This is a genomic window from Streptomyces sp. NPDC046939, from assembly GCF_040644575.1.
Classification (GTDB): domain Bacteria; phylum Actinomycetota; class Actinomycetes; order Streptomycetales; family Streptomycetaceae; genus Streptomyces.
Map to the genome: position 1 here is coordinate 1 of NZ_JBEYWV010000029.1, position 114,997 is coordinate 114,997.

The window sequence follows — 114,997 nt, forward strand, 5'->3', positions numbered from 1 at the left end:
GGGGGCGGGGGCGGCACCGGCGTACGGGGTGGTGTTGACCTGGGGGGGGGCCCGCCCCCCACTCTGGGCGCGGGCCCCAGACACGTACAGCAGTACTTACTCCTGCTTCTTGCGGCGCGTGCCGAAGACGATCTCGTCCCAGCTCGGCACCGCGGCCCGGCGTCCGGGGCGCACCCCGTCGGCCTCGGCCTGGCGGTCCGTGGTGCCGGTGAGGCGGTCCCGGTGGCCCGCGACGCTGCGCGGCATCAGCACGTCCGCGTACGCGGCTCCGGCGCCCGCCGACGCGGCGGGCGCGGCGGGCTCCTCCAGCTCCACGGCGGTGGCGGGCGGCTCCGGCTCCTCCTGCGGCGGCTCGGGGGCCGGCGCCGGACGGTCGGGCACCACGATGTCGCCGCGGTAGCTGGGCACGGCCTCCAGGAGGCTGGTCAGCGAGTCGCGCTCCGAGGAGGAGGCGATCACCGGCAGGTTCTCCTCGGCGGGCGGCTCCGGCGGCGCGGGCCGCTCCAACTGCCGGTCGAGGGCGCGGTCCAGGGGGCGGTCCCTGGGCAGCCGCGCGATCCGCGGCACGAACGGGAACGTGGGTTCGGGCGCACTGATGTCGTCGGACTCGCCGATCAGCGAGCGCGCCTCGTCGTCCACGGCCTGGACGAGCCTGCGGGGCGGGTCGTACGTCCAGCTCGCCGAGTGCGGTTCGCCCGCGACCCGGTAGACGAGCAGGACCTCCCAGGTGCCGTCGTCGCGGCGCCAGGAGTCCCATTGGACGGTCTCCTTGTCGGCGCCGCGCAGCAGCAGCCGCTCCTGCACCGCCTCGCCGAGCTGCGGCCCGGCATTCTCGCCCGGCCGGCGTACGGGGGTCTTCCTGGCACGCTCGGCCATGAAGGCGCGCTCCGCGAGCACGGGGCCCTCGAAGCGGCGCACGCGGTCCACCGGGATGCCCGCGAACTGGGCGACCTCCTCGGCGGACGCGCCTGCCCGTATGCGCGCCTGGATGTCGCGCGGGCGGAGGTGGCTCTCCACCTCGATCTCGATCTGGCCGAGGCGCGGACGGTCGCCGCGCACGGCGGCCCGGAGGCGCTCATCGATCGGAAGCGTGTACTCCGTGCTGTCCGCAGCCTTCAGCACCAGCCGTGTGCCGTCGTTAGAGACGGCCACGACACGCAGTTCGGGCATGGGGACCTCCCGGGTGGTGCCTGCCGACGTCACGTGCGTCGCTGCTTCCGCTAGTCGAGTGTGGCCTGCCCGGGTGCAGCCTGCCACAACCTTGCCGAGTTGCCCGGCGTGTCGGGCATCGGCCCGAGAGCGCCGTTATGGCACGGTTATTCGTTCGCAACGCTAAGTGACCGAACTCGGTCACCCTGTGCAACGAGCCCCCTCCCGGTGGTCTTGGAAGGCCCCGGACACCCTGGCGGGAGACCGGTCCCAGGGCTCGCAACAGTACTCCATTCGGGCCACGTGCGTGGATCGGCGCGCCGCCGAAGTTCTCGTGGCGTGCGGCAGTTGGACCCGGGGTGTCTCGGGTCTGTGCCCGATTCGCGACGGATGCGCGTGGCGTGCTTCACGGAATCTCCGGAAACGGAACTGACCGCTTCGGTCATACGTCCCCTTCTCTTGCGCCACAAGAAGTTCGCGTAGCCTCGGGGGCTTCAGTGGTTTCAGGGCCGAATGGGCGATATGTCGAGAAAGGTGGGTCGGAACCGGAGATGGGTGTGAGGCCGGACAACGTCCGCGATGAGCAAGGCGGGCAGGGTGCGCCCGAGGAGAAGAAGCGGCTGGATCTGAGCGTGCCTCAGGTGGCGGGCAGTGCCGTCGCCGCCGTCGTGGCCGCCAAGCTCGCCTCCAGCTTCGGCGTCTACGGGACGATCCTCGGGGCCGGCGTGGTCAGCGCCATCGCCACCTGTGGCGGCACCGTCTTCCAGCATTTCTTCCGCCGTACCGGCGAGCAGATACGCGACGTCGCGGTGCACACCAAGCCAAGAGGGCGGCACATACCGGTCACGGCCCAAGGCCGCCCCGTTCCGCGCACGTTCCGCTCGGACGCCACGATGGACGCCCCCGCCGAGTTTCCTGTGGACGCCACGAAGGCGATGCGTCCCGGCGCGCTGCCGACGACCACGACGTGGGGGACGGCGGCGGACGTGGCCGCCGCCGAGGGACCGGAGAGCGAGGCGACCCAGCTCCTGGACGCGGCCGACGCGGAGCGGACCCGGCTGCTCGGCACGGCGGGCGCGGACCCGGAGAAGACGCAGCTCCTGGGCGCCGCCGACCCGGAGCGGACCCGCTTGCTCGGCACGGCGGGCGCGGACCCGGACAGGACGCAGCTCCTCGGAGCCGGTGCGTCGTACACCGACGACGCCACGCGCGCGTTGCGGCCCGCGGCGGACGCGGATCTCCCGCCCGCCGGCGAGGAGTTCACCGAAGGCACCGTCCACCGCGCCCGCGTCAAGAGCTGGAAGCGGCCGCTGATCGCCGCCGCCGTCGTCTTCGGCGTCACCATGGGCGGCATCACGACGTACGAGCTGGTGGCCGGGCACAGCTTCAGCGGGGACAGCGGGAGCACCACGTTCCGGGACGCCTTCAGCGGACACCGCTCGTCCGGCGACAAGAACCGGGACGGCGACGATTCCACGCCCGGTGACACGCAGCCGTCCGACGACAGCAGCAGTGGCTCCGGCAGCGGCTCGGGGCAGAAGGGCGACGGCTCGTCCACGGGCGGCAGCGGCACGCCCACCCCGAGCCCGAGTGGCAGCGGCGGCTCGGACAAGGGCTCGGGCACGGGCTCGGACACCGGCTCCGGCACGGGGTCCGACCAGGACTCCGGCAGCGGTTCGGACACCGGCTCGGACACGGGTTCGGGCTCCGGTGACGGGAGGACGACGCCGACCCCGACGCCCACACCGACCCCGTCGCAGAGCACGGGGCCGAGCGCGGACACCGGGTCGGGTGCGGGCTCGGGCCGGCAGAGCCCGGCGCAGTAGCGGACGTCAGTCGCCGAGGACCCGGCGCAGGTAGGCGTTGCCGAAGAGGCGGTCCGGGTCCAGGCGGTCGCGCACCTGCGCGAACTCGCCGAAGCGCGGGTACGCCTCCGCGAAGTACGCCGCGTCACGCGTGTGCATCTTGCCCCAGTGCGGACGACCGTCGTGCGCGGTGAAGATCCGCTCGGCGGCCGTGAAGTACCGCTGGAACGGGGTGCCCTTGTACATGTGGACCGCGATGTACGCGCTGTCGCGGCCGGACGCCGTGGACAGCGCGATGTCGTCGGCGGGGGCGGTGCGGACCTCCACGGGGAAGCTGATCCGCAGGTTCGAGCGGTCCACCATGGACTTCAGCTCCCGCAGCGTCTCCACGAGCGCCTCGCGCGGAACGGCGTACTCCATCTCCACGAAGCGCACCCGGCGCGGAGATGTGAAGACCTTGTAGGGAATGTCGGTGTAGGTCCGCGCGGAGAGCGCCTTGCTGGAGATCTTGGCGATCGCCGGGATCGTGGCGGGCACCGCGCGGCCGACCGTGTTGACCACCTGGAAGAGGCTGTTGGAGAGCAGCTCGTCCTCGATGAAGCCGTTGATCCGTGAGACGGGCGCCTCGGGACCGGCGCTGCGGTTGTTGCGCTTGGTGTTGCAGTTGCCGGTGTGCGGGAACCAGTAGAACTCGAAGTGCTCGTTCTCCGCGTGCAGCGCGTCGAAGTCCGCCATGACCTGGTCGAAGCCCATCGGCTCCTCCCGCGCGGTGAGCAGGAAGAGCGGCTCGACGGCGAAGGTGAGGGCCGTGATGATGCCGAGCGCGCCGATCCCGATCCGGGCGGCCGCGAAGACCTCGGGGTTCTCCTTCTCGGAACAGGTGAGCAGCTCCCCGCTCGCCGTCACCAGTTCGAGCCCCTTGATCTGCGCGGCGATCGACGCCGACTCGCGGCCCGTGCCGTGGGTGCCGGTGCTGGTGGCGCCCGACACGGTCTGCTCCATGATGTCGCCCATGTTGGTGAGCGACAGGCCCTCACGGGCGAGGGCCACATTGAGCCGCTTGAGCGGAGTGCCCGCCTCGACCGTAACCGTCATGTTGGTGCGGTCAATGGTGCGGATGCCGGTCAACAGTTGAGGGCGTATCAACAGCCCGTCAGTGGCCGCGGCCGCCGTGAAGGAGTGGCCCGTGCCGACCGCCTTCACCTTCAGGCCATCCTCCGCCGCCCGGCGCACCGCCGCGGACAGCTCCTCCACCGAGGCGGGCGTCACCTCCCGCGCGGGGCGCGCGGTGACGTTCCCCGCCCAGTTACGCCACGCCGCGCCGCTCCTCGCGCCGCTGCTCGTCTGCGCCGTGCTCATCCGTAGTCCCTCCCCGCCGCGGAACCGGCTGCTTCAGCCGGCGGTAGCCGAGGAACGCGACCAGGACCGCGACGGCGCCGGCGACCCCCGGAACCCCGTACCCGGCCTTCGCACCGGCGGCATCGATCACCCAGCCGGCCACGGAGGAGCCGAGCGCGACACCGACCGCGAGCCCGGTGCTCACCCAGGTCATGCCCTCGGTCAGTTTCGCGCGTGGTACGTGCTGCTCGACGAGGGCCATCGTCGTGATCATCGTCGGTGCGATGGACAGGCCCGCAACGAAGAGCGCCACGGCCAGAAACGCCAGGTTCCCGACCAGTTGGAGGGGGATCATACTCACGGCCATCGCCACGACCCCAAGGAGCCACCGGCGCGCGGGCGCGCCCGCGAAGTGCAGCAGGCCGAACACGGCGCCCGCGACGCAGGACCCGGCCGCATACACGGCGAGCACCACACTGGCCAGCGACTTGTGGCCCTGGTCCTCGGCGAAGGCCACCGTCACCACGTCGACCGCGCCGAAGATCGCGCCCGTCGCCACGAACGTGGCCACCAGGACCTGCAGCCCGCGCGCGCGGAGCGCCGATCCGCCGCCGTCCTGTGCGCGGGGGTGCGGCGCCGGTTCCGTGGCGCGCTGGGCCGTCAGCCAGAAGACGCCCGCCGCGAGGAAGCAGCCCGCGAGGAGCGGCCCCGCCTCGGGGAACCAGGCCGTGGACAGACCGATCGAGATGATCGGCCCGAAGATGAAGCACACCTCGTCGATCACGGACTCGAAGGAGTACGCCGTGTGCAGTTGGCGCGGCGTGCTCTCGTACAGGGCCGCCCACCGGGCACGGATCATCGAGCCGACGCTGGGGACGCAGCCGATGAACGCGGCGCACAGGAACAGCGTCCAGTCCGGGGCCTCGTACTTCGCGCACAGCAGCAGCGCGGCGACCGCGACGAGCGAGACCAGCGTGGCCGGGCGCAGCACGCGCCGCTGACCGTGCTGGTCGACCAGGCGCGAGATCTGCGGCCCGATCACGGCGGCGGACAGCGCCACCGTCGCGGAGAGGGCGCCCGCGAGGCCGTAGCGGCCGGTGAGCTGCGAGACCATGGTCACGATGCCGATGCCCATCATGGACAGGGGCATCCGGCCCAGGAACCCGGCCAGCGAGAAGCTCTTGGTGCCGGGCAGGGCGAAAATGGCGCGGTAGGGGCTGGGCAACGGGTCTCCGGCGGAAAGGTGCGGGGCGTAAGGGGCGCGTCGCGGGTGCGGCCGATACAGCTTACGCGTGTCAGGGGCCGGGCGGCATGGCAGTTCTCCGCCTGTCAGTGGCGGGTGGCAGGATCGAGGGCATGCCAGACGCGCTCGCTGCCAGCCTTGATGCCCGCCCCTACGACGCCTTGCTGCTCCTCTCGTTCGGAGGCCCCGAGGGCCCGGACGACGTGGTCCCGTTCCTGGAGAACGTGACGCGGGGCCGCGGCATCCCCAAGGAGCGGCTCAAGGAAGTCGGTCAGCACTACTTCCTGTTCGGCGGGGTCAGCCCGATCAACGACCAGAACAGGGCGCTGCTCGACGCCCTGCGCAAGGACTTCGCCGAGCACGGCCTGGACCTGCCGGTCTACTGGGGCAACAGGAACTGGGCGCCGTATCTGACCGACACCCTGCGCGAGATGGTCACCGACGGACACCGCCGCATCCTCGTCCTCGCCACCAGCGCGTACGCCTCGTATTCGGGGTGCCGCCAGTACCGCGAGAACCTCGCCGAGTCCCTGGCCGCCCTGGAGGCCGAGGGCTTGGAGCTGCCGAGGATCGACAAGCTGCGGCACTACTTCAACCACCCCGGCTTCGTGCGCCCCATGGTCGACGGCGTCCTGAAGTCCCTCGCGGAGCTGCCCGAGGACGTCCGCGACGGCGCCCACATCGCCTTCAGTACGCACTCCATCCCGACCGCGGCGGCCGACACGTCCGGACCCGTCGAGGAGCACGGAGACGGCGGCGCGTACGTCAGGCAGCACCTGGACGTAGCGAAGCTGATCGCGGACGCCGTGCGCGAGGAGACCGGCGTCGATCACCCCTGGCAGCTCGTCTACCAGTCGCGCTCCGGCGCCCCGCACATCCCGTGGCTGGAGCCCGACATCTGCGACCACCTGGAGGAGCGGCACGCCGCGGGCGTCCCGGCCGTCGTCATGGCCCCCATCGGCTTCGTCTCGGACCACATGGAGGTCCTGTACGACCTCGACACCGAGGCCACCGCCAAGGCCGGGGAGCTGGGCCTGCCGGTGCGCCGCTCCGCGACCGTCGGCGCCGATCCGCGCTTCGCCGCCGCCGTGCGGGAGCTGGTCGTGGAGCGCGCCGCGCGCGAGAGCGGGAAGGACGTCGCGCCGTGCGCCCTGGGCGCGCTCGGCGCCAGCCACGACCTGTGCCCCGTGGGCTGCTGCCCCGCCCGCGCCCCCAAGCCCGCCGCCGCGGGCGCCGACAGCCCGTACGCGTAAGGAACCGCCGTGACCGACCACAAGGCCGACGCGATCGACGACCGCGAGACCGACCTGCGCGCTCTGAAGGCCGAACTGCTCGATGTCGCCCTGGAGGCCGCCGCCCGCGCCGGGGCCTTCCTGCGCGACGGGCGCCCCGCCGACCTCGGCGTCGCCGCCACCAAGACCAGCGCCGTCGACGTGGTGACCGAGATGGACATCGCCTCCGAGAAGCTGATCACGGACTACCTGGCCGAGCGCCGCCCCCAGGACGGCGTCCTCGGCGAGGAGGGCGCCTCCCGCGAGGGCACCAGCGGCGTCCAGTGGGTGATCGACCCCATCGACGGCACCGTCAACTACCTGTACGGCCGCCCCGAGTGGTCCGTCTCCATCGCGGCCCGCAAGGACGGCGAGACCCTCGTCGGCGTCGTCGCGGCACCCCTGCGCGGCGAGACCTACCGCGCCGTCCTGGGGGAGGGGACCTTCGTCAACGACCTGGCCGCCCACGCGCGCGTGGCGCCGCCTTTCGCACAGGCCCTGGTCGGCACCGGATTCGGCTACCTGGAGACGCGCAGAGCCCATCAGGCCGACGTCGTACGGGAATTGGTCCCCCAGGTGCGTGACATCCGGCGCGGCGGCTCGGCCGCGATCGACCTGTGCGACGTGGCCCTGGGCCGCCTGGACGCGTACTACGAGCGCGGCCTCAACCCCTGGGACTACGCGGCGGGCGACCTGATCGCGCGGGAGGCGGGTGTCCTGACCGGCGGACGCCCCGGCGAGCCCGTCTCGCCCGAGCTGACGGTCGCCGCGCCCCCCGGCCTCTTCGAGCAGCTCCAGAACCGCCTGGAGGAGCTTGGCGCCTGGCACGACTGACCCGCCGGGCCGCGGACACACGGAAGGGCCCCGGCGCCCGCCTGGATCGATATCAGGCGCCGGGGCCCTTCCCTGTGTCCGTGCTGTCTGTGCGTGTCCGTGCGTGAACCGGTGGTCAGGCGCTCGCGGCGTGGATCTCCACGCCGTGCTCGGCGGCGAGGCGGTGGAGGTCGTCCAGCTCGCCCTGCTCGACCTCGGCAAGGAAGTCGTCGCCGGTCTCGCGCGCCAGCGTGAGGTCGGACTCGGCCGCCTTTATGCGCTGCAGAAGTCCTGCGGTGAATGCGTCCATGGTTGCGCCCCCTCGTCCTGGGTCGTGGGTCGGTGGCACGGGGGTGTGCCCTGTGGAAGGGGCGATCACGTCCCCGGCCGCTCGGCGGCCGGCAGCTCGTGGCACGCCACATACAAGCGTGATCGCGGGTGTAAACCCGTCCTCCCCCACCGCCCTCGCGGGGAAACCTCGCCGAGCCGGAAAAAACCGGCCTGCCCGTGCGCCCGCCGCCTTACAGCCGGTTTATGGCCGAAAGGGGCAGGATGGAGGCTCACACCCCAGGAAAAGATCTGCCCGCGCGCGCCCGAACCCGCCCGCGGGCGGCCAGAGGAAGGACAGCGACGTGCGCGTACTCGTCGTCGAGGACGAGCAACTGCTCGCCGATGCGGTGGCCACCGGACTGCGCCGGGAGGCCATGGCCGTCGACGTCGTGTACGACGGTGCGGCCGCTTTGGAGCGCATCGGCGTCAACGACTACGACGTGGTCGTCCTCGACCGCGACCTCCCGCTCGTGCACGGCGACGACGTGGCCCGCAGGCTCGTCGAGCTGGGCATGCCCACCCGCATCCTGATGCTCACCGCCTCGGGCGACGTCAGCGACCGCGTGGAGGGCCTGGAGCTGGGCGCCGACGACTATCTGCCGAAGCCCTTCGCCTTCACCGAGCTGACGGCCCGCGTCCGGGCCCTCGGACGCCGGACGAGCGTGCCGCTGCCGCCCGTCCTGGAGCGCGCCGGGATCAAGCTCGACCCCAACCGGCGCGAGGTGTTCCGTGACGGCAAGGAGATCCAGCTCGCCCCCAAGGAGTTCGCCGTCCTGGAGGTGCTGCTGCGCAGCGAGGGCGCCGTCGTCTCCGCCGAGCAGCTCCTGGAGAAGGCCTGGGACGAGAACACGGACCCGTTCACCAATGTCGTGCGCGTCACCGTGATGACGCTGCGCCGCAAGCTCGGCGAGCCCGCGGTCATCGTCACGGTGCCCGGCTCCGGCTACCGGATCTGATCCCTCCATGGCCGCCGCCCCCGCGCCCCCCGGCGCCCCGCCGAAGCCGACCTGGAAGCCCGGCGCGAAGGTCGAACCGCCCTTCCCCTGGCTCCGCCCCACCATCCGCATACGGCTCACGCTGCTGTACGGCGGCATGTTCCTCATCGCGGGCATCCTGCTGCTCTCGATCATCTACATGCTCGCCGCGCAGGCGCTCAACGTGGGCAGCGAGCTGCCGTTCAAGATCATCAATCGGCAGCTGGTCAGCTCCGTCTGCACCTTCCCGTCCAGCCCCACGGACGGCCAGCTGAACGACGCCCTGAACGACTGCGTCAACCAACAGCGCCAGCACGCCCTGGACGTCCTGCTGAGCCGCTCCCTGATGGCGCTGCTCGGCCTCGCGATCATCGCCTTCGCCTTCGGGTACGCGATGGCGGGCCGCGTCCTGTCCCCGCTCGGCCGCATCACGCGCACCGCGCGCCGCGTGGCCGGCTCGGACCTGACGCGCCGCATCGAGCTGGACGGCCCGGACGACGAGCTCAAGGAGCTGTCGGACACCTTCGACGAGATGCTCGACCGCCTGGAGCGGGCCTTCACCGCGCAGCAGCGCTTCGTCGGCAACGCCTCGCACGAGCTGCGCACCCCGCTCGCCATCAACCGCACCCTCCTGGAGGTCCACCTCTCGGACCCGGGCGCCCCGGTCGAGCTCCAGCAGCTCGGCAAGACGCTGCTCGCCACGAACGAGCGCAGCGAACAGCTCGTCGAGGGGCTGCTGCTGCTCGCCCGCAGCGACAACCAGATCGTCGAGCGCAAGCCGGTGGACCTCGCCGAGGTCGCCGCGCAGGCGATCGACCAGGCCAGATCCGAGGCCGAGGAGAAGGGCGTGGAGATCCGCGGTGAGCGCAAGGAGGCGGTCGTCCAGGGCAACGGCGTCCTGCTCGAGCGCATCGCGATGAACCTTGTGCAGAACGCGATCCGGTACAACGTGGCGGAGGACGGCTGGGTCGAGGTGCACACCGAGGCCCAGCACGGCCAGGCCGTCCTGCTCGTCACCAACACGGGTCCGGTCGTCCCCGCGTACGAGATCGACAACCTCTTCGAGCCGTTCCGGCGGCTGCGCACCGAGCGCACGGGCAGCGACAAGGGTGTGGGTCTCGGCCTGTCCATCGCCCGCTCGGTCGCGCGCGCCCACGGTGGCCGGATCAGCGCGGTTCCCCGCGAAGGGGGTGGCCTCGTGATGCGTGTCACGCTGCCGACGTAGGACCGGTTCGGCGTGCGACGGACCTGCGGATCTGACATGCTTCCGCCGACGCTCCGCAGGGGTTCGCTTATAGCGGAATTTTCGGGAGATGCACCTGAGGAGGCCGTGTGTGATCGGTCACAAGGCCGTTATCGCCGTTCTCCACACTCCGTGATCGCAAAAGCCGCCAGAAAGCCGGAAAATCCGAGTTTTCGGGCACCTTGATCACGGGAAGTACACGGGGTGGCGCCCGTGCGGAGCGAAATCGGACGGTGTACGGTCCGGTTCGCCACCCAAGCTGATCACCACCAAGGGGTCCGGTTGGGTGTCGATTGAGTAACAGACCTTGATGTGAGGCAAAATCTCCGCCTCAGGTCGGGCACAAGTCCGGCCTCTCATGCGTTACGTGCGCTGAGACACCGCATACACCCAGAGGGGGAGAGCGCGACATGGCAACGGATTACGACACCCCACGCAAGACCGATGACGACCTCAACGAGGACAGCATCGAAGAGCTGAAGTCCCGGCGGAACGACAAGTCGGCGTCCAATGTGGACGTGGACGAGTTCGAGGCGGCCGAGGGCCTGGAGCTCCCGGGCGCCGACCTCTCCAACGAGGAGCTGGCCGTCCGCGTCCTGCCCAAGCAGCAGGACGAGTTCACCTGCATGAGCTGCTTCCTGGTGCACCACCGCAGCCAGCTCGCGCGGGAGAAGAACGGCCAGCCGATCTGCCGCGACTGCGACTGAGGTGGGGTCGGGCATGAGTGGCTCGACCCCGCCCTGGAAACGCCGTGTCCGGATCAGGCGCTGGGACGCGGCACACAGCCCGTCGAAGGGCGCGCGTGACGACGACGAGCGGGGCTCTGCCACCGGTGAAGACGGTGCAGGCGCCTCGCTCGAAGCCGCTCACGCGCCCGAGGTGACGGGTGAGCCGGCGGCGGCCGGCGTCGTGGACCAGCGCGACGCCGACGCGGCCGACATCATCGACACGGCCGGTCCCGACGCACGGCCGGCCCGACGCCGGGCGAGCGCCGTGCGCGACGGCGTCCGCAGGACCGGCAGCGTCGCGAGAGCCGGGATGGTCAAGGGCGGCAGCGCCGCCAGGACCGGACTGGTGAAGGGCGGCACCGCCGCCAGAGCCGGCCTCGGCCATCTCGCCGACCGGATCATCGACATCGCCCCGCGCGTGCCCGTACGGGACCTCGCGACCCTGCGCAGACAGTTCCCGGGCCTCGGCCCCGAGGACCTCGCCGACAAGCTCGTCTCCGGGGCGGCGGCCGCCACCTCCACGGTGGGTGCCGGAGTCGGCGCGGCCGCGATGCTGCCCGTACCGCCCGCGATGTCCGCCGAGCTGGCCGCGGAGATCACGGGCGTCGCCGCGATCGAGCTGAAGCTGATCGCCGAACTCCACGAGGTCTACGGCCTGCGGCCCAAGGGCAACCTCATGGACCGCAGCGGCGCCTACCTCGCCTCCTGGTCGCAGGAGCGCGGCATCGACATCGCGAAACCCACCACGTACAACAACGCGCTCGGCGGCCAGATGAAGCGCGAGCTGCGCCAGCAGATCATGAAGCGGATGCTGCGCGACGTGCCGATGCTCATGCCGTTCCTGGTCGGCGCCGTGGTCGGCGGGGCCATGAACCGCCGGGACACCAAGCGCCTCGCCGAGCGGGTCCGCAAGGACCTGCGCCGCTTCCAGGTGCCCTGGGACGCCCTGCCCGAGCTGCCGCCGCTCGCGACGCCCAAGGACGCCCTCGAGATCGAGGACTGAGCCCCGCCCGGCTCAGGCGCCCAGCGCCTTCGCCAGAGCTTCGGGCTCACGCGTCGACAGATAGACGTACGGCGTCGGGTCCGTCGGATCCGTGATCTCCGCGCGCACCGCTGTCGGCACATAACTGCGCAGCACCATGAACGCGCGCGGGTCCGCCTTGTACGTACGCCAGGCGCGCGCCTCCTCCGCGTCCAGGATCTCCACCGCGCCCAGCGCCGACAGCGGGATCTTCGCGTCGCCCGCGACCAGCGAACCGGCCACCACGCGAATGCGGATCGAGCCGTACTGGCTGGTGATCACGGCCGCGACGAGCAGGCCGCCGACGAAGCCGCCGAGCAGGGGAAGCGTGCCGAAGGGCAGCGCGGTCAGACCGCAGGCGACGCCCACCAGGAAGCTCACCAGCCACCACGAACGGGGGGCGGTGAGGCGTTCTTCGTAAGGCGTCGTCGAGAGCTCCATGAGGCCAAGCTTGGCACGATGCGTCACTGGGTAGGGCGCGCGGGTAAGGTCTGCGCCTGTGAGTGGTACTTCAGCAGCTCTGACGCCCCCCGCCGACGCCATAGCGCCCGTGCGGCACCCCGACGCTCCCGCCCCGGGAGAGCTCCTCGGCGCGCACTACGGACACTGTTTCGGCTGCGGCGGCGAGCAGCCGCACGGACTGCACCTGGAGGCGCGCGCCGGTGACGGCGTCAGCGTCACCGCGGAGTTCACCGTGCGCGCCGCCCACCAGGGCGCGCCCGGCCTCGCGCACGGCGGCATCCTCGCCACCGCGCTCGACGAGACGCTGGGGTCGCTGAACTGGCTGCTGCGCGTCATCGCCGTGACCGGCCGCCTGGAGACGGACTTCGTGCGGCCCGTGCCCGTGGACACCGTGCTGTATCTGTCCGCCGAGGTCACCGCGGTCGCCGGGCGCAAGATCTACTCGACCGCCACCGGCCGGATCGGCGGCCCCGACGGGCCCGTCGCGGTCCGGGCCGACGCCCTCTTCATCGAGGTCAAGGTCGACCACTTCATCGACAACGGCCGCCCGGAGGAGATCCAGGCGGCCATGAGCGACCCGGACCAGCTCCGGCGCGCCCGCGCCTTCGAGGTGAACCCGTGACCCAGCCGCTGGACGTGCTCATCCGGCGCGTCGACCCCGACGTACCGCTGCCCGCGTACGAGCATCCGGGCGACGCGGGCGCGGACCTGCGCACCACCGAGGCGTGCGAACTGGCACCCGGCGAGCGCGTGGTCCTGCCCACCGGGGTGTCTGTCGCGCTGCCCGAGGGGTACGCGGCCTTCGTGCACCCACGGTCCGGTCTCGCCGCGCGCTGCGGTGTCGCTCTGGTGAATGCCCCAGGGACGGTGGATGCCGGGTACCGTGGGGAGATCAAGGTGATCGTGGTGAATCTCGACCCGCGCGAGAGCGTGCGGTTCGAGCGTTTCGACCGGATTGCCCAACTGGTCGTCCAGCAGGTCGAGAGGGTGCGCTTCCACGAGGTGGCCCAGCTTCCCGACTCCGCTCGGGCCGAGGGGGGCTTCGGGTCCACGGGCGGACACGCCTCCGTGGGCACGGACGGTCAAAAGGGTGGGAATCGATACGCTTCGGTCGTATCCGACCGGGAAGGACAGTGACGTGTTCGGACGTCGCAAGAAGAACAGCTCCGCTGACGACGCAGTGGACGCGGCGGGCGAGGCCGAGCAGGTCGACGGTGTCGACAGTGCCGACACGGGCGCCGAGGGGGAGCCGGAGCGCGTCCGGCTCGAGCCCGAGCCGCGCCCCGACGGGCCCTGGGACTCGACCGAGGTCCGCGACCCCGGCGAGGGCCGGGTCGACCTGGGCGGGCTCTTCGTCCCCGGTGTGGAGGGCATGGAGCTGCGCGTGGAGGTCGCCGGTGACGCCATCGTCGCCGCGACCGTCGTCCTCCAGGACAGCGCGGTGCAGTTGCAGGCCTTCGCCGCCCCCAAGAAGGAGGGCATCTGGGGCGAGGTCCGCGAGGAGATCGCCAACGGCATCACGCAGCAGGGCGGTGTGATCGACGAGGTCGAGGGCCCGCTCGGCTGGGAGCTGCGGGCCCAGGTGCCGGTGCAGCTGCCGGACGGCACGGGCGGCTTCCAGGTCGTCCGGTTCATCGGTGTGGACGGACCGCGCTGGTTCCTGCGCGGTGTCATCTCGGGCCAGGGCGCGGTGCAGCCGCAGGCGGCCGGGCTCCTCGAGCAGATCTTCCGGGACACGGTCGTGGTCCGCGGCGACGGTCCGATGGCCCCGCGCGACCCGATCGTCCTGAAGCTCCCCGAGGACGCCCAGATGGTCGCCGAGGGCGCCGGTCAGGAGTCCGGCGAGGGCTCGCGCTTCTCCGGCGGCATGGGGCAGCTGGCCCGCGGCCCGGAGATCACCGAGGTCCGCTGACAGGTTTTACGTACAACGGCCGGGGCCGCGCATCCCACAGGGTGCGCGGCCCCGGCCGTTGCCGTGCGCGCGGTGCGCCGCCCAACTGCCTTTCTTTTCTCACCCCTTGACGGAAGCATGGTCCGTACCTAGGGTCACCGGCCAACGCCGTGGTTCATATCGGCGCCCGACGTTCACATACAAGAACGTCGGCAACGTCCATACGAGAACGGATGGCCCCCACCATGCAGGCTCGCCCCACGCTTCACCGCAGAACGCGTCCCGCCCTGCTTGCCACGCTCGTCACCGCCGTCACCGCGCTCGTCGCCGGTGTCGTCACCGGCCCCGGCGCCGTCCGCGCCGACGCCGCCCCCGCCACGTTCGCCCACCCCGGAGTCACCGTCTCCAAGGGGCAGCTCGACTTCGCCAAGGCCAAGGTCGACGCCGGGGCGCAGCCCTGGAAGAGCGCCTTCGACCAGATGATGGCCAGCAAGTACGCGGACCTGAACCGCACGCCCAAGCCGCGCGCCACCGTTGAGTGCGGCTCGTACTCCAACCCGAACTACGGCTGCACCGACGAGCGCGAGGACGCGATAGCCGCCTACACCGACGCCCTCGCCTGGTACTTCACGCGCGACGAGCGGTACGCGAAGAAGTCCATCGCCCTCATGGACGCCTGGTCCGGGACGATCAAGGAGCACACCAACAGCAACGCGCCCCTGCAGACCGGCTGGGCCGGCTCCTCCTGGCCCAGGGCCGCGGAGATCATCAAGTACACGTACACCGGCGGCTGGGCCAACGAGGGCCGCTTCCGGACCATGCTGCGCGACGTGTACCTGCCCAAGGTGATCAACGGCTCCAACTCCAACGGGAACTGGGAGCTGTCGATGATGGAGGCCGCCGTCGGCATCTCCGTCTTCCTGGAGGACAAGGCGTCCTACGACAAGGCGATGGCGAAGTTCCGTACGCGGACGGCCGCGTACATCTATCTGGAGTCGGACGGCGCGCTGCCCAAGACCGTGCCGAGCCAGAACCTGGACACCAAGGCGAAGATCGTCAACTACTGGCAAGGTCAGTCAACCTTCATGACCGGGTTGACGCAGGAGACCTGCCGCGACTTCACCCACACCGGATACGGCATCTCCGCCATCTCCCACATCGCCGAGACCAGCCGCATCCAGGGCCAGGACCTGTACGGCACCGACGTCGGCGAGCGCCTGCGGCAGGCGCTCGGCTTCCAGGCCAAGTACGAGCTCGGCACGGCGGTGCCCAGTTCACTGTGCGGCGGCAGCGTCAACCGCGGCCTCGGCCCCATCACCGAGGTCGGCTACAACGCCCTGCACACCCGGCTCGGCACGGCCATGACCAACACCCAGAAGCTGACCGAGCAGCAGCGCCCCGCCGGCTCCAACAACCTGTTCGTCGCCTGGGAGACCCTCACCCACGCCGAGAACCCCAGCTGACGGACGCCCCGCCCCCCGCCATTGCCCGGCCGGGCGCCGCGTGACCATACTGGCGCCCGGCCGGGAACGCACGTACGGGGGAGCACAGCGCATGACCGAGAGCACCGAGGCGGGGGCCGCCGTCCTCGACCGGAGCGGCCACGGGCCCATGGTCGTCGTGCGCGACCTCCACCGCTCCTACGGGAGCGGCGCCGCCGCGGTGCACGCCCTGCGCGGCGTCTCCTTCGAGGTGCCGCGCGGCGAACTCGTCGCCCTCAAGGGCCGCTCGGGATCCGGCAAGACCACCCTGCTCAACCTCGTCGGCGGCCTCGACGAGCCGGACAGCGGACGCATCGAGGTCGACGGGCAGGACCTCGCCGGCCTCGGCGAGAAAGGGCTCCTGAAGCTGCGCCGGGACCGCATCGGCTTCATCTTCCAGTCCTTCGGGCTCATCCCGATCCTCACCGCCGCCGAGAACGTCGGCGTCCCCATGCGGCTGCGCAAGGCACCGGTGCGCGAGCGCGAGGAACGCGTCGAACTGCTGCTCGGCCTCGTCGGGCTCGCGGACCACGCCAAGCAGCGCCCCGGCGAACTCTCCGGCGGACAGCAGCAGCGCGTCGCCATCGCCCGCGCCCTCGCCAACAAGCCGGCCCTGCTCATCGCCGACGAGCCGACCGGGCAGCTCGACGCCGAGACCGGGCTCGCCGTCATGGAACTGCTGCGCGCCGTCGTGCGCGGCGAGCACGTCACCGCGCTCGTCGCCACCCACGACACGACCCTGCTCGGCCTCGCCGACCGCGTCCTCGAACTGAGTGACGGCGAGATCGTCGAGCGCTGAACCGCCCGCCGCGTCGCCCGCGCGGCATCAGGGTTGCGTCAAAGACACCCGCCCACCAGGCATCCGTCCCGTTTCACCGGCTCGCTGACCGTATGGTCGTGACGTAGCGAGCAGGAAGACGAAGAGACCATGGGACGCGGCAAGCTCCGGATCTATCTCGGCGCGGCACCGGGCGTCGGCAAGACGTACGCGATGCTGGCCGAGGCACACCGCCGTATCGAGCGCGGCACCGACTGCGTGGTCGCGTTCGTCGAGCACCACGAGCGGCCACGGACCGAGGTCATGCTCCACGGCCTCGAACAGGTGGCGCGCAAGGAGATCGAGTACCGCGGCGCCGTCTTCCAGGAGATGGACGTGGACGCGGTCCTCACCCGCGCCCCGGCCGTCGCCCTCGTCGACGAGCTGGCGCACACCAACGTGCCGGGCTCCCGCAACGCCAAGCGCTGGCAGGACGTACGTGTACTGCTTGACGCGGGCATTGACGTCGTCTCGACAGTCAACATCCAGCACCTCGAATCACTGGGCGACGTGGTCGAGGCGATCACGGGCGTACGCCAGCGCGAGACCGTCCCCGACGAGATCGTGCGCCGCGCCGACCAGATCGAACTGGTCGACATGTCGCCCCAGGCGCTGCGCCGCCGCATGGCCCACGGCAACATCTACAAGCCGGACAAGGTCGACGCGGCCCTCTCCAACTACTTCCGCCCCGGCAACCTCACCGCCCTGCGCGAACTCGCCCTCCTCTGGGTCGCCGACCGCGCCGACGAATACCTCCAGCAGTACCGCGGCGAACACAACATCCGCTCCACCTGGCAGGCCCGCGAACGCATCGTCGTCGGCCTGACCGGCGGCCCCGAGGGCCGTACGTTGATCAGGCGCGCGGCGCGGCTCGCGGAGAAGGGCGCGGGCGGCGAGGTCCTCGCCGTCTACATCGCCCGCAGCGACGGCCTGACCGCCGCCTCGCCCAAGGAGCTGGCCGTCCAGCGCACCCTGGTCGAGGACCTCGGCGGCACCTTCCACCACGTCATCGGCGACGACATCCCCGCCGCGCTCCTCGCGTTCGCGCGCGGCGTCAACGCCACCCAGATCGTCCTCGGCTCCTCGCGCCGCAAGGCGTGGCAGTACGTCTTCGGGCCCGGCGTCGGCGCCACCGTCGCCCGTGAGTCCGGGCCCGATCTCGACGTCCACATCGTCACCCACGAGGAGGCGGCCAAGGGGCGCGGCCTGCCCGTCGCGCGCGGCGCACGGCTCGGCCGCTCCCGGATCGTGAGCGGCTGGCTCATCGGCGTCGGCGGCCCGGCGCTGCTCGCCCTCGCGCTCACCCACATCGACGCCGACCTCGGCCTCGCCAACGACATGCTGCTCTTCCTGAGCTTCACCGTGGCGGCGGCCCTGGTCGGCGGACTCCTGCCCGCCCTCGCGGCGGCGGCGTTCGGCTCGCTGCTCCTCAACTACTTCTTCACGCCCCCGCTGCACATGTTCACGGTCGCCGACCCCAAGAACATCGTCGCCATCGTGATCTTCTTCAGCGTCGCCGTCTCGGTCGCCTCGGTCGTCGACCTGGCCGCCCGCCGCACCCACCAGGCCGCCAGGCTGCGCGCCGAGTCCGAGATCCTCTCCTTCCTCGCGGGCAGCGTCCTGCGCGGCGACACCAGCCTGGAGGCGCTGCTCGAACGCGTACGGGAGACGTTCGCCATGGAGTCCGTCGCCCTCCTGGAGCGCGAGGACGACACCGCGCCGTGGACCTGCGCGGGCAGCGCGGGACCGCGCCCCGACGGCCGCCCCGAGGACGCCGACGTGGACGTGCCCGTGGGCGACCACATGGCGCTCGCCCTGTCCGGGCGCGTGCTGCCCGCCGAGGACCGCCGGGTCCTCGCCGCGTTCGCCGCGCAGGCCGCCGTCGTCGTGGACCGGCGCAGGCTCCAGTCCGAGGCCGAGCAGGCCCGCACCCTCGCCGAGGGCAACCGCATCCGCACCGCCCTGCTCGCCGCCGTCAGCCACGACCTGCGCACCCCGCTCGCCGGGATCAAGGCCGCCGTCTCCTCCCTGCGCTCCGAGGACGTCGACTGGTCGCCCGAGGACCAGGCGGAACTCCTGGAGGGGATTGAGGCGGGCGCCGACCGCCTCGACCACCTCGTCGGCAACCTGCTCGACATGTCCCGCCTCCAGACCGGAACCGTCACCCCGCTCATCCGCGAGATCGACCTCGACGAGGTGGTGCCGATGGCGCTGGTCGGCGTACCGGAGCCCGAGCGGACCATCGACCTCGACATCCCGGAGTCACTGCCCATGGTCCGGGTGGACAAGGGGTTGCTGGAGCGGGCCGTCGCCAACATCGTCGAGAACGCCGTCAAGTACAGTCCACCCGATCAACCCGTCCTCGTCTCCGCCAGCACCCTCGGCGAACGGCTCGAACTGCGCGTCGTCGACCGCGGCCCCGGCGTCCCGGACGAGGCCAAGGAGCGCATCTTCGCCCCGTTCCAGCGCCACGGGGACGCCCCGCGCGGGGCAGGCGTGGGCCTCGGGCTCGCCGTGGCGCGCGGCTTCGCCGAAGCCATGGGCGGCACGCTCGACGCGGAGGACACTCCAGGGGGCGGCCTCACCATGGTGCTCACCCTGCGGGCCGCGGGCCGCGCATCCGAACCACAGGACCAGACGTTGATCCGTACGGCAGCACCGACACCACCATCAGCGACATCACCGCCAACCACTTCACCACCAGCGACGGCACCGGAAGCCGGCAGCGCAGGACCGCAGAGAGGCAGGCACGCATGACCCGGGTGCTCGTGGTCGACGACGAACCGCAGATCGTGCGCGCCCTCGTCATCAACCTCAAGGCGCGCAAGTACGAGGTGGACGCCGCGTCCGACGGCGCGGGCGCCCTCCAGCTCGCCGCCGCCCGCCACCCCGACGTGGTCGTCCTCGACCTCGGCCTGCCCGACATGGACGGCGTCGAGGTCATCAAGGGGCTGCGCGGCTGGACCCGCGTCCCCATCCTGGTGCTCTCCGCCCGCCACTCCTCCGACGAGAAGGTCGAGGCGCTCGACGCGGGCGCCGACGACTACGTCACCAAGCCGTTCGGCATGGACGAGCTGCTCGCCAGGTTGCGGGCCGCCGTACGGCGCGCCGAGCCCACCGGCGGACCCGAGGACGGCGGCATCGTTGAGACGGAGGACTTCACCGTCGACATGGCCGCGAAGAAGGTCCACCGGGACGGCCGTGACGTGCGGCTCACCCCCACCGAGTGGCACCTGCTCGAAGTGCTCGTGCGCAACACGGGCCGCCTCGTCAGCCAGAAGCAGCTCCTCCAGGAGGTCTGGGGGCCGTCCTACGGCACGGAGACCAACTACCTGCGCGTGTACATGGCGCAGTTGCGCCGCAAGTTGGAGACCGACCCCTCGCACCCCCGGCACTTCATCACCGAGCCCGGCATGGGCTACCGCTTCGAGAGGTGATCCGAGCGGTACGGGGCCCGAAAAGCGGGTACACCAGCGAGTACGACCGTGTCAGCGGCCCCGGGTACGCTTCCTGTATGAGTGCTGTTCCTCGTTCCGACAGGGCGTCCGAGAAGCCGGCGGGCCGTTTCCGGCGCATGCTCGACCGACTGTCCACCTCCCAGGAGGATCTGGAGTCGGAGGAGCTGCGCGAGGATTCGGAGACCACGGGCTGCACGCGCATCGGTGACTGCCATGACCGCCAAGTGGTGTCGGTAACTGGTACGTTGCGCACGGTGACCCTGCGACCACGCGCCGGAGTCCCGGCCCTGGAAGCGGAATTGTTCGACGGCTCGGCCGCGCTCGACGTGGTCTGGCTCGGCCGACGCTCGATCGTGGGCATCGAGCCCGGCCGCAAGCTGATCGCTTCGGGACGGATCTCGATGAGCCGGGGCCGTAGGGTGCTGTTCAACCCGAAGTACGAACTCAGACCGCTCGGACGGGAGTAGCCGGTGACGTCCCTCGACAAGCCGACCGACCGCGAACAAGAAGCCGATCGAACTGTCGACGGCTCCACCGCCGCCAAGGCGGTGACCGAAGCCGCGCTCTTCGAGGCGTTCGGCGGCGTGCGCGGCATGGTGGAGACGGTCGTCCCCGGCCTCCTCTTCGTGACCATCTTCACGATCAACAAGGACCTGCACATGTCGGCCATCGCGGCCCTCGCGGTGTCCCTGGTCCTGGTCGTGGTCCGCCTGGTCATGAAGGACACCGTCAAGCACGCCTTCAGCGGCGTCTTCGGGGTCGCGTTCGGCGTCGTCTTCGCGATGATGACCGGCAGCGCCAAGGCGTTCTACCTGCCCGGCATGCTCTACACACTGGGCCTCGCGCTCGCGTACATCGTGACCACGCTGTGCGGCGTTCCCCTGATCGGGCTGATCCTCGGACCGGTGTTCAAGGAGAATCTGTCCTGGCGGACGCGGAACCCCGGCCGGAAGAAGGCGTACAGCAAGGCGAGTTGGGCCTGGGGGCTCATCCTGCTCGCCAAGTGCGCCATCCTGTTCCCGCTGTACTTCTGGGCGGACACGGACGCGGCCAGCACGCAGTTCGGCTGGGTGCTCATCGCGTTGAAGATCCCGCCGTTCCTGCTGGCGGTGTGGCTCACGTGGGTCTTCCTGGCGAAGGCGCCCGCGCCGATCGATGTGTTTGCCGAGATGGAGGCCGCGGAGAAGGCGGAGGCGGCCCGTGTTGAGGGTGGGGGTACGGCGCGGCATCGCCGTGAGGCCTGAGGTGCCTTCGCGGGTGCGGGTGGTCTGTGGCTGAGCGCGCCGTTCCCCGCGCCCCTGAAAAGCAAAAGGATGGCCCGGCGAGCTGAAAGCTCGCCGGGCCATCCTTTTGCTTTTCTTTACGCGTCCTCGCGGCGGACCGACAGCAGGTCCTCCAACTGCTCCTCGCGCGCCTGGGCCGCCACGAACAGCAGTTCGTCGCCCGCCTCCAGGGAGTCCTCCTGGCTGGGGGCCAGGACGCGGGTGCCGCGGATGATCGTGACCAGGGACGTGTCCTGCGGCCACTGGACGTCGCCCACGCGCGTGCCGGCCAGCGCCGACTCCGGCGGGAGCGTCAGTTCGACCAGGTTCGCGTCGCCGTGGCTGAAGCGGAGCAGGCGGACCAGGTCGCCGACGCTCACCGCCTCCTCCACCAGGGCCGACATCAGACGCGGGGTGGAGACGGCGACGTCGACGCCCCACGACTCGTTGAACAGCCACTCGTTCTTCGGGTTGTTCACACGGGCGACGACCCGCGGGACCCCGTACTCGGTCTTCGCGAGCAGGGAGACGACGAGGTTGACCTTGTCGTCGCCGGTGGCCGCGATGACCACGTTGCAGCGCTGGAGCGCCGCCTCGTCCAGGGACGTGATCTCGCAGGCGTCGGCGAGCAGCCACTCCGCCTGCGGGACGCGCTCGACCGAGATGGCCGTCGGCGCCTTGTCGACGAGGAGGACCTCGTGACCGTTCTCCAGGAGCTCGCCCGCGATCGAGCGGCCGACCGCTCCGGCTCCGGCAATGGCGACCCTCATCAGTGACCGCCTTCCTCGGGGCCCTCGGCGAACGCCGCCTCGACCTTCTCGACCTCGTCCGTGCGCATCATCACGTGCACGAGGTCGCCCTCCTGCAGCACCGTCTGCGACGTGGGCAGGATCGCCTCGCCGAGCCGGGTGAGAAACGCCACGCGCACGCCCGTCTCCTCCTGGAGGCGGCTGATCTTGTGCCCGACCCAGGCGTCGGAGGCGTGCACCTCGGCGAGCTGCACACCACCGGTCGGGTCGCGCCACAGCGGCTCCGCGCCCGACGGCAGCAGGCGGCGCAGCATCTGGTCGGCGGTCCAGCGGACCGTGGCGACCGTGGGGATGCCCAGGCGCTGGTAGACCTCGGCGCGGCGGGGGTCGTAGATCCGCGCCGCCACGTTCTCGATGCCGAACATCTCGCGGGCCACCCGGGCGGCGATGATGTTCGAGTTGTCACCGCTGGAGACGGCGGCGAAGGCGCCCGCCTCCTCGATGCCCGCCTCGCGCAGGGTGTCCTGGTCGAAGCCGACCCCGGTGACGCGACGGCCGCCGAACCCGGAGCCCAGACGGCGGAAGGCCGTCGGGTCCTGATCGACCACGGCGACCGTGTGGCCCTGTTGCTCCAGGGTCTGGGCGAGCTGGGACCCCACTCGGCCACAGCCCATGATCACGATATGCACGGACCTACCCCGCACTCCTCATAGGCCAACTGACCTGCGTAAACACCCTGCTCATGACTCTCTCTCGCGGCTCGGTCCGACCGGTGCGGCTCGATCTCGGGCGCGGCGCCGGATTTATTCCCCGCCGCACGCTCGGCACCACCGTAGCGGCAATGCGCGGGAAGTCCTCCTTCGCGTCGGGGGCTAGATCGTCGGCGCTCTCCGGGCCGGTGACGTGGGCGTGACGGGCGGCACGGTCCCGAATCGGGGTGGTGGGTGGGCGGGCCCCCTTTCGACCGCTTACGATCCTCTGCGTGTCCAAACTGACCGACGTGCCCAAACGGATCTTGATCGGGCGCGCTCTGCGCAGTGATCGGCTCGGAGAAACGCTCCTGCCGAAGCGCATCGCTCTCCCCGTTTTCGCTTCCGACCCGCTGTCCTCCGTGGCGTACGCGCCGGGCGAGGTCCTGCTGGTCCTCTCCATCGCGGGCGTGTCGGCCTATCACTTCAGCCCCTGGATCGCCGTCGCGGTCGTCGTGCTGATGTTCACGGTCGTCGCCTCCTACCGGCAGAACGTGCACGCCTATCCGAGCGGCGGCGGCGACTACGAGGTGGCCAACACCAACCTCGGCCCGAAGGCCGGGCTCACCGTCGCCAGCGCCCTGCTCGTCGACTACGTCCTCACCGTCGCCGTCTCCATCGCCTCCGGCATCGAAAACCTCGGCTCGGCGATCCCCTTCGTGGTCGAGCACAAGGTGCTGTGCGCCTGCGCCGTCATCGTCCTGCTGACGTTGATGAACCTGCGCGGCGTCAAGGAGTCCGGGAAGCTCTTCGCGATCCCGACGTACGTGTTCGTCGCCGGCGTCTTCATCATGATCGCCTGGGGCGCCTTCCGCGGCATCGTCCTCGACGACTCCATGCGGGCCCCCACCGCCGACTACCACATCAAGGCCGAGCACCAGGGGCTCGCGGGCTTCGCGCTCGTCTTCCTCCTCCTGCGCGCCTTCTCCTCCGGTTGCGCGGCGCTGACCGGCGTCGAGGCGATCTCCAACGGCGTCCCCGCGTTCCGCAAGCCCAAGTCGAAGAACGCGGCCTCCACGCTCGCCCTCATGGGCGCGCTCGCCGTCACCATGTTCTGCGGCATCATCGCGCTCGCCATGGCCACCAAGGTCCGGATGGCCGAGCACCCCGCCACCGACCTGATCCACAACGGTGTCGCGGTCGGCGCCGACTACGTGCAGAACCCGGTGATCTCCCAGGTCGCGGAGGCCGTCTTCGGCAAGGGCAGCTTCCTGTTCATCATCCTGGCGGCGGCCACGGCGCTCGTGCTCTTCCTCGCCGCCAACACGGCGTACAACGGCTTCCCGCTGCTCGGCTCGATCCTCGCCCAGGACCGCTACCTGCCGCGCCAGCTGCACACCCGCGGCGACCGCCTCGCGTTCTCCAACGGCATCGTGCTGCTCGCGGGCGCCGCCATGCTCCTCGTCGTCATCTACGGCGCCGACTCCACCCGCCTGATCCAGCTCTACATCGTCGGCGTGTTCGTCTCCTTCACGCTCAGCCAGACGGGCATGGTCCGGCACTGGAACCGCCACCTGGCGACCGAGCGCGACGCCGACAAGCGCCGCCACATGGTCCGCTCCCGCGCGATCAACGCGTTCGGCGCCTTCTTCACCGGCCTCGTCCTCGTCGTCGTCCTGGTCACGAAGTTCACGCACGGCGCCTGGGTGGCGCTGCTCGGCATGTGCATCTTCTACGCGACGATGACCGCGATCCGTAAGCACTACGACCGGGTCGCCGAGGAGATCGCCGCGCCGGAGACGCCGTCCGACGACAGCGTCCGCCCGTCGCGCGTGCACTCGATCGTCCTGGTCTCGAAGATCCACCGCCCGACCCTGCGCGCGCTCGCCTACGCCAAGTTGATGCGTACGGACACCCTTGAGGCATTGAGCGTCAATGTTGATCCGGCCGAGACGAAGGCGTTGAGGGACGAGTGGGAGCGTCGAGGTCTTGACGTTCCGCTCAAGGTGCTCGACTCGCCCTACCGCGAGATCACCCGCCCGATCATCGAGTACGTCAAGAGCCTGCGCCGGGAGTCGCCGCGCGACGCCATCAGCGTGATCATCCCCGAGTACGTGGTCGGCCACTGGTACGAGCACCTGCTGCACAACCAGAGCGCGCTCCGGCTCAAGGGACGCCTGCTGTTCACGCCGGGGATCATGGTGACCTCCGTGCCCTACCAGCTCGAGTCCTCCGAAGCGGCCAAGAAGCGGGCGCGCAGGCGCTCCGAATGGCACGCGCCGGGCTCGGTGCGCCGCGGACCGGTCGAGAAGCGTCCGAAGCAGCCGAGCGGCAAGTAGTACCCGCGCATCCCGCGCGGACCGGCTCGTGGTGAGCGGCCGGACGACAGCCACGTAGACTGGACGGCTGTTGTCCGGCCGCTCGCGCTTTCCGGCCGTTTCCCCTCAGAGGTACTGGAGCCCCCGCCATGCAGGCAGAAGAGAAGACGTCACTGGTGGGGGAGGAGTACGAGGTCGAGATCGGGCCCGTCGCGCACGGCGGGCACTGCATCGCGCGCACCGCCGAGGGCCAGGTCCTCTTCGTCCGGCACACGCTGCCCGGCGAGCGGGTCGTGGCCCGGGTGACGTCCGGCGAGGAGGGCGACCGCTTCCTGCGCGCCGACGCCGTACAGGTGCTCGAAGCGTCCAAGGACCGGGTCGAGGCGCCCTGCCCGTACGCGGGCCCCGGCCGCTGCGGCGGCTGCGACTGGCAGCACGCGAAGCCGGGCGCGCAGCGCCGCCTGAAGGGCGAGGTCGTCGCCGAGCAGTTGCGGCGGCTCGCGGGCCTCACACCCGAGGAGGCCGGCTGGGACGGCACCGTGATGCCGGCCGAGGGCGACAAGGTCCCGGCGGGCCAGGTCCCCTCCTGGCGCACGCGCGTCCAGTACGCGGTGACGGAGGACGGGCACGCGGGGCTGCGCCGCCACCGTTCGCACGACGTCGAGCCCATCGAGCACTGCATGATCGCCGCCGAGGGCATCTCCGAGCTGGGCATCGAGCAGCGGGACTGGTCGGGCATGGAGTCCGTCGACGCCATCGCCGCCGCCGGCTCCCAGGACCGCATGGTCATCCTGGAGCCCAAGCCCGGCGCCCGGCTGCCGCTCGTCGAGCTGGACAAGCCGGTCTCCGTGATGCGCGTCGGCGAGAAGGACCGCGGGGTGCACCGCGTGCACGGCCGCGCCTTCGTGCGCGAGCGCGCCGACGGCCGTACGTACCGGGTCGGCAGCGGCGGCTTCTGGCAGGTCCACCCGCAGGCGGCGGACACGCTGATGCGCGCGGTCATGCAGGGCTTGTTGCCGCGCAAGGGCGACACGGCGCTCGACCTGTACTGCGGCGTCGGCCTCTTCGCGGGCGCCCTCGCGGATCGCGTCGGCGACAAGGGCGCGGTGCTCGGCATCGAGTCCGGCAAGCGGGCCGTCGAGGACGCGCGCCACAACCTCGCCTCCTTCGACCGGGTCCGCATCGAGCAGGGCAAGGTCGAGTCGGTCCTGCCGCGCACCGGCATCACCGAGGCCGACCTCATCGTCCTGGACCCGCCGCGCGCGGGCGCGGGCAAGAAAACGGTCGCCCACCTCACGACACTCGGCGCCCGCCGCATCGCGTACGTCGCCTGCGACCCGGCGGCGCTGGCCCGGGACATTGCGTACTTCCGCGAGGGCGGGTACCGGGTGCGGACGCTGCGGGCGTTCGATCTGTTTCCGATGACGCATCATGTGGAGTGCGTGGCGATCTTGGAGCCTGCCGCGAAGTAGCCGCTGTGGCGGGCGGCTGCCGTCATCTGGGCTGTCTGCTGCGGGCGTTCGCCACGGCGAGGAGAGCGCTCAGTAGCTCGTCCGCGGTGAGGACGCGGATGCGGTCGGGGGTCGCGTCCCACTCGCGGCCACCTGCGAGTGGGCGGAGTTGGATGTACGGGCCCTCGTGGCCCATGACGCGTCCGACGCGGTCGCGGACCGTGTCGTGGACGACCTTGCCGGTGGTGACGACGGCGGCGGCGAGGGCATCGTCGGCGGCGTCCGTCACCTGGCGATCCCCTTGTTGATCACGTCCGCGATCAGCAGGGCTACGGAGGCCGAGCACACGCCCAGGTGGACGAGCGCGTACCGGGGCTCGTCCTTGTGGTCGTCCGCCCAGGGGGTACGGATGTCCATCGCGGGGAGTTGGATACCCGTCTGGGAGAGCGCGGCGGCGAGGGCGTCGCGGGCCGCGATGGCTTCCTCGATCTTGGGTTCCGTGGTGGTGGTGGCGTTGCGGGGCGTGGGGGCCATGTCCGGGTCCTCGTCCGTGGGTTGCGTGTGCGGGTTCCGCTGACTGCATGACCTGGCTGTCCTGCGTGGATTACGCTGCGTAGCCCGGTCGTCACCAGAGTGCGTCCGGAGGCGGGTGACCGCGTTGTGGGCGGGGCGATCGTGCCCCTGCCCGCGCAGGTGGTTCCACGCGTTCCACATCGTTCAGCGCACGTCCCGGAGGGAGCGGCATGTCGCAACGGCGCGTCATCACCGGCCGCAGTCAAGAGCCACGTCAGCGGTTCGCGGAGGAACTGCGGAGACTGCGGGCCACGAGCGGGACCAGCCTGCGGGCGCTCGGTGAACGGCTGGGCTGGGACTACTCGCTCTTCGGCAAGATGGAGAAGGGCGAGACGATCGGCAGCCCGGAGGTCGTCCAAGCGCTGGACACGCACTACGGGACGCCGGGGCTGTTGCTGGCCCTCTGGGAGCTGGCCGCCGGGGACCATACGCAGTTCCGTGAGCGGTACCGGCGGTACATGGCGCTTGAGGCGCAGGCGGGGAGCCTGTGGCACTTCGCGGTGAGTGTGCTGCCGGGGTTGTTGCAGACGCCGGGGTATGCGCGGGAGGTTCTTGCCGCGGGCGGGCTCAGGGGGAAGGAGCTTGAGCAGCAGGTCGAGGCGCGGATGGGGCGGCGAGAGTTGTTGGCGGGGGAGGACGCGCCCCCGTTCCGGACCATCCTGTCCGAGGCGGTCTTGCGGACGCCCTTGCAGGATGCGGGGGAGTGGCGGGGGCAACTGGAGTACCTCGGGGAAGCTGCGGAGCGTCCCAATGTGACGGTCCATGTGCTTCTGCAGAGGGCAGGGTTGCACGGTCTTATGAGCGCCGACATGTGGTACCTGCTCCTGCCGGAAGGGCGAACTGTCGCCTACACCGAAAATGGATACCGGGGCGAACTCATCGAGGACGCGCACCCGGTTGTGCGTTTGCAGAAGACGTACGATGCGGTGCGCGACATGGCGCTCACCCCGGTTGAGTCGCGCAAATTCATTCTGCGGATGCTGGAGGAAGCAAAGTGCGATCCACCGATCTGACCGCCGCCTCCTGGCGCAGGAGCAGCTACAGCAACCAGGACGGCGGGGCTTGCGTCGAGATCTCCGACGACTTCGCCGCTGTCGTCCCGGTGCGGGACAGCAAGGTTTCACGCGGGCCGGTGCTCGTGTTCTCCTCCTCTGACTGGGCCTCCTTTGTGTCGGCGCTCAAGAGCGGGCAGTTGAGCGGCTGATCGTTGATCGGCGCGCGGGCGCGCGTGTACGGTGCCGTCCAGGCTTCAGGAGCAACTATCGGCCACCGAGCGGGTAGTTGGTGTCCTGGGCAATGGATGAGTCGCGGGGGCTTTCATGACGTTTGAGCGGGAATGGGCCGAGCTGCGTGCCACGGCGGCCGAGCGGAGTGCCATGCGGCTCAACAGCATTCCGGCCGACGGGGGCGGAGGCGGTGGTGGTGGCGAGGGCGATCTCGTGGTGCACCGGGACGACCTCGGCGCCATCGGCAGCGACGCCTATGAGTTGCTGGGGCGGGTGCAGAAGGACGGTGACATCGCCCGTGCCTCCACCTTCGACGCGGCGACCGCGCTGACCAACGGGAACTTCGCCAGTGGGGCGGCCGTGCTCAAGGTGCACGACTTCTGGCAGACGCATCTGAAGACGCTGACGGAGTCCTGCGCGCAGATCTCGAACCACCTTGATTACAGCAAGGCCCAGCACGCCAAGGACGAGGCGAAGGTCGAGGGTGATCTGACCCGTATCTCCGTCCTCTCGGAATACATGAAGTAGGGCTCGGGGGAGCGCACCACCATGCTGAAGTACGAGGACATCATCGACGCCCCCGTGGGCAAGCTGAAGGCCGCCGCCGACGACTGGTCGGAAATGGCGGGGAAGCTGGACAAGCTCGCCACCGACGCCGGTGACGGAATGAAGGCCAAGGCGGACAAGGCGGCCTGGGAAGGCGTCAACGCCGGGGTCACCAAGGCGTTCATCAGCAAGACCGTCAAGGAGTTCGCGGACGCCGCCGCCGAGGCCAAGGGCGTGAAGCTGATCCTGGAGGACGGTTACGCGGCCATCAAGAAGGCCAAGGACGACCTCGTCAATATCCGGGACCATGAAGGGCCCGCTGCTGGGATTCACGTGGACGGCAAGGGCAAGGTGACGGCCCGGCATCCATTGTCCGAGCAGCCCGGGGCGCGGCACGATCCCGATTACAGCGACCTCCTTCAGCAGGAGCGGAAGAACATCGAGTCGTGGCAGAAGCGGATCGACCAGATCGTCGACGACTGCAACGACACCGATGTCGCCCTCAAGAACAGCCTTGAGGCCAACGTCACCGACCGCAAGGACTTCAGCGCTCCCACGTACACGAAGCTCGACCAAGAGGAGGCCGCCCGCGCCGCCGCCCTCGCGTCCAAGGGCCGGGACCTGACGCACGCCGAGCTTCAGCAGCTCAATGAGTTGCTGGCCGACAACCACGGGTCGGCCGAATTCTCCAAGGGCTTCTACGAGAAGCTCGGCCCCGAGAAGTCCCTCGCGTTCTTCGGGCAGCTCTCCACGGACACGTACGAATACGGCAAAGTCGACGCGGAGCGGCTCAAGGACGTCCAGGAGCTGCAGCGGAACCTCGGCCTCAATCTGGCCACCGCCTCCCACGACAAGGAATTCACCGACAAGTGGGGCCCCGAACTCCGTAAACTGGGCACGGAGCGCATTCCGCTCGCCAAGAACGACTACGGCGGGCCGTTCGGGTATCAGCTCCTCGGCGGCATCATGCGGTACGGGAACTACGACGCGAAGTTCCTCAACCCGATCGCGGAGCACGTGGCGCAGTTGCACGCCAAGGACCCGTACATGTTCGCCGACAACAAGGTGGTGAACAGCCCGTTCAAGAACCCGTTCAACCCCTCCGGGAAGAACGGCGCCGGTTACGATCCGGCCACCGCCATGCTCGAAGCGCTCGGCAACAGTCCGGAGGCGGCGAAGAAGTTCTTCACCGACCCGCCGACCGCGTACAACGAGGACGGCACAGTCAATCAGGGTGCCACGGCCAACCTCGGGAAGGACAAGGACGGCAAGGCGTTCGACAACTACCTCGACTTCTTCACCGACGAGGACTGGGATTCCTTCGGCGACGTCAACTCGCTCGACGAGAAGGAGCTCAAGGGCTCGCTCGACCACATGCCCGACGCCCTCGGCCACGCCCTGGAGGCCGCGACCCTCGGCTACCCCGCCGGGCAACCGGACGCCGATGTGAAGCGGGACGCCGACAACGCCGCGGTCATGCGGCAGGTCATGGAGAAGTACGCGGACGACCCGGGGCTGCTCAAGGAGCATCACGAGGCGATGGCCGACAGCCTGGGCACCATGGGCGCGGGCTACATCGACGACATCAACTGGGCGCTGGACAAGAACGATCCGGACAGCGTGTTCGCGCCGAAGGACGGGAAGGGGCACCTCGACTTCTCGGGGACCACGGACGGGAACGGGCGGAGCACCGTCCGCGGCTTCCTCAGCACCATGGGTCAGCACCCGGACGCCTACGCGACGCTCTCGACCGCGGAGCAGGTCTACAGCCGCAGCGCACTGGAGGGGACCGTCGGCGCCGACGGACAGCCGAACGAGGGTGCCGCCAGGGCGACCGTGCGCATCGGCGCCGAGGTGCAGGGCATGCTCGACCAGTCCCGCGCCGACCAGGTGGAGGCCACGAACCTCAAGACCCACGAGGACTACGAGAAGGCGGTCGCCAAGCGCGCGGGCTGGGTCGAGTTCGGCGCCACGGCGGGCATCGCGGCGGGTGTCGCCTTCCTGCCCGCGACGGCGGCCGTGGGCACGGCGGCGGTCCTCATCCCGCTGGCGACCGACACCGCGAGCGGCGCCGCCGAGCAGCTCATCGGCCAGATGGTCGGCGACGGCGCCGACAACTCGGTGGACGAGCACAAGGAGAAGGTCGAGGAGCTCACCAGGGACGAGAAGACCAAGATCTACTCCTCCGGTGAGAGCATGGCCGAGGCCCCGATGGAGGCCTATCTGCTGAACAACGGCATCGACCCCAACAGCAAGTTCGGGCAGGACCTGAAGGAATCGATGCTGCTGGGCTACGCGACCGGCAACGACCGGGAGAACCAGCAGGGCAACGACCCGGAGACCGGCTGAGGCCGCGGGGCGGCCGAGGACACGTGAGGATGCGGACAGTGATCAGTGGTAGGTCGGTGCGCGGGGGGCTGCTCTCCGCAGTCGTGGCCGGCTCATTGTTCCTCGGGGCCACGGGGTGCGGAGGGGACGGCGCCGATGATGGGCTTCCCGACGACTACAAGGTCGTCTCGGCGACGCAACTCTGCGGCGGTCATGCCGTGTCCGCCGAGGCGTCCAAGGCGCTGAAGGTGATCACGGGGGCGTCGCGGTTCGAGGCGTCGGGGGAGAGGAACAACGTCCAGGCGGCCGCGGTGAACCTCGCCGAGGCGGCCCCGCTGGCTACCCGCACCGAGGACGTCTGCCGCATCTTCACGCCGCTCAAGACGCGGCACTTCGAGCTCGGGATCACCTGGAAACTGGCGGAGGACGCCCCGTCGGGCCCCTCCTCCCCCGAATTCAGCAGGCTGAAGATGGGGGAGCGGGCCGAGACCGCGCCGAACAAGGCGTACGTCTTCTTCGCGTGCAAGAGCGACAAGCTGCCCGGCCCGTCGAACGCGGCCCACGTCGTCATCGGCGTACGGCCCGGCGGCATGCCCATGGAGCCCGACGGTGACGACGGCGAGCTCAAGGCCCTGAAAGACGCCTACGCCACTGTCGCCCACTCCTTCTCCCTCGCCATGGCCAAGGAGCTGGGCTGCGAGAACAACGCTGGGCTTCCCGCGCGACCCGTGCTCAACCCCGTATAACCCTCACCCTCCGTCACTCACTCCAATGCACCACGTCACCAGGCCCCGGGCCGTCGCCTGGCGGACGCTGGGCGAGCGGCACGCTGTCGCGGTGTACGGAGGAGATCAGCATGGTCACGGAACGGATACCGAAGTGGGAGCACGCCGTCGTCACCGGCGGCGGGGGCTTCGTGGGCTCGCACCTGTGCACCGCGTTGCTGGCCGCCGGAACAGCGGTGACCTGCGTGGACGACTTCAGTACGGGGCGCCCGGAGAACGTGGAGCCGCTGCTGGACCGGCCCGGGTTCACGCTCGTGCGGGAGAACGTCGCCGAGGGGATCACCGTCGAGCGGGCGCCCGATCTGGTGCTGCACTTCGCCTCGCCCGCGTCCCCCGCCGACTATCTGCGGCTGCCCCTGCACACGTTGGAGACCGGCAGCCTCGGCACCCGTAACGCCTTGCGGCTCGCGCACCGCCATGGCGCCCGGTTCGTCCTCGCCTCGACGTCCGAGGTCTACGGCGACCCGGAGCAGAACCCGCAGGACGAGCGGTACTGGGGCCATGTGAACCCGGTGGGGCCCCGCAGCGTCTACGACGAGGCGAAGCGGTTCGGTGAGGCGTTCACCACGGCCCACGCCGAGGCCGAGGGCACTGACACCTGCATCGTCCGCCTGTTCAACACGTACGGGCCCCGGATGCGCGGCCATGACGGGCGTGCCGTGCCCACCTTCATCCGGCAGGCGCTCGCGGGGGAGCCGCTCACCGTCACGGGGGACGGGCGGCAGACCCGTTCGCTGTGCTACGTCGATGACACCGTGGCCGGCATTCTTGCCGCCGCCGCCCACGGCATGCGCGGGCCCGTCAACATCGGCAACCCCTCCGAGCTGACCATGCTCGAACTGGCGCGTCTCGTCATCGAGTTGACCGGGTCCTCGTCCGACATCCGGTTCATCGACCGGCCCACCGACGACCCCGCCGTCCGCTGCCCCGACATCACCCTCGCCGGTGACAAGCTCGGCTGGCAGCCGGAGATCGGCGCCGAGGAAGGGCTGCGGCGCACCATCGACTGGTTCCGCGCCACCGAGAGCCGTACGGAGAGCCCCGCCCGCTGACCTGTGTCGCGGCGATGACGCCCCTGACCCCGCGCGTCGTCTCATCGGTGCGGCTCAGCGCCCCCTCCGACGACGTGTCCCGTGAGTACTGCCGAGAGAACTACGGACACATCACATGCGCATCCTCGGAATCAACGCCCTCTTCCACGACCCCGCCGCCGCCCTCGTCATCGACGGGCACACCGTCGCCGCCGCCGAGGAGGAGCGGTTCTCGCGGCGCAAGCACGGCAAGCGCCCCCTTCCGTTCTCCGCCTGGGAACTCCCCGAGAAGGCCGCCGCCTGGTGTCTGAGCCGGGCCGGACTGCGCCCCGAGGACCTGGACGCCGTCGCCTACTCCTACGATCCCGAACTCGCGCGGCCCGCTGACACGTTGGGGCTCGACGATCCCTGGGACCATCTCCGGCAGACCTACGCCCGTGAAGCGCCGAACTTCCTCAAGGCGGCGCTGCCCGGGCTCGACCCCGGCATCGTCCGCTTCGTACCGCACCACATGGCGCACGCCGCCTCCAGCGCCTTCGCCGCGCCCGACGCGGAGGACTCCTCGGTGCTCGTGCTCGACGGGCGGGGCGAGCGCGCCTCGCACCTCGCCGCGCGTCGCGTCCGCGACAAGCTGGAACCGCTGTACGCGCAGGACCTCCCGCACTCCCTCGGCCTGGTCTACGAGGAGCTGACCGACCACCTCGGATTCCTGCGCTCCTCCGACGAGTTCAAGGTGATGGCGCTCGCCTCGCACGGCAGGCCGCGCATGCTGGAGGAGCTGCGCCGCCACGTGTACCCGACGGGCGACGGCGGCTTCCGGGCCAGCGCGGTGCCGTGGCACGAGCTGTGCCCGCCGCGCGGCGCCGACGAGCCGTGGACGCAGGACCACGCGGACGTGGCCGCGAGTGCGCAGGCCGTCCTGGAGGAGACGCTGCTCGACCTCGCGCGGTGGCTGCACGGCAAGACCCACCACAGCGTGCTCACCCTCGCCGGCGGCGTCGCGCTGAACTGCGTCGCCAACTCCCGTATCGCCCGCGAGGGTCCGTTCTCCCGCGTGTGGGTGCAGCCCGCGGCGGGCGACGCGGGAACCGCCCTCGGTGGCGCGCTGCTCCTCAGCGCGGGCGAAGGCGTGCAGCCCGAGCCGATGACCGGTGCCGACCTCGGCCGCGACTGGTCCGACGCCGAACTCGGCGCCTGGCTGAAGACGGCCGCCGTCTCCTTCGAACGGCCGCCGGACATCGCCGAGACGGTCGCCGAGGCCCTCGCGGACAACCGGATCGTCGCCTGGTTCCAGGGCCGCTCCGAGTACGGGCCCCGGGCGCTCGGGCACCGCTCCCTCATGGCCCACCCCGGCCACGCGGGCAACCTGGAACGCCTCAACGACGTGAAGGGGCGCGAACAGTTCCGGCCCGTCGCGCCCATGGTGCTCGCCGAGCGCGCCCCCGCGATCTTCGACGGGCCGATGCCCAGCCCGTACATGCTCTTCGTGCACGACGTGGCCGAGGACTGGCGGGAGCGGATCCCGGCCGTCGTCCACGTCGACGGCACGGCCCGCATCCAGACCGTCGACCGGCGGCAAGAACCCCTCGTCGCCCGCATGCTGGAGCACTTCGAGCGGCTCACCGGGCTGCCCGTCGTCGTCAACACCAGCCTCAACACGGCGGGCCGGCCCATGGTCGACGATCCGCGCGACGCCCTGGAGTGCTTCGGCTCCTCGCCGGTCGACCTCCTCGCCATCGGCCCGTACGCGATCCGCCGCCAGAACCTCTTCGCGGCCGCCGAGGCGGAGGTGCTCTGATGGCCGGGTACGACGCCGACGACGAGCTGAGCACGTACGCGGTCGTCATCCCCACGCTCGGGAGGCCCAGCCTCGAAGCGACCCTGCGCGCCCTCGCCGAGGCCGCCGGGCCGAAGCCCGACCGGATCGTCCTCGTCGACGACCGGCGGCACCCGCAGGCCGCGACGCCGCTGCCCGTCGAGGTGCCCGAGCCGTTGCGCCGCGCGACCACCGTCGTCAGCGGGGGCGGGCGCGGGCCCGCCGCCGCGCGCAACACCGGGTGGCGGGCGGCCGGGGACGTGCCCTGGATCGTCTTCCTCGACGACGACGTGGTGCCCGGCCCCAGCTGGTGCGACGACCTCGCGCTCGACCTCGCCGCCGCCACCCCCGGCGAAGGCGCCGTCACCGCCCGCGTCGACGTGCCCCTCCCCGCCGACCGGCCGCCCACGGACTGGGAACGCAACACGGCGGGGCTCGCCACCGCCCGGTGGATCACCGCCGACATGGCCTACCGCCGTGAAGCGCTCGCGGAGGTCGGCGGGTTCGACGAACGGTTCCGGCGCGCCTTCCGCGAGGACGCCGACCTCGCGCTGCGGATCATCGGCGCCGGATGGACGGTCGCCGAGGGGACCCGCACCACCACGCACCCCGTGCGGCCCGCGAGCCGGTGGATCTCCGTGCGGCTCCAGGCCGGCAACGCGGACGACGTGCTCATGACGCGGCTGCACGGCCGCGACTGGTGGGCCCGCGCCGCCGCCCCGCGCGGGCGCCTGCCCCGCCACGCCGCGCTGACGGGGGCGGCGACGGCGGCCCTGCTGTGCGCGGCGGCGCGCAAGCCCGTCGCGGCCGTGGCCTGCGCCGCGCTGTGGCTGGCCGGGACCGCCGAGTTCGCCCTGGCCCGGATCGTGCCCGGCCCCCGCAGCCGTGACGAGGTGACGGCGATGGCGCTGACCAGCGTCGTCATCCCGCCCGCCGCGACCTGGCACTGGCTGCGGGGTCAGCTCCGGCACCGCGCCGTGACGCCGACGAGCCGGTACGGGTCCGATCCCGGGCTCCAGGCCGCGCCCCCCGCGCTGCCGGTGCCCGGCGAGGAACGGGTGCGGCCATGACCACCGACCCGATCAGCCCCGGCCCCTGGCTGTTCGACGGCCCGCGCCCCTCGCGCCGCGCCGCCGGGTCCGCTCCCTCGGTCGTCCTCTTCGACCGGGACGGGACGCTCGTCGAGGACGTCCCCTACAACGGGGACCCCGCGCGGGTGCGCCTGACGCCCACCGCGCGGGAGGCCGTCGCGGCGGTCCGGGCGGCCGGAGTCCCCGTCGGCGTCGTGAGCAACCAGTCGGGCGTCGCGCGCGGGCTGCTGACGCGCGGTCAGGTCGATGCGGTGCGGCGGCGCGTGGAGGAACTCCTCGGCCCGTTCGCCGTCTGGGCGGTGTGCCCGCACGGCTCGGACGACGGCTGCGCCTGCCGCAAGCCGCGCCCCGGCCTGGTCCTCGCCGCGTGCGAACGGCTCGGCGTCCGCCCCGAGGACGCCGTCGTCATCGGCGACATCGGCGCGGACATGGACGCGGCCCGCGCGGCGGGCGCCTCCGGCGTCCTGGTCCCCACGCCCGTCACCCGCGCCGAGGAGACCGAGGCGGCCGACACGGTCGCCCCGGACCTGCTGACCGCGGCCCGGCTCGCCCTGGCGTGCTCGCGGGCCCCGGTGGCGGGGGAGGTGCGGCGATGACCGGCACTCGTACTCTTCCGCGTCCGCTGGTCGTGCTGCTCGCGCGGCCCGGTGCGCGGGCCGTGGCCGTGGATGTCGGGGCTCCCGTGCTGCTGAGCGCGGTGCGGCTTGCCTTGGCGTGCGCTCGCACCCCGGTGGCGGGGGAGGTGCGGCGATGACTGGCACCCGTACTCTTCCGCGTCCGCTGGTCGTGCTGCTCGCGCGGTCCGGTGTGCGGGCCGTGGCGGCGGATGTCGGGGCGCCCGTGCTGCTGAGCGCGGTGCGGCTCGCCCTGGCGTGCTCCCGGGCCCCGGCCTCCGGGGAGGTGCGGCGATGACGAAGCCCCGTACTCTCGTCGTCCGGCTCGACAGCGCCGGTGACGTGTTGCTCGCCGGGCCCGCCGTGCGGGCCGTCGCCGCCGGGTCCTCGTACACCGCCCTGCTGTGCGGACCGCAGGGGGCCGACGCGGGGCGGATGCTGCCCGGTGTCGACGACGTCCTCGTGCACGACGCCCCCTGGGTCGGGCTCGAACCGGCCCCCGTGTCGCGCGCGGCGACGCGGGAGGTCGTCGAGGCGGTCGCGGCGGGGCGGTTCGACCGGGCGCTCGTCCTGGTCTCCTTCCACCAGAGCCCGCTGCCCATCGCCCTGCTCCTGAAGCTCGCCGGGGTCGGCTGGACCGGCGCCGACTGCGTCGACTACCCCGGCACCCTCCTCGACCTGCGCCACCACCGCAGGGCCCACCGCCACGAGGCGACGGCGGCCCTCGACCTCGCCCGCGCCGCCGGGTTCGCCCTGCCCGACGGGGACGACGGCGCGCTGCACGTCACCGAACCCCCCGACACCACCGCGCTCACCGGGCCCGAGCCGTACGTCGTGCTGCACCCCGGCGCCGCCGTCCCCGCCCGCGCCTGGAGCCCGGGACGCGCCGCCCGCGCCGCCGCCGCGCTCGCCGCCGACGGCCACCGCGTCGTCGTCACCGGCGGTCCCGGGGAGCGGGAGCTGACCGCGAAGGTCGCCGGGCGCCATGCCCTCGACCTCGGCGGCGCCACCGACCTGCCGCACCTCGCGGGCGTGCTCGCGGGGGCACGGGTCGCGGTGGTCGGCAACACCGGGCCCGGCCATCTCGCCGCCGCCGTCGGCACACCCGTCGCGTGCCTGTTCGCGCCGGTGGTGCCGGCCGAGCGCTGGGGCCCGTACGGCGTCCCGCACGTGCTGCTCGGCGACCAGCGCGCGCCCTGCGCGGACAGCCGGGCGCGGCACTGCCCCCTGCCGGGCCACCCCTGCCTCGACGGGGTCGGCGACGCGGAGGTCCTGAAGGCCGTGGCAGCGCTCGCCGACGGCGTCCCCTGCCGGACAACGGAACGAGGAGCGACCGTATGAACATCCTGTTGTGGCACGTGCACGGCTCCTGGACGACCGCGTTCGTCCAAGGCCCGCACACCTACCTCGTTCCGGTGACACCCGGCCGCGACCCGGACGGGCTCGGACGGGCGGAGACGTTCTCCTGGCCCGCCTCCGTCCGCGAGGTCACGCCCGAGGAGCTGCGCGACGCCGACGTGGACCTGGTCCTGCTCCAGCGCCCCCACGAACTGGAGCTCGCCGAACGCTGGCTGGGCGGCCGCCGCCCCGGACGCGACGTCCCCGCCGTCTACCTGGAGCACAATGCGCCCGACGGCGACGTCCCCAACACCCGCCACCCGTGCGCCGACCGCGACGACCTCACCCTCGTCCACGTCACCCACTTCAACCACCTGTTCTGGGACTGCGGATCGACCCGTACGGAGGTGATCGAGCACGGCATCGTCGACCCGGGCCACCTCTACACCGGGCGGATCGCCCGCGCCGCGGTCGTCGTCAACGAACCCGTGCGGCGCGGCCGGTACACCGGCACCGACCTGCTGCCCGCGCTGAGCGAGGCGGCCCCGCTCGACGTCTTCGGCATGCGCACCGAAGGGCTCGCCGCACACCTCGGCCTGCCCGAGGAGCGGTGCCGCGCCGCCGACCTGCCGCAGAGCGAACTGCACGCGGCCCTCGCCGAGCGCCGCCTCTACCTGCACCCCGTGCGCTGGACCTCGCTCGGCCTCTCGCTCCTCGAAGCGATGCACCTCGGCATGCCCGTCGTGGCGCTCGCCACCACGGAGGCCGTGGAGGCGATCCCCGCCGGCACCGGCACGCTCTCCACCCGCCCCGACGTGCTCGCCCGCGCCGCCCGCCACTACCTGGAGGAGCCGGAGGCGGCGGCCGAGGACGGGGCCCGCGCCCGGCAGGCCGCACTCGACCGGTACGGACTCAAGCGCTTCCTCGCCGACTGGGAGCGCGTGATGACGGAGGCCCGCTCATGACCTCGTCCCTCGGCCCCTTCGACAGCGGCACGTTCGGCGCGCCGCCCGTCGCGACGGGGGCGCTGTCCATCGCGCTCGTCTCGGAGCACGCCAGCCCGCTCGCCGCACTCGGCGGCGTCGACGCGGGCGGGCAGAACGTGCACGTCGCCGCCCTCGCGGGCGCGCTCGCCGACCGCGGGCACCGGGTCACCGTCTACACCCGCCGCGACGCGCGCGAACTGCCCGAGGAGACGTCGCTGCGCGCCGGGGTGCGCGTCCACCACGTGCCCGCCGGGCCGCCCGAGCAGATCCCCAAGGACGAACTCCTGCCGCACATGGACGCGTTCGGCCGCTACCTGGCCCGCGTCTGGCGCGACCGGCCGCCCGACGTGGTGCACTCGCACTTCTGGATGTCCGGGCTCGCCTCGCTGTGGGCGACCCGGCGGCTCGGGCTCCCGCTGCTGCACACCTACCACGCGCTCGGCACGGTGAAGCGGCGCCACCAGCGGCTCGCCGACCCCAGCCCGCCGCAGCGGATCGCCCTGGAGACGGAGGTCGGACTCGGCTGCGAGCGGATCATCGCGACCTGCCGCGACGAGGTCGCCGAGCTGGGCCGCATGGGCGTCCCGGAGAGCAAGGTCGGCATCGTGCCCTGCGGGGTCGACACCGAACTGTTCACCCCGCGCGGGCCGGTCGCCGCGCGCGGCGACCAGCGCCACCAAGTGCTGCAACTCGGGCGGCTCGTGCCCCGCAAGGGCGCCGCCGTGTCGATCGCCGCACTCGCCCAGTTGCCCGAGACGGAGCTGGTGATCGTCGGCGGGCCGCCCGCCGAGCGGCTCGGCCACGACCCCGAGGTGCGCCGGCTGCGCGCGCTCGCCCGCCGCACCGGCGTCGCCGACCGGGTCCGCTTCACGGGCGGCGTGCCCAGCGCCGACGTGCCGTCGCTGCTGCGCGCGGCCGACGTGGTGGTGTGCCCCGCCGACTACGAGCCGTTCGGCATCGTCCCGCTGGAGGCGATGGCCTGCGGCCGGCCGGTCGTCGCCAGCGCGGTCGGCGGCCAGCTCGACACGGTCGCCGACCCCGCGACCGGCCGCCTCGTCCCGCCCCGCGACCCGCGGGCGCTCGCCCGCGCCGTCGCCGAACTCCTGGCCGACCCGGCGACCCGCGAGGCGAGCGGCGAGGCCGGACGCCGCCGGGTCCTGCGCCGCTTCGGCTGGGACCGCGTCGCCGCCGCGACGGAGACGGCGTACTGCGACGTCCTCGACGCCCTGCCGGTGGCGAGCGGGGTGGGCGCGGTGTGAGCCCCGCCCCGGGCGCCCCGCTTCCCGCGTCCGTCCCATCCGACCGCCTCTTCTCGCCCTCTCTCCCCGAAGGAGGTGCGGGCCCGCCGACGCCCCCCGAGGGCGCGGTACGCCCGAGCCGATATGAGTGAAACATCCGCATTCGACGCCGCCCACGCGCACTGCCGTTCCCTGGAGCAGGCCCTCGGCCGGCTGCGGCGGGAGAGCCTCGGGCGGATCGCGGAGTGGGGCGGCCGGCTCGCCGCCGCGCTGCCCGCGGGCAGCCGCCTCCTCGCCGCGGGCAACGGCGGCAGCGCCGCACAGGCCCAGCACCTGACGGCGGAGCTGGTCGGCCGGTACCGCCACGAGCGGCCCGCGTACTCGGCGATCTCCCTGCACGCGGAGACCTCCGCGATGACCGCGATCGGCAACGACTACGGCTTCGACCACGTCTTCGCCCGCCAGGTCACCGCGCACGGCAGGCCCGGCGACATCCTCATGCTGCTCTCCACCTCGGGGCGCAGCGCCAACCTGATCACCGCCGCCGTCGCCGGGCGGACCGCCGGGCTGCGGGTCTGGGCGCTCACCGGGCCCGGCCCCAACCCGCTCGGCGAGGCCGCCGACGAAGTCCTGCACATCGACGGCGACACCACCGCCACCGTGCAGGAGGCCCACCTCGTCGCCGTGCACCTGCTGTGCGAGGCGTTCGACGCGGCGCTCCCCGGGCCCGTCGCGGCGACCGTCGGCCGGACCGCGCCGCACGTGGTCCCCGTCCCCGGGGCCCTCTCGTGACCGCCCCGGCCGGGCCGAAGCCGCTCGTCGTCGTCGGGGATGTCCTCCTCGACGAGGACATCGAGGGCGTCGCCACCCGCCTTGCCCCCGACGCCCCCGCGCCCGTCGTCGACGTCACCGCGGACCGCCGCCACCCCGGCGGTGCGGGCCTCGCCGCCGCGCTCGCCGCCCGCGGCGGACGCGAGGTCGTCCTCGTCACCGCGCTCGGCGACGACGACGCCAGCGAAGCCGTACGCCGGGGACTGGCGGGACGCGTACGGCTCGTCGAACTGCCCCTCGACGGTACGCTCCCCGTCAAGACCCGTGTCCTCGCCGCCGGGCGGCCCCTCGTACGCATCGACCGCGGCGGCGGCACCCCCGGCGAGCCCGACGCCGCCGTGCGCGAGGCGCTCGACCGTGCCCACGCCGTGCTCGTCGCCGACTACGGCCGCGGCACGGCGAGCGCCGTCCGCACCCACCTGGCGGCGGTCGCCGCGCACACCCCGCTCGTCTGGGACCCGCACCCCAAGGGCGACGGGCCCGTGCCGGGCGCGCGGCTCGTCACCCCCAACGCGGCGGAGAGCCGCGCCCTGTGCCCCGGGGGCGACGAGAGCCTCGGCGCGTACGCCGCGCGCGGCACCGAACTCGCCGCCCGCTGGCAGGCCGCGGGGGTCGCGGTGACCCTCGGCGAACGCGGAGTCCTCCTGACCCGCCCCGGCTCCGGTACGCCGATGCTCGTACCGCCGCCGTACCGCGCGTCCGGCGACCCGTGCGGCGCCGGGGACTGCTTCGCCGCGACGACGGCCGCCGTCCTCGCCGACGGCGCGCTCCCCGAGGAGGCGCTGCAACGGGCCGTCGCGGAGGCCGCCGCGTTCGTGTCGGCGGGCGGCGCGGGCAACCCCGACCTGTGGCGCGCGTCCGCCGTGCCGCGCGCTGAGGAACCGCCGGTCACCGACGCGTTCGCCCTCGCCGAACGGGTCCGGGCGCGCGGCGGCACCGTCGTGGCCACCGGCGGCTGCTTCGACCTCCTGCACGCGGGCCACGTCGGCCTCCTGGAGAGCGCCCGGCGCATCGGCGACTGCCTCATCGTGTGCCTCAACTCCGACGCCTCCCTGGCCCGCCGCAAGGGCCCGGGGCGGCCGCTCAACAAGGAGGCGGACCGCGTCCGCGTCCTGCGCGCGCTCGGCAGCGTCGACGCCGTCGCCGTGTTCGAGGAGGACACCCCCCAGAAGCTGCTAGCCCAGCTGCGGCCGGACGTGTGGGTCAAGGGCGGCGACTACTCGGTACAGGACCTGCCCGAGGCACGGACACTGCGGGCATGGGGCGGCCAGGCGGTCGTCCTGCCCTACCTGGACGGCCGCTCCACCACATCCCTGGCCCGCCGCGCAGCGGCCGTCGCGGCGCCGCCGGGGGCTGTGTCGTGAGGGCGGCGCGGCGGGATGGCGGCGCCGGGTCGGGGGACGCGCTGGTTGGGGGTGCCATGTACGAGACAGCGGCGCCCTCGTCGTCGGCCCGTGCCATCGGGGGCCGTGTCGTGAGGGTTGCGGGGGAAGGCGGCGCCGGGCCGGAGGACCCGCAGGCCGGGGGCGCCAGGCGCGAGACAGCCGTGCCCTCGGCGCCACCCCGTGCCGCCGGGGACCGTGTCATGAGAGTGGCGCCGGAGGGCGGCCACGGGCCGGAGGACCCGCAGGCCGGGGGCGCCACGTACGAGACAGCCGTCCCCTCGTCGCCACCGCGCCCCGCCGGGGACCGTGTCATGAGGGTGGCGCGGGAGGGCAGCCACGGGTCGGAGGGCCTGCTGGCTGGGGGCGCCATGTACGAGACAGCCGGACTTTCGGCGTCGTCCCGTGCCGCTGGGCCCCGCTTCATGGGGGTGGCGCGGCAAGGTGACGCCGGGCCGGAGGACGCGCAGGCCGGGCGCGCCACGCGCGAGGCAGCCGCGTCCTCCCGTGACCGCCCCACGTGCGAGACTGCCGCATCCTCGGCGCCGCCCCGCGACCGCCCCACGTACGAGACAGCCGCGACCTCGTCGCCACCTCCCAATCGCCCCCGCCTCCTCGTCCTGCGTGCTCTCGGGCTTGGGGATCTTTTGGTCGTTGTGCCGGCGTTGCGTGCTCTGCGTCGCAGGTGGGCCGGGCATGAGATCGTGCTCGCGGCGCCTGCGCGGCTTGGTGCGCTCGCCGCGGTGACCGGGCTCGTGGACCGGCTGTTGCCCACGACCGCCACGGGGCGCGAGGTTCCCGCCGCCCTCGACTGGACGGGGCCGCCGCCCGATCTCGCGGTCGACCTGCACGGCAACGGGCCGCCCAGCCATCTGCTGCTGCACCGGCTGCGGCCCCGGCGCCTGTTCGCGTACGCGCACCCCGGCACGCCCGGCATCGAGGGCCCGGCCTGGCGCGACGACGAGCACGAGCGGGAGCGGTGGTGTCGCCTGCTCTCCTGGTACGGCGTCGACGCCGACCCCGCGGACCTGCTGATCGAGCCGCCCGCGACACCCTCCCCGGCGCCCGGCGCGGTGATCGTGCACCCCGGCGCCGACGCCGCCGCCCGCCGCTGGCCGCCGGAGCGGTTCGCCGCCGTGGCCGCCGCGCTGCGGGCCGACGGGCACGAGGTGGTCGTGACGGCGGGGGCGGGGGAGGAGGCGCTCGCCCGCACGGTGGCGGCGGAGGCCGGGCTGCCCGGCCGCGCCGTGATCGGCGGCGCGGCGGACGTACCGTTCGACCGGCTGGCGGCGCTCGTCGCGCACGCCCGCTGCGTGATCGTCGGCGACACGGGCCTCGCCCACCTCGCGACCGCGCTGGGCACCCCGTCGGTCGTCCTGTTCGGGCCGGTCGCCCCGCGCCTGTGGGGGCCGCCGCCCGATCCGCGCCACCGCATCCTGTGGCACCCCGACCCCGACGACGCGCCACGCCCCGGCGACGCCCACGGCGACCGCCCGGACGCACGCCTCCTGCGCATCACGCCCGGGGAGGTCGTCGACGCCGTACGGGACCTGCCCGCGCGGCAACGCTCCATGACGAGGAGCCGTTAGGCGGCCGTGCCGAGGGCCGGCCGCGCCGTCACCTCGTGCTCCTCCGTGCGCAGGACGACCGGCGCGGTGATCCGGCGTCCGCGCAGCAGGTGCCCCGCCGCGATCGATACGGCAATCAGCAGACCGCCGGAGACCAGGGCGCCGCGCGCCCCGGCCAGCTCCATGAGGAGGCCGAGCGCGGGCGGCCCCGCCAGGCCCCACACCGTGCTGACGCTGCCCCAGACCCCGAGGACACGGCCCCGCAGGTGCGCGGGCGGATCGGTCTGGAGGACGGTGGTGCCCGCGGTGTCGGAGACGGTCTCCACGACCGCCATCGGCAGGACGAGGACGAGCAGGACGGCGAACGACGGCGCGAGGCCCGCGATGGCCTGGAGCAGTCCGCCCGCGGCGGCCAGCGTCCCCACGAGCCGCACCGACGGCCTGCGCAGCCGCGCCCCGAGCACCGCGCCCACGATCCCGCCGACGGCGAGGACCGTGGAGACCGTGCCGAACGATCCGGCGCCCCCGGCGAGCGGGCCCGTGACGAGCACGGCCAGGGTCAGGTTGTAGTTCCGGCCGAGGACCGCGCTGATGCCGGTGACACCCGCGAGGGCCACGAGGCGCGGACGGCGCAGGAAGAACAGCAGACCCTGGCGCACCGTCATGTCCGCGCCCACCTGTTCGGCGGCGTCCCGGGCGGGGCCGGGCACGGCGGAGCGCACCGCCCCGTACGCCGGGCGCAGGAACGGGATGACCGAGGCCACGAAGAGGAACGACACCCCGTTGGCCGCGTACGCGGCGGCCGTGCCGAGGAAGCCGACGGTGACGCCGCCGAGCGCCGCGCCGGCGAGACGGCCCGCGCTGTGGACGAGGGAGCCCACCCCGATGGCGGAGGGCACGTCCTCCGGCGGCACGAGGTCGTTGCCGAGCAGGGCGCAGGCGGGCCCGTCGACCGTGGCGACGACCCCGGTGACGGCGGCGAGCACCATCAGCAGGGTCAGGTCGAGCCGTCCGGTCGCCACCAGGGCGGCCGTGGCGAAGGCGATCGCGCCGAGCACGGCCTGGCTGACGGCGGCGGTGAGCCTGCGGGGCAGCCGGTCGACGGCCGCGCCGCCCACCACGCTCATCAGCAGCGCGGGCGCCGCCTGCACCGACATGGACAGGCCGGTCGCGGCGGCGGACCCGGTGATCTGCAGGACCAGCAGGTTCTGCACCGTGAGCTGCATCCACGTACCGGCGTTCGACACGAGGTTGGCCACGGACCACCAGCGCATGGACCGGTACCGCAGGGACCGCCACGGGGAGGTGCGGGACGGAGCGGAGAGGGCGCGCGGGAAGCGCGGGAGGCGCGCAGGGCGCGAGAAAGGTGAGGAAGACACAGGAGCACTCGGGAGACGCGGGGCCGGGTCCGAGGGGGACTCAGGCGGGGGATCGGACGCCGTGCGATCGGCTGGTCATCCCGTGCGGCCCGTCATTGCGCGGCGGCGGATGCTCCGGAGTACGGCGACGACCATGGTGGCAGACGCGGCGGGGACGCTTCTCGGCGGCTCCGGCGCCGATGACCCGGAACAAGCCCAATTCCCGTACGCAGCGCGCGGTTTGGCGCTTCTGGTGTGCTTGCTCACACGCACCCCGGGACCGGCATCGGGGCCGTCCGGGCTCCCGCGCCGACATGCCGTGCGGCGCACCCCGCGTCACAGTGGGAGGAGGAGCGGTCACACAGCGTGCGCCGCGAGGGACAGCCCGACGAAAGGCACAGTCATGGGCGACGCAGCGCAAGCCGACCTCCGCGGCAAACGGGCGCTGGTGACCGGCGCCGCCCGGGGCCTCGGCGCCTCCATCGCCAGGAGGCTGGCCGGGGCGGGAGCGGCCGTCCTCGTCGCCGACGTCCGGGCGGACCTGGCCCAGGGGCTCTGCGACGAGCTGACCGGCCAGGGGCACGACGCCCGGTTCGTGGAGATGGACGTACGGGACCCCGCGGCGGTCGCCGCCGTCTTCACGGACCTGGAGGAGGCCGGGCGGCCGGTCGACATCCTCGTCAACAACGCCGCCGTCGACGTCTCCAAGCCGATCGAGCACCTGACGGCCGACGAGGTGACACGGGTCGTCACCACCAACCTGCTCGGCCCCATGTACCTGTGCCTGGAGACCTACCGGCGCATGATCGCCCGGGGCGGCGGCCACATCGTGAACATCCTGTCCACGGCGGCGAACCGGACCTGGACCGAGGCGGGCCCGTACGCGGCGGGCAAGTCGGGGCTCCGCGCCTTCACCCACACGCTCTTCCAGGAGGCGCAGCGCGACTGCGTCGGCATCGGCGTCACCGGCATCATCGCGGGCGGCATGGCCACCCCGTTCATCCTCGAACGCTTCCCGGACGCCGACCTGAGCATGTTGCAGAGCCCCGACATCGTGGCCGACACCGTGCTCTACGCGCTGTCCGTCCCGGCGGGCAGCGTGATCGGCGAACTGGTCGTCGTCCCCCGCAGGGAACCGTCCTGGCCCTGAGAGCCCGCCCCTCGGAAACCCCCGGAAGCTCTCGCAAGGAAGGGTGCGCCATGACGACGCCGACCTTGTTCTCACTCGCGCCGGTCGCCCCGCCGCCCTGGGGCCGGGCCCTGGTGACGGCGGGCGCCGGATTCCTCGGCTCCCACCTGTGCGAGCGGCTGCTCGACGTGGGCGTCGACGTCGACTGCGTGGACGACGAGGCGACCGACCCGGCCCACGACCTCGCGCACCTCGCGGACAGCCCCGGATTCCGGTTCCTGCCGCGCGACCTCGCCCGGCCCGGCTGCCCCGACTCCCTCGCCGGGCCCTACGACCTCGTCCTGCACCTCGTGGAACCGGGCGCCGACACCACGGCGACGCGGAACGCCCTCGCCGTCGCCGAGCGGGACGGCGCGCGCTTCCTGCTCGTCTCCACCTGCGCCCAGCACGCGTCGGAACGCCGGTGCGAGGAGCTGACCACCGGGCACGCCGCCGCCCAGGAGGCCGACGCGGGCATCGTGCGCGTCTTCCCCCTCTACGGGCCGCGCATGGGCCCGCGCGACGGCGGCGGGCTGATCCCCGCCCTCGTCCGGCAGGCCCTGGAGGGGGAGACGGTGACCGTGCCCGGTGACGGCGGCGCGACCCCCTCGCTCTGCTACGTCGCCGACGCCGTCGACGGCATCCTCCTGGTCGCCGCCAGCCGGTCCGTGCGCCCGGTCGACATCGGCGGCGACCCCGGGGCGACCGTCGAGCGGATCGCCCGCCGGGTCGTCGAGCTGACCGGCTCCCGCGCCCGCCTCCGGTTCGGCGGCGCGCCCGCCGGGACCGACGCGGCGCCGCTGCCCCAGACGGGGTTCGCGCACGAGCTGTACGGCTGGACGCCCCGGATCTCCTGGGAGGACGGGCTCAAGCGGACCGTCGCCGCGTTCTTCGACGAGCTCGGCCGGCCCGGCCGGAGCGTGTCGTGAAGGCGCTCGTCGTGTGCCTCGACGGCATGACCGGGGTCCTCCTCGCCGGTCCCGCGGTGCGGGCGGTCGCCGCGGGGGCCGACCATGTGACGCTGCTGTGCGGCCCGCGCGGCGCGGACGCCGCCGCGCTGCTGCCCGGCGTCGACGAGGTACTCGTCTGGGACGCGCCGTGGGAGGGCGTCCGCCCGCCGACGGTCGAGGAGGCGGACGTCGACGGCCTCCTGCGGCGGTTGCGGGACGCGGCGTACGACACCGCCCTCGTCCTGCCCACCTCCGCGCACGGCCCCCTGCCGATCGCGCTGCTGCTGCGGATGGCCCGCGTCCACCGCATCGGGGCCGAGGGTGCCGATCTCCCCGCCACCCTCGTCGACGTCGGCCACCCGCGGCTGCCCGCCCGGCACGACGCCGAGGCGGGGCTCGATCTCGCCGCCGCCCTCGGGTTCGCCCCCAGGGCCGGGGACGACGGCCGGCCCCGCGTCCTCCCGGCCCCCGACACGACCGGCCTCACCGGCAACGGCCCCTACGTCGTGCTGCACCCCGGCGCCGGGACGGCGGAGCGCCGCTGGGACGCCGGGCGTGCGGCCGGGACGGTGGCCCTGCTCGCCGACGCCGGACACCGGGTCGTCGTCACCGGTGGCCCCGACGAGAGCGAGCTGTGCCGCCGGGTCAGCGGCGGCGTCGCCGTCGACCTCGGCGGCCGCACCGACCTGCGGACGCTGACCGGGGTGGTGCGCGCCGCCGACATCGTCGTCGCGGCCGACTCCGGCCCCGCCCACCTCGCCGCCGCGACCGGCACCCCGACCGTCTCCACCTGCTCCCCGCCCGCACGGGCCGAGCGCCGGGGACCGTACGGCGTACCGTCCGTCCAGCTCGGCGACCCGGCCGAGCTGACGCCGCAGGACGTACTGCGCGCGGTACAGAAGCTGACCAAGGACGGCCCGGCATGAGCGCCGCGAGCGCGTCGCGCACCACCGTCGCCCTGATCACCCGCAACCGGCGCGAGGATCCCGTGCGCGTGCTCGGCGGCGGCAGGTCCCGCCCTGTGCGGAAGCCGTGCGAAGGCGGCCCGGCATGAGTGCCGCGAGCGCGTCGCGCACCACCGTGGCCGTGATCACCCGCAACCGGCGCGAAAGTCTCGTGCGCGTGCTCGACGAGCTGGCCGCGTTGCCCGAGCGGCCGCCCGTCATCGTCGTGGACAACGGGTCCACGGACGCCACCGCGGAGGCGGTCCGCGCGCATCACGGGGGTGCGCGCGTGGTCGCGGCCGGGCGCAACACCGGGGCGCTGGGCCGCAACATCGCCGTGCGCCACGCCACCACCCCGTACGTGGCCTTCAGCGACGACGACTCCTGGTGGGCGCCCGGCGCCCTGGACGTCGCCGCGGACCTCCTCGACGCGCATCCGCGCCTCGGCCTGCTGGCCGCCCGCACCCTGGTCGGCCCCGAGGAGGCCGAGGACCCGCTCAACCGTGTGCTCGCCGCCTCGCCCCTGCCTGGCGCCGCCGACCTGCCGGGCCGCCCGGTGCTCGGGTTCCTCGCGTGCGCGGCGGTGGCGCGGCGCCGGGCGTTCCTCGACGCGGGCGGCTACCACCGGGTGCTGTTCTTCGGCGGCGAGGAGACCCTGCTCGCCTACGATCTGGCCGCCCGGGGCTGGGGCGTGGCCTACGAGCCGGCCGTGACCGCCCACCACCACCCCGACCCCGGCACCCGCCCCGGCCGCACGACGGTGCAGCGGCGCAACGCCCTGCTCACCGCCTGGCTCCGCCGCCCCCTCACGGTGGCCCTGCGCTCCACCGCGCAGCTCGCCGCGGCGGCCGCGCGCGGCGAGCGGGACGCCGCGACCGCGCTGCGCGGCGCGCTGGCCCGGCTCCCCGCAGCGCTGAGGGACCGCAGGCCGCTGCCCGCCCGGGTCGAGCACGCGGCCCGCCTCCTCGACGGGCCCGCCACGGCCGCACAGGGGTGGCGGTCATGACCGGCGCGGCCGGACCCGACCCCCGTACGGCCGTCGTCGTGATCACCCAGGACCGCCGCCCGGAGCTCCTGCGCACCCTGCGCATCCTGCGCGACCTCCCCGAACGGCCGCACGTGGTCGTCACCGACAACGGCTCGCGCGACGGCACGGCCCAGGCGGTCGCCCGGCTCTTCCCCGAGGTGGAGCTGTTGCGTCCCGGGCGGAATCTGGGGGCGGTCGGCCGCAACCTCGCCGTCCGCCGCGTCCGGACGCCGTATGTGGCGTTCTGCGACGACGACACCTGGTGGGACCCCGGCTCGCTGCGCCGCGCCGCCGATCTGCTCGACGCGTACCCGGCCCTGGCGGCCGTCACGGCCCGGATCGTCGTCGAGCCGTCGGGGGAGGAGGACCCGGTGGTCGCGGAGTTGCGCGACTCGCCGCTGACCGGGCCGGACTGGCTGCCGGGGCCCGCGCTCGGCTCGTTCCTCGCCGCCGCCACGGTGATCCGCGTCGACGCGTTCGAGGCCGCGGGCGGCTTCCACCCGGGCCTGTTCCTCGGCGGCGAGGAGGAGCTGCTCGCCACCGACCTCCTGACCCGGGGCCACTGGCTCGCCTACGTCCCGGAGCTGACGATCCACCACGCCGCGTCGCCCGCCCGGGACAGCACCGTGCGGCGCGTCCTCGGCATCCGCAACACCCTGTGGTTCACGTGGCTGCGCCGCCCCTGGCCGGCCGCCCTGCGCCGCACGGCGCACCTGGCGCGCACCGTGCCGCGCGACGCGGCGTCCGTGCGGGCCTTCGCCGAGGCGTTCGCGGGGCTGCCTTGGGTACTCAGGCAGCGGACACCCGTCCCGGCGCGGGTCGAGGCGTGTCTCGTCGCGCTGGAGAAAGCGCGCAGGCACTCGACGGCCCGTCGCTATGTCGGCTGACGGCGAGGGACCGGGCTGTTTGCCGCAACAAAAGTGGGCATAGCTAAATGAACCACGACAAAGAACACGTAAAGCTTCGAAGGAGTCGACGAACGTGACGGACGTAGCGAGCAAGGGGCCCGCCCCGGACGACAACCGCGAGACGCTCACCAACCGGCAGGGACACCCGGTCCACGACAACCAGAACCAGCGCACCGTCGGCGCCCGCGGCCCCGCCACGCTGGAGAACTACCAGTTCCTGGAGAAGATCAGCCACTTCGACCGCGAACGGGTCCCCGAGCGCGTCGTCCACGCCCGCGGCGTCACCGCGTACGGCTACTTCGAGGCGTACGGCACCCTCGGCGACGAGCCGATCTCCCGCTTCACCCGCGCCAAGCTGTTCCAGGAGCGCGGCAAGCGCACCGACGTCGCCGTCCGTTTCTCCACCGTCATCGGCGGCCGCGACTCCTCCGAGGCCGCCCGCGACCCGCGCGGCTTCGCCGTCAAGTTCTACACCGAGGACGGCAACTGGGACCTCGTCGGCAACAACCTGGCCGTCTTCTTCATCCGGGACGCCATCAAGTTCCCCGACGTCATCCACTCCCTCAAGCCGGACCCCGTCACCTTCGAGCAGCAGCCGCGCCGCATCTTCGACTTCATGTCGCAGACCCCCGAGTCGATGCACATGTTGATCAACCTGTTCAGCCCGCGCGGCATCCCCGCCGACTACCGCCACATGCAGGGTTTCGGCGTCAACACGTACAAGTGGGTCAACGACAGCGGCGAGAGCGTCCTCGTGAAGTACCACTGGATGCCCAAGCAGGGTGTCCGCTCCATGACCGAGGAGGACGCGGCCAACGTGCAGGCCGCCGGCCTCGGCCACGCCACCAAGGACCTCTACGAGTCCGTCGCCCGCGGCGACTACCCGGAGTGGGAGCTGCTCGTCCAGGTCATGGAGGACCACGACCACCCCGAGCTGGACTTCGACCCGCTCGACGACACGAAGGTCTGGCCGGAGCAGGAGTTCCCGCCGAAGCCGGTCGGCCGGATGGTCCTCGACCGGATGCCGCAGGACTACTTCGCCGAGAACGAGCAGATCTCCTTCGGCACCGGCGTCCTCGTCGACGGGCTCGACTTCTCCGACGACAAGATGCTGGTCGGCCGCACCTTCTCCTACAGCGACACCCAGCGCTACCGGGTCGGCGCCAACTACCTCCAGCTCCCCGTCAACCAGGCCAAGAACGCCCGGGTCCGCACCAACCAGCGCGACGGCCAGATGGCCTACTCCAACAACGACCAGGGCGGCGAGAACCCGATCGTCAACTACGAGCCGTCCATCACCGGCGGTCTGCGCGAGGCGCAGTACCCCATCCCCGACGAGATCGGGCCGGAGATCACCGGCAGGCTCACCCGCAAGCGCATCCCGCGCACCAACGACTACCTCCAGGCGGGGCAGCGCTACTGCCTCATGGAGCAGTGGGAGCGCGACGACCTCGTCAAGAACTTCACCGACCTGCTGTCGCAGTGCGACCGGGCGGTCCAGGAGCGGATGGTCTGGCACTTCCTGCTCGTCGAGAACGACCTGGGCCTCAAGGTCGGCGAAGGGCTCGGCATCTCCCCGAAGGACGTCGCGCACCTGGAGCCGCTGGCCAGCCAGGACCTGACGGACGAGGACCGGGCGCGCCTGGCCCGTCTCGGCGAGAACCCGCCGCGCGACGTCAGCGGCCTGACGATGACGCACTCGGTGCCGAACGAGCGGCACGTCGTCACCCGCTGACGGCGCCGTGCGCGACGGTCCGTGGCCGGCCCGCCCCGGCGGGGGCGGCGGCCACGGACCGCCGGGGCCGCGGGGCTCAGCCCTCGGCCTTCTCCTGCGTCCACGTCCAGGCGTACTGGAGCCAGTCGGCGACGGTGATCGCGGCCAGCGTGGACTGGGCGACGCGGGCGGCCCGGGGTGCGAGCAGGTAGGTGCCCATGAGGCCCGAGGCGGTCCACGCCGACACGCAGAACGGGCACGAGACCAGGTCGCCCACCGCGAGGCGCAGACCGCTGCCGCGCGGCTCGTCCATCACCTCGCCCGCGGTCGTGTCCTCGCTCCTGCGGGTGAACGGGGCCCGGAGAAAACTGGTGATCTTGTCCTTGGTGAGCAGGCGCGCCGTCTTGTACGTCGCCACACCGAGGAGTGCCACGTCCAGCGGGGGTACCCGCTCTGGCAGGGTGACCCCGCGTCGGCGCGCCACGGCCACGAAGGCCCCGGTCGCCGCCGCGAACGTCGTGGCGATGGCGGCGTACCCCGCGAGGGGCACCGCCCCGCGCTCGTCGTACGCCCGCCCCGCGGACTGCTCGGTGGTCATCGTGCCTCCAGCGGGCTGTGATGGGTGATATAGACAGATTTCACGTGAGAAATCCCTATCCGGAAGGTAGCAGTGATCATGACGGACATCTCCGAAGCGGAACTGGACGAGGTCTGGAACGAGTTCCACGCGGTGGTCAACATGAACGCGCGAGAACTCGGCGACTGGCTCAGGACCCGCTTCGCCGACGAGTCGACGGAGCAGCTCCCCGACCAGGCGGGTACCCAGAACGGCCGCCGGGTCCTCGAGATCCTCGGAAAGCGCCGCACGGACCTGACCTCGGACGACATCCGCGTCATGCGGAAGGTCGTCGACACCGTCACCGCCGAGCGGGGCGTCGACATGGAGCCCACCGCGGGCGAGCCGCACTGGCGCCACCGCCTCATGTCGCTCGGCCACGACCCGCTGAAGCCCCTCGCCTCCGACCACGGCGGCGCCGACCGGAACCGGTGACGCCCCGTGGCAGCGCGGACGAGCTACGCCGTGGCCGCGTCCGGGCAGTGGACCGACGACGAGGAGGGGCGCAGGCGGCTGCCCGCCGGTGAGGCCCACGCGTGGGAGCGGGGCCGCAACGAGACCGTCTGCGGGCTCTCCCTCAGCCGGTCCCGGCTCACCCGGTTCCCGCACGTGCCGTGGACGGACGTCATCCCCGAGTCGGGCGGCGCCGCCGACCGCGTCCAGCGGCTCTGCCCGCGGTGCGCCTCCGTCGCCGGGCGCCGGGGCGCCGACGCCCGGCCGCCGTGGCGGCGCGTCAACCCCCGCCCGTGACCACGGCGCGGCACCGGCCCGCATACGGAACCGGCCGAAGGGTACTGGTACGCCACACTTCAGACGGGTTTGTTCAGGAGGTCGGATGCGTCTCCACCACAGTCGCCCTACTGACCCCGGCTTCCGCCGCCTGCGCCACGGGCGCGGATTCCGCTACCTGGACACGCACGGCGAACCGCTGCGCGACCCGGAGCAGCTGGCCCGCATCAAGGACCTCGTCATCCCGCCGGCCTGGCGGGACGTATGGATCTGCACCCGGCCCAACGGACACCTCCAGGCCGTCGGCACCGACGCCGCGGGGCGCCGCCAGTACCTCTACCACCCGCAGTTCCGCGCCGAGCAGGAGCGCGCCAAGCACGAGCACGTCCTGCACGTCGCGGAGGCGCTGCCCGCCGTACGGGAGACGGTCGAGGGCCATCTGAAGGACCGCGGCCTGACCCGGCAGCGGGTCCTCGCCACCGCCGTACGCCTCCTCGACCTCGGCTTCTTCCGCATCGGCAGCGACCGCTACACCGAACTGAACAACAGCTACGGCCTCACCACACTGCTGCGCGAGCAGTGCCACAGCCGGGCCGGCACCGTCTCCTTCACGTACACCGGAAAGCACGGCAAGGAACTCGCCCAGACCATCGCCGACCCCGCCGCCTGCCGCAGCCTCACCTCGATGCTGCGCCGCCGCAGCGACGACGGCCGGCTCCTCGCCTACTGGGAGCGGCGGGCCTGGCACCCGGTGACCGGCGACGACGTCAACACCTACCTCAAGGAACTGGCCGGCCTGGAGATCACCGCCAAGGACTTCCGCACCTGGCACGCCACCGTCCTCGCCGCCGTCGCCCTCGCCGTCTCGCAGTCCGTCGCGAGCAGCGAGACCGCCCGGCGCCGCGCCATCGCCCGCGCCGCGCGGGAGGTCGCGGGCTACCTCGGCAACACCCCCGCCGTCTGCCGCGCCTCCTACATCAACCCGCGCGTGATCGAGCTGTACGAGGAGGGCGTCACCGTCACCGACGCCCTGCCCCACCTCGGCGACGCGGGCGCGGGCGGCACCCCCGCCACCTACGGCCCCGTGGAACAGGCGGTCCTGCGCATGCTCCGCGAGAAACACCCGTCGGGGACGTGACCCCGATGGCATGCTGGGGGCCGTGACCAACCGACCGGAGCCGGCCTCACCACCCCCCGTCCAGCGCCTGTGGCTCGGCCTCGTCGCGCCGCTCGCCGCCCTGCTGGTCGCCGTGGTCGGGGCGATGTACGCCGGGCACGGCGCGCCCGGCACCGTGGACCGGTGGTTCGTCGACCCGACGGACGACAGCGTGGGCCCGCCGTGGCGGCCCGTCGCCCTCACCGTCGACTTCCTGGGGGAGCCCGCGGGCTCCGCCCTGGTCATGGCGGTGCTCGTGGCGGGCCTGTGGTGGCTCGGGCGCCCGCGCGCCGCCGTCCGCGCCGTCGTCGCCGTCGGCCTCACCGTGGTCGTCGCCACGCTGGTCAAGTCCCTCGTGGGCCGCACCATCCACGGCCCCGACAACCTGTCCTACCCGAGCGGGCACACCGCCTTCCTCACGGCGGTCGCCCTCGTGGTCATGCCGGTGCTTACGCGCCGCACGTGGCTCGTCCTGGCCGTGGCGCTGCTCGCCGGGTCCGTCATGGGCTGGGCGCAGGTCGCCCTGAGCGCGCACTACCCGACCGACGTCCTCGCCGGATGGTGCACCGCCCTCGCGGTGGTGCCGGTGGCCGCCTGGGGCGTCGACCGGGTGGCCGACCGGCGCACCCGCCGGACGGCCGACACCGGTCAGCCCGTACGCCGCTGAAGGCTCGTCAGCTCACACGCGCCGCCGGAACACCGGCTTCACCGGGCGCCCGCCCGTCCACGCCGACGGGTCCCGCGCGTCCAGCGCCTTGCGGTACACCGCGCACGCCTGCGCCACGACCTCCACCGTGCGGTCGATGTCGGCCTCGTCGAGCGCGCTGCTCACCACGAACGACGGGGCGAGGACGCCGCCCGCGAGGAGCTGGCGGAGGAAGAGCGTGCGGTACGGCTGCGAGGGGCGGCCCTCCTCGTCGAGGGTGGCGAAGACCAGGTTGCTGGCGCGGCCCCGGACCAGGACGTGGTCGGCGACGCCCATGCTGGCCGCCGCCGCGCGCACCCCGGCCGCCAGCCGCTCGCCCAGCGCGTGCAGTCGCGCCGTGACGCCCTCCTCGACGTACGTCGTGAGGACGGCCATCGCGGCGGCCAGGGAGTGGGTCTCCGCGCCGTGCGTGGTCGACAGGAGGAAGACGCGCTCCTCGTCGTGGCGCAGCCCGCCGCGCTCCATCAGTTCGCGGCGGCCCGCGAGCGCCGAGACGGCGAAGCCGTTGCCCAGCGCCTTGCCGAAGGTCGACAGGTCGGGCGTGACGCCGTACAGGCCCTGCGCGCCCGCCTCCGACCAGCGCAGACCGGTGATCATCTCGTCGAAGACCAGGACGCAGCCGTGCCGGTCGGCCAGTCGGCGCAGGCCCTCCAGATAGCCGGGCGGCGGCTCGACGTGTCCCGCCGGTTCCAGGATCAGGCAGGCGATCTCGCCCTCGTACCGGGTGAGGAGTTCCTCGGTGGCGGGCAGGTCGCCGTAGGGGAAGCCGACCGTCAGTTCGGCCGTCTCCCGGGGGATTCCCGCCGCCATGGGCGTCGTCGCGATGAACCAGTCGTCCGTCGAGAAGAAGGGGTGGTCGCGGCAGATCGCCACGCGCGTGCGGCCGGTGACGGCGCGCGCGAGGCGTACGGCGGCGGTGGTGACGTCGGAGCCGTTCTTCGCGAACTTCACCATCTCGGCGGTCGGCACGGTCGCCAGGAACCGCTCCGCCGCCTCGACCTCCAGGATTGAGGGGCGCACGAAGTTGCTGCCCCGGTCCAGCTCACGGCGTACGGCCTCGGTGACGCGCGGGTGCGCGTGGCCCAGGCTGACCGAGCGCAGGCCGGAGCCGTACTCGATGTAGCGGTTGCCGTCGACGTCCCACACATGGGCGCCGCGCCCGTGGCTGATGACGGGGGCGAGGTGTTCGGGGTACTGGTCGTCGCCCTTGGCGTAGGTGTGCGCGCCGCCGGGGATCAGGGCGTGCAGGCGCTCGTTGGCCTGCCGGGACTCGGGGAGTTCGAACGCGTCCACGTCGGCCTCAGTTCTCTGTGTTCTCGATGTGCTTCAGGACGTCGGCGAGGCTCGGCGCCCGCCGGTCCCGCTCCGACACGAAGGCGGCCGGAAGCGGCCACGGGATCGCCAGGTCCGGGTCGTCGTGGGCGATCGTCACGTCCTCGGCCGGGTCGTGCGCGCGGTCGATCCGGTACGAGGTGTCGGCGGTGTCGGTGAGCGCCTGGAAGCCGTGCGCGCACCCCGCCGGGATGTAGAGGGTCTGCTGCGTGTCGCCGGAGAGTTCGAAGGTGGCCCGGCCCAGATAGGTCGGCGAGCCGGGGCGCAGGTCCACCACGACGTCGAAGATCCGCCCGTACGAGCAGCGCACGAGCTTGGCCTCCCCGGCGCCGGAGCGCAGGTGCATGCCGCGCAGGACGCCGCGCACGGAGCGGGAGACGCTGTCCTGGACGAAGGCGTGCGGGTCGAGGCCGACCGAGCGGACCACGTCGGCGTCGAAGGTGCGGCAGAAGAAGCCGCGTTCGTCGGCGTGCGGGGTCGGCTCGAACAGGTACGCCCCGTCGATCTCCGGGACTGGGGTGGCCTTCATCGTGTCTCCTGCGGGGCAAGTGCGGGGTTCTCGTGCGGGAACAGAGCGCGGGTCAGGGCGCTGAACTGGTGCTTGAGGCGGTCGGCCGCCACCGCGTTCCGTTCCTTCAAAGTCCGGCGCAGCTCCGGCGCCGCCTTCTCCAGGGACCGGAACTGTGCGAGCAGGCGGTCGGCGTCGACCTCGCGCGCCGGGTGGCAGTAGGCGCCGAGGCCCATGTCGGCCATGAGCGCGTCGCTCTTGGCGGCGTAGCTGAGCGCGAGGGTGGGTGTTCCGGCCTTCAGGGCGCAGACGAGGTTGTGGTAGCGGGTCGCCACCACCGCGTCGGCGGCGGCCGCCTCCGCCATGAGGGCGGCGAGCGAGTCCGCGTCGGAGGCCGTCACCAGCGGGGAGCCGACCGCCGCGAGGATCGACTCCACCACCGGCACGTCCACGCCGTCACCGGTGAGCAGCCGCACCTCCCGGCCCTCCTCGGCCAGTGTCCGGACGAAGCGGGTGACACCGTCGAGGTAGCGCGCGTGGATCTCGTCGGCGCGGTCGCGGTCGTCGTTGGAGCCGTGGAAGGCCATGACGCCGACACAGACCCGGCCCCGCGCCTCCGCGCGCGCCTCGGGCGCCGGCAGGGAGAAGGCCAGGTCCGGGTAGACCTCGTCGCGCGATGTGTCCACGCCCATCTCCCGCAGGGCGTCACGCGACAGCGCGTCCCGGTACGAGCGGTACGTGGCGCACCGCGCCGACCAGCGGACCAGGGCCCGCGTCGCCCGGACCCCGATCGGTCCCGCGCCGACGCTGACGAGCGCCACCCGGGTCCGCGTCAGCCGCCCGCTCGCGCACAGCAGGAACAAGGAGTACGGGAAACCCCACGGCCGCAGCGGCAGCGTGGCCTCCAGGACACCCATCCCGGGCACGATGACCACGTCGTGCCCGCGCACCCAGGCGGCGGTGCGGAAGACGTCCACGAGCTTGCCGAGCCCCTTGCCCGCGATCGCGCCCGCCCGGGACGCGGTCCGGTACTCCCCGCGGTACCAGTGCAGCCGCGTCGCCGGGATCCCGTACCGGGCGGTGACCGCCTCGGGGCCGCCGCACAGCGCGTCCACGACGGCGTCCGGGTGCGCGTCGCGGAGGTGGCCGAGCACCGCCTCCAGGGAGCCGTCGTTGCCGAGGTTGCCGGAGCCGAGCAGGCCGAACACGCCCACCCGCACCGGCTTCACTCCTGCTCCCCGCGGCGGCTCTCACGGCCCGCCACGATCTCGTCGAGGTCCACCGTGAGCAGCGCCGGGTCGACGGGCGCCCGGTCCTCGACGCGCTCGCCCGCGCCGCCCGGCCGGGCCCTGCTGGTCATCCACGCCGCGAGGTGGCGGTGGCAGGCGCGCCGGTCGGCGGCGGAGAGCGGGGCGCGCTGGATCGCCGAGACGAACCCGAGGACGTACTCGGCGAGCAGCCGGGGCGTCGGGTGCAGCAGGCCCGCGCGGCGCGGGTCGAGGTTGACGCAGCGGGAGCGCTTGGAGGGGTTCGCGCGCTCGGCGCGGGTGGGGTGGTCGCGGCGGAAGTACAGGAGCTCCGGGACCTGGTGGAAGGGGCCGTGCAGCGCGATCTCCGCGACGAACGTGCGGTCCGCGTGGTGGTAGCTGTCGTGCGGCTTCACCCGGCGCAGCACGTCGGCGCGCATCACCCCGTAGAAGTCGTCGCCCCCGGCCTCGAACAGCATGCTGCGGAAGCGCTCGGGCGCGCTGGGCGACGCCGTGTTCAGCGTGTACGCGTAAGGCACCGTGATCCGTCCGTCGCCGTCGATGACGGCCTGGTCGGCGTGGGCGAGGACGACCTCGGGGTGCTCGTCGAGCGCGTCGACGCAGCGCCGCAGCAGGTCGCGGGCGTACAGGTCGTCGTGCGAGGCCCACTTGAACAGCTCGCCCTTGCACTGCGTGAACACGTAGTTGTGGTTGGGCGCGGCGCCGATGTTGCGGGTCAGCCGGATGTAGCGGACGCGCGGGTCCTGCGCCTCGTACTTGCGGCAGATGTCCTGCGTCCCGTCGGTCGAGGCGTTGTCGGAGATGACCAGCTCGAAGTCCTCGTAGGTCTGGCCGAGCAGGGCGTCGAGCGCCTCGGCGAGGTATTCCTCGCCGTTGTAGACGGGAAGGCCGATGCTCAGCCGGGGGTGCGTGGTCAAGGGGTCCTCACTTCGGATGTGGGGTTTCGGTGGTGCTCGCGCAGCGCGGACCGCAGGTGCAGCCACCACACGGTCGAGCCGCACAGGAGCGCGCCGGCGACGCCCCAGGCGGAGCCGGAGGTGCCGCCCGCGACGGCCCCGCCGAGGCCGCCCGCGACGTAGAAGGCGGAGGCGCAGAGCTGGCTGCGCAGGCTGCGCCGGGCCGCGCCGAGCGCGCGCAGCCCGGCGGCGGCGCCGGTGCCGAGTCCGGCGCCCGCGACGCCGAGCGTGACCGGCACGATGAGCTGGGAGGCGGAGCTCCACACGTCGCCGAGGACCAGCTCGCCGAGCCGGTCCGGCATCAGGAGCAGCAGCCCGCCCCACAGCAGCGCGGCGACGGCCTGCCCGCCGCCGAGCAGGAGACAGAACGCGCCGAGCCGGTGGGGCGCCCGGCGCAGCACCCGGGCGGCCTCGGCGACGGTGACGAGGGAGAGCCCCATGAGCACCGCCATGAACGGGCCGAGCAGCAGCTCCGCGCCCCGGACCACGCCGACGGCGCTGACGCCGACGATCGCGCCGAGCCCGTACGCCCGCACCTGGCTGGCGCCGCTGTTGGTGACGTTCTCGACGAGGTAGCGGTAGCCGAGGTCGCGGTGTTCGCGCAGCCAGGCGCGGGCCCGGGACGCGCGGGGCCGGATGCCCGACTGGAACCAGCCGTACAGCGCGGCCACCGCCGCGGAGCCGCCCCAGGCGAGCACGAACGCGCCGACGCTGCCCTGGCGGGCGGCGAGGAGCAGGGCGGGGACGAGCGCGACGCCCCACACCAGGTCGTTGACGAACGCCTTCCGGCCCGCCCCGGCGGCGAAGAACGCGAACCGCCACGCGTCCTGGAGGAGCAGCCCCGGCAGCACGACGCCGAGGCAGGCGAACGCGGGCCCCACACGGCCGCCGACCACGAGGCCGACGACCAGGGACACCGTGCCGAGGACGGCGCCGACGCCGAGCGCGGTGCCCGTCGCGCGGGCCGTCGCCGCCCGCCACGCATCCTGCGTGACCCCGCTGAAGCGGACCATCAGCGGGTCGGTGGCCACGCCGCGCGAGACGTTCAGCACCACGCCGTACGTCACCCACGCCAGGCTGAACACGCCGAACGCGGTCAGGCCGAGCGAGCGGGCCACGTAGATGCCCACCGCGAAGTTGGAGATGCTGGAGGCTGCCTGGTCCGCGAGGCCCCAGGAAAGGCGGCCCGCGACGGCGCGCCGGGCCGAGCGGCCCGGTCGCTCCGTCGCGCGCGCCTTCTCCTCGTCGGTGGTCATCGGCGTCATGCCTTGATCAGTCCGGCGCCGTGCAGGGCGTCGGCCGCGGCGGCGACGGTGTCGAACGGCAGCCCCGCCCGCTCGGCCACGTCGAGCAGGCTGTGCGCGCCGTCGGAGAGGCTGAGCACCCACAACATCGCCATCTGCGCCTCCTTGGCGTCGCTGCGCCCGCCGAGCGAGTCGTACAACCCGCGCCGCCCGAGCTGCGGTTCGCCGTACGGGCTGAGGTTGACGTAGGCCCGGTTCCGGTCCAGGACGGCGAACGCCTCCCGGCACACCGCGAGGGTGTCCGCCATCGCCTCCGGGGAGACGAAGTCCGGGTTGTCCGCCGAGGTGTGGTACTCCGGGTAGCCCGCGTACGGGGTCCGGCTGAGCGAGCCCACGCCGAGGTCGAAGCCGGGGGAGCAGTACTGCCGCTCGTCGTACCCGTACGGCGTGAACTCCCGTACGGTGTGCGGCCGTTCGGACGTGCTGAGGACGTGCTTCAGCACTCGGTCGATCTCCGCGTCCCCGCGCCGGCTCTGCTTGTACGTGAGCTGCCCGCGGTCGCCCGCGCAGGCCAGCACGAGCCCGTGCTTCACCCGCTCGATCCGGTCCGCGTTGCGCGCCAGCCACGTGATCGCGCCGATGGTGCCGGGCGCGAAGATGAACCGGTAGGTGTAGTACGGCTGGTGCTCCTGCTCCGCGAGGGCGCGCGCGAGGTACGTCGCCACCGCGACGCCCGCCAGGTTGTCGTTGGCGAGCGACGGGTGGCAGACGTGGCAGGAGACGATGACCTCCTCCGGGACCTGCCCCGGGATCACGTGCTCGGCGTAGGTGAGGTGCCCGTCGGCGAGGGTCGAGTCCACCCGTACCTCGTACTCGCCCTCCGGCAGCGCGTCCAGGGTCTCCTGCGCCAGGCAGAAGCCCCACTCCGGCTTGTAGTAGCTGGTCCGGTACGGCACCCAGGACGGATGGTCGGGCAGCGTGTACAGGTGCGGGCGCAGCTCGGACAGCGGCATCCGCGCCGACACGGGCACGCTGTAGCCGAGCACATGCAGGCTGGACGCCTGGAAGTCGACGACCCGGCGGCCGGACGCGTCCGCGACATAGGCGTCGCGGATGTTCCACTCCTGCGGCACCGTCCAGTCGAGCACCTGCGTGCCCGTCGGCACCTCGTGCACCTGGAGCGGGAGGTGTTCGCCGACGATCTCCAGGGTGGCGCGCACACCGTCCCCGGTGATGCTCCGGCAGAGCGGGTAGAGGCGCTCCACCAGGGCGTGCATCTCCTCGCCCGCGCTCGTCATCGGCGCCACCGCAGCGTGTCGTCGACGGCGCCGGACTCGGACGCCGCGCGCAGCACGGCGAGCCGGGTGAAGCGCTGGTCGAAGGCGTCCTTGGTGAGGCCGTGCGCCCGGTAGGCGTCGGCGAGTTCGAGCGCGCCCCGCTTGACCGACCACTCGCAGTCGAAGCCGGGGATCGCCGCGCGGAAGCGGGCGAAGTCGACGCGGTAGGAGCGCGGGTCGGCGCCGTTCTCCCCGGTGATGTTGACCTTCGCGCCCGGCACCGCGTCGGCGACCTGCTCGGCGATCTCCGCGACGGTGACGTTGTTGGCCTCGGTGCCGATGTTGAACGCCTTGTCGTGCACGGCCTCGCGCGGCGCCTCCAGGGCGGCGGTGAAGGCGCGCGCGATGTCGGCGGCGTGCACGAGCGGCCGCCAGGGCGTGCCGTCGGAGAGGACGAGGACCTCGCCCGAGAGCAGCGCGTGACCGACCAGGTTGTTGAGGACGATGTCGGCGCGGAGCCTGGGGGAGTAGCCGAACGCCGTCGCGTTGCGCATGTAGACCGGCGTGAAGTCGTCGTCGGCGAGCGCGTGCAGGTCGTCCTCGACCCGCACCTTCGACTCGGCGTACGGCGTCACGGGCCGCAGGGGCGCGTCCTCGCCGACCAGTTCGTCGCCGCCCGCCGCGCCGTAGACGGAGCAGGTGGAGGCGTACAGGAAGCGGCGCACCCCGGCCTCGCGGGCGAGGCGGGCCAGGTGGACCGAGGCGTGGTGGTTGATGTCGTAGGTGAGCTGCGGTGCGAGCGCGCCCAGGGGGTCGTTGGAGAGCGCGGCCAGGTGGATCACGGCGTCCACCCCGGCGACGTGCTCGGCCGTGACGTCGCGCAGGTCGACCCGCGCTCCCGGCGGGTCGTCGGGGGTGGGGCCGAGGACACAGTCCGCGAACAGGCCGGCGTCCAGGCCGACGACGTCGTGTCCGGCGGCCTTCAGGACCGGGGCCATGACGGTGCCCAGGTAGCCCTGGTGTCCGGTGAGCAAAACGCGCAAGGTTCAATCCCCCAGGTCGAGAACGAGTTTGGTGACGGCGAAGGCTTCGGCGTAGCGGGCGTGGCACTCGATGCCGCGGATCCGGGCGAGGCCGAGGAAGGCCTCGCGGTCGTACCAGGGGCGGTGGCGCTGAGAGGCGTAGTGCTCCTGGAGCAGTTGCACCTTCCGCTCGGCGGTCTCGTCCGGCAGCGGCTGGTACGCCGCCATCCTCCCCAGGTCGCCGTCCCACTTGACGATCTCGTAGCCGAGGACGAGATGGTCGCGGAAGGCGGTGGTCATCAGCTGCGCCAGGCCCCGGTGGTCCTGGTGCGCGTCGTCGGTGCGCGGCGCGAGGACGAGGTCGGGCTCGGTGCGGGCCCGTAGCTCCTCGACGGCCGCCTTCGCCTCCTCCCACTGCGCGGGCAGCCGTCCGTCGGCCAGCTTGAGCACGGTCAGGCGCAGGTCGGCGCCGGGGCAGAAGGCGGCAAGGGCGGCCTGCTCCTCCTGCTCCCGTTCGGTGCCGCCGCCGGACAGGACGAGGGCGTCGACCCGGATGCCGGGCTGTGCCTCGCACAGGGCGAGCAGGGTGCCGCCCGCGCCGATCGCGATGTCGTCGCAGTGGGCGCCCACCGCGACGACCCCGGCGAGCGGACGCCCGGCGCCGAGCCGGATCACGCGCGCACCCCCGCCTTGTCCTGCTCCCACACGGCCCACGGGCGCTCGCCGCGCGCGTAGGCGGCGTCGAGGGCGGCCCGCTCCTTCACCGTGTCGGTCGGCTTCCAGAACCCGCGGTGCTTGTACGCCACCGCCCGCCCCTGCTTGGCCAGTTGGGCGCAGCCGTCGGCGACGAGGTCACCGTTCTCGGGGATGTGGTCGAAGACCTCCTGGCGGAGCACGAAGTAGCCGCCGTTCTCCCACAGCGGCAGCTCGCTGACGGCTGTGATCCCGCCGACCAGGTTGTCCTCGCCGAGGTCCACGCAGTGGAACGAGGACTGCGGCGGCACGACCATCATCGAGGCGCCCGCGTCGCGCTTGGCGAAGTGGTCGATCATGTCCGGCAGCGGCGCGTCGGTGAGCACGTCGGCGTAGTTGGCGAGGAACATCTCGTCCCCGTCCAGGTGGTGGCGGACCCGGCGCAGGCGCTCACCGATCGGCGACTCGATGCCGGTCTGCGCGAACGTGATCGTCCAGTCCGCTATGTCGGTGGAGAGCAGCTCGGTCTTCCCGCCGCGGAGCACGAAGTCGTTGGACGTCGTCTCCTCGTAGTTGAGGAAGAAGTTCTTGATGTGGTGGGCGCCGTAGCCCAGGCACAGGATGAACTCCTTGTGGCCGTAGTGCGCGTAGTAGCGCATGACGTGCCAGATCAGCGGGCGCGGCCCGACCATCGCCATCGGCTTGGGCATGTCGTCGGAGGCGCCGGCGCGCATCCGCAGTCCGTAACCGCCGCAGAACAGGACGACCTTCATGCTGTGACCTCTTTCGCGACGGACTCGACGGGCTCGACGATGCTCAGTTCAGGGATCGGGAAGACGAGGCGGCCGCCCCACTCGTGCACGAAGGCAAGCTGCTGCGTCAGCTCGGCCCGCAGGTTCCACGGCAGGATCAGGACGTAGTCCGGCTTGTCGGCGTCGATCTGCTCGGGCGGAAGGATCGGGATGCGGGTCCCCGGGGTGTACCTGCCGTGCTTGTAGGGGTTGCGGTCGACCGTGTACGCGAGCAGGTCGGGCCGGATGCCGCAGTGGTTGAGCAGCGTGTTGCCCTTGCCGGGCGCCCCGTAGCCGACGACCGTCCTGCCCTGCTCGGCCGCCTCGATGAGGAACTTGAGCAGGTCGCGGCGGACCTTCGCCACCCGCGCGGAGAACTCCGTGTACCCGGACAGCTCCTGGAGCCCGGCGGCCTTCTCCTTGGCGAGGACGTCCGCGACGCGGCGGCTCGGCGCGCCCGCCACCTCCTGCGGGCGCGCCCACAGCCGGATGGAGCCGCCGTGCGTCGGCAGCAGCTCGACGTCCACCAGGGCGAGCCCGCCGCTGGCGAGCGCCCGGATCGCGGAGGCGACCGTGTAGTACTGGAAGTGCTCGTGGTAGATCGTGTCGTACTGGTTCTCCTCGATCAGGGTGAGCAGGTGCTGCACCTCGATGGAGACCCAGCCGTCGTCGGCGACCAGGGCGCGCAGGCCCTGGGTGAAGCCGACCACGTCGGGGATGTGCGCGTACACGTTGTTGGCCACGACCAGGTCCGCCGGGCCATTCTCGGCGCGGACGGAGGCGCCGGTCTCCGGGGACAGGAACTCCGTGAGGGTCGGCACCCCCGCGTCCCTGGCCGCGCCGCCCACGTTCACCGACGGCTCGATGCCCAGGCAGCGAATTCCCCGGTCCACCACGTGCTTCAGCAGATAGCCGTCGTTGCTCGCGACCTCGACCACGAACGAGTCCGGGCCGAGGCCCACCCGCTCCGCGGCGTCCGCGACGAACGTGCGCGCGTGCTCGACCCAGCTGGTCGAGAAGGACGAGAAGTACGCGTACTCGCTGAACGTCTCCTCGGGTGTGATCAGCGGCGGAATCTGCGCCAGCCAGCAGTCGGTGCAGACCCGCAGGTGCAGCGGGTACGCGGGCTCCGGCCGATCCAGTTGGTCCGCGGCGAGAAAGCTCTCGCACGGTGGGGTCGCCCCCAGGTCGACGACGCTGGTCAGCGCCGTCGAGCCGCACAGTCGGCAGCTCGTCATCTCGTTCCCCCCATTGCTCTCGACCGGTCCGCGATCACGGCCCGGTACCCCTCCTCCAGACGCTCGAGGCCGACGGCGGGGCTGAAGCCCCGCTCGTACCGGCGCCGGGCCGCCTGGCCCATCTCCTGGTTGCGTCCCCGCTCTCCCGCGATCCGGCGGATGCCGTCCGCGAGCGAGGCGCTGTCGCCGGGCGTGTGGAGCAACCCCGTCACGCCGTCGTCGACCAGCTCGACAAAGGAGCCGTGCGCGGCGGCGACGACCGGAACCCCGGCCGCCATCGCCTCCACGACCACCAGGCCGAACGTCTCCTCGTACACCGAGGGGGCGAGCACCGCGACCGAACGCGCGACGGCGTCCTGGCACTGCGCCGGGTCGTACAGACCCGCGTAGCGCACGTCGTCGCGGCCCGCCGCCCAGGCGGCCACCTCGTCCTTCAGCGGCCCCGCCCCGGCGATCACGAGCGGCACGCCGATCCCGCCGCCCGCCCGGAGCGCGTCCCACGCGGCCATGAGCAGCCGCACGCCCTTGGCCTCGGTGAGGCGGCCGAAGTAGAGCAGGTGCTCCCCGGTGCCGTTCGCCCGCCGCACACCCGGCTCATTGACGAAGTTGTGCTTCACCGCGAGCCGTTCGGCGGGCATCCCCGCGCCGACGAGGATGTCGCGCTGCGCGGCGGAGATGCAGAAGAACCGGTCCACGCCGGACCACCACCGCCGCCGGTTGACCGCGATGCTCGCCGCGAGCGGCACCGTCGCGAGCCGCGAGTGGCGGTAGCAGCCGTGCCGGACCCCGGGCAGCGGCACCCGCGTGCCCACGCACTCGGTGCACGGTCTGCCGCCCCGCTCCAGCGTCCCCGGCGGGCAGACCTGGTAGTAGTTGTGCAGCGTCGTGACGACCGGCACCCCGGCGTCGGCGCAGGCGGCGATCACCGCGGGCGAGAGCAGCGGGAACACGTTGTGCACGTGGACGACGTCCGGCCGCTCGGCCCGCAGCCTCGCCGCCAGCTCCTTGCGCACGGCCGGGTTCCACGGCACCTGGAGCGGCACCGCGACCTTGCCGAGCAGCGAGCGGCCCGCGATGTCGTCACTGCGCCGCGCGAACACCTCGACCCGGTGGCCCGCCTCGCGCAGCAGCCGCACCTCCTGCTCCACGACCTTGTTCTCGCCGCTCGGCTGCGCCGAGACGTAGAAGTTGTGCACCACGAGGATGTGCATGGTTCAGGTCACCTCCGGGGTGCGGGCCCAGCGCGGGACGCGCCGCCGCGGATCGGCGGGCGTCGTCGGGGGCGTGGTGGGCACGGGCGCCGCGAGCAGCGACGCGGCGAGCGCCAGGTGCAGCAGGTACGGGGAGGCGTCGCCGAGCCCCGCCTCGGTGTACGAGGACATCACCACGTACGTGATGAGGAAGATCGCGCAGGCCCGGGAGAGCGACGGCGGCCGAAGCAGCGCCACGCCGAGCAGGACCAGCAGCATCGCCGCGACGAGCCCGACGCCGGTGAGCCCCTGCTCGTTGTAGACGGCCAGCCAGCTGTTGTCGATCGGCAGCCCGTTGAACGACTTGTCGCCGAGGCCCGTGCCGAACAGCTGCTCCGCCGTCGACCGGGGCGCGGCGAGCAGCGCGTCCCACACCTTGGCGCGGCCGGTCAGGCTGGTGAAGTACTCCTTGGACTGCCCGCGCAGGAACCACGCCTGCACCGCGCCCGCGAACCCCACCGCGGCGACCGTCACAACCACCACCGACCAGGCGAAGAACCGCCGCGCGGCCGCGCTGGTCAGCACGAGCGAGCAGATCGCGACGACCAGGCCGACGAGCATCCCGACCGTCGCCGTACGGGTGTGGGTCAGCGCGAGCAGGACGAACGACGGCACGAGGATGATCGCCGCCGTCCGCCCGTCGGTCTGCCGGCCGAGCAGGAGCAGCGTCGTCAGCCCGATGATCACCGCCGCGTACTGGCCGATCTGCGGCGGTGTCAGCGGCCACAGGGCGCCGACGAGACGGCCGCCGTACAGCTCGGGCATGGCCGCGCCGGGCGAGATCGCGAGCCCCGCGGCGGCCGTCCCGATCGCGGCGAAGTAGAACCGGATGTGGTAGCGGACGAACGTCGTGTCCCCGTTCCACCAGCGGCTCAGGAGCCACAGCGTCCCCACGAACAGCGAGAGCCGGAAGCAGCGGAACAGCGCACCGAACCCGGCCTCCAGATGGACGCTGGAGAGGATGCTCGGCACCAGCAGGAACGTCAGGAGCAGCAGGAACGCGCTGGCCCTGACCCGCAGCCGTAAGTTGACCGCGAGCGCGAGCGTGAACGCGGCGACCAGCGCGCCCATCGTGACCAGTTGGATCAGGGAGCGCGGCAGCGGAATGATCGTCTTCGCGCCCGCCGAGCCGAGCGTGTTGAGGCCGAGCAGCGCCCAGACGACCCCCACGGTCCGCGGGGTGCGCGTCGGCATCAGGTCCTTGACCATCTCAACCACCGGCCTGGACGTCGAAGGTGCTGCCCGCGTCCTGCTCGTACGGCATCGCCTGCCACTGACCGGCGTCGAGCACCTTGCCCATGTCCTGGGCGACGAACCGCCACGGCCCGACGTAGACGTTGTCGTGCCAGCGGTTGTGCTGCTTGTCGGTGATGTACTTCTGCACCTTGTCGCCCTTGTACGGCGACCAGTCGGGGTAGGTGCCGTAGTTGGCGAGCAGCGCCATCCGGTCGCACCGCGACGAGCAGTCGATCCTCGCCTTGTCCAGCACGAACCGGTTGTCGTGGACGTCGACCCGCTGGGTCTTCCACCGGCAGTCCGCGTACAGCGGCTCCGATGTGATCGCGGGCCGCTTGCACCGCCCGGTGTCCTTCACGAGCAGCGTGCAGTCGCCGGAGGAGGTGTTGGCGGGGCTGTTGCAGAACCGGTCGGCGCTCTCCCACAGGGTGATGCCGTTCCAGTTGTTCTCCAGCCGGTTCCGGTAGATGTCGATCTTGTCCGTGCGGGCGTGGATCCGGGGTTCGCCGCCCGACTCGGAGATGTAGACGCTGCCGTAGGGGAAGGCGTCGCCGCGCTCGGCGGCGTCGCGCCCCTCGACGAGGTTGTTGCGCCGGATCGTGTTGTTCCGGACGACCGCGTTGTAGCTGATCTCGTAGATCAGCGCGGCGCCGTCGTTGTCCTCGATCAGGTTGTCCTCGATGCGGAAGTCGTTGTTGTTGGTGTCCGCCCACAGGCCGGTGCCCCGGTTGTCGTGCACCCAGTTGCCGCGGACGTCGGCGCGGTCGACGGCCCAGAACTTGATGCCGCCGGTGCAGCCGCAGCCCTTCTGCCGCTTCTCCCAGTCCTCGGTGTTGTTGCCGGTGATCTCGTTGCCCTCGACCACGAGGTCGCGGATGGAGTCGCCGTCCTTGAAGGCGTTCATGCCGTACTGCCCGTTGTCGCGCAGGCAGTTGCCACGGACCTGCTGGCGGGCACCGGCCATGAGTCCGGCGCCTTGGTTGCGCTGGATGGTGGAGTGCTCGACGGTCCAGTCGTCGGCCGAACTGTGGTTGACGACGCCCTCGTTCTGCGGCGGGACGAACCCCTGCACGGTCAGGAACCGCAGGATGACGTGGCGGGCGTCGCCGCTGAACGCGTACTGGTTCGTCCGGCGCCCGTCGAGGACCGCGCCCGGCGCCCCGATGTAGCGGTCCCCCTCCTTCGGGACGACCTGCGCGTAGCGCTGCGGGGCGAGCCGGTGCGTGCCGGGGCGCAGATAGAACGTGGTGTGCGGCGGGCTCTTCTCCGTCTTCTCGGCGAGGTCGCCGACCTTGCCGGGGTCGATCTCCACCGCGCCCGCCGGCGGCTTCTCCGGCCCGGCCGGGGGCTTGGCGCACACCCGCCCCACCTGCTGCCGGACCCCGGACGTGGACGGTGAGGCGCCCGGCTTCGCCGAGGAGCCCGATGTGCTCGTGCCCGTGCAGCCGGCCGTCGCCAGCAGGGCGAGGGCGAGCACCAGCGGTGCGGCGGGCCGGGCCCGGTGACGCCATGTCGTCCTCACGCGTCCTCCTCTCTGACTCTGCGTCTTGTGCTGTCCGTGGTCCCGGCTGTCGGGCTACGAGAACGTGAGCACGGTCGTGAACCGCCGGGTGTCGTCGTCGGCGCCGGGACCCGTGCCGATCAGCGTCGTGGCCGGTTCCTTGCGGCCGAAGCCGGGGGAGTACCAGCCCAGCGGGGGATCGCTCTCGCCGCGGTGCGCCCGCCACGTCAGCGAGTCCGGCAGGTCGAGCACCGCCGAGCGCCGCTCGCCGTCCCGGTCCCAGGTGAGCGTCGCCCGGTCCCCGGTCAGCTCCGCGGTGACCGCCGGGCCGAGATGGAAGGCGAGACGCACCTGCCCGTGCGGCCCGCGCACCTCGTCGACGATACGCAACTCCCGTCCCACTGACGCGAGTTCGACCCTACGACGATGGACGGCGGGCCGGTACCCGTCGTGCTCGGCGGACCAGCGGGACACCTTCGGGTCGGAGGTGTCGGCGACCAGGACGCGGGTGCGGGCGTGCCGGGTCCACAGGAACGGGCCGCCGGAGACGGAGCTGTCCACGCCGTCCAGCTCCAGGGTGTTGTGGCCGAGCGTGGAGCGGAAGTACCGCCGCCACTCGGGCTGCCCGTGGTAGCAGAACGTGCCCGGGTCGGCGAGCACGTCCACCCCGTCCTGCCGCACCTCCACCGACAGCGCGTCCGCGTGGGCGTGCGCGGCGATCGACAGGAACCCGTGCGGCCCGCCGTCGAGGCGGCACCAGATGCCGTCCGGGCCGCGCAGGATGGTCATGCCCGCGTCGGGGAAGTGCACGGGCCTGCGCGCGGGGCGCTTCGGGGCCGCCGTGTACGGCCTGATCAGCGCGGTGAGCAGCGGTGTACGGACATCGGTGCCGGGCACCCCGGGCCACCAGTCGAGGCGGCCGAAGACGGCGGCCCCGGTGGCGAGGAGCGAGCCCCAGCGGTCGGTGCCCGCGCCGTCCACGACGAGGCCGTGCCCGTCGTCGGCGTCGCCCTGGCGCGGCGGCCTGAGCCGGTCGTCGACCACGGCGGCGAGCGCGTCCGTCATCCGCAGCAGCACCAGCCGGACGGTCGCCGGGACCTCCACGCCCGCCGCGTCGGCCTCGGCGAGCGCGGCGAGGCCCAGTTCGAGGACGAGCCCGTGGTACTCGGAGGCCAGCTCGCGGTTGAGCCCGGAGAGGTAGGTGTTGGCGCGCAGGTTCCGGTCCAGGGAGCGCAGCGCGTCGCCGCGCCAGCGCGGGGAGGACGGGAACCAGTCGAAGGCGCAGGCCGCCGCGAACTGCCCGGCCGCCTCCGCGATGACGTGGTTGTTGGCCGACGAGCCCCGGCTCGGGAAGGCGGCCAGCCAGCGCTGGTGGTGCCAGATCTGCTCGACCGCCACCGGGTTCTCCTCGAACAGCGCGGGCGCGCCCCGCCACCCGTCGAGCAGCCGCCGCACCCACACCCACGAAAGGAGCCGGATGCCCAGCTCGATGCCGCTGACCCAGTGCACCCCGCGCAGCGGCGGGTTCGCCGCCCACCAGGACTCCAGGTGCGCGGCGACGCGCTCGGCGTACCGCTCGTCGCCGCTGACCGCGTAGGCGGCGGCGAGCACGGTCAGGTACTGGTGGCGCGACGGCTCCCAGATCTGCTTGATGTCGCCGACCGTGTCCTCGCTGCGGTAGGGCACGTCGAAGGCGTAGCCGTCGGGGGCCCGGCGCCCGGTCTTCGGGTCGTACCACCAGTCCGGGTCCACGAGGTCGTCGCGGACCACGCCGAAGAACTCGGCCTGCCCGACCATCAGCCGGTCGGCCTCGGCGAGCAGCCGCTTCGCGGCGTCCGGCGCCACGGCGTCGAGGGCGCCCGCGGGCAGCGCGACGGTGAACCGGGCGCCGGTCACGGCCGGGCTGTGCGGCGGCGCGGCGCGCCACTGCCGCCTGCGGGCGGCGTCGGCGGCGCGTCCGCCGACCTCCCGCGGGCCCATCCGGGACAGGCGCCGCAGGTACCAGGTGGGGCTCATGGTCATCGCGGCGACCTCGCGAGCGTCACGGGCGCGCCGCCCGCGAGTCCTGCCCGCACGGCGAGCGTCGCCGCCGTGGTCGCGGCGAGGGACTCCAGCGGTACGGGCATGGGCCCGCCGGTCCGTACGGCCCGGACGAACGCGGCGAGTTCGGCGTTCTGCCCTTTGTCGCGGGCCTTCGGCAGCCGCGAGCTGACCCACTTCTTGCGGCCGTAGACCGACGCCCGTACGAAGTCGTCGAGGCGCAGCACCTTGCCGTCCGCGATCAGGTCGAGGGTCTCCTTGGGGAAGCCGGAGGAGCCGGTGGTGACGTAGCTGATGGTGGCGGTGGACCCGTCGGGGTAGCGGAGCTGGACCTGGAGGTCCTCGCCGCCGGGTGTGGCGGTCGCGTACACCGACTCGGGGTCGGCGCCGAGGAGCCAGCTCGCCGTGTCAATGAAGTGCCCGCCCTCGCCCGCGAACCGGGAGCCCTCGGTGGACTGGCGCAGATACCAGCTGCCGTGGTCGAGGCGGCCCGCGTTGACCAGGTAGCGCAGGCTGGCCGGGCCCGTCCGGGCGCCGAACTGCTGCTTCGCCTCCTGGAGCAGGGGTGCGAAACGGCGGTTGAAGCCGACCTGCAACCGGTCGTTGCCGGTCTCCTCGACCGTCGCGAGGACGCTCGCCAGCTCCTCCTCGGTGAGCGCGAGGGGCTTCTCCACGAAGACGGCCTTGCCCGCGCGCAGCGCCCGCTGGGTCAGCTCGGCGTGCGAGCTGTGCCGGGTGACGACGAAGACGGCGTCGACGGTCTTGTCGCCGAGGACCGCGTCGAGGTCGGTGGTGGCCTCGGCGAAGCCGAACTTGCGCTGCGCGTTGGCGGCGGACAGCGCGGTCGTGGTGACGACGGTGGCCAGCTCCACGCCGTCGCGCCCGGCCAGATGGGGCAGGAGCATCGAGGAGGCGTAGTTCCCGGCGCCGATGAACGCGCAGCGCACGGGCGACCCGGCGGCTCGCGCCCGGTCCGGCACGGCGGCGCCGCGCCGCACGGCGGGCACGGTGACCTCGGCCGGCTTCGGCTCCACCGCCTCCGTCGGCTGCCCGGGGTAGCGGAAGAGGACCGCGACCGCCTTCAGCTCGCCGTCCTTGAGGCTCTGGTACGTCTCCACGGCGTCGTCGAACTCGGCGATGTGGGAGATGAGGGGCTCCACGTCGACGCGCCCGCGGGCGACCAGGTCGAGGAAGCACGCCAGGTTGCGGCGCTCGGTCCAGCGCACGTAGCCGATCGGGTAGTCGCGCCCCTCCAGTTCGTACGAGGGGTCGTAACGCCCGGGGCCGTAGGAGCGCGAGAAGCGGACGTCCAGCTCCTTCTCGTAGTACGCGTTCCACGGGAGGTCCAGGCGGCACTTGCCGATGTCGACGACGCGGCCCCGGTCCCGGGCCAGCTCGGCGGCCAGCTCGACCGGCTGGTTGCTGGAGCCACCGGCGGCCAGGTACACCTGGTCCACGCCGTGGCCGTCGGTGAGTTCGGCGACGGCGGCCTTCACGGCGTCGGAGCCGGGGTCGCCGCAGGCGTCGGCGCCCGCCCGCTCGGCGAGCGCGCACCGCTCCGGGTCCGGGTCGGCGCCGACGACGCGGACGCCCGAGGCGGTCAGGAGTTGCACCACCAACTGTCCGATCAGCCCGAGGCCGATGACCAGGGCCACCTCACCGAGCTGCGGCTCGCCCTGGCGGACGCCCTGCATCGCGATCGAGCCGACCGTGCCGAAGGCCGCGTGGCGCGGGGCGAGACCCTCCGGCACCGGGACGTACAGGTTCTTCGGGACCCAGTTCACCTCGGCGTGCAGCGCGTGCTCGTTGCCCGCGCACGCCACCACGTCACCGACCTTCACGTCGTCGACGCCCGCGCCGACCTGCTCGACGATCCCGCACAGCGAGTAGCCGAGCGGCGTGTACGAGTCGAGCTTGCCCATCACCTTGCGGTAGGTGGCGGGCACCCCGTTGGCGGCGACGCTCTGCATGACCTTGGCGACCTGGTCCGGGCGCGAGCGGGCCTTGCCCACCATCGACATGCCGGCCTCGGAGACCTTCATCAGCTCGGTACCGGTCGATATCAGCGAGAAGGCGCTGCGTACGAGGACGCCGCCCGGCTTGCACCCCGGCGCGGGGACGTCGAGCAGCGCGAGTTCGCCGCTCTTGTAGTTCTGCACAACCTGTTTCACCCGAGCTCCTCTTGTGTTCACGCTTGTTCTCAGGCCGCCCGGCTCCGGCCGGAGCCGGAGGTCGCGCCGCGATACCAGTACTCGAGGGTCAGCACATGCCATAGGTGCTTGGAGAAGTCCCGCTGTCCGGAGGCGTCCTCGGCGACCATCCGGGCCAGCGCGTCACGGCGCAGGAAACCGGAGTTGACGAGCACGCCGTCGTTGATCACCTCACGCACGAGCGGCGCCAGGTCCCGGCTCATCCAGGCCCGCAGCGGCGCGCTGAACAGGCCCTTGGGCCGGTACACGATCTCGTCCGGCAGGACCGTCGCGGCGGCCTCCTTGAGGACGGCCTTGCCCTGCCGCCCGGCGATCTTCCGCTCGCCGGGGAAGGTGAAGGCGGCCTTGACCACCTCGACGTCCACGTACGGCACCCGGACCTCGGTCGACGCGGCCATGCTGGACCGGTCCGTGTAGGTGAGGTTCAGGCCCGGCAGGAACATCCGGGCGTCGCCCAGGCACATGCGGTTGACGAAGTCGTCGAGCGCGTTGTCCTCGTAGACGTCCGCGTGCTCGGTCAGCACGTCGTCGACCGTCCCGGCCAGGTCGGGGTTGACCAGGGCGAGCAGTTCGTCCTGGTCGTACATGGTGTAGCTGCGCCGGAACGCCGTCTCCTCCGGCAGATCCGCGAAGGACAGGAACCGCTTCGCGAACCGCACCGACCGGTAGCCGCGCGTGGCCGAGGCGACCGGCAGCCGGTCCACCGCCGCCGAAACGCCGCGCCGCAGCGGCCCCGGAACCCGCTGGTAGCGCAGGGCGAGCAGATTCGCGAGGTGCTTGCGGTACCCCGCGAACAGCTCGTCGGCGCCCATCCCCGACAGCATCACCTTGACCCCGGCCTCCCGGGCGGCCGAGCAGATCAGATACGTGTTGATCGCCGCCGGGTCACCGATCGGCTCGTCCAGGTGGTACGTCATCTCCGGCAGCAGGTCGAGCACGTTCGGCGCGATCTCGATCTCGTGCAGATCGACCCCGAACCGCTCCGCGACCTGCCGCGCGTAGCGCAGATCGTCCGGCATCGCCTCGAACTTGGCGTCCTCCGCGCGGAACCCGATCGTGTAAGCCGAGATCCCCGGCCGGTCGCGCGCCGCGAGCGCCGTCAGATAGCTGGAGTCGAGCCCGCCCGACAGGAACGTCGCCACCGGCACGTCCGAGAGCAGGTGCTGCCGTGTCGACCCCTCGATGATCGCCGCCAAGTCCGGGATCTCCCCGGCCCGCGCCCGCTCCTGCCCCTCCGCCGCGACGTCCCGCAGATGCCAGAACCGGCCGCGCTCCACCCGCCCGTCCGCCCGGCACGTCAGCCAGCTCCCCGGCGGCAGCTTCTCCGCCTCGCGGTACGCGCACCGCGAGTCCGGCACCCAGTAGTAGAGGAGCGAGGCGACGAGCGCCGCCGGGTCCACGTCCAGGGCGCCGCCGGTCGCGGTCGCCAGCGCCTTCAGCTCCGAGGCGAAGACCAGGCCCTCGCCGCGCCGCAGGAAGAACAGCGGCTTGATGCCCAGCTGGTCCCGCACCAGCGTCAGATCACCGGTCCGCTCGTCGAAGACCCCGAACGCGAACATGCCGCGCAGGCGGGGCAGGCACTCCGTGCCCCAGCGCCGCCACGCCTCCAGGAGCACCTCGGTGTCGGAGGTGCCACGGAAGCGGACGCCGGACGCGGCCAGCTCGGCCCGCAGCTCCGGCGCGTTGTACAGCTCGCCGTTGTACGTCAGGGCGAGCCCGTCCGAGACCATCGGCTGGGCGCCCGTCTCCGACAGGTCGATGATCGAGAGCCGACGGTGCCCGAGGTGCACCTCACCGTCGCCCGTGACGGAGTGGCGGTAGCGCCCCGCCCCGTCCGGGCCCCGGTGGGCGAGGATGTCGGTGAGCCGGTCGGTGACGGCCTTCCCGTCCGGCCACCGGTACGTGCCTGCGATGCCACACATGACTTACCGCGCCTCCTGGTCGCTGTCCGGGACCCGCGCGGCCCACATGGGCACGCGCTCGGCGCGCCGCTGCACCGTCTTGTTCTGCTGCCGGGCAAGACGCTCGCTCTGCCCGCGCAGCGCGGTGTGCAGGCCGTCCCAGAGCGTGCCGTCGGTCCGGTCCCGCGGATCGGGGTCGATGAGGACGACACCGAGCACGGGGATGTGCTGGTCGGCGAGTTGCCGCGCGACCGTGTGCAGCCAGGCGGCACTGGCGTGCCCGGCCCGTACCACGAGCACGGTCTGGCTGCCGAGGTACTGAAGGTCGGTCCAGGCGGTGCCCGGCGCGACCGAGCCGACGCCGATCCGCCGGTCCTGCGGCGTCAGCGACGCCGCCTGCGCACCGGTGATCACGTTGGGCCCGCCCGCTTGCGCGCGGGCCTTCGCCAGCTCCGTACCGGGCAGCCCGTCGACGACCACCAGCGGCCCGTCGGCGGCGAGCGCACCCGCCAGGTTCAGCGCGATGACGCTGGTGGCGCGGGCGCTGCCCAGTTCCAGGAGCGACAGCGGCTCCGCCGAACCGCGCACCGTACGGGCCAGCGTCGTCGTGAGACGTTCACGGGCCGACCTGGTCCGCTTGCGCTGCCACAACCGGCCCGAGCCGTGCGGCAGTTCCGCGATGACGGAGGCGCCCAGGTTCGTGGCGATCTCCCGGCGCAGGACGGGCCGGTCGGCCACCACCACGCCGACCGCGGAGAGCGCGAGCCCGAGGACCAGCCCCAGGACGAGCCCGATCGCCGCGTTGGTCGCGGCGGCCTTCGGCAGCGAGTGCGCCACCGCGCGCGGATCGTCCACGATCTGCGTCCCCGCGATCAGCCGGGGCGTGCCGACGCGCGCCTCCTCCGCGCGCTGGTTGAAGTCGGCGATACGGGAGTTCAGCTCGGCGCGGCGGGCGAAGAGGGACTCGATGCTCGCCGAGTTCGCCGGATCGGTGTCCGGGGACCGGCCGCCGATCTCGTCGTTGACCTCGGCCAGCTCCTTCTGCATCCGGTCGCGCTGGTCGAGCAGCGCCTTGGCCTCGGCCTTCGCGGTCTCCCGCATCCGCTGTACATGGTCGGCGACGAACGCGTCGGCCAGCGCCTTCGCACGGGCCACCGCCTGCGCGTCCGTCTCACCCGTCACGTCGATCTGGAGGACGTTGTTGGTCAGGCCCCTGCCCGCGTACTCCTTCAGGAAGTCCTCGGGCTTCTCCGAAGACTTGAGCGCCTTCAGCGCCCGGTCGGCGATCCGGGTGGTACCGAGCACCTCCACATCCGTACGGATCAGGGTGCCGGTGTCGTTCGGCTGGTCCTCCGCGTGCGCGACCAGGAGCTTCGTCGTCGCGCTCGGCGCCGGCGGCATGAGCACCGCGAACGCCGCGCCGGCCAGGAACCCGAGGACGGCGAGCGAGCACCACAGGCGACGGCGTCTGCGCACCGCCACCACCAGGGCGTGCAGGTCGAGGAGCGGAGGGGTGGGCGACGACTCCGCAGTCGTGCTGGTCATCACACGGGACCTCCCGTCGCGTGGCCGCGCACCGCGAGCGCCAGCGTGGCGCTCTCCGGAGGCTGGTCGGCGGAGCGCGCGGGCCGGGCGCGGACCTCGCCCGCGACGACGACACCGACGACCTCGTGGCCGCCGTCCGCGCACGCCGAGGCGATGCCGGTCAGCTCGTCCGCGGTCCAGGCGCCCGCGCTGAGCACCACCAGGACACCGGACTCGGCCTCCCGGTCCGGCACCATCGGATGGTCCACCGAGACCTCCACGACCCGCAGCAGCGGATCGTTCTTCGCCTCGGTGACGAGCTGCCCCGCGGCCCGGCGGGCGACGCCGTCACCCTCCGGGACGACGATCAGCAGCCTTCTCGGCACCGGCAGTTGATGCCGCAGACGCATGCACACACGCCGGTAGCGGACCCGCCTGCTCGTCTCGTCGCCCGAGGTGTGCGGGGCAGGCGTGTCCCAGCGCGTGTCAAGGCCGAGGAAGCGGCGGACACGGGGCCGCAGCCCCGCCGCCCGCACCGGCTCGGCGCCGTGGCCGTCCGGCACGTCGACCGTCCCGATCGCCGTCGAGCCCAGCGCGGCGGCGATCTCCGCCTCGGTGCGCAGACGGCGGTTCATCCGGGCGGCCGTCAGATGCGCGATGACCGCGACGAGCAGGAACAGCAGCGCCCCGCCGGCGATGAGCTGCACCCGCGTGGGCGGCGCCTCGCTCGTCGGCTTCGCCGCCGGACCCATCACGACCATGCTGTTCTTGGCCCCGATCGCCGGATCGGCCTCCTCCAGCTTCTTCATGGCGTCCTGCAGCGCCGTCCGCAGCTTCTCCAGCTCCGTACGGGCCTGCACGCCCTCCACGGTCTGCCCAGGGTCCGCAGAGTCGGCCAGCTCACTGATGCGGCGGTTGGTCTGCGCGACCTGCTTGCGCAGCGCCTCGGGCCCCATCTCCGCGTCGTCGGAGTCGGTCTCGTCGCTGCCGATCCGCGAGGCGAAGCCGACGAACTGCTGCGCCACCTGGTCGGACAGGCGCTGCGCCTTCTCCGGCGTGTCCGCCGTACCCGTGATCTTGATGATGTTCCCGTCCGCCGCCTTGGCGCTCACCTGGTCCTGCAGATCGGTGCCGCTGACCCCGGGCCACTTCAGCGCGGCGGCCGAGCGGTCGACCACGGCCGAGCTCGTCGCGACCTCCACCTGGGTCAAAAGCTCGCGCTCCTCCCACTGCCCCGCCATGAGGATCGACGTCGACGTCGTGAAGCTCGGTGGGAACAACAGGGACGCGCCGAGGCCGACGACCGCCCCCACCAGCGCGAGCAGGGTGAGGAGCCGCCAACGCCGGCGGAGAATCCGCCCGACGGTCGCCAGGCGTATGGTGTCCTCGCTCAACGGCGCGGCCTCCTCCCTGTCCGGCCGCGGCAGGCAGCGTCGTAGGCGGCCAGCAGCGACTGCTGCGAGTTCCGCCAGGACAGCCGCCCGCTGATCCGCTCCTGTCCGATCTTGCCCATCTCCGCGCGCCGCTCCGGGTCGTCCATGAGCTGCGCGACGAGCCGGGCGAACTCCGCCTCGTCGTTCGCCGGCGCGTACAGGGCGGCGTCCCCGGCGGAGACCCGTGCCTCCCGCAGCTCGAACGAGACGATCGGCCGGCCCATCGCCATGTACTCCAGGACCTTGTTCATGGTCGACACGTCGTTGAGCGGGTTGCGCGGGTCGGGGGAGAGGCACACGTCCGCCGTCGACAGATAGCGCACCAGATCGGCGTCGGGTATCCGCCCCGTGAACTGCACCTGGTCCGACAGCCCGAGCCGCTCCGAGAGCTCCACCATCGCGTCGAAGGCGTCACCGCCGCCGACGAACACCGCGTGCCAGTCGGTCCGGCCGAGCTCGTCCCGGAGCTTCGCCAGCGCCCGCAGGGCGTAGTCCACCCCGTCCTGCGGGCCCATCACCCCGAGGTAGCACAGCAGATGGGGCTTGCCGCGCTTCAGCTCCGGCTCGGGCGGCACCGGCTGGAACCGCTCGATCTGCGGCGCGCTGCGCACCACGAACACGTCCTCGGGACGCTTGCCGCCGCGGCGCACCGCGACGTCCTTGTAGCTCTCGTTCGTCGCGAGGACGATGTCCGCCGCCCGGTACGTGAGCCGCTCAAGGCCCCGCACGGCCCGGTAGAGCAGGTCCTCGCCCCGGTCGAACCGGGACAGGTACAGCTCCGGCACCAGGTCGTGCTGGTCGAAGACGAACCGCGCGCCGAGCCGCTTCAGCCGCAGAGCGGGCAGGAACAGCAGGTCGGGCGGGTTGCACGCGTGCACCACATGGACCGGGCCGACCTTGCGGGCGAGCCGCGCCGTGTGCCACAGCGCCGCCCCGTACTCGCGCAGATAACCGGCCGGGCCGCCCGTGGCGGCGCGCAGCGGGTAGCGGTGGATCCGCACCCCGTCGATCTCCGCCTCCGCCTCGGTGTCCCGTTTCGTGCCCTGCGGGCAGATGACGTGCACCTCCCACCCCGCGTCGCGCAGGGTCAGGCACTCCTGCCACACCCGCCGGTCGAACGGCACCGACAGGTTCTCGACCAGGATCAGCGCACGCCGCCCCCGGCCCTCATTGCCACTTGCACGTGCTGTGTCACCAAGCAAGGCCCACGTACCCCGGTTCGGTCCGGCGCGTCTCCGCGTCGGGAAGGCGGATGAGATCGACGATCACCGGGCCGCCGTCGCCGTGCGGCAGCGCCGAGAGAACGTCCGGGTCCTTCGTGCCGACCAGGCACACGTCGGCGTGGTCGAGGACCTCCTCGACGGAGTCCGCGAGCAACTGCGCGAGGTGCGGGAGGCGGGTCTCGATGTACTCGCGGTTCGCGCCGAGCAGCCGGGACAGGCTCACGTTGGCGTCGTAGATCTTCAGGTCGTAGCCCTTGCCGTAGAGCCGCTCGGCCAGCTCGACCAGCGGGCTCTCGCGCAGATCGTCGGTGCCGGGCTTGAACGACAGCCCGAACAGGCCCGCCTTCCGCCTGCCGGTGCGCTCCACCAGCTCCACCGCGCGCTGCAAGTGGTCCTCGTTGGACGGCAGCACGTGGGACAGGATCGGCACCGACACGTCCGCGCGCCGCGCCGCGTGGACCAGGCTGCGCAGGTCCTTGGGCAGGCAGGAGCCGCCGAAGGCGAAACCGGGGCGCAGATAGGCGGGGCTGACGTTCAGCTTGCGGTCGGCCAGGAACACGTCGATCACCTGGTGGGAGTCGACCCCGAGCGCCTGGCAGACGGCGCCCAGCTCGTTCGCGAAGCCGATCTTCAGGCCGTGGAAGGCGTTGTCCGCGTACTTGATCGCCTCGGCGACGGGGACGTCCACCCGGAACACCTCGCCGGGCAGCCCCTCGTACAGCGAGGCGACCACGTCACCGCTGGCGTCGTCGATCTGGCCGATGACGGTCTTCGGCGGATCGAAGTAATCCCGCACGCTCGTGCCCTCGCGCAGGAACTCCGGGTTGACCGCCACCCCGAAGTCCACCCCGGCGGTGCCGGCGTGCTTCTCCAGGATCGGCACGAGCAGGCCCATGCAGGTGCCCGGCAGCATGGTGGAGCGGAACACGACGGTGTGCCGCCCCTCCCGCTCCGCGAGCGCCGCCCCGATCTGCTCGGCGACCCGCTCCAGATAGGTGGTGCACAGACTGCCGTTCGGTTCGGACGGCGTCCCCACGCACACCAGCGACACGTCACTGTTCAGGATCGCGTCGCGCACGTCGTCGGTGGCGCGCAGCCTGCCGCTGCCCACCGCCTCCGCGACGATGTCACCGATCCGCTCCTCGACGACCGGCGCCTTGCCGTCGTTGACGAGGTCGACCTTGACCTTGCTCACGTCGACACCGATGACCTCGTGGCCCGACGCGGCCAGGCACGCCGCCGACACACACCCCACGTAGCCCAGTCCTAAGACGCTGACTCTCATGTCCTGTTCCTCCCCCCCAAGCAGACCCTGACGGTCTGCGATCTCCTTGCGCCGACTGGGCAGTTGTGCCGCAGCCCCCCTTGCGTCTCAGTACGCTCCCTGTCCCCGGAGTACCGCGCGCAGCGTCTTCCACAAGATCACCGAGTCCAGGGCGAGCGACCAGTCCTCCACGTACCGCAGGTCGAGGCGGACCGCCTCCTCCCACGGCAGGTCACTGCGCCCGCTGATCTGCCACAGCCCGGTCAGCCCCGGCTTCACCAGGAGCCGCCGCCGGATGTCCGGCCCGTACGCGGCCGACTCCTCCGGCAGCGGAGGGCGCGGCCCGACGAGCGACATGGATCCCGTCAACACGTTGAACAGCTGCGGGAGTTCGTCGAGCGAGTACTTGCGCAGGACGCCACCCACCCGGGTCACCCGCGGATCCCGGCGCATCTTGAACAGCAGGCCCGCGCCCTCGTTCTGGTCGGCGAGCTCGGCGCGCACCCGGTCGGCGTCGGCGACCATGGTGCGGAACTTGAAGATCGTGAACTCCTGGCCGTCCTTGCCGACCCGGCGCTGGCGGTAGACCGCCCCGCCCCGGCTGTCCGCGACGACGAGCAGCGCGACCACCACCATCACCGGCGCGAAGAACAGGATCAGCGCCGCCGCGCCGAGCCGGTCCACGACGCCCTTGATGACCCGGCGGCCACCGGTGAAGGCGGGCATGCTCACGCGCAGGAGCGGGATGCCCAGTACGGCGTCGACGTGCAGGCGCGGGCCCGCGACCTCCATCAGGACCGGGGCGACGACCATCTCGGCGTCGCTGCCCTCCAGGTTCCAGGCGAGGCGCTGAAGGCTGTCGGGCGACCAGTGCGCGTCGGGGGTGACGGCGACGACGCGGTAGCCGTCGCGGTGGACGTGGTTCGCGACGTCGGAGAGGCGGCCGACGACCGGAACGCCGTCCAACTGGTCGTTGTCCGGCCCGAGTCCGTCGGGCGTGCACACCGCCTCCACGCGCCAGCCGAGGTGCGGGAACTTACGGGTGCGGGTGATCAGGTCGTGCACGGTCGCCGGGGAGCCGGCCGCGAGAACCGGTCTGAGGCAACGCCCCTCCTTGCGCTGCTTGTGCAGCCACAGGCGGAGCAGATAGCGGGCGGTCATCGTGGTGACCGCGATCGCGGGGATCGCGACGAATATCCAGAGCTTGATGTTGCGCGAGGTCAGCGCTATCCCGCCGAGCGCGAGGACGACGGTCGCCGTGAACAGCGAGCGGCCGAACCGGCGGAACTCCTCGGCGCCCTGGCCGAGCACCGCGGGCGCCCAGGCCCGGCTCAGCGCGAGCGAGGCGAGCACCAGCAACTCGGTGCCGAAGGCGAGGATGCCCCACTTCTCATGCCAGTTGGCCGCGTCCCGCGCCCCGAAGAACTGGCCTATCGACGCCACCACCACGGCCGTCGCCGCCGTGTCGCTGATGATCACCGTACGCCGGTACCGCTGCTCCCAGTCGGTCGCGGGCTGACTGAGTGTCCCGCTCCCCAGCCGCCCGCGCGCCGGCGGTAACGGGCTTACTAATTCCCCCTGTTGCACTGACCCCCCCAGGTCACCAGTGGGCTCGACATGTTCGCTCCACACGGTTCCTCCCCCCCAGGAGGCGCCCCCGCCCCCCGCACTGTGTTCTCCCCCCGGGAGGCTCTGCCCCCCGTGCCGCACTGTTCCGTTCAGCGGAAGGCCCCCGCCTTCCGCGCCGCACTGTTCTTCCCCCCGGAAGGCGGTTCTCGGCCTTCCGCGCATGACATTTCGGCTGAGCAGCGTCGTTTGAACACCTCGCCCGGGCGGCAGTGATCTCTCACGGCCCGCCAGGGCGCCAAGGTGTGCGGAACCCGCCGGATCCCCGGATGCTCCCCACACCCGGGGCCCAGGTCCGGGCCCGAAGAATGATCACCCCCACGCCTGGCGCCGGGGACCCACCCGCAGGCTGTCCCTGACACCCGACTTATAGATCGTCATTTGTCGCGTCGTGTCCACATGTGGAGCACGGTCAATCTAGACCATCAGCGCCGCCGTGTAGAGGGGATGTGTGGAACTCGTGCGCAAGTTCTGAGACGCGATCCGGAGCGCGGGGGGCGCGACGTTCCCCCAGGCAACACGCGGTCGAACGCACGTCCGCGAGGGAGAGCGCTTTCCGGGTGGAGCGGGGGTGGGGTGGACCCGTTCGGCCCCCTGCCGCCGGGTGCGGCCGGGCCGCTGTCGTCGCCGGAATGCGGCGGACGCCGAAGGGCGGGAGAGTGGGTGGCATGGCCAAAAAGAAGAATCTCAGCAAGGGCGACAAAGTCACCTGGAGCAGTCACGGGCAGGACGTCCCGGGGAAGGTGGAGAAGAAGATCACCAAGAACACGGAGGCGGCGGGCCGTACCGTCAAGGCGTCCAAGGAAGAGCCGCAGTACGAAGTCACCAGCGACAAGTCCGGAAAGAACGCCGTGCACAAGCCGGAAGCCCTGCACAAGAAGAACAACGGCTGATGAGCGGGAAAAGCGACGACGACCGCGAGGGCACCATCAAGGAGTTCGGCGAGGTCGTCAACATGACCCCGTCCGCCCTGAAGAAATGGCTCGACACCGACGAGTCCAAGAGCGTCGGCCAGTCCGACGGCGGCGGTGAGAGCGTCGGACACGCCTCCGGTCGCCGCATCATCGCCTTGCAGGAGAAGAAAAAGGGCGACCTCACCGACGACGACATCGCGCATATGCGAAAAGTCGTCGGCTATGTGCACCGTCACATGAAACAGCGCCCCTCCGGGGACGTCACGGACACCCGCTGGCGGTACTCCCTCATGAACTGGGGCCACGATCCGAAGAAGAAGTAAGGGGCCGCACCGCACCGCTCCCACCGCGGCTCCCGTGGCCGAAATCCGTCAGGAACGGAGAAGCCTCCCCGCGTCCGCCCCGTGGATACTGCTCCCAGCCGGGTCGCCCGACGTATGGAGAGCATGATGACCACTAAGGCCAGGAAGACCGATACGCCGCAGGCGGGGCAGCACGTGGCCGACAGTCACGATCTGATCCGGGTGTACGGGGCGCGGGAGAACAACCTCAAGGACGTCAGCGTCGAACTGCCCAAGCGACGGCTGACCGTCTTCACCGGGGTCTCCGGCTCGGGCAAGAGCTCCCTGGTCTTCAACACCATCGCCGCCGAGTCGCAACGGTTGATCAACGAGACGTACAGCGCCTTCGTCCAGGGCTTCATGCCGACGCTGGCCCGCCCCGAGGTGGACGTCCTCGACGGCTTGACCACAGTGATCACCGTTGATCAACAACGGCTCGGCGCCGACGCGCGCTCCACCGTCGGCACAGCCACCGACGCCAACGCCATGCTGCGCATCCTCTTCAGCCGCCTCGGCACCCCGCACATCGGCTCCCCCAAGGCGTTCTCCTTCAACGTCGCCTCGATCTCCGGCGCCGGCGCGGTGACCGTCAAGCGCGGCGGCCAGAACGTCAAGGAGCGCCGCAGCTTCAGCATCACCGGCGGCATGTGCCCGCGCTGCGAGGGTCGCGGCTCGGTCTCCGACATCGACCTGACCGCCCTGTACGACGACAGCAAGTCGCTGGAGGAGGGCGCGCTCACCATCCCCGGCTACAGCATGGACGGCTGGTACGGCCGCATCTTCACCGGCTGCGGCTTCTTCCCGCCGGACAAGCCGATCGCCCGCTTCACCAAGCGGCAACTGCACGACCTGCTCCACAAGGAGCCCACGAAGATCAAGGTTGACGGGATCAACCTCACGTACGAAGGGTTGATTCCGCGCATCCAGAAATCGATGCTCTCCAAGGACATCGACTCGCTCCAGCCGCACATCCGCGCCTTCGTCGAGCGCGCCGTCACCTTCGCCGTCTGCCCGGAGTGCGAGGGCACCCGGCTCAACGAGGGCGCACGTTCCTCCAAGATCAAGGGCATCAGCATCGCCGACGCCTGCGCCATGGAGATCCGCGACCTCGCCACCTGGGTGCGCGAACTGAAGGAGCCCTCGGTCGCCCCACTGCTCGAATCGCTCCAGCAGACCCTGGAGTCGTTCGTGGAGATCGGCCTCGGCTACCTCTCCCTCGACCGGCCCTCCGGCACCCTGTCCGGCGGTGAGGCGCAGCGCGTCAAGATGATCCGCCACCTCGGCTCGTCCCTCACCGACACCACGTACGTCTTCGACGAGCCGACGACCGGACTGCACCCGCACGACATCCAGCGGATGAATGAGCTGCTGCTGCGCCTGCGCGACAAGGGCAACACCGTGCTCGTCGTGGAGCACAAGCCGGAGATGATCGCGATCGCCGACCATGTCGTGGACCTGGGGCCCGGGGCCGGTTCGGGCGGCGGCAGCGTCTGCTTCGAGGGGACCGTGGAGGGGCTGCGGGCCGCCGACACCGTCACCGGACGCCACTTCGACGACCGGGCCGCCGTCAAGGACACCGTCCGCAAGCCGACCGGCGCCCTGGAGATCCGCGGCGCCTCCACGCACAATCTGCAGGACGTGGACGTCGACATCCCGCTCGGCGTCCTGACCGTCGTCACCGGGGTCGCCGGATCCGGCAAGAGTTCGCTCGTGCACGGGTCGATCCCGGCGGGCGAGGGCGTCGTCTCGGTCGACCAGAGCGCGATCCGCGGCTCGCGGCGCAGCAATCCGGCCACGTACAGCGGCCTGCTCGACCCGGTCCGCAAGGCGTTCGCCAAGGCCAACGGCGTCAAGCCCGCCCTCTTCAGCGCCAACTCCGAGGGCGCCTGCCCCACCTGCAAGGGCGTCGGTGTCGTCTACACCGACCTGGGGATGATGGCGGGGACCGCCACGACCTGCGAGGAGTGCGACGGCAAGCGGTTCGACGCCTCCGTCCTTGAGTACCGCCTCGGCGGCCGCGACATCAGCGAGGTCCTGGCGATGTCCGTGGCCGAGGCCGAGGAGTTCTTCCGCGCGGGCGACGCCCGCACCCCGGCCGCGCACAAGATCCTGGAGCGCCTGAACGACGTCGGCCTCGGCTACCTCACGCTCGGCCAGCCCCTGACCACGCTCTCCGGCGGCGAGCGCCAGCGGCTCAAGCTGGCCGCGCACATGGGGGAGAAGGGCGGCGTGTACGTCCTCGACGAGCCGACCGCCGGGCTGCACCTGGCCGACGTCGAGCAACTGCTCGGCCTGCTCGACCGGCTCGTCGACTCCGGCAAGTCGGTCATCGCCGTCGAGCACCACCAGGCCGTCATGGCGCACGCGGACTGGATCATCGACCTCGGCCCCGGCGCGGGACACGACGGCGGCAAGGTCGTCTTCGAGGGCACCCCGGCGGACCTGGTCGCTGACCGCAAGACCCTCACGGGGCAGCACTTGGCGGAGTACGTGGGCGCCTGACCTCCGGCGGCGGCGTAAGGGAGGCGTCAAGGGCGCGCACGTCCCCGTATGGGAGGCGTCAACAGGGACCGGAACCGGCCACGAGCGGATGTTTGCTCGAACCGTTCAAGCAGTTCGAGCAGTACGAGCAGTGCGAGCAGTCCGAGCAGTGCAAACGGCTCATACCGCCCGAACCGTTCGAGCCGTTCCGTCCCTGTCCGTCCTCGCACCTCATCCGGGAGCCCACGATGGCCGATCTGGCCTTCGTCGTCACCACGGTCGCGGTCTTCGCGCTGGTGGCCCTCGTCGCCAAGGGGGTGACCAAGCTGTGACCCCCGAACATGTCGTCGGGCTCGTCGTGGCCGTCGCCCTGCTCGGCTATCTCGTCCTCGCCCTCATCCGTCCGGAGAGGTTCTGAGCGCCGACATGAGCCCCGTACTCGCCGGAGCGCTGCAGTTCCTCGCCCTTGTCGCGGCGCTCGCCCTGGCCCACCGTCCGCTCGGTGACCACATGGCCCGGGTCTACTCCTCGCAGAAGCACCTCCGGGTGGAGAGATGGATCTACAAGGGCATCGGCGCCGACCCGGACACGCGGATGCGCTGGACCGCGTATCTGCGCGGCGTCCTCGCGTTCTCCGCCGTGAGCGTCCTGTTCCTCTACCTCCTCCAGCGCCTCCAGGGCGCGCTGCCCGGCTCGCTCGGCTTCCGGTCGATCGACCCGGACCAGGCGTTCAACACGGCCGCGTCCTTCGTCGCCAACACCAACTGGCAGTCGTACTACGGCGAACAGGCCATGGGCCACGTCGTGCAGACCGGCGGCCTCGCGGTGCAGAACTTCGTCTCGGCCGCCGTGGGTATCGCCGTCGCCGTCGCGCTCGTCCGCGGCTTCGCCCGGACCCGCAGCGGCGAACTGGGCAACTTCTGGGCCGACCTGGTACGCGGTGTCATCCGCATCCTTGTACCGATCGCGGCGCTCGGCGCGGTCGTCCTGGTCGCCTGTGGCGCGCTCCAGAACTTCTCGGGCATCCACGAGGTCGGCCAGTTCATGGGCGGCTCGCAGCAGTGGAACGGCGGCGCCGTCGCCTCCCAGGAGGCCATCAAGGAGCTCGGCACCAACGGGGGCGGCTACTTCAACGCCAACTCCGCCCACCCCTTCGAGAACCCGAACGGCTTCACCAACCTCTTCGAGGTCTTCCTCATCCTGGTCATCCCGTTCGCGCTCACCCGCACGTTCGGCGTCATGGTCGGCTCGGTCCGGCAGGGCTACGCGATCCTCGCCACGATGGCGACGATCTGGGTCGCCTTCACCGGCCTGATGATGTGGACCGAGTTCGCCCACCACGGACCCGCGTTCGACCTCGCGGGCGGCGCCATGGAGGGCAAGGAGAACCGGTTCGGCATCGGCGGCTCGTCGATCTTCGCCGTCGCCACGACGCTGACCTCGACCGGCGCCGTCGACTCCTTCCACTCCTCCTTCACCGGCCTCGGCGGCGGCCTCACCCTGCTGGGCATGCAGCTCGGCGAGATCGCGCCCGGCGGCACCGGATCCGGCCTCTACGGCATGCTGATCATGGCGGTCATCGCCGTGTTCCTCGCGGGCCTCATGGTCGGCCGCACACCCGAGTACCTCGGCAAGAAGATCGGCACCCGCGAGATCAAGCTCGCCGCCTGCTACCTGTTGATCACCCCGGCGCTCGTCCTCGTCCTCACGGCCTTCTCCATGGCCCTACCGACACCGAGGAACTCCATGCTGAACGGGGGCGCGCACGGGTTCTCCGAGATCCTCTACGCGTTCACGTCCGGCGCCAACAACAACGGCTCCGCCTTCGCGGGCCTGAGCGCCGACACGGACTGGTTCAACACCACCATCGGGCTCGCCATGCTGCTCGGTCGGTTCCTGCCGATGGTGTTCGTGCTCGCGCTCGCCGGCTCGCTCGCCGAGCAGCGGCCGGTCCCCGCCACATCAGGCACCCTGCGCACCGAGAAACCCCTGTTCACGGGTCTGCTGGTCGGCACGGTCCTGATCGTCGCCGGGCTGACCTTCTTCCCCGCCCTGGCGCTCGGCCCGCTCGCGGAAGGGCTCGCCTCATGACCGTACACACGAAGAAAGCCGAGGGAACCGTGGCCGTCATGGACACCGCCACCCCTGCGACGGACAGCAAGGTCGGCGCCGGTCTCTTCGACCCGGTCCAGCTCCTGAAGTCGCTCCCCGACGCCTGCCGCAAGCTGCACCCGCGGACGATGATCAAGTCCCCGGTGATGTTCGTGGTCCTCGTCGGCTCGGTCCTGACGACGGCGTTCTCCTTCACGCACCCCGCCGACTGGTTCGGCTGGACCATCAGCGCCTGGCTCTGGCTGACGGTGATCTTCGCCAACCTCGCCGAGGCCGTCGCGGAGGGGCGCGGCAAGGCGCAGGCCGACACCCTGCGCAAGGCCAAGACCGACACGGTGGCGCGCAGGCTGAACGGAACGGCCGAGGAACGGGTGCCCGGCACCGAGCTGCGCGTCGGTGACCTCGTGGTCTGCGAGGCGGGCGATGTCGTGCCCGGCGACGGTGACGTCGTCGAGGGCGTCGCCTCCGTGGACGAGTCCGCGATCACCGGCGAGTCCGCGCCCGTCATCCGCGAGTCCGGCGGCGACCGCTCGGCCGTCACCGGCGGGACGAAGGTGCTCTCCGACCGCGTCGTCATCAAGATCACGACGAAGCCCGGGGAGACGTTCATCGACCGCATGATCAACCTGGTCGAGGGCGCCGCCCGGCAGAAGACGCCGAACGAGATCGCGCTCAACATCCTGCTCGCCTCGCTGACCATCGTGTTCCTGCTCGCCGTGGCCACACTGCCGCCGTTCGCGCAGTACGCGGGCGCGCACCTCGACATGGTCGTCCTCGTGGCCCTGCTCGTCTGCCTCATCCCGACCACGATCGGCGCCCTGCTCTCCGCCATCGGCATCGCGGGCATGGACCGCCTCGTGCAGCGCAATGTCCTCGCCCTGTCCGGGCGCGCCGTCGAGGCCGCCGGTGACGTGTCCACGCTGCTGCTGGACAAGACCGGCACCATCACCTTCGGCAACCGCAGGGCGGCGGAGTTCGTCCCGGTCGAGGGCGTCACCGAGGCCGAACTCGCCGACGCCGCGCAACTGTCGTCCCTGGCCGATGAGACCCCCGAAGGCCGCTCCATCGTGGTCCTCGCCAAGGAGAGGTACGGGCTGCGCGAGCGCGGGCAGGGCGAGCTGACCGGCGCCGAATGGGTCGAGTTCACCGCGCAGACCCGGATGTCGGGCGTCGACGTCGAGGGCCGCGCGATCCGCAAGGGCGCGGCGGGATCGGTCGCCGCCTGGGTCGAGGCGCGGGGCGGCCGGGCGTCCGGAGCCGCTGGGGACGCCGACCGGCTCGTCAAGGCGATCTCCGAGGCGGGCGGCACCCCGCTCCTCGTCGCCGTGGACGACGCCGACGGCGCCCGCGTCCTCGGCGTCGTCCACCTCAAGGACGTCGTCAAGGACGGCATGCGGGAACGCTTCGACGAACTGCGCCGCATGGGCATCAGAACCGTCATGATCACGGGCGACAACCCACTGACGGCGAAGGCCATCGCGGACGAGGCGGGCGTCGACGACTTCCTCGCCGAGGCCACGCCCGAGGACAAGATGGCGCTGATCAAGCGGGAGCAGGCGGGCGGCAAGCTCGTCGCGATGACCGGTGACGGCACCAACGACGCCCCGGCCCTCGCCCAGGCGGACGTCGGTGTCGCCATGAACACCGGCACGTCGGCCGCGAAGGAGGCCGGCAACATGGTCGACCTCGACTCGAACCCGACCAAGCTCATCGAGATCGTCGAGATCGGCAAGCAACTGTTGATCACACGAGGCGCATTGACGACCTTCTCCATAGCCAACGACGTCGCCAAGTACTTCGCGATCATCCCGGCCCTGTTCGCCGCTGTCTACCCGGGCCTCGACAAGCTCAACATCATGCGCCTGTCCAGCCCGGACTCCGCGATCCTCTCCGCGGTCGTCTTCAACGCGCTGATCATCGTCGCGCTCGTCCCGCTCGCCCTCAAGGGCGTCCAGTACCGCCCCGTCAGCGCGGACCGGCTTCTGCGCCGCAACCTCTCCGTCTACGGGCTCGGCGGCCTGATCGCCCCCTTCATCGGCATCAAACTCATCGACCTGCTCCTCTCCCTCATCCCCGGAATCGGCTGATCGGCTATGCACACCTCCCTCCGCGCCACCGGCCGGCTCCTCGGCGCGGGCCTGCGCGCCCTGCTCCTCCTCACCGTCGTCTGCGGCGTCCTGTACCCGCTCGCCGTGACCGGCGTCGCCCAGGCCGCCTTCCCGCACCGGGCCAACGGCTCCGAGATCACCTCCGACGGCAAGGTCGTCGGCTCGTCCCTCATCGGCCAGACCTACCGCACCAAGGACGGCAAGCCCGACCTCCGCTGGTTCCAGCCCCGGCCCTCGAACGGACTCGGCACGAACAGCGTCAACACCCAGTACACATTGATCCTGTCCGGCGCCACCAACCTCTCCGGCGCCAACCCCGACCTGATCAAGCAGATCAAGGACGCCAGGGCCGCCGTCATCGCGGACAACTCCACGTCCACGTACAAGGTGCGCGCCGCCCAGATCCCGCCCGACGCCGTCACCTCCTCCGGCTCGGGCCTCGACCCGCACATCTCACCGGCCTACGCGCGCCTCCAGACCCACCGGGTCGCGGACCGCAACCACCTGCCCGTGGCGCGGGTCCGCGCACTGGTCGAGCAGCACACGGAGGGCCGGGTGCTCGGCTTCATGGGGGAGCCGGGGGTGAACGTCCTCGAACTCAACGTGGCCCTGCGCGAGTTGACCACCGCCGATCGAGCATCATGAGCGTCACTCCCGGCCGGGGCGTGCGCGGCGGCCCGTCCACGACTCGGACGCGGGCGCGGATAAATGTGACGTACAGCTAGTCTCGCCTTCGGTAGGCGAAGGAGCGGGAGGCGCCATGAACGGGACGGACGAGGCGGACGAGCAGGTCAACCAGGTGGCCGACGGGAACGGCGGCCGTGTCGTCGCCGCCCTGGACGGGGTGGACCTGCGCCGCCTCACCACCGGCCAGGTCATCCTCGACGGCATCGACTGGACCGTCCGCTCCGGCGAGCACTGGGCGCTGCTCGGCCCGAACGGCGCGGGCAAGACCAGCATCCTCCGCCTCGTCGGCGCCACCGCCTTCCCGACCACCGGCACGGTCGAGGTCCTCGGCCACCGGCTCGGCCGCGTCGACGTCCGCGAGCTGCGCGCCCTCATCGGCCACGTCTCCACCTCCCAGCGCGTCCCCCAGGACCTGCCCGGCCACACCGTCGTCCTCACCGGCCACACCGGCACCGTCCAGCCGCTGTGGAAGTCCTACGACGACGAGGTGCGCGAGCGCGCCCACGCCCTGCTCGCCGAGCTCCAGATCAAGGAGCTCGCCGACCGCCCCTACGGCGTCTGCTCGGGCGGCCAGCGCGCCCGCGTCCTCATCGCCCGCGCCCTCATGGCGGACCCCGCGCTGCTCCTGCTCGACGAACCGTTCAACGCGCTCGACCTGCCCTCGCGCGAGGACCTCATCGACACGATGCCTCAACTGGCGGTCAACAGGCCCGGGCTGGCGACCGTGACCGTCACCCACCACCTGGAGGAGCTGTCCCCGGCGATCAGCCACGCGCTGCTCCTGCGCGAGGGCCGCGTCCTCGCGCGCGGCCCGGTCGACGAGGTCCTGACGGCGGAGCGCATGACGGCCTGCTTCGGCCGCCCCATCGAGGTCACACGGCACGCCGGCCGCTGGCTGGCCCGCTCGGGCGGTCACCTGTAGCGCAGGCCGGTGGGGGCCTCCGCACGTGCCAGGTGTACGTAACACCACCCCTGGCCCGGGCCGTACACCCCATGTGCCGCGCGGCCGTCGTCCCTAGCGTCGAAGGCGAGGCGCACAGGGCGCCGGACGAGGGGATCGGCGACATGCGACACCGCCAACAGCACGGGCAGACATCCGCGTACGGCCGAGGCGAGGCACTCCGCCTGGTCAGGGTCAGCAAGACATACGGCGCGACGCCAGGGGACGGGGACGGGCCCGGCGCGCCCGGGAACGGCACGCAGGTCAAGGCGCTCGACGACATCACCCTGTCCCTGCCCACCGGCAGCTTCACGGCGGTCATGGGGCCGTCGGGGTCGGGCAAGTCGACGCTGCTGCACTGCGCGGCCGGGCTCGACCGCCCCGACAGTGGCCTGGTCGTGGTCGACGGTGAGGAGATGACCGGCGGACCCGGACCGGCGCGCGGCGAGGCCGCGCTCACCAGGTTCCGCCGCACCCGCGTCGGCTTCGTCTTCCAGCAGTACAACCTGCTGCCCACGCTCACCGTCGCGCAGAACACCGTCCTGCCGCTCCGCCTCGCCGGGCGGCGCGTCGACCGCGCGCGGGCCGAGCGGATCCTCGCCGACGTCGGCCTCGGCGACCGGCTCGGGCACACCCCCGACCAGCTCTCCGGCGGCCAGCGCCAGCGCGTCGCGATCGCCCGCGCCCTGGTCACCGAACCCTCCGTCGTCTTCGCGGACGAGCCGACGGGGGCCCTGGACACGCGCAGCGCCCGCGACGTGCTGCGGCTGCTCCAGGAAGCGGTGCGGCTGCACGGCAGGACGGTGGTCATGGTGACGCACGACCCGGTCGCGGCGTCCTACGCGGACTCCGTCCAGTTCCTCGCCGACGGCCGGCTCGCCGGACAGATGCGGGCCCCGACCGCCGACCAGATCGCCGAACGCCTCGCCCACCTCGGCGACGACACCCGCACCGACGACACCCGCCAGGAGGTGTGAACCGTGTTCACCATGCTCGGCCTTGCCACCCGCTCCGTCCGCCGACGCCCCGGACGCTTCCTGGCGACGCTCCTGTCCGCGTTCCTCGGCGCGGCCATCATCATGACGTTCAACTCCCTGCACGACACGGCGAGCGCGAACGACGTCGACAAGGTCAGCGCGGAGACCCTGCGGACCGCAGCGAGCGTCGTCGGCGGCTACGGCACGCTCCTCGTCTTCTTCGCGATCGCCTCGACGCTGACGGTCAACGTCCGTCAACGTACGGACGAGATCAACCTGCTGCGCGCCACCGGAGCCACCCCAGCCCAGATCACGCGCATGGTCGTTGGCGAGGCCACGGCCGTCGCGCTCGTCGGCACGCTCCTCGCCATCGGCCCCGCCATGCTCGGCGGCACCGTCCTGCTCTCCGTGTTCAAGGACAGCGGCCAGGTCGCCGGCCCGGTCGACCACGCCTTCGGGCCGATCGCCCTCATGTCCGGCTTCTGCGTCTCGCTCCTCGCGTCGGCGGGCGCGGCCTTCCTGGCGGTGCGGCGTGCCGCCAAGGCCGCGAGGGCCACCGGGCAGAAGCGGAGGGCGGGCAGGGGGCGGAGGTTCACGACCTGGGCGGCGCTCGTCGCCGGAGCGCTCACCGCGTCCGCCACGTTCGCCATGAAGGCGACGAACGCGGCCCTGATGGCACCCCCCGCCTACGGCGCGATCCTGCTCTCCGTCGGCTTCGCTTTGGTCGCGCCGGACCTGCTGCGCACCGTGCTCGGCCGGGCGGAGCCGCTCCTGACGGCGCTCGCGGGGGCGACCGGCTATCTGACCGTGCGCACTCTGCGACGCAAGGCGTCCGAACTGTCCGGCACGCTCGTGCCGTTGATCCTCTTCACGGCCATGGCCACGGCGACGCTGTACATGCAGGCCGTCGAGAACGACGCGATCAAGGCATCGGGGTCGGTCAAATCAATCGAGGACAAGAACCTGGAAACGCTCAACTTCACCGTGGTCGGCATCATCGTCGTCTTCGCCTGCATCATGTTGATCAACACCCTGTACGCGGCGACGGCCTACCGCGTACGCGAATTCGGCCAGCAGCGCCTGGCCGGCGCCACCCCCGCCCAGGTCCTGGCGACCGTCGCGGCCGAGGGCGTCGTCCTGACCGTCACCGGAGTGTTCTTCGGCACACTCGCCGCGCTCGCCGGCCTGGTCCCCTTCACCGTCGTGCGCACCGACGCCGTGCTGCCCGGCCACGGCCTCGGCATCTGGCTCGCCGTGGTGGCCCTTGCCGCCGCCGCCACGCTGGTGACCAGCCTGGTCACCGCCCGCCGGGGCGTACGGGTGCCGGCGGTGGAGGCCGTCGCCCTGGCCGCGTAGGACGGCGCGGGACTCCGGTCCGTGTCGGTGTTGGGCTGAACGGGTGACATGGCGTAAGAATTGTTCGGTGCAGACAACAGTGCGAGCCCGGACGGGGTGGGGGCAGTGAACGGCCACGACGTCACCGACGAACAGTGGGAAGGGCTCGCCCAGGTCGTACCGCTGCGCAGCCGCAACGAATGGCCGTCGGCGGTCGGCCACCGGGCGATCCCCGAACGCGAGACCGAACCGCGCCGCCGCTTCGTCGTCCTGCGGGTCAACGTCTTCGGTGACGCGCGCGAGGTCGCCGAGACCGTGATGTCCGGCATCCCGGTCCTGCTCGACCTCTCCGGCGCCGAGACCGACGTGGCCAAGCGCGTCCTGGACTTCAGCAGCGGCGTCGTCATGGGCCTGGGCTGCGGCATGCACCGCGTCGACCGCAACGTGTTCCTCCTCGCGCCTCCCGGCACCGAGGTACAGGGACTGGTGGCGGGAGCGGGCGCCCTCTCCTGACCCGGTGACGGGCAACGAAGTGCCTTCACGGGACACCACCGCAGAACGCCATCGCCACCACCGCGGGGCTGCCGTCCCGCGGTGGTCGCCGTGAACCGGGCGGCGGCAAGCCCGAGAGGCATAGTCCCCCGATCGTAGGAAGGTCCGGGAGGATGAACGATTCTCCGCACCTGGACCCCCTACTTTCACCGCATGACAGTGCTCCACCGGGGCACGCCCCCGACGCCCCAGGCCCCGTCCCCGGACTCGTCCACGAACCGCCCCCGCGTCACCGAACTGCGGCTCTCCGCCTTCGGCCGCCATCGCGCCGCCACCCTGCCCCTCGGCCCCTTCACCGTGCTGACCGGCCCCAGCGGCAGCGGCAAGTCCAGCGCCCTGCGCGCCCTCGGAGCACTCGCCCGACTCGGCGGCGGCGCTTGCCTCGCCGACGTCTTCCCCGAACCCCGCCGCTACGTCCCCGAACGCGCCAAGCCCGACGCCCAGCAGCGCCGGGGCTTCCGCATCGGCTGCACGATCGACGGACCGGTCGGCCCCGTCCACCTCGACCTCGCCGTCCAGGCCGAACCCGAACTCCGCATCGTCGGCGAGCGCCTCACCGGCCCCGACGTCCGCTACCTGGAGACGGCGCTGCGCGACCCCGGCCGCCGCGACGTCCAGGCCGCCTGGCACACCGCCGGGTCCGTGCCCGTCACCCGAGGCCCGCTCCCCGACGACTTCCTCGGCACCGCTCTGCTCCCGTTGCGTGTCGCCGGCCGCACGGAGGGCCAGCGCCAGGTCCTCGCGGCGGCCGAACAGGTCGTGGTCGGACTGCGTTCGGTGTTCCCCTGCGACCCGGTGCCCGCCCGGATGCGCGCCCCGGCCAGGAGCCGCGCCGACCGGCTGCTCGGCGGCTGCGACAACCTCGCGACCGTACTGCGCCGCACTCGCACGGAGTGCGCGACCCGGCACTCCCTCCTCGTCGCCACGGCCCGCGAGGGCCTCGCCGGACCGGTCGCGGACGTCCTCGCCGAACCCACCCCCGGGGGCGCCGTACGGGCCGTCATCGACCGCGGCGACGGATCGCTCAGCCCGGTCGAGCGGCTCGGGGACGGCGAGCTGCGCTACCTGGCGCTCGCCCTCGTCCTGCTCACCGGACCCCGCGTGCTCGAGGTCGACACGGCGGCCGAGGTGCCCGAGGCGTATCAGAGCCTCACCGTTCTCGCGGACAATCTCGACCGCGCCCTCGACCCCGCCCAGTGCGCCCAACTCGTCGCGCTGGCCACCCGCATGTGCGCCCGCGGCCACATCCGCCTCGTCGCGGCGACGGGGGAGAACAGCCCCGCCGCGCAGGAGGCCAGGGGGCGGGGCGCCACGGTGGTAGACCTGAAGGCGTGACAGAAAAGATCGATGTGCGGGCGTTGCAGACCAGGCTCGCCCGCTTCGCCGCCGCCCGGGACTGGGAACGCTTCCACACGCCGAAGAACCTGGTCGCGGCGTTGAGCGTGGAGGCGTCCGAACTGGTCGAGATCTTCCAGTGGCTCACCCCCGAGCAGTCGGCGCGCGTCATGGACGACCCGGAGTCGGCCCACCGCGTCGAGGACGAGATCGCCGACGTCCTCGCCTACCTCCTCCAGCTCTGCGAGACCCTCGGCGTCGACCCGCTCGCGGCGCTCTCCGCGAAGATCGACCGCAACGAGACCCGCTTCCCCGTACCCGGTGCACACGCGAACGACCGTCACTCTCCGGAGTCATAGAAATATCCACAGGGGACTCCGTGTCCACAGATTTCGGGCGACCTCTGGCTTTTCGACTCGGAGGCCCTCACTCTGGGTAGTGAAACAGGGAGAGCGGGACGCGGGACGGGACGGGGACACGGATGGATGCGGTGCGGCTCATCGGGGTCGGCCGACGGGCCCTGGCGACGAGCCAGGACGCGCCGGACATCATGAGGGAGGCATGGCAGGCACAGGCGTTGGCACAAGCGATAGGCAGTCGCCTCGCGCTGCTCGGACCACCCGAGTTACGGGGTGACGCGCGGGCGCTGACCGAGGCGGGAACGCGCGGCAGCGGCGGCTCGGTGATACCGGTGGTGGGCGCGGGCGGTATCCGCGCCGCGCAGATGACCGAACTGGGCGATGTGTACGAGGCGTTGAGCGGCCTCGGCGCACTGCTCGGCGACGTCGGCATCGCGCTCGTCGCGGTGGCGAGCGCGTCGTTCGAGGAGGGGGCCTACTGGCAGTGCATGGAGGCGATCGACGCGGCGGACGAGTCCCGGGACCGGGCGCTGGAGATACTGCGCCGGCTCCCTGAGTGGGACAGCCGCCCGAGCAGGAAGGAGTCGGCGCCGGGCTCGGACTCGGCGGCCTGAGGGGACAGCGGCCTGAGGGGACAGCGGCCCGAGGGGCGGCGGGCACCGGACCACCCGAAGGAGCCGCGCGACGGTCCCCACCACGACGCGCTGCACCGTGCAGGATGGAGGTATGGATCTTCGAATCTTCACCGAGCCCCAGCAAGGGGCCACCTACGACACTCTTCTGACCGTGGCCAAGGCGACGGAGGACCTCGGCTTCGACGCCTTCTTCCGGTCGGACCACTACCTGCGTATGGGTACGTCCGACGGGCTGCCGGGCCCGACGGACGCCTGGATCACGCTGGCCGGTCTCGCCCGGGAGACCAAGCGGATCCGGCTCGGCACGCTGATGACCGCCGGCACGTTCCGGCTGCCGGGTGTCCTCGCGATCCAGGTGGCGCAGGTCGACCAGATGTCGGGCGGCCGCGTCGAACTCGGCCTCGGCAGCGGCTGGTTCGAGGAGGAGCACAAGGCGTACGGCATCCCCTTCCCGAAGGAGAAGTTCGCCCGCCTCGAGGAACAACTGGCGATCATCACCGGGCTGTGGGCCACCGAGGTCGGCTCCACGTTCACCTACGACGGCACGTACTACCAGCTCACCGACTCCCCGGCGCTGCCCAAGCCCGCGCAGACGAAGGTGCCGGTGCTGATCGGCGGACACGGGGCGACGCGTACGCCCCGGCTCGCGGGACAGTACGCGGACGAGTTCAACATCCCGTTCGCCTCGATCGAGGACAGCGAGCGGCAGTTCGGCCGCGTCCGGGCCGCCGCCGAGCAGGCCGGGCGGGCGAGCGGCGACCTGGTGTACTCCAACGCGCTGGTGGTGTGTGTCGGCAAGGACGACGAGGAGGTCAAGCGCAGGGCCGAGAAGATCGGCCGCGACGTCGAGGAGCTGAAGGTGAACGGGCTCGCGGGTTCGCCCGCGGAGGTGGTCGACAAACTGGGCCGCTACGCGGCGATCGGCTCCGAGCGTGTCTACCTCCAGGTCCTGGACCTGGCCGACCTGGACCACTTGGAACTGATCGCGTCACAGGTACAGACACAGCTCTAGCAGGGTAGGAGCGGACCGGGACGGGACGGCACGGAAGGAGCACGCCCTCACCGCCGCCCCCACCCGGCCCGGCCGCGCCGCCCACCCGGCGCTGTCCCGCCATGCGCTACCTGGCTCACCCGGCGCTGCCCCGCCCCGCGCCACCCGCTCACCCGGCGCTGTCCCGCCCCGCGCCCCCGGCCCACCCGCGCTGCCCCGCCCCCACGCCACCCACCAACCCCGCGCTGCCCCGCCCCGCGCTCACCCCGAACCCGTATCCGCCCCCTTCACCAGGGAAACTCGCTGGCCCGCGGAGCGGTTGGCGCGGGAGACTCGGGTGTGTGTTCTTGACGATCAGTACCACCGGCACTCCGGAGCGCCCCGCGACCGACCTCGGGTTTCTGCTGCACAAGCATCCCGAGAGCGCGCAGGCGTTCTCGACCTCCTACGGCACCGCGCACGTCTTCTACCCGGAGGCGAGCGTGGAGCGGTGCACGGCCGCGCTGCTCCTTGAGGTCGATCAGGTGGCGCTGGTCAGGCGCGGCAAGGGGAAGGGCCGGGGCGGTGCTCCGGACGCGGCGCTGGCGCAGTACGTGAACGACCGGCCGTACGCGGCGTCGTCGCTGCTGGCGGTGGCGGTGAGCAGTGTGTTCTCCAGCGCGTTGCGCGGGGTGTGCAAGGCGCGCCCCGAGCGGGCGCGGGAGGCTCTGCCGCTGCGCGTGGAGGTGCCCGCGCTGCCCGCGCGGGGCGGGCCCGACCTCGTACGGAAGCTGTTCGAGCCGCTCGGGTGGGCGGTCGAGGCCGAGGCGGTGCCGCTGGACGAGAACTTCCCGGAGTGGGGGGCGTCGCGGTACGTACGGCTCGTGCTGGTGGGGGAGGTGCGGCTGGCGGAGGCGTTGCGCCATCTGTACGTGCTGCTGCCGGTGCTCGACGATGCGAAGCACTACTGGGTGTCGGCGGACGAGGTCGACAAGTTGTTGCGGGCGGGTGAGGGGTGGCTGGCGGAGCACCCCGAGCAGAAGTTGATCACCAGCCGGTATCTGTCGCGGCGCTGGTCGCTGACGCGGCAGGCCATGGAGCGGCTCGAACTGGTGCGGCTCGCGGACGCGGACGACACGGTGGTCGAGGCCATAGACAACGCGGTCGACGCCGACGACGAGCAGAGCGACACCGAGGAGCGGCCCGTCGCGCTGGCGGTGCTGCGGCGTGAGGCGATCATCGCCGAGCTGCACGCGGCCGGGGCGACGCGCGTCCTCGACCTCGGGTGCGGGCAGGGCCAGTTGGTGCAGGCGCTGTTCAAGGACGTGCGGTTCAGCGAGATCGTGGGCGTCGACGTGTCCGTACGGGCGCTCACGCTCGCCGCCCGGCGGCTGAAGCTGGACCGGCTGGGGGAGCGGCAGGCCGCGCGCCTGCAGTTGTTCCAGGGGTCGCTCGCCTATACGGACAAGCGGCTCAAGGGGTACGACGCGGCGGTGCTGAGCGAGGTGATCGAACACCTGGACCTTCCCCGGCTGCCCGCGCTCGAGTACGCGGTGTTCGGTTCGGCGCGGCCCCGTACCGTCCTCGTGACCACGCCGAACGTCGAGTACAACGTGCGCTGGGAGTCGCTGCCCGCCGGGCACGTCCGCCACGGCGACCACCGGTTCGAGTGGACGCGGGCGGAGTTCCGCGACTGGGCGGAGCGCGTCGCCGGGCGGCACGGATACCGGGTGCGGTACGTGCCCGTCGGGCCCGACGACCCCGAGGTGGGGCCGCCCACGCAGATGGCCGTGTTCAGCCTGGCCGACGACCACAGCACGACGACGAAGAAGAAGGAGGCAGCAGCATGAGCGCCAGCAGTGGCAGTGGCAGTGACAGCAACCACACCGACACCGGAGCGAGCGGCGCGCGGACGCTCGCCGTCACCGACCTCTCCCTCGTCGTGCTGGTCGGCGCGTCCGGCTCGGGCAAGTCCACGTTCGCGCGGACGCACTTCGCGCCGACCGAGGTCATCTCCAGCGACTTCTGCCGCGGCCTGGTCGCGGACGACGAGAACGACCAGAGCGCGAGCCGGGACGCGTTCGACGTGCTGCACTACATCGCGGGCAAGCGGCTCGCCGCCGGGCGGCTCACCGTCGTCGACGCGACCAACGTCCAGCAGGACGGCCGCCGCCAGCTCGTCGAACTGGCGCGGAAGCACGACGTGCTGCCCATCGCCATCGTCCTCGACGTCCCCGAGGACGTGTGCGCCGCGCGCAACGCCGCCCGCACCGACCGTGCCGACATGCCGCGCCACGTCATCTCCCGGCACACCCGCGAACTGCGGCGCTCGCTGCGCCACCTGGAGCGCGAGGGGTTCCGCAAGGTGCATGTGCTGCGCGGGGTCGCCGAGGTCGAGAGTGCGCGGGTCGTGCGCGAGAAGCGGTTCAACGACCTGCGGCACCTCACCGGACCGTTCGACATCGTCGGCGACATCCACGGATGCGCGAGCGAACTGGAGACGCTGCTGGGCAAGTTGGGGTACGTGGACGGGGCGCACCCCGAGGGGCGTACCGCCGTGTTCGTCGGCGACCTCGTCGACCGCGGGCCCGACACGCCCGGCGTGCTGCGCCGCGTCATGGGCATGGTGAAGGCCGGGACCGCGCTGTGCGTGCCCGGCAACCACGAGAACAAGCTCGGGCGCTGGCTCTCGGGCCGCACCGTGCAGCACACGCACGGGCTCGCCGAGACCGTCGAGCAGTTGGAGGCGGAGAGCGAGGAGTTCCGCGCCGAGGTGCGGGAGTTCGTGCGCGGCCTCGTCTCCCACTACGTCCTCGACGGCGGAAAGCTCGTCGTGTGCCACGCCGGGCTGCCCGAGAAGTACCACGGGCGGACCTCGGGCCGGGTGCGTTCGCACGCGCTGTACGGGGACACGACCGGGGAGACCGACGAGTTCGGGCTGCCCGTGCGCTACCCGTGGGCCGAGGACTACCGGGGCAAGGCCGCCGTCGTCTACGGGCACACGCCGGTGCCGAACGCCACGTGGCTCAACAACACCATCTGCCTGGACACGGGTGCCGTGTTCGGTGGCAAGCTGACCGCGCTGCGCTGGCCCGAGCGGGAGCTCGTCGAGGTGCCCGCCGAGCGCGTCTGGTACGAGCCGGCCCGGCCGCTCGCCACCGAGGCGCCCGGCGGGCACGAGGGCCGGCCGCTCGACCTCGCCGACGTGCACGGCCGCCGCACCGTCGAGACCCGGCACACCGGCCGGGTCACCGTACGGGAGGAGAACGCGGCGGCGGCGCTCGAAGTGATGAGCCGGTTCGCGGTCGACCCGCGTCTCGTGCCGTACCTGCCGCCGACCATGGCGCCGACCGCGACGTCCGAGGTGCCCGGCTATCTGGAGCACCCGGCGGAGGCGTTCGCGCAGTACGCGGCCGACGGGGTCGAGCGCGTCGTGTGCGAGGAGAAGCACATGGGGTCACGGGCCGTCGTGCTGGTCTGCAAGGACGCGGACGCCGCGCGGGCTCGGTTCGGGGTGGAGGAGGAAGGGGTCACCGGGTCGCTGTACACCCGTACCGGGCGGCCCTTCTTCGACAGTCGTGAGACCACGGAGGAAGTGCTCGGGCGGGTGCGGGACGCGGTCGGGGCCGCCGGGCTCTGGGACGAGCTCGACACTGACTGGATACTCCTGGACGCCGAACTGATGCCCTGGTCGCTCAAGGCGTCCGGGCTGCTGCGCTCGCAGTACGCCGCGGTCGGTGCGGCCTCCGGGGCCGTGTTCCCGGCCGCGCTCGGCGCGCTGGAGACGGCCGCCGCGCGCGGGGTCGACGTCGCCGGGCTGCTCACGCGGCAGCGGGCGCGGGCGTCCGACGCCGCCGCGTTCACCGACGCGTACCGGCGGTACTGCTGGAGCACCGACGGGCTCGAAGGGGTACGGCTCGCGCCGTTCCAGGTCCTCGCGGTGCGGGGGCGGTCGATGGCCGGGGTGCCGCACGACCGGCAGCTCGCGCTCATCGACCGGATGGTCGAGCACGATGCGAGCGGGCTGCTGCGGACCACGCGGCGGCTGTACGTCGACACGGGGGACGCGGAGTCCGTGCGGGGCGGGGTCGACTGGTGGCTGGAGATGACCGGGCGCGGAGGCGAGGGCATGGTCGTCAAGCCGGTCGGGGCGCTGGTCAGGGACGGCAAGGGGCGGCTCGTGCAGCCCGGCGTGAAGTGCCGGGGGCGGGAGTACCTGCGGATCATCTACGGGCCCGAGTACACGCGGCCCGAGAATCTGGCGCGGCTTCGGCAGCGGTTCCTCGGGCACAAGCGGTCGCTCGCGGTGCGGGAGTACGGGCTGGGGCTCGAGGCGCTTGAGCGGCTGGGGGAGGGGGAGCCGTTGTGGCGGGTGCATGAGGCTGTGTTCGGGGTGCTGGCGCTTGAGTCCGAGCCGGTTGATCCTCGGCTGTGACAGGGGCTCGGCGCCCGGCCCGGGGGTGGTGCGGTGCGGCCGCGTCGTGGCTGGCTCGCGCCGTTCCCCGCGCCCCTTTGGGGCGCCCGCTCGCCGTCGCGGGTGCGAGTTCGTCGTGGCTGGGCGCGCAGTTCCCCGCGCCCCTTTCGGGGCTTCCCGTGGCCGGCATGTTGTTCCCCGCGCCCCTTTTGGGGCACCCGCTGGGCGCCATGTCGTTGTACTCGGCCCTTCTGGGGCAAAGATGAGCGCATGGGATTTCACGTCGACTCCGAGGCCGGGCGGCTGCGCCGCGTCATATTGCATCGGCCTGATCTGGAGCTGAAGCGGCTCACGCCGAGCAACAAGGACCAGCTCCTCTTCGACGACGTGCTCTGGGTGCGGCGGGCGCGGCAGGAGCATGACGGGTTCGCCGATGTGCTGCGGGACCGCGGGGTCGTCGTGCACCTCTTCGGCGATCTGCTCACCGAGACGCTGGAGTCGGACGCCGCCCGGCGGCTCGTCCTGGACCGGGTCTTCGACGAGAAGGAGTACGGGCCGCTCGCCACCGGCGCGCTCCGGGCCGCCTTCGAGACGATGAGCGCGGAGGAGCTGGCCGAGGCGCTGATCGGGGGGATGACGAAGCGGGAGTTCCTGGAGCGGCACGCCGAGCCGACCTCCGTGCGGTTCCATGTCATGGACCTCGACGACTTCCTGCTCGGGCCGCTGCCCAACCACCTCTTCACCCGCGACACGTCCGCCTGGATCTACGACGGCGTGTCGATCAACGCCATGCGGTGGCCGGCCCGCCAGCGCGAGACCGTGCACTTCGAGGCCATCTACCGCCACCACCCGCTCTTCCGCGACGAGAGCTTCCACGTGTGGTCGGAGGGGCAGGCCGACTACCCGAGCACCATCGAGGGCGGTGACGTGCTCGTCATCGGGCAGGGCGCCGTGCTCATCGGGATGAGCGAGCGGACGACGCCCCAGGCCGTCGAGATGCTCGCCCACAAGCTGTTCGCGGCGGGCTCCGCGCGGACCATCGTCGCCCTCGATCTGCCGAAGCGGCGGGCGCTGATGCACCTGGACACCGTGATGACGATGGTGGACGGCGACACGTTCACGCAGTACGCGGGGCTCGGCATGTTGCGCTCGTACACCATCGAGCCGGGCAGCTCGGCGCGTGAGCTGAAGGTCACCGACCATCCGCCGGAGCACATGCACCGCGCCATCGCCGCCGCGCTCGGGCTCGACTCGATCCGGGTCCTGAGCGCGAGCCAGGATGTGCACGCCGCCGAGCGGGAGCAGTGGGACGACGGGTGCAACGTCCTGGCCGTGGAGCCGGGCGTCGTCGTCGCCTACGAGCGGAACGCGACCACCAACACGTATCTGCGCAAGCAGGGCATCGAGGTGATCGAGATCCCCGGCAGCGAACTGGGCCGGGGCCGCGGCGGCCCGCGCTGCATGAGCTGCCCCGTCGAGCGGGAGAGCGTATAGAATTGCGGATGGTCGTATATACTTCCATCCGTCCATCATTCGCTTCACCCGTCGTACTCCAGGAGCGCCCCCATGGCGACTGACCAGCGTCCCGACCTCGCCGGCCGCCACTTCCTCAAGGAGGTGGACTTCACCGCCGAGGAGTTCCGCGCTCTGGTCGAGCTCGCCGCCGAGCTGAAGGCCGCCAAGAAGGCGGGCGCCGAACAGCAGTACCTGCGCGGGAAGAACATCGCGCTGATCTTCGAGAAGTCCTCGACGCGCACCCGCTGCTCCTTCGAGGTGGCCGCCGCCGACCAGGGGGCCGCCACGACGTATCTCGACCCCTCCGGTTCGCACATAGGCAAGAAGGAGTCGAGCAAGGACACGGCGCGGGTGCTCGGCCGGTTGTTCGACGCCATCGAGTTCCGCGGTGACGCGCAGGAGACCGTCGAGACGCTCGCCGCCCACTCCGGCGTCCCCGTCTACAACGGGCTGACCGACGACTGGCACCCGACGCAGATGCTCGCCGACGTGCTCACCATGACCGAGCACAGCGACAAGCCGCTCACCGACATCGTCTTCGCCTACCTCGGCGACGCCCGGTTCAACATGGGCAACTCCTACCTCGTCACCGGCGCCCTGCTCGGCATGGACGTACGGATCGTCGCGCCGAAGTCGTACTGGCCGGCCGAGCCGATCGTGGCGCAGGCGCGTGAGCTGGCCGCCGCCAGCGGCGCCCGGATCACGCTCACCGAGTCGGTCGAGGAGGGCGTCGTCGGCGCCGACTTCGTCCTCACGGACGTCTGGGTGTCGATGGGGGAGCCGGAGGAGGTGTGGGACGAGCGCATCAAGTCCCTCACGCCGTATGCGGTGACCATGGACGTGCTGCGCGCGACCGGCAACCCGGACGTGAAGTTCATGCACTGCCTGCCCGCCTTCCACGACCTCGGCACCAAGGTCGGCCGCGAGATCCACGCCAAGTACGGCCTGGAGTCCCTGGAGGTCACCGACGAGGTCTTCGAGTCGGCGCACTCCGTCGTCTTCGACGAGGCGGAGAACCGGATGCACACGATCAAGGCCGTCATGGTCGCCACGCTCGGCCGGAAGTAGCCGGGAACCCGAGCATCACGGGACGAACCACCACACTGGTGGGCGGGACCACCCTCCCCGGCCCCACCGGCCCCGCGGCCCACCCCCGCCGCGCACCGCACGACAAGAAAAGAGCACCACCCCATGTCGCCGTCGCCGTCCCCCACCGGCCTGCGCATCAAGTCACCCGAGTCCCTCCTCGCCGAGTCCGGCGCCGATCTGGAGGGGCACGGCCTCAAGCGCACCATGGGGCTCTTCCAGCTCGTGTGCTTCGGGGTCGGCGCGATCGTCGGCACCGGGATCTTCGTCGGCCTCTCCGACACGGTCGCCGAGGCCGGGCCCGCCGTCCTCGTCTCGTTCGTGCTGGCCGCGCTCACCTGCGTCTTCACGGCGTTCTCCTTCGCGGAGCTGGGCAGTGCGATCCCGGTCTCCGGGTCCTCGTACTCGTTCGCCTACGCGAGCCTCGGGGAGCGCGTCGCGTTCCTCGTCGGCTGGTGTCTGCTCCTGGAGTACGGGGTGTCGGTCTCGGCCGTCGCCGTCGGCTGGAGCCAGTACCTCAACGAGCTGCTGCACAGCCTGATCGGCTGGCGCCTGCCGGACGCCCTGTCGGCCGGACCCGCTGACGGCGGCGTGATCAACCTGCCCGCCGTGCTCGTCATCGTGATGGCCGCGACGCTCCTGGTGCGCGGCGTGCGCGAGAGCGCGCGGGCCACCGCGGCCATGGCGATCCTCAAGATCGGCATTCTGGTCGCGTTCTGCGCTATCGGATTCAGCGCGTTCAAGGCGGGCCATCTGACCCCGTTCATGTCGGCCGGCGTCGGCGGCATCACCTCGGGCGCCTCCCTCGCCTTCTTCTCGTACATCGGCTTCGACGCGATCACCACGGCCGGCGAGGAGGTCAAGAACCCGCGGCGGAACATCCCCGTAGCCATCCTGATCTGCATCGGCGTCGTCACGCTGCTGTACTGCGCGGTCGCCGTGGCGGCCATCGGCGCGCTCGGCGCGGACGCCGTCGGGGACAAGCCCGCCGCGCTCTCCCTCGTCGTCAACCAGGTGACCGACTCGGCCGTCGGCGGCGGCATCATCGCGTTCGGCGCGGTCGTCGCCATCGCGTCCGTCGTCCTCGCGGTGATGTACGGGCAGACGCGCATCCTGCTGTCGATGGCGCGGGACGGGCTGATCCCGCGGATCTTCGAGCGGGTCTCCCCGAGGACGGCGACGCCGGTCGCCAACACATGGATCGTCGCGCTCGTCTTCGCGGTCCCGGCGGCGTTCTCGTCGCTGGACGCCGTGGTCGACCTGACCACCATCGGCACGCTTGCCACCATGGCCGTCGTCAACGTGGCCGTGGTCGCCCTGCGCCGCTCGCACCCCGGCCTGACGCGCTCGTTCCGGGTGCCGCTCTACCCGCTCAGCCCGGTCCTCGGCGTGGCGATGTGCCTGTATCTGATCTGGGGGACCGGCTGGACGACATGGGTCCAGTTCGCGGTCTTCCTCGTGGTCGGAGCGCTCGTCTACGCGTTCTACGGCCGTCGGCACTCGCGGCTCGGCGCCACGGGACCGGCTACTGCTCCGAAGCCCGGCGCTGGCGCGGGATCGCGGGGAGCGTGAACCAGACCGCCTTGCCGGACGCGGTGGGGCGGTGCCCGCACGACGCGCTCAGCGTACGGATGAGGAGCAGGCCGCGGCCGTGCTCCTGCCACGGGTCGGGCATCTCGGCGTCGTCCGGATTGGTGAGATCCGTGGGCGGCGACGGGTCCGGGTCGTGCACCTCGACCTGACAACAGGTCTCCAGGAGCTCGACCACCAGCTCGATCGGGGTTTCCCCGGTCGTGTGCTCCACCGCGTTCGCCACCAGCTCCGCCGTGAGCAGCTCGGCGGTGTCCGTATCGGTCGCCGGTGCGTCGATCTCGGCGAGCGCGGTACGGACCAGGGCGCGCGCCACCGGCACGGCGGCGGCCGTGTGGGGCAGCGCGAGCCGCCACGAGGTCGGGACGGGAGGGCCGGTGGGGGAGCCGGATGAAGAGGGCAAGGCGAGTCCTGAGTGGGTGGCTCGGGGACGGGCGGCGACCAGGACGTCCCACGTCTTTGGGGTGTCGCCCTGACTTCAACCTTATGAATGGTACGGCGTGCGTCGATAGAGGCTCCCGGTGGTCTTCCTCGGGACATTGGGCCCTATGGGCTGATGCGCGGCTTATCCGCTCCTCTGGCCGGTCGGAAGTTATCGCGCAGTACTGACGACAGTCACGAACCGGTGATAGCTTCGAGAGGTATGAGTCCCTTCACCGGCTCCACTCCGCGCACCGAGACCTGGCACCACCTCTCCTACGCCGTGGACACGGCCGGCGTCGCGACTGTCACGCTCGCCCGGCCCGAGAAGCTCAACGCCCTCACCTTCGGCGCCTACGCCGACCTGCGCGACCTCCTCGCCGAGCTGTCCCGCGAGAAGACGGTGCGCGCCCTCGTCCTCACCGGGCAGGGGCGCGGCTTCTGCTCCGGCGGCGACGTCGACGAGATCATCGGGGCCACCCTCGCCATGGACACCGCCCGCCTCCTCGACTTCAACCGGATGACCGGCCAGGTCGTGCGGGCGCTCAGGGAGGCGCCGTTCCCCGTGGTCGCGGCCGTGCACGGGGTCGCGGCGGGCGCGGGCGCCGTCCTCGCCCTCGCCGCCGACTTCCGGGTCGCGGACCCCAGCGCCCGCTTCGCGTTCCTCTTCACCAAGGTCGGGCTCTCCGGCGGCGACATGGGCGCCGCCTATCTGCTGCCGCGCGTCGTCGGCCTCGGCCACGCCACCCGGCTGCTCATGCTCGGCGACGCCGTCCGCGCCCCGGAGGCCGAGCGCATCGGCCTGATCAGCGAGCTGACGGAGGAGGGCCGGGCCGACGAGGCGGCGCTCGCCCTCGCCCGCCGCCTCGCCGAGGGCCCCGCGCTCGCGTACGCGCAGACGAAGGCGCTGCTCACCGCCGAGCTCGACCTGCCGCTCTCCGCCGCCGTCGAGCTGGACGCGGCGACGCAGGCGCTGCTCATGCACGGCGAGGACTACGCCGAGTTCCACGCCGCCTTCACCGATAAACGGCCGCCCAAGTGGCAGGGGAGGTGACCGCGCCGTGACCCCGCGCGCACAGCGCATCGCCGTCATCGGCGGCGGCCCCGGCGGTCTGTACGCGGCCGCGCTGCTCAAGCGCCTCGACCCGGACCGCGCGATCACGGTGTGGGAGCGCAACGCACCGCACGACACGTTCGGCTTCGGCGTCGTCCTCTCCGACGAGACCCTCGGCGGCATCGAACACGCCGACCCCGTGGTCTACGCGTCCCTGCGGGACGAGTTCGTGCGCTGGGACGACATCGACGTCGTGCACCGGGGCGTGCGCCACACCTCCGGCGGTCACGGGTTCGCGGCGCTCGGCCGTCGCCGCCTCCTTGAGATCCTGGAGGACCGCTGCCGCGGCCTCGGCGTCACCCTGCGCTTTCGCACCGAGGCGCCGCCCGTCGCCGAGCTGTGCGCGACGCACGACCTGGTCGTCGCCGCCGACGGAGTGCACAGCCGCACCCGGCGGACGTACGCCGACGCGTTCGGGCCGCGCGTCGAGGAGCACCGCAACCGGTACATCTGGCTCGCCGCCGACTTCGCCTTCGACGCGTTCCGCTTCGAGATCGCCGAGACCGAGCACGGGGTCATGCAACTGCACGGCTATCCGTACAGCGGCGACGCGTCCACCGTCATCGTCGAGATGCGGGAGGAGGTGTGGCGGGCGGCGGGCCTCGCGGACCTGGACGTGCGCGAGTCGATCGACCGCGCGGCGAAGATCTTCACGGACGCGCTGGACGGCCGCGCCCTGCGCTCCAACAACTCCTCGTGGCTGACGTTCCGTACGGTGGTCAACGACCGCTGGTCGCACGGCAATTGCGTGCTGATCGGCGACGCGGCGCACACCGCGCACTTCTCCATCGGCTCCGGAACGAAGCTCGCCGTCGAGGACGCGCTGGCGCTCACCGCGTCCCTCCACGAACAGCCGACCATCGCCCAGGCGTTGCGGGCCTACGAGGACGAGCGCAGGCCGGTCGTCGCCTCCACGCAGCGGGCCGCGCGGGCCAGCCTGGAGTGGTTCGAGGACCTGGCGCGCCATCTCGGCAGGCCACCGCGGCAGTTCACCTTCGACCTGCTGACCCGCAGCCGCCGGGTCACGCACGACAACCTGCGGCTGCGCGACCCGGTGTTCACGGCGTCGGTGGAGAAGGAGTTCGGCTGCCCGCCCGGTACGCCGCCCATGTTCACGCCCTTCCGTCTGCGCGGGCTGCGGCTGCGCAACCGGGTCGTCGTCTCCCCGATGGACATGTACTCGGCGGCCGACGGCGTCCCCGGCGACTTCCACCTCGTCCATCTCGGGGCGCGGGCGCTCGGCGGGGCGGGGCTCGTCATGACGGAGATGGTGTGCGTCAGCCCCGAGGGGCGCATCACACCGGGGTGCGCCGGGCTCTACACCGACGAGCAGGGCGCGGCGTGGCGCCGGATCACCGACTTCGTGCACCGGCGGGCGCCCGGCACGGCGATCGGCGTCCAGCTCGGGCACTCCGGGCGCAAGGGTTCCACCCGGCTGATGTGGGAGGGCATGGACGAGCCGCTGCCCGTACCGGAGGAGAACTGGCCGGTGGTCGCGGCGTCGCCCATCCCGTACAAGGAGGGCAGCCAGGTGCCGCGGGCGCTGACGCGCGGCGAACTGGCGTCGGTGCGGGCGGAGTTCGTGGCGGCGGCGCGCCGGGCGGCGGAGGCGGGCTTCGACCTCCTTGAGCTGCACTGCGCGCACGGATATCTGCTCTCCGGGTTCCTGTCGCCGCTGACGAACCGGCGCACCGACGAGTACGGGGGGTCGCTGGAGGGGCGGCTGCGCTTCCCGCTGGAGGTGTTCGACGCGGTGCGGGACGTGTGGCCGCAGGACCGTCCCACGACGGTCCGCATCTCGGCGACGGACTGGGCCGAGGGGGGTACGGGGCCGGACGACGCGGTGGCCATCGCGCGGGCGTTCGCCGCGCATGGTGCCGACGCGATCGACGTCTCCACGGGCCAGGTCGTGTCCGACGAACGCCCCGCGTTCGGCCGCTCCTACCAGGTTCCCTACGCGGACCGCATCCGCGCCGAGACCGGCGTCCCGGTGATCTCGGTCGGGGCGATCTCGTCGTGGGACGACGTGAACTCCCTGATCCTGGCGGGCCGTACGGACCTGTGCGCGTTGGCCCGCCCTCACCTGTACGACCCGCACTGGACGCTCCACGCGGCGGCGGAACAGGGGTATGCGGGGGCGGGAGTGGTGTGGCCGGAGCCGTACCGTGCGGGGAGCCGGCGGCCGCAGACGGGGCGCTCGGACGCCCCGAAGCCGAGGCTCTCCCTGCCCGGTTGAGTGTCTGCCACGTGGCCCGTGGCTCGGTGACCTCACACACTCAGAAGGCCGGGTCAGTCGGGGGTGACGAACCGGGCCCCCGCCTCCCGCAGCCTCTCGTGCAGCGCTCGGAACACCTCCGCCGACCGCACCCCCGGCCAGCCCTCCGGGAGGAGGCGCGCCGGGAGGCCCGGGTCGGTGTAGGGGAGGTGGCGCCAGGAGTCGAGGGCGAGGAGGTAGTCGCGGTACGCCTCGCGGGGCGGGGTGTCGGTGCGGGACTCCCAGGCGCGGAGCACCGGCTCGTGCTCGTCGAGGAACGCCTCGTGGAGCTTGGCCAGGGCCGCGAGGTCCCACCAGCGGGCCACCGCGTCGGCGGTCGCCGCGAACCCCAGGTGCTCCCCGCGGAACAGTTCGACGTACGCGGCGCAGCCGGCCCGCTCCAGGGTGTGCCGCGTCTCCTCGTACACCCGCGCGGGCGCGAGCCACACGCCGGGCGCGACGGTGCCGAAGCCGAGGCCGGTGAGCGTGGAGCGCAGCACGTGCCGCTTGGCGCGCTGCGACTCGGGCACGGAGAACACGGCGAGCACCCAGCCGTCCGCCCCGTCGTCGTCGGGGGTGCCGTACACGCGCCGGTCGCCGTCGGCGAGGAGCTGGCGCGCGTCGTCCGACAGCGCGTACCCGGCGGCGCCCGACGCGCTGCGCGCGGCGAGGAGCAGCCCGCGCCGCTTCAGCCGGGACACGGCCGAGCGCACCGAGGGCGCGTCGACCCCGGCGGCCCCGAGCAGCCGGATCAGCTCGGCGACGGGGACGGGTCCGGGGAGCCCGCGCCCGTAGGCGCCGTACAGGGTGACGATGAGGGAGCGCGGGGTGTGCGCCTGGCCCGCGGGGCCGCTGGGCGAGTTCTGCTGCTCGGACACGCGATCACTGTACGGTTCCGGGCCCGCGACCCGGCTCTACGGGCTCAGGCCCCGGCGGTACGGGTTCGCGCAGCCGGAACCGCTGGAGCTTTCCCGTCGGGGTCCGCGGCAGCGCGTCCAGGAACACGAACTCCCGGGGGCACTTGTACGGCACCAGCTCCGCCTTCACGAACTCCCGCAGGGCCTCCGCGTCCTGCCGCGCCCCGGCCCGCGTCACCACGTACGCGACCGCTATCTGCCCGCGCGTCTCGTCCGCCCTGCCGACGACCGCCGCCTCCGTCACGTCGGGGTGGCGCAGCAGCGCGTCCTCGACCTCGGGGCCCGCGATGTTGTACCCGGCGCTGATGATCATGTCGTCGGCGCGGGCGACGTACCGGAAGTAGCCGTCGGGCTCGCGGACATACGTGTCTCCGGTGATGTTCCAGCCGTGCCGTACATAGGTGGTCTGCCGTTCGTCGGCGAGGTAGCGGCAGCCGACGGGCCCGCGCACGGCGAGCAACCCGGGCTCTCCGTCGGGGAGTTCGTGGCCCGACTCGTCCACGACGCGCGCCTGCCAGCCCGGCACCGGGCGCCCTGTCGTCCCCGGCCGTATCTCGTCGTCGGCGGCGGAGAGGAAGATGTGGAGGAGTTCGGTCGCGCCGATGCCGTTGATGACGCGCACCCCGGTCGCCTCGTGCCAGGCGTGCCAGGTCGCGGCGGGCAGGTTCTCCCCGGCGGAGACGCAGCGCCGCAGAGCGCTCACGTCGTACGTGGGCCAGGCCGGGTCCGCGAGCATCGCGCGGTACGCCGTGGGGGCCGTGAACAGGACCGACACCCGGTGCGCGGCGACGGCGGGCAGCAACTGGCGCGGGCCCGCCTGTTCGAGCAGCAGCGCCGAGGCGCCGGCGCGCAGCGGGAAGACGACGAGCCCGCCGAGCCCGAACGTGAAGCCGAGGGGCGGGCTGCCCGCGAACACGTCGTCCCGCGTCGGCCGCAGCACGTGTCGCGCGAAGGTGTCGGCGACGGCGAGCACGTCCCGGTGGAAGTGCATGCACCCTTTGGGCCGACCGGTGGTCCCCGAGGTGAACGCGATGAGGGCGACGTCGTCGGCGGAGGTCGGCACGGCCTCGTACGACGACGGTTTCGCGGGTGTCCGGCGTGCGAGGTCGTCCGGTCCGTCGCCGCCGAACGTCGTGATGCGCAGGCCCGGGACCTCCGCCTTGACCAGGTCGTCGACCGTCCGGGCGTCGCACAGCGCGTGCCGCACCCGCGCGATCTCGCACATGGCCGCCAGTTCGGCGGAGCGCTGCTGTGCCAGCACGGTCACGGCGACGCCGCCCGCCTTCATCACGGCGAGCCAGCAGGCGGCGAGGTCGGGCGTGGTGGGCCCGCGCAGCAGCACGCGGTTGCCCGGCACGACCCCCAGGTCCTCGCTCAGCACGTGTGCGATCCGGTCGACGCGCGCCTTCAACTGCCCGTAGGACCACGTCGGTCGGCCGGGGGAGTGGAAGGCGGGCCGGTCCGGGCCGAACCGGAGCACGGTCGCGTCGAGCAGTTCGGCGCCGCAGTTCAGCCGCTCCGGGTAGCGCAGTTCGGGCAGGTCGAGGAGGAGGCCGGGCCAGAGCGCGGCGGGCGGCAGGTGGTCGCGCGCGAACGTGTCGGTGTGTCCTGACGGATGCAGGGAGAGGGGTGGCTGGGTCATGAGGGCGCCCCCTTGCCATGGCGTGGTCGCGCGTCGAGCCGGGTCGGCGCTTCGAGCGTATCGTGATGGTGACGACAGTCAACGGCACGCGATACGGTGCGGGCAGCCACGGATCCTGGCACTCGTCCGTCCTGGGAGGAGCCCGGCGCATGGGCACGTTCTCGCTCGCACCCGACCAACTCGACTGGTGCGCCGAGCTGCGCGAGCTGGCGGGGCGGCGGCTGGCCCCGCTCGCCGAGAAGGGCGAACCGGGCCGCGTCAACCGCCCGCTCGTCGCCGAGCTGGGCCAACTCGGGCTGCTCGACCGGCTGTTCACGTCCGGCGCGCTCGGTCTGTGCCTGATGCGCGAGTCCCTCGCCCAGGTCTGCACCGAGGCGGAGACCGCCCTCGCCCTGCAAGGTCTCGGGGCGCACCCCGTGCACGCGTACGGCACGAAGGAGCAGCGCGAGCGCTGGCTGCCGGAGGTGAGCGCGGGGCGCGCGGTCGCCGCGTTCGCGCTGAGCGAGCCGGGCGCGGGCTCCGACGCGGCGGCGCTCGCGCTCCGCGCCGAGCCGGACGGCGACGCCTGGCGGCTGACCGGCGAGAAGTGCTGGATCTCCAACGCCCCCGAGGCCGACTTCTATACGGTCTTCGCCCGCACCGGCGCTCCCGCCGAGGGCCCCCGGGGCGTGACGGCCTTCCTCGTCCCCGCCGACCGGCCCGGACTGACCGGCGACCACCTCGACATGCTCTCCCAGCACCCCATCGGCCTGCTCACCTTCGCCGGGGTGCCGGTCGGCCCGGACGACGTGCTCGGCGAGGTAGGCGGCGGCTTCGGCGTCGCGATGAACACCCTCAACCTGTTCCGGCCCAGCGTCGGCGCGTTCGCCGTCGGCATGGCGCAGGCGGCGCTCGACGCGACCCTCGCGCACACCGCGCAACGCCGGGCGTTCGGCGGCCCGTTGAAGGAGCTCCAGACCGTCGCGCACCAGGTCGCCGACATGGCCCTGCGCGTCGAGTCGGCGCGGCTCATGGTGTACGCGGCCGCGTCGGCGTACGACGAGGGGGCGGACGGCGTCCCCCGGCGCGCGGCGATGGCCAAACTGCTCGCGACGGAGACGGCGCAGCAGGTCGTCGACGCGGCGGTCCAGTTGCACGGGGCGCGGGCGCTGCACCGCGGCCACCTCCTGGAACACCTGTACCGCGAGGTGCGAGCGCCGCGCATCTACGAGGGCGCGAGCGAGATCCAGCGCGCGATCATCGCGCGGGACCTCTACCGCGCCACGGAGGCGAGGAAGCCGTGACCGCCGAACGCCTCAACCCGCCAGAGCTCTCCCCGCCCGCCGGCTTCTCCCACGCCGTCGTCGCCACCGGGACGCGGCTGGTCATGCTGGCCGGGCAGACCGCCTTGGACGCGGACGGCAGGATCACCGGCGAGACGCTGCCCGAGCAGTTCGAGCGGGCCCTGGCCAACCTCCTCACGGCCCTCCGCCACGCGGGCGGCACCCCCGCCGACCTCGCGCGCGCCACGGTCTACACGACGGACGTGCCCGCCTACCGCGCCCACGCCCGTGAACTGGGCCGCATCTGGCGGGAGTTGGCGGGCCGCGACTACCCCGCGATGGCGGTCATCGGCGTCTCCCGCCTCTGGGACGCACAGG

General features: G+C 72.3%; 105 protein-coding genes (1 of these 105 cut by a window edge). 70 read left to right on the forward strand and 35 right to left on the reverse strand.

Translation table 11 applies throughout. The features are described 5' to 3' along the window. Positions 1-96 precede the first annotated feature (96 nt). Positions 97-1,170, reverse strand: a complete 1,074-nt coding sequence (gene sepH / locus ABZ877_RS28145) for a septation protein SepH (protein ID WP_361076286.1) — start codon at positions 1,168-1,170, stop codon at positions 97-99. 530 nt (positions 1,171-1,700) lie between these two features. Here sepH and ABZ877_RS28150 point away from each other — a divergent pair. After that, entirely contained in the window at positions 1,701-2,975 is a 1,275-nt protein-coding gene (locus ABZ877_RS28150) for a hypothetical protein (RefSeq protein WP_361076289.1), read from the forward strand. Between the two features lie 6 nt (positions 2,976-2,981). Here the strand turns inward: ABZ877_RS28150 and ABZ877_RS28155 are convergent, their stop codons facing one another. Continuing rightward, positions 2,982-4,313 (reverse strand): D-arabinono-1,4-lactone oxidase, encoded by a 1,332-nt coding sequence (locus ABZ877_RS28155; RefSeq protein WP_361076292.1) that lies wholly within the window; start codon positions 4,311-4,313, stop codon positions 2,982-2,984. Further along, positions 4,261-5,517, reverse strand: coding sequence for an MFS transporter (locus ABZ877_RS28160; RefSeq protein WP_361076295.1), 1,257 nt, complete (start codon positions 5,515-5,517; stop codon positions 4,261-4,263). Before ABZ877_RS28160 ends, ABZ877_RS28155 begins: the two co-directional genes overlap by 53 nt. 131 nt (positions 5,518-5,648) lie before the next feature. On the opposite strand from ABZ877_RS28160, the gene ABZ877_RS28165 reads away from it, so the two are divergent. Next, positions 5,649-6,788 carry a ferrochelatase gene (locus tag ABZ877_RS28165; protein WP_361076298.1) on the forward strand — a complete coding sequence of 380 codons (1,140 nt, stop codon included), beginning with the start codon at positions 5,649-5,651 and terminating at the stop codon, positions 6,786-6,788. Positions 6,789-6,842: 54 nt separating this feature from the next. Beyond that, complete coding sequence (locus ABZ877_RS28170) at positions 6,843-7,640, forward strand: inositol monophosphatase family protein (protein WP_361076593.1); 798 nt, start codon at positions 6,843-6,845, stop codon at positions 7,638-7,640. 115 nt (positions 7,641-7,755) lie between these two features. Here the strand turns inward: ABZ877_RS28170 and ABZ877_RS28175 are convergent, their stop codons facing one another. Further along, positions 7,756-7,929, reverse strand: a complete 174-nt coding sequence (locus tag ABZ877_RS28175) for a hypothetical protein (RefSeq protein WP_356491039.1) — start codon at positions 7,927-7,929, stop codon at positions 7,756-7,758. A gap of 322 nt (positions 7,930-8,251) precedes the next feature. Between ABZ877_RS28175 and ABZ877_RS28180 the strand changes: the two genes are divergently transcribed. The 4 genes from ABZ877_RS28180 to ABZ877_RS28195 all read left to right on the forward strand — a co-directional run bounded on the left by ABZ877_RS28180 (position 8,252) and on the right by ABZ877_RS28195 (position 11,897). Continuing rightward, positions 8,252-8,905: a response regulator transcription factor gene (locus ABZ877_RS28180; protein ID WP_361076301.1), complete on the forward strand. Its 654-nt coding sequence runs from the start codon at positions 8,252-8,254 to the stop codon at positions 8,903-8,905. A gap of 7 nt (positions 8,906-8,912) precedes the next feature. Beyond that, positions 8,913-10,148 carry an ATP-binding protein gene (locus tag ABZ877_RS28185; protein ID WP_361076304.1) on the forward strand — a complete coding sequence of 412 codons (1,236 nt, stop codon included), beginning with the start codon at positions 8,913-8,915 and terminating at the stop codon, positions 10,146-10,148. Positions 10,149-10,576: 428 nt separating this feature from the next. Then, positions 10,577-10,873, forward strand: a complete 297-nt coding sequence (locus ABZ877_RS28190; protein WP_018535993.1) for a DUF4193 domain-containing protein — start codon at positions 10,577-10,579, stop codon at positions 10,871-10,873. Between the two features lie 13 nt (positions 10,874-10,886). Continuing rightward, positions 10,887-11,897 carry a hypothetical protein gene (locus ABZ877_RS28195; protein ID WP_361076307.1) on the forward strand — a complete coding sequence of 337 codons (1,011 nt, stop codon included), beginning with the start codon at positions 10,887-10,889 and terminating at the stop codon, positions 11,895-11,897. Positions 11,898-11,909: 12 nt separating this feature from the next. Here the strand turns inward: ABZ877_RS28195 and ABZ877_RS28200 are convergent, their stop codons facing one another. Beyond that, complete coding sequence (locus ABZ877_RS28200; RefSeq protein WP_361076309.1) at positions 11,910-12,356, reverse strand: DUF3093 domain-containing protein; 447 nt, start codon at positions 12,354-12,356, stop codon at positions 11,910-11,912. Between the two features lie 58 nt (positions 12,357-12,414). Between ABZ877_RS28200 and ABZ877_RS28205 the strand changes: the two genes are divergently transcribed. The 9 genes from ABZ877_RS28205 (at position 12,415) to ABZ877_RS28245 (ending at position 21,268) form a co-directional block, all read left to right on the forward strand. After that, positions 12,415-12,999, forward strand: a complete 585-nt coding sequence (locus ABZ877_RS28205; RefSeq protein ID WP_361076312.1) for a PaaI family thioesterase — start codon at positions 12,415-12,417, stop codon at positions 12,997-12,999. Then, the gene (gene dut / locus ABZ877_RS28210; protein ID WP_361076315.1) at positions 12,996-13,514 is read left to right on the forward strand and encodes a dUTP diphosphatase; all 519 of its coding nucleotides are present in this window, start codon (positions 12,996-12,998) and stop codon (positions 13,512-13,514) included. The genes ABZ877_RS28205 and dut overlap by 4 nt, the downstream gene beginning before the upstream one ends. Position 13,515: 1 nt before the next feature. Continuing rightward, on the forward strand, positions 13,516-14,289 hold the full coding sequence (locus ABZ877_RS28215) for a DUF3710 domain-containing protein (protein WP_361076318.1): 774 nt from the start codon (positions 13,516-13,518) through the stop codon (positions 14,287-14,289). A 212-nt stretch (positions 14,290-14,501) separates the two neighbouring features. Beyond that, the gene (locus tag ABZ877_RS28220) at positions 14,502-15,731 is read left to right on the forward strand and encodes an alginate lyase family protein (RefSeq protein ID WP_361076321.1); all 1,230 of its coding nucleotides are present in this window, start codon (positions 14,502-14,504) and stop codon (positions 15,729-15,731) included. A gap of 91 nt (positions 15,732-15,822) precedes the next feature. Next, positions 15,823-16,548 (forward strand): ABC transporter ATP-binding protein, encoded by a 726-nt coding sequence (locus ABZ877_RS28225; RefSeq protein WP_361076325.1) that lies wholly within the window; start codon positions 15,823-15,825, stop codon positions 16,546-16,548. Positions 16,549-16,677: 129 nt separating this feature from the next. After that, complete coding sequence (locus ABZ877_RS28230; protein WP_361076328.1) at positions 16,678-19,323, forward strand: sensor histidine kinase KdpD; 2,646 nt, start codon at positions 16,678-16,680, stop codon at positions 19,321-19,323. Further along, entirely contained in the window at positions 19,320-20,003 is a 684-nt protein-coding gene (locus tag ABZ877_RS28235; RefSeq protein WP_361076331.1) for a response regulator, read from the forward strand. The genes ABZ877_RS28230 and ABZ877_RS28235 overlap by 4 nt, the downstream gene beginning before the upstream one ends. A gap of 77 nt (positions 20,004-20,080) precedes the next feature. After that, positions 20,081-20,491 (forward strand): OB-fold nucleic acid binding domain-containing protein, encoded by a 411-nt coding sequence (locus ABZ877_RS28240; protein ID WP_361076334.1) that lies wholly within the window; start codon positions 20,081-20,083, stop codon positions 20,489-20,491. Positions 20,492-20,494: 3 nt separating this feature from the next. Next, on the forward strand, positions 20,495-21,268 hold the full coding sequence (locus ABZ877_RS28245; RefSeq protein WP_361076336.1) for a DUF3159 domain-containing protein: 774 nt from the start codon (positions 20,495-20,497) through the stop codon (positions 21,266-21,268). A gap of 116 nt (positions 21,269-21,384) precedes the next feature. Here ABZ877_RS28245 and ABZ877_RS28250 read toward each other — a convergent pair whose 3' ends face one another. After that, positions 21,385-22,056, reverse strand: coding sequence for a TrkA family potassium uptake protein (locus tag ABZ877_RS28250; protein WP_164558793.1), 672 nt, complete (start codon positions 22,054-22,056; stop codon positions 21,385-21,387). Then, the gene (locus ABZ877_RS28255) at positions 22,056-22,724 is read right to left on the reverse strand and encodes a TrkA family potassium uptake protein (RefSeq protein WP_361076340.1); all 669 of its coding nucleotides are present in this window, start codon (positions 22,722-22,724) and stop codon (positions 22,056-22,058) included. Before ABZ877_RS28255 ends, ABZ877_RS28250 begins: the two co-directional genes overlap by 1 nt. Before the next feature lie 293 nt (positions 22,725-23,017). Between ABZ877_RS28255 and ABZ877_RS28260 the strand changes: the two genes are divergently transcribed. Further along, positions 23,018-25,063, forward strand: a complete 2,046-nt coding sequence (locus tag ABZ877_RS28260) for an APC family permease (RefSeq protein WP_361076343.1) — start codon at positions 23,018-23,020, stop codon at positions 25,061-25,063. Between the two features lie 128 nt (positions 25,064-25,191). Next, complete coding sequence (locus ABZ877_RS28265) at positions 25,192-26,514, forward strand: class I SAM-dependent RNA methyltransferase (protein ID WP_361076346.1); 1,323 nt, start codon at positions 25,192-25,194, stop codon at positions 26,512-26,514. Between the two features lie 22 nt (positions 26,515-26,536). Here the strand turns inward: ABZ877_RS28265 and ABZ877_RS28270 are convergent, their stop codons facing one another. Continuing rightward, positions 26,537-26,782, reverse strand: coding sequence for a hypothetical protein (locus tag ABZ877_RS28270; protein ID WP_361076349.1), 246 nt, complete (start codon positions 26,780-26,782; stop codon positions 26,537-26,539). Next, entirely contained in the window at positions 26,779-27,027 is a 249-nt protein-coding gene (locus tag ABZ877_RS28275; protein ID WP_361076352.1) for a hypothetical protein, read from the reverse strand. Before ABZ877_RS28275 ends, ABZ877_RS28270 begins: the two co-directional genes overlap by 4 nt. 209 nt (positions 27,028-27,236) lie before the next feature. On the opposite strand from ABZ877_RS28275, the gene ABZ877_RS28280 reads away from it, so the two are divergent. The 16 genes from ABZ877_RS28280 (at position 27,237) to ABZ877_RS28355 (ending at position 43,867) form a co-directional block, all read left to right on the forward strand. Then, positions 27,237-28,079, forward strand: coding sequence for a helix-turn-helix transcriptional regulator (locus ABZ877_RS28280; RefSeq protein WP_361076355.1), 843 nt, complete (start codon positions 27,237-27,239; stop codon positions 28,077-28,079). Beyond that, positions 28,061-28,270 carry a DUF397 domain-containing protein gene (locus tag ABZ877_RS28285; protein ID WP_361076357.1) on the forward strand — a complete coding sequence of 70 codons (210 nt, stop codon included), beginning with the start codon at positions 28,061-28,063 and terminating at the stop codon, positions 28,268-28,270. The genes ABZ877_RS28280 and ABZ877_RS28285 overlap by 19 nt, the downstream gene beginning before the upstream one ends. A 115-nt stretch (positions 28,271-28,385) precedes the next feature. Continuing rightward, on the forward strand, positions 28,386-28,820 hold the full coding sequence (locus tag ABZ877_RS28290; RefSeq protein ID WP_361076359.1) for a hypothetical protein: 435 nt from the start codon (positions 28,386-28,388) through the stop codon (positions 28,818-28,820). Positions 28,821-28,841: 21 nt separating this feature from the next. After that, a complete protein-coding gene (locus tag ABZ877_RS28295; RefSeq protein WP_361076361.1) occupies positions 28,842-31,187 on the forward strand; it encodes a hypothetical protein in 2,346 nt (781 codons plus the stop codon). A gap of 83 nt (positions 31,188-31,270) precedes the next feature. Next, positions 31,271-31,912, forward strand: a complete 642-nt coding sequence (locus ABZ877_RS28300) for a hypothetical protein (RefSeq protein ID WP_361076363.1) — start codon at positions 31,271-31,273, stop codon at positions 31,910-31,912. Positions 31,913-32,022: 110 nt separating this feature from the next. Next, positions 32,023-33,003 (forward strand): NAD-dependent epimerase/dehydratase family protein, encoded by a 981-nt coding sequence (locus ABZ877_RS28305; protein ID WP_361076366.1) that lies wholly within the window; start codon positions 32,023-32,025, stop codon positions 33,001-33,003. A 115-nt stretch (positions 33,004-33,118) separates the two neighbouring features. Then, a complete protein-coding gene (locus ABZ877_RS28310) occupies positions 33,119-34,780 on the forward strand; it encodes a carbamoyltransferase C-terminal domain-containing protein (RefSeq protein WP_361076368.1) in 1,662 nt (553 codons plus the stop codon). Then, positions 34,780-35,868, forward strand: a complete 1,089-nt coding sequence (locus ABZ877_RS28315) for a glycosyltransferase (protein ID WP_361076371.1) — start codon at positions 34,780-34,782, stop codon at positions 35,866-35,868. Before ABZ877_RS28310 ends, ABZ877_RS28315 begins: the two co-directional genes overlap by 1 nt. After that, entirely contained in the window at positions 35,865-36,485 is a 621-nt protein-coding gene (locus ABZ877_RS28320) for an HAD-IIIA family hydrolase (RefSeq protein ID WP_361076374.1), read from the forward strand. The genes ABZ877_RS28315 and ABZ877_RS28320 overlap by 4 nt, the downstream gene beginning before the upstream one ends. Before the next feature lie 154 nt (positions 36,486-36,639). Then, a complete protein-coding gene (locus ABZ877_RS28325) occupies positions 36,640-36,801 on the forward strand; it encodes a hypothetical protein (RefSeq protein ID WP_361076377.1) in 162 nt (53 codons plus the stop codon). Continuing rightward, positions 36,798-37,844, forward strand: a complete 1,047-nt coding sequence (locus ABZ877_RS28330) for a glycosyltransferase family 9 protein (RefSeq protein ID WP_361076380.1) — start codon at positions 36,798-36,800, stop codon at positions 37,842-37,844. Before ABZ877_RS28325 ends, ABZ877_RS28330 begins: the two co-directional genes overlap by 4 nt. Further along, on the forward strand, positions 37,841-38,806 hold the full coding sequence (locus ABZ877_RS28335) for a glycosyltransferase (protein WP_361076383.1): 966 nt from the start codon (positions 37,841-37,843) through the stop codon (positions 38,804-38,806). The genes ABZ877_RS28330 and ABZ877_RS28335 overlap by 4 nt, the downstream gene beginning before the upstream one ends. Then, a complete protein-coding gene (locus ABZ877_RS28340) occupies positions 38,803-40,086 on the forward strand; it encodes a glycosyltransferase (protein ID WP_361076386.1) in 1,284 nt (427 codons plus the stop codon). The genes ABZ877_RS28335 and ABZ877_RS28340 overlap by 4 nt, the downstream gene beginning before the upstream one ends. Positions 40,087-40,209: 123 nt before the next feature. Further along, positions 40,210-40,857: an SIS domain-containing protein gene (locus ABZ877_RS28345; protein WP_361076389.1), complete on the forward strand. Its 648-nt coding sequence runs from the start codon at positions 40,210-40,212 to the stop codon at positions 40,855-40,857. Next, positions 40,854-42,260 carry a D-glycero-beta-D-manno-heptose 1-phosphate adenylyltransferase gene (gene rfaE2, locus ABZ877_RS28350; protein ID WP_361076392.1) on the forward strand — a complete coding sequence of 469 codons (1,407 nt, stop codon included), beginning with the start codon at positions 40,854-40,856 and terminating at the stop codon, positions 42,258-42,260. The genes ABZ877_RS28345 and rfaE2 overlap by 4 nt, the downstream gene beginning before the upstream one ends. Positions 42,261-42,925: 665 nt before the next feature. Continuing rightward, entirely contained in the window at positions 42,926-43,867 is a 942-nt protein-coding gene (locus ABZ877_RS28355) for a glycosyltransferase family 9 protein (protein WP_361076395.1), read from the forward strand. Here ABZ877_RS28355 and ABZ877_RS28360 read toward each other — a convergent pair. Next, positions 43,864-45,120, reverse strand: coding sequence for an MFS transporter (locus tag ABZ877_RS28360; protein ID WP_361076398.1), 1,257 nt, complete (start codon positions 45,118-45,120; stop codon positions 43,864-43,866). The two genes, ABZ877_RS28355 and ABZ877_RS28360, sit on opposite strands and share 4 nt — an antisense overlap. 487 nt (positions 45,121-45,607) lie before the next feature. Between ABZ877_RS28360 and ABZ877_RS28365 the strand changes: the two genes are divergently transcribed. The 7 genes from ABZ877_RS28365 to ABZ877_RS28395 all read left to right on the forward strand — a co-directional run bounded on the left by ABZ877_RS28365 (position 45,608) and on the right by ABZ877_RS28395 (position 51,936). Beyond that, the gene (locus ABZ877_RS28365; protein ID WP_361076401.1) at positions 45,608-46,354 is read left to right on the forward strand and encodes an SDR family oxidoreductase; all 747 of its coding nucleotides are present in this window, start codon (positions 45,608-45,610) and stop codon (positions 46,352-46,354) included. A 50-nt stretch (positions 46,355-46,404) separates the two neighbouring features. Then, on the forward strand, positions 46,405-47,301 hold the full coding sequence (locus tag ABZ877_RS28370) for an NAD-dependent epimerase/dehydratase family protein (RefSeq protein ID WP_361076404.1): 897 nt from the start codon (positions 46,405-46,407) through the stop codon (positions 47,299-47,301). Next, positions 47,298-48,248, forward strand: a complete 951-nt coding sequence (locus ABZ877_RS28375) for a glycosyltransferase family 9 protein (RefSeq protein WP_361076405.1) — start codon at positions 47,298-47,300, stop codon at positions 48,246-48,248. The genes ABZ877_RS28370 and ABZ877_RS28375 overlap by 4 nt, the downstream gene beginning before the upstream one ends. Next, entirely contained in the window at positions 48,245-48,376 is a 132-nt protein-coding gene (locus tag ABZ877_RS28380; RefSeq protein WP_361076408.1) for a hypothetical protein, read from the forward strand. The genes ABZ877_RS28375 and ABZ877_RS28380 overlap by 4 nt, the downstream gene beginning before the upstream one ends. Continuing rightward, entirely contained in the window at positions 48,373-49,272 is a 900-nt protein-coding gene (locus tag ABZ877_RS28385) for a glycosyltransferase (protein ID WP_361076411.1), read from the forward strand. The genes ABZ877_RS28380 and ABZ877_RS28385 overlap by 4 nt, the downstream gene beginning before the upstream one ends. After that, positions 49,269-50,180, forward strand: a complete 912-nt coding sequence (locus ABZ877_RS28390; RefSeq protein WP_361076414.1) for a glycosyltransferase — start codon at positions 49,269-49,271, stop codon at positions 50,178-50,180. Before ABZ877_RS28385 ends, ABZ877_RS28390 begins: the two co-directional genes overlap by 4 nt. A 94-nt stretch (positions 50,181-50,274) precedes the next feature. Continuing rightward, a complete protein-coding gene (locus tag ABZ877_RS28395; protein WP_361076417.1) occupies positions 50,275-51,936 on the forward strand; it encodes a catalase in 1,662 nt (553 codons plus the stop codon). Between the two features lie 76 nt (positions 51,937-52,012). On the opposite strand, the gene ABZ877_RS28400 is transcribed toward ABZ877_RS28395, so the two are convergent. Further along, entirely contained in the window at positions 52,013-52,513 is a 501-nt protein-coding gene (locus ABZ877_RS28400; protein ID WP_361076420.1) for a DUF1360 domain-containing protein, read from the reverse strand. A gap of 78 nt (positions 52,514-52,591) precedes the next feature. On the opposite strand from ABZ877_RS28400, the gene ABZ877_RS28405 reads away from it, so the two are divergent. The 4 genes from ABZ877_RS28405 (at position 52,592) to ABZ877_RS28420 (ending at position 55,083) form a co-directional block, all read left to right on the forward strand. Next, positions 52,592-52,966: a DUF3140 domain-containing protein gene (locus ABZ877_RS28405; protein WP_361076423.1), complete on the forward strand. Its 375-nt coding sequence runs from the start codon at positions 52,592-52,594 to the stop codon at positions 52,964-52,966. Between the two features lie 6 nt (positions 52,967-52,972). Beyond that, complete coding sequence (locus ABZ877_RS28410; protein ID WP_361076426.1) at positions 52,973-53,281, forward strand: hypothetical protein; 309 nt, start codon at positions 52,973-52,975, stop codon at positions 53,279-53,281. Between the two features lie 85 nt (positions 53,282-53,366). Continuing rightward, entirely contained in the window at positions 53,367-54,398 is a 1,032-nt protein-coding gene (locus ABZ877_RS28415; RefSeq protein ID WP_361076429.1) for a DNA topoisomerase IB, read from the forward strand. 22 nt (positions 54,399-54,420) lie between these two features. Further along, a complete protein-coding gene (locus ABZ877_RS28420; RefSeq protein ID WP_361076432.1) occupies positions 54,421-55,083 on the forward strand; it encodes a phosphatase PAP2 family protein in 663 nt (220 codons plus the stop codon). 12 nt (positions 55,084-55,095) lie between these two features. On the opposite strand, the gene ABZ877_RS28425 is transcribed toward ABZ877_RS28420, so the two are convergent. The 21 genes from ABZ877_RS28425 to ABZ877_RS28525 all read right to left on the reverse strand — a co-directional run bounded on the left by ABZ877_RS28425 (position 55,096) and on the right by ABZ877_RS28525 (position 82,620). Continuing rightward, a complete protein-coding gene (locus tag ABZ877_RS28425) occupies positions 55,096-56,415 on the reverse strand; it encodes a glutamate-1-semialdehyde 2,1-aminomutase (protein ID WP_361076435.1) in 1,320 nt (439 codons plus the stop codon). Positions 56,416-56,422: 7 nt separating this feature from the next. Beyond that, positions 56,423-56,983 carry a dTDP-4-dehydrorhamnose 3,5-epimerase gene (rfbC, locus tag ABZ877_RS28430; RefSeq protein ID WP_361076438.1) on the reverse strand — a complete coding sequence of 187 codons (561 nt, stop codon included), beginning with the start codon at positions 56,981-56,983 and terminating at the stop codon, positions 56,423-56,425. Then, complete coding sequence (locus tag ABZ877_RS28435; protein WP_361076441.1) at positions 56,980-58,191, reverse strand: polysaccharide pyruvyl transferase family protein; 1,212 nt, start codon at positions 58,189-58,191, stop codon at positions 56,980-56,982. The genes rfbC and ABZ877_RS28435 overlap by 4 nt, the downstream gene beginning before the upstream one ends. Then, a complete protein-coding gene (locus tag ABZ877_RS28440; protein WP_361076443.1) occupies positions 58,188-59,147 on the reverse strand; it encodes a glycosyltransferase family 2 protein in 960 nt (319 codons plus the stop codon). Before ABZ877_RS28440 ends, ABZ877_RS28435 begins: the two co-directional genes overlap by 4 nt. Then, complete coding sequence (locus ABZ877_RS28445; RefSeq protein WP_361076446.1) at positions 59,144-60,451, reverse strand: hypothetical protein; 1,308 nt, start codon at positions 60,449-60,451, stop codon at positions 59,144-59,146. The genes ABZ877_RS28440 and ABZ877_RS28445 overlap by 4 nt, the downstream gene beginning before the upstream one ends. Next, entirely contained in the window at positions 60,448-61,737 is a 1,290-nt protein-coding gene (locus tag ABZ877_RS28450) for a DUF4910 domain-containing protein (RefSeq protein WP_361076448.1), read from the reverse strand. Before ABZ877_RS28450 ends, ABZ877_RS28445 begins: the two co-directional genes overlap by 4 nt. Then, positions 61,725-62,750: an SDR family oxidoreductase gene (locus ABZ877_RS28455; protein ID WP_361076451.1), complete on the reverse strand. Its 1,026-nt coding sequence runs from the start codon at positions 62,748-62,750 to the stop codon at positions 61,725-61,727. Before ABZ877_RS28455 ends, ABZ877_RS28450 begins: the two co-directional genes overlap by 13 nt. Before the next feature lie 3 nt (positions 62,751-62,753). Next, on the reverse strand, positions 62,754-63,404 hold the full coding sequence (locus ABZ877_RS28460) for a PIG-L deacetylase family protein (RefSeq protein WP_361076454.1): 651 nt from the start codon (positions 63,402-63,404) through the stop codon (positions 62,754-62,756). Next, on the reverse strand, positions 63,401-64,195 hold the full coding sequence (locus ABZ877_RS28465; protein ID WP_361076457.1) for a glucose-1-phosphate cytidylyltransferase: 795 nt from the start codon (positions 64,193-64,195) through the stop codon (positions 63,401-63,403). The genes ABZ877_RS28460 and ABZ877_RS28465 overlap by 4 nt, the downstream gene beginning before the upstream one ends. Beyond that, positions 64,192-65,451 carry a class I SAM-dependent methyltransferase gene (locus tag ABZ877_RS28470; RefSeq protein ID WP_361076460.1) on the reverse strand — a complete coding sequence of 420 codons (1,260 nt, stop codon included), beginning with the start codon at positions 65,449-65,451 and terminating at the stop codon, positions 64,192-64,194. The genes ABZ877_RS28465 and ABZ877_RS28470 overlap by 4 nt, the downstream gene beginning before the upstream one ends. Then, positions 65,448-66,662 (reverse strand): glycosyltransferase, encoded by a 1,215-nt coding sequence (locus tag ABZ877_RS28475; protein ID WP_361076463.1) that lies wholly within the window; start codon positions 66,660-66,662, stop codon positions 65,448-65,450. Before ABZ877_RS28475 ends, ABZ877_RS28470 begins: the two co-directional genes overlap by 4 nt. A gap of 3 nt (positions 66,663-66,665) precedes the next feature. Then, positions 66,666-67,910, reverse strand: coding sequence for an O-antigen ligase domain-containing protein (locus ABZ877_RS28480; RefSeq protein ID WP_361076466.1), 1,245 nt, complete (start codon positions 67,908-67,910; stop codon positions 66,666-66,668). A 1-nt stretch (position 67,911) separates the two neighbouring features. Continuing rightward, positions 67,912-69,459, reverse strand: a complete 1,548-nt coding sequence (locus ABZ877_RS28485; protein WP_361076469.1) for a right-handed parallel beta-helix repeat-containing protein — start codon at positions 69,457-69,459, stop codon at positions 67,912-67,914. A 54-nt stretch (positions 69,460-69,513) separates the two neighbouring features. After that, positions 69,514-71,460 carry an alginate lyase family protein gene (locus ABZ877_RS28490; protein WP_361076472.1) on the reverse strand — a complete coding sequence of 649 codons (1,947 nt, stop codon included), beginning with the start codon at positions 71,458-71,460 and terminating at the stop codon, positions 69,514-69,516. Next, a complete protein-coding gene (locus ABZ877_RS28495; protein WP_361076475.1) occupies positions 71,457-73,649 on the reverse strand; it encodes a bi-domain-containing oxidoreductase in 2,193 nt (730 codons plus the stop codon). The genes ABZ877_RS28490 and ABZ877_RS28495 overlap by 4 nt, the downstream gene beginning before the upstream one ends. Positions 73,650-73,678: 29 nt before the next feature. Next, complete coding sequence (asnB, locus tag ABZ877_RS28500; protein ID WP_361076477.1) at positions 73,679-75,610, reverse strand: asparagine synthase (glutamine-hydrolyzing); 1,932 nt, start codon at positions 75,608-75,610, stop codon at positions 73,679-73,681. Positions 75,611-75,613: 3 nt separating this feature from the next. Beyond that, the gene (locus ABZ877_RS28505; protein WP_361076480.1) at positions 75,614-77,137 is read right to left on the reverse strand and encodes a Wzz/FepE/Etk N-terminal domain-containing protein; all 1,524 of its coding nucleotides are present in this window, start codon (positions 77,135-77,137) and stop codon (positions 75,614-75,616) included. After that, positions 77,134-78,507 (reverse strand): polysaccharide biosynthesis protein, encoded by a 1,374-nt coding sequence (locus ABZ877_RS28510; RefSeq protein ID WP_361076482.1) that lies wholly within the window; start codon positions 78,505-78,507, stop codon positions 77,134-77,136. The genes ABZ877_RS28505 and ABZ877_RS28510 overlap by 4 nt, the downstream gene beginning before the upstream one ends. Next, on the reverse strand, positions 78,504-79,748 hold the full coding sequence (locus tag ABZ877_RS28515; protein WP_361076484.1) for a glycosyltransferase family 4 protein: 1,245 nt from the start codon (positions 79,746-79,748) through the stop codon (positions 78,504-78,506). Before ABZ877_RS28515 ends, ABZ877_RS28510 begins: the two co-directional genes overlap by 4 nt. Beyond that, positions 79,738-81,054, reverse strand: coding sequence for a nucleotide sugar dehydrogenase (locus ABZ877_RS28520; protein WP_361076487.1), 1,317 nt, complete (start codon positions 81,052-81,054; stop codon positions 79,738-79,740). The genes ABZ877_RS28515 and ABZ877_RS28520 overlap by 11 nt, the downstream gene beginning before the upstream one ends. 87 nt (positions 81,055-81,141) lie before the next feature. Continuing rightward, complete coding sequence (locus ABZ877_RS28525; RefSeq protein WP_361076596.1) at positions 81,142-82,620, reverse strand: sugar transferase; 1,479 nt, start codon at positions 82,618-82,620, stop codon at positions 81,142-81,144. A gap of 707 nt (positions 82,621-83,327) precedes the next feature. Between ABZ877_RS28525 and ABZ877_RS28530 the strand changes: the two genes are divergently transcribed. From ABZ877_RS28530 to ABZ877_RS28630, 21 genes are all read left to right on the forward strand, one after another. After that, a complete protein-coding gene (locus tag ABZ877_RS28530; RefSeq protein WP_361076490.1) occupies positions 83,328-83,552 on the forward strand; it encodes a DUF2945 domain-containing protein in 225 nt (74 codons plus the stop codon). Next, entirely contained in the window at positions 83,552-83,896 is a 345-nt protein-coding gene (locus tag ABZ877_RS28535) for a DUF3140 domain-containing protein (protein ID WP_361076492.1), read from the forward strand. The genes ABZ877_RS28530 and ABZ877_RS28535 overlap by 1 nt, the downstream gene beginning before the upstream one ends. Before the next feature lie 123 nt (positions 83,897-84,019). Next, positions 84,020-86,416 carry an excinuclease ABC subunit UvrA gene (locus tag ABZ877_RS28540; RefSeq protein ID WP_361076495.1) on the forward strand — a complete coding sequence of 799 codons (2,397 nt, stop codon included), beginning with the start codon at positions 84,020-84,022 and terminating at the stop codon, positions 86,414-86,416. A 92-nt stretch (positions 86,417-86,508) separates the two neighbouring features. Next, on the forward strand, positions 86,509-86,727 hold the full coding sequence (locus ABZ877_RS28545) for a hypothetical protein (protein ID WP_361076498.1): 219 nt from the start codon (positions 86,509-86,511) through the stop codon (positions 86,725-86,727). Next, entirely contained in the window at positions 86,724-86,813 is a 90-nt protein-coding gene (kdpF, locus tag ABZ877_RS28550) for a K(+)-transporting ATPase subunit F (RefSeq protein WP_361076501.1), read from the forward strand. The genes ABZ877_RS28545 and kdpF overlap by 4 nt, the downstream gene beginning before the upstream one ends. A gap of 8 nt (positions 86,814-86,821) precedes the next feature. Further along, on the forward strand, positions 86,822-88,486 hold the full coding sequence (gene kdpA, locus ABZ877_RS28555) for a potassium-transporting ATPase subunit KdpA (RefSeq protein WP_361076504.1): 1,665 nt from the start codon (positions 86,822-86,824) through the stop codon (positions 88,484-88,486). 38 nt (positions 88,487-88,524) lie between these two features. Then, positions 88,525-90,594: a potassium-transporting ATPase subunit KdpB gene (kdpB, locus tag ABZ877_RS28560; protein ID WP_361076599.1), complete on the forward strand. Its 2,070-nt coding sequence runs from the start codon at positions 88,525-88,527 to the stop codon at positions 90,592-90,594. A 6-nt stretch (positions 90,595-90,600) separates the two neighbouring features. Then, entirely contained in the window at positions 90,601-91,260 is a 660-nt protein-coding gene (locus ABZ877_RS28565; protein ID WP_361076507.1) for a potassium-transporting ATPase subunit C, read from the forward strand. Positions 91,261-91,375: 115 nt separating this feature from the next. Then, positions 91,376-92,224, forward strand: a complete 849-nt coding sequence (locus ABZ877_RS28570; protein WP_361076510.1) for an ATP-binding cassette domain-containing protein — start codon at positions 91,376-91,378, stop codon at positions 92,222-92,224. 143 nt (positions 92,225-92,367) lie between these two features. Further along, positions 92,368-93,219 (forward strand): ABC transporter ATP-binding protein, encoded by an 852-nt coding sequence (locus ABZ877_RS28575; protein ID WP_361076513.1) that lies wholly within the window; start codon positions 92,368-92,370, stop codon positions 93,217-93,219. Between the two features lie 12 nt (positions 93,220-93,231). Further along, positions 93,232-94,575, forward strand: a complete 1,344-nt coding sequence (locus ABZ877_RS28580) for an FtsX-like permease family protein (protein ID WP_361076602.1) — start codon at positions 93,232-93,234, stop codon at positions 94,573-94,575. Positions 94,576-94,680: 105 nt separating this feature from the next. Next, positions 94,681-95,067, forward strand: a complete 387-nt coding sequence (locus tag ABZ877_RS28585) for a cell division protein SepF (RefSeq protein WP_361076516.1) — start codon at positions 94,681-94,683, stop codon at positions 95,065-95,067. Between the two features lie 192 nt (positions 95,068-95,259). Then, positions 95,260-96,441 carry an ATP-binding protein gene (locus ABZ877_RS28590; RefSeq protein ID WP_361076519.1) on the forward strand — a complete coding sequence of 394 codons (1,182 nt, stop codon included), beginning with the start codon at positions 95,260-95,262 and terminating at the stop codon, positions 96,439-96,441. Continuing rightward, complete coding sequence (locus tag ABZ877_RS28595) at positions 96,438-96,800, forward strand: nucleotide pyrophosphohydrolase (RefSeq protein WP_361076521.1); 363 nt, start codon at positions 96,438-96,440, stop codon at positions 96,798-96,800. Before ABZ877_RS28590 ends, ABZ877_RS28595 begins: the two co-directional genes overlap by 4 nt. 122 nt (positions 96,801-96,922) lie before the next feature. Continuing rightward, positions 96,923-97,414, forward strand: a complete 492-nt coding sequence (locus ABZ877_RS28600) for a DUF6099 family protein (protein ID WP_361076524.1) — start codon at positions 96,923-96,925, stop codon at positions 97,412-97,414. A 112-nt stretch (positions 97,415-97,526) separates the two neighbouring features. Continuing rightward, entirely contained in the window at positions 97,527-98,447 is a 921-nt protein-coding gene (locus ABZ877_RS28605) for an LLM class F420-dependent oxidoreductase (RefSeq protein ID WP_361076527.1), read from the forward strand. Positions 98,448-98,767: 320 nt separating this feature from the next. Then, positions 98,768-100,255, forward strand: a complete 1,488-nt coding sequence (locus tag ABZ877_RS28610) for a 3' terminal RNA ribose 2'-O-methyltransferase Hen1 (RefSeq protein ID WP_361076529.1) — start codon at positions 98,768-98,770, stop codon at positions 100,253-100,255. Next, positions 100,252-102,840, forward strand: coding sequence for a polynucleotide kinase-phosphatase (locus ABZ877_RS28615; protein WP_361076532.1), 2,589 nt, complete (start codon positions 100,252-100,254; stop codon positions 102,838-102,840). The genes ABZ877_RS28610 and ABZ877_RS28615 overlap by 4 nt, the downstream gene beginning before the upstream one ends. A 249-nt stretch (positions 102,841-103,089) precedes the next feature. Next, on the forward strand, positions 103,090-104,313 hold the full coding sequence (locus ABZ877_RS28620) for an arginine deiminase (protein ID WP_361076535.1): 1,224 nt from the start codon (positions 103,090-103,092) through the stop codon (positions 104,311-104,313). A 72-nt stretch (positions 104,314-104,385) separates the two neighbouring features. Further along, positions 104,386-105,402, forward strand: a complete 1,017-nt coding sequence (gene argF / locus ABZ877_RS28625; protein ID WP_361076538.1) for an ornithine carbamoyltransferase — start codon at positions 104,386-104,388, stop codon at positions 105,400-105,402. A 123-nt stretch (positions 105,403-105,525) separates the two neighbouring features. Further along, positions 105,526-106,992 carry an amino acid permease gene (locus ABZ877_RS28630; protein ID WP_361076541.1) on the forward strand — a complete coding sequence of 489 codons (1,467 nt, stop codon included), beginning with the start codon at positions 105,526-105,528 and terminating at the stop codon, positions 106,990-106,992. Here ABZ877_RS28630 and ABZ877_RS28635 read toward each other — a convergent pair. Continuing rightward, positions 106,946-107,413 carry an ATP-binding protein gene (locus tag ABZ877_RS28635; RefSeq protein ID WP_361076544.1) on the reverse strand — a complete coding sequence of 156 codons (468 nt, stop codon included), beginning with the start codon at positions 107,411-107,413 and terminating at the stop codon, positions 106,946-106,948. The two genes, ABZ877_RS28630 and ABZ877_RS28635, sit on opposite strands and share 47 nt — an antisense overlap. Positions 107,414-107,653: 240 nt before the next feature. Here ABZ877_RS28635 and ABZ877_RS28640 point away from each other — a divergent pair, with 240 nt between their 5' ends. Both ABZ877_RS28640 and ABZ877_RS28645 read left to right on the forward strand, forming a co-directional pair. Further along, a complete protein-coding gene (locus ABZ877_RS28640; protein WP_361076546.1) occupies positions 107,654-108,484 on the forward strand; it encodes an enoyl-CoA hydratase family protein in 831 nt (276 codons plus the stop codon). 7 nt (positions 108,485-108,491) lie between these two features. Further along, positions 108,492-110,780, forward strand: a complete 2,289-nt coding sequence (locus tag ABZ877_RS28645; RefSeq protein ID WP_361076549.1) for a bifunctional salicylyl-CoA 5-hydroxylase/oxidoreductase — start codon at positions 108,492-108,494, stop codon at positions 110,778-110,780. Positions 110,781-110,833: 53 nt separating this feature from the next. On the opposite strand, the gene ABZ877_RS28650 is transcribed toward ABZ877_RS28645, so the two are convergent. Further along, the gene (locus ABZ877_RS28650) at positions 110,834-111,676 is read right to left on the reverse strand and encodes a PaaX family transcriptional regulator C-terminal domain-containing protein (RefSeq protein WP_361076552.1); all 843 of its coding nucleotides are present in this window, start codon (positions 111,674-111,676) and stop codon (positions 110,834-110,836) included. Positions 111,677-111,680: 4 nt separating this feature from the next. After that, positions 111,681-113,357, reverse strand: coding sequence for an AMP-binding protein (locus ABZ877_RS28655; RefSeq protein ID WP_361076555.1), 1,677 nt, complete (start codon positions 113,355-113,357; stop codon positions 111,681-111,683). 149 nt (positions 113,358-113,506) lie between these two features. On the opposite strand from ABZ877_RS28655, the gene ABZ877_RS28660 reads away from it, so the two are divergent. Further along, positions 113,507-114,640 carry an acyl-CoA dehydrogenase family protein gene (locus ABZ877_RS28660; RefSeq protein WP_361076558.1) on the forward strand — a complete coding sequence of 378 codons (1,134 nt, stop codon included), beginning with the start codon at positions 113,507-113,509 and terminating at the stop codon, positions 114,638-114,640. Further along, positions 114,637-114,997 carry the 5' portion of a RidA family protein gene (locus tag ABZ877_RS28665; protein ID WP_361076561.1) on the forward strand. Its footprint extends 38 nt past the window's final position, so the window shows 361 of its 399 coding nt (coding positions 1-361); its start codon is at positions 114,637-114,639; its stop codon lies beyond the right edge, outside the window. The genes ABZ877_RS28660 and ABZ877_RS28665 overlap by 4 nt, the downstream gene beginning before the upstream one ends.

Bases quoted from the DNA above. Each gene is read 5' to 3' on its own strand.
- sepH (WP_361076286.1), bottom strand. From the start codon at position 1,170: ATGCCCGAACTGCGTGTCGTGGCCGTCTCTAACGACGGCACACGGCTG.
- ABZ877_RS28150 (WP_361076289.1), top strand. From the start codon at position 1,701: ATGGGTGTGAGGCCGGACAACGTCCGCGATGAGCAAGGCGGGCAGGGT.
- ABZ877_RS28155 (WP_361076292.1), bottom strand. From the start codon at position 4,313: ATGAGCACGGCGCAGACGAGCAGCGGCGCGAGGAGCGGCGCGGCGTGG.
- ABZ877_RS28165 (WP_361076298.1), top strand. From the start codon at position 5,649: ATGCCAGACGCGCTCGCTGCCAGCCTTGATGCCCGCCCCTACGACGCC.
- ABZ877_RS28175 (WP_356491039.1), bottom strand. From the start codon at position 7,929: ATGGACGCATTCACCGCAGGACTTCTGCAGCGCATAAAGGCGGCCGAG.
- ABZ877_RS28185 (WP_361076304.1), top strand. From the start codon at position 8,913: ATGGCCGCCGCCCCCGCGCCCCCCGGCGCCCCGCCGAAGCCGACCTGG.
- ABZ877_RS28190 (WP_018535993.1), top strand. From the start codon at position 10,577: ATGGCAACGGATTACGACACCCCACGCAAGACCGATGACGACCTCAAC.
- ABZ877_RS28195 (WP_361076307.1), top strand. From the start codon at position 10,887: ATGAGTGGCTCGACCCCGCCCTGGAAACGCCGTGTCCGGATCAGGCGC.
- ABZ877_RS28200 (WP_361076309.1), bottom strand. From the start codon at position 12,356: ATGGAGCTCTCGACGACGCCTTACGAAGAACGCCTCACCGCCCCCCGT.
- ABZ877_RS28220 (WP_361076321.1), top strand. From the start codon at position 14,502: ATGGCCCCCACCATGCAGGCTCGCCCCACGCTTCACCGCAGAACGCGT.
- ABZ877_RS28225 (WP_361076325.1), top strand. From the start codon at position 15,823: ATGACCGAGAGCACCGAGGCGGGGGCCGCCGTCCTCGACCGGAGCGGC.
- ABZ877_RS28230 (WP_361076328.1), top strand. From the start codon at position 16,678: ATGGGACGCGGCAAGCTCCGGATCTATCTCGGCGCGGCACCGGGCGTC.
- ABZ877_RS28235 (WP_361076331.1), top strand. From the start codon at position 19,320: ATGACCCGGGTGCTCGTGGTCGACGACGAACCGCAGATCGTGCGCGCC.
- ABZ877_RS28240 (WP_361076334.1), top strand. From the start codon at position 20,081: ATGAGTGCTGTTCCTCGTTCCGACAGGGCGTCCGAGAAGCCGGCGGGC.
- ABZ877_RS28250 (WP_164558793.1), bottom strand. From the start codon at position 22,056: ATGAGGGTCGCCATTGCCGGAGCCGGAGCGGTCGGCCGCTCGATCGCG.
- ABZ877_RS28265 (WP_361076346.1), top strand. From the start codon at position 25,192: ATGCAGGCAGAAGAGAAGACGTCACTGGTGGGGGAGGAGTACGAGGTC.
- ABZ877_RS28275 (WP_361076352.1), bottom strand. From the start codon at position 27,027: ATGGCCCCCACGCCCCGCAACGCCACCACCACCACGGAACCCAAGATC.
- ABZ877_RS28280 (WP_361076355.1), top strand. From the start codon at position 27,237: ATGTCGCAACGGCGCGTCATCACCGGCCGCAGTCAAGAGCCACGTCAG.
- ABZ877_RS28290 (WP_361076359.1), top strand. From the start codon at position 28,386: ATGACGTTTGAGCGGGAATGGGCCGAGCTGCGTGCCACGGCGGCCGAG.
- ABZ877_RS28295 (WP_361076361.1), top strand. From the start codon at position 28,842: ATGCTGAAGTACGAGGACATCATCGACGCCCCCGTGGGCAAGCTGAAG.
- ABZ877_RS28305 (WP_361076366.1), top strand. From the start codon at position 32,023: ATGGTCACGGAACGGATACCGAAGTGGGAGCACGCCGTCGTCACCGGC.
- ABZ877_RS28310 (WP_361076368.1), top strand. From the start codon at position 33,119: ATGCGCATCCTCGGAATCAACGCCCTCTTCCACGACCCCGCCGCCGCC.
- ABZ877_RS28315 (WP_361076371.1), top strand. From the start codon at position 34,780: ATGGCCGGGTACGACGCCGACGACGAGCTGAGCACGTACGCGGTCGTC.
- ABZ877_RS28320 (WP_361076374.1), top strand. From the start codon at position 35,865: ATGACCACCGACCCGATCAGCCCCGGCCCCTGGCTGTTCGACGGCCCG.
- ABZ877_RS28325 (WP_361076377.1), top strand. From the start codon at position 36,640: ATGACTGGCACCCGTACTCTTCCGCGTCCGCTGGTCGTGCTGCTCGCG.
- ABZ877_RS28330 (WP_361076380.1), top strand. From the start codon at position 36,798: ATGACGAAGCCCCGTACTCTCGTCGTCCGGCTCGACAGCGCCGGTGAC.
- ABZ877_RS28335 (WP_361076383.1), top strand. From the start codon at position 37,841: ATGAACATCCTGTTGTGGCACGTGCACGGCTCCTGGACGACCGCGTTC.
- ABZ877_RS28340 (WP_361076386.1), top strand. From the start codon at position 38,803: ATGACCTCGTCCCTCGGCCCCTTCGACAGCGGCACGTTCGGCGCGCCG.
- ABZ877_RS28345 (WP_361076389.1), top strand. From the start codon at position 40,210: ATGAGTGAAACATCCGCATTCGACGCCGCCCACGCGCACTGCCGTTCC.
- ABZ877_RS28360 (WP_361076398.1), bottom strand. From the start codon at position 45,120: ATGCGCTGGTGGTCCGTGGCCAACCTCGTGTCGAACGCCGGTACGTGG.
- ABZ877_RS28365 (WP_361076401.1), top strand. From the start codon at position 45,608: ATGGGCGACGCAGCGCAAGCCGACCTCCGCGGCAAACGGGCGCTGGTG.
- ABZ877_RS28370 (WP_361076404.1), top strand. From the start codon at position 46,405: ATGACGACGCCGACCTTGTTCTCACTCGCGCCGGTCGCCCCGCCGCCC.
- ABZ877_RS28380 (WP_361076408.1), top strand. From the start codon at position 48,245: ATGAGCGCCGCGAGCGCGTCGCGCACCACCGTCGCCCTGATCACCCGC.
- ABZ877_RS28385 (WP_361076411.1), top strand. From the start codon at position 48,373: ATGAGTGCCGCGAGCGCGTCGCGCACCACCGTGGCCGTGATCACCCGC.
- ABZ877_RS28390 (WP_361076414.1), top strand. From the start codon at position 49,269: ATGACCGGCGCGGCCGGACCCGACCCCCGTACGGCCGTCGTCGTGATC.
- ABZ877_RS28400 (WP_361076420.1), bottom strand. From the start codon at position 52,513: ATGACCACCGAGCAGTCCGCGGGGCGGGCGTACGACGAGCGCGGGGCG.
- ABZ877_RS28405 (WP_361076423.1), top strand. From the start codon at position 52,592: ATGACGGACATCTCCGAAGCGGAACTGGACGAGGTCTGGAACGAGTTC.
- ABZ877_RS28415 (WP_361076429.1), top strand. From the start codon at position 53,367: ATGCGTCTCCACCACAGTCGCCCTACTGACCCCGGCTTCCGCCGCCTG.
- rfbC (WP_361076438.1), bottom strand. From the start codon at position 56,983: ATGAAGGCCACCCCAGTCCCGGAGATCGACGGGGCGTACCTGTTCGAG.
- ABZ877_RS28445 (WP_361076446.1), bottom strand. From the start codon at position 60,451: ATGACGCCGATGACCACCGACGAGGAGAAGGCGCGCGCGACGGAGCGA.
- ABZ877_RS28465 (WP_361076457.1), bottom strand. From the start codon at position 64,195: ATGAAGGTCGTCCTGTTCTGCGGCGGTTACGGACTGCGGATGCGCGCC.
- ABZ877_RS28470 (WP_361076460.1), bottom strand. From the start codon at position 65,451: ATGACGAGCTGCCGACTGTGCGGCTCGACGGCGCTGACCAGCGTCGTC.
- ABZ877_RS28475 (WP_361076463.1), bottom strand. From the start codon at position 66,662: ATGCACATCCTCGTGGTGCACAACTTCTACGTCTCGGCGCAGCCGAGC.
- ABZ877_RS28480 (WP_361076466.1), bottom strand. From the start codon at position 67,910: ATGGTCAAGGACCTGATGCCGACGCGCACCCCGCGGACCGTGGGGGTC.
- ABZ877_RS28490 (WP_361076472.1), bottom strand. From the start codon at position 71,460: ATGACCATGAGCCCCACCTGGTACCTGCGGCGCCTGTCCCGGATGGGC.
- asnB (WP_361076477.1), bottom strand. From the start codon at position 75,610: ATGTGTGGCATCGCAGGCACGTACCGGTGGCCGGACGGGAAGGCCGTC.
- ABZ877_RS28520 (WP_361076487.1), bottom strand. From the start codon at position 81,054: ATGAGAGTCAGCGTCTTAGGACTGGGCTACGTGGGGTGTGTGTCGGCG.
- ABZ877_RS28530 (WP_361076490.1), top strand. From the start codon at position 83,328: ATGGCCAAAAAGAAGAATCTCAGCAAGGGCGACAAAGTCACCTGGAGC.
- ABZ877_RS28535 (WP_361076492.1), top strand. From the start codon at position 83,552: ATGAGCGGGAAAAGCGACGACGACCGCGAGGGCACCATCAAGGAGTTC.
- ABZ877_RS28540 (WP_361076495.1), top strand. From the start codon at position 84,020: ATGATGACCACTAAGGCCAGGAAGACCGATACGCCGCAGGCGGGGCAG.
- kdpA (WP_361076504.1), top strand. From the start codon at position 86,822: ATGAGCCCCGTACTCGCCGGAGCGCTGCAGTTCCTCGCCCTTGTCGCG.
- kdpB (WP_361076599.1), top strand. From the start codon at position 88,525: ATGGACACCGCCACCCCTGCGACGGACAGCAAGGTCGGCGCCGGTCTC.
- ABZ877_RS28565 (WP_361076507.1), top strand. From the start codon at position 90,601: ATGCACACCTCCCTCCGCGCCACCGGCCGGCTCCTCGGCGCGGGCCTG.
- ABZ877_RS28570 (WP_361076510.1), top strand. From the start codon at position 91,376: ATGAACGGGACGGACGAGGCGGACGAGCAGGTCAACCAGGTGGCCGAC.
- ABZ877_RS28575 (WP_361076513.1), top strand. From the start codon at position 92,368: ATGCGACACCGCCAACAGCACGGGCAGACATCCGCGTACGGCCGAGGC.
- ABZ877_RS28580 (WP_361076602.1), top strand. From the start codon at position 93,232: ATGCTCGGCCTTGCCACCCGCTCCGTCCGCCGACGCCCCGGACGCTTC.
- ABZ877_RS28590 (WP_361076519.1), top strand. From the start codon at position 95,260: ATGACAGTGCTCCACCGGGGCACGCCCCCGACGCCCCAGGCCCCGTCC.
- ABZ877_RS28600 (WP_361076524.1), top strand. From the start codon at position 96,923: ATGGATGCGGTGCGGCTCATCGGGGTCGGCCGACGGGCCCTGGCGACG.
- ABZ877_RS28605 (WP_361076527.1), top strand. From the start codon at position 97,527: ATGGATCTTCGAATCTTCACCGAGCCCCAGCAAGGGGCCACCTACGAC.
- ABZ877_RS28615 (WP_361076532.1), top strand. From the start codon at position 100,252: ATGAGCGCCAGCAGTGGCAGTGGCAGTGACAGCAACCACACCGACACC.
- ABZ877_RS28620 (WP_361076535.1), top strand. From the start codon at position 103,090: ATGGGATTTCACGTCGACTCCGAGGCCGGGCGGCTGCGCCGCGTCATA.
- argF (WP_361076538.1), top strand. From the start codon at position 104,386: ATGGCGACTGACCAGCGTCCCGACCTCGCCGGCCGCCACTTCCTCAAG.
- ABZ877_RS28630 (WP_361076541.1), top strand. From the start codon at position 105,526: ATGTCGCCGTCGCCGTCCCCCACCGGCCTGCGCATCAAGTCACCCGAG.
- ABZ877_RS28640 (WP_361076546.1), top strand. From the start codon at position 107,654: ATGAGTCCCTTCACCGGCTCCACTCCGCGCACCGAGACCTGGCACCAC.
- ABZ877_RS28655 (WP_361076555.1), bottom strand. From the start codon at position 113,357: ATGACCCAGCCACCCCTCTCCCTGCATCCGTCAGGACACACCGACACG.
- ABZ877_RS28660 (WP_361076558.1), top strand. From the start codon at position 113,507: ATGGGCACGTTCTCGCTCGCACCCGACCAACTCGACTGGTGCGCCGAG.